This is a genomic window from Nocardia sp. NPDC059691 (assembly GCF_042733915.1).
GTDB classification, from domain to species: domain Bacteria; phylum Actinomycetota; class Actinomycetes; order Mycobacteriales; family Mycobacteriaceae; genus Nocardia; species Nocardia sichangensis.
In genome coordinates this window covers 489,790-605,132 of sequence record NZ_JBHWFB010000001.1, presented here as the reverse complement: position 1 = coordinate 605,132, position 115,343 = coordinate 489,790, and the positions used below count along the sequence as shown (strand labels likewise).

Below are 115,343 nucleotides of genomic sequence, written 5' to 3'. Positions count from 1 at the left end.
AGTCTCGGTTTCTTCAGCCTACTGGCCACTGTCGACCTGGACGCGCTCCGGCTGGTGCGCGAAGGCATCGCGGCCGAACTCGATGCCGCCACCGAAGACACCGCGGCGACGGACGCGGACAGGGCACGTAATCGGAAGTTGCAGCACATGCTCGGCCACCTCGATGAATTGGTGGCCGCGATGCGGCAGACGAATACGACCGTTCCCCGAGAACGCCTCACGCTGCTGGTCCACCACTTCGATGCCGCGAAGGAGTGGCTGGCCGCGTTGATGGACGCGAACAACGCGGCGAGCGGGCAGGTCTATCCGGACCTGTCCACGCAGATCCGGATGGCGACCGAAGCGGTGAACCGCTATCACTCAGCCGACACCCGGGTTACCCAGATGCAAACAGCGTTGGGCCCGCCCCAGCAGAACGATGTGGAGGCTGGACCGGCCGAGTTCGCGGCACAAGACGGTCCACCGCAAACCGATGTACCCCGAGAACGACTGGCCGCGTATGTCCAGCTCGGAGAATCCCAACCGGGGACGCCCGAGCACGAGCGGCTGGCCGCCGACAAAGCTCGACTCGACGCACTCGCCCACCGTTGGCTCACACTGGAGCTGGCGGTCCTCGGCTTGGAGCATCGGCTCGCCGACCCGGACCTTTCCCCCGCCGCTGTCGCCGAGCTGACGCGTCGGCGCGACGACCTGCGCGCCGAGCGCGACCGCGCCGGCCGGGCACTCGCGCCGAGGCACACCGATCCGTCCGCTCTGCGCGGAACGCCACCTGGTGAGCGTGCCGAATTCATCATCCAGCCAGAAGAGGCGCGACTGGCATTCCAGGTGGTCAACGACCGCTACGGACGACAGGTCGTCACCATTCCCACCGGAGTGCGGGATACCAGCCCCATTTACTCCCGAGGAGACCTCGCGCGGGCGGTGGGCGACCAGAACCTGCATCAGCTCGATTCGTTGACCGAGGCTTTCGACCTCGTCGACCAGATGCCCGCCAAGGCGACCGCGATCGTGCGATTGCTGACGAAATTCAATACCGACACGGTGCTGGTACTGACGAAGGACAGCGGCGGCCCGATCATCGAGATCAACCCGGCTGTGGCCCAGTTGCGGCCGATCGAGCGCGCCACGAACACAGCGCGATTGGACACGATTCTACGAAAGGCCTGGGTCGCCCTGTTCGACGAGAACGGGGTCCTGATACCTCCCCCGCCTCCGAACGCGGACGACGACGGCGCTCCGTCGGCCGGCCCGAACAAGCCGAGTCCGACGCCCTGGCAGCAAGGCACGGCGCCCGATCCCCGCATCGCACCACCACCCGCGCCCCAACAGAACGGTACGCCTGATCCGCGTATCGCCACGCCGCCGAACTCCGCACAGGGGCAGCCCGAGCCGGCGAACCGTGCGCCGGTACAGCCGCAGCAAGTCGTGTGGCCCGAAGCGCCCCGCGAGCCCGAGGACGCCGTCCCCAACCCAGAGGCACCAGCCGAGCCGCAGCAGGCACCGCAGCCCGAACCCGTGAAATGGCCGGAGGCCGGACAGACATCGAGTTCAGCCGAGCGGCGGCCGGTACGAGTCGGGCCGGCCCCAGCGGACAAAGGTGACCCGGAACCACGCCGCCACGTCGAGTCGGATCTGGGCGCGGTTGCCGGCGTCAGCGACATCGGCGGCACACCCGACGAGCGACATCCGACGAACATGGATGCGTTCGCGATCGCCGTTGTCGATGTCAACGGCAAGCCGGTCGCCGTCGCGGTACTGGCGGACGGCACGTCCGCTTCGAGAGGGCATCGCGCGGCCCGAGGTGCGGTCGACGCTGCGCGTGACCATGCGGTCGAGGCGTTGTCCCAGATCGAAGCAGGAAGCGAATTCGTTCCGTCGACTATCGCCCAGGAGTCGACGGCGGCGGCACAGCAATTCGTGCTCGATCTGGCAGCCACGGAATACGCCGGACACGACAATCCGCCGGTGTGCACCATCGTGCTGGCGCTGATCGAGGAAGACCGGGTCACGGTGGACTGGGTCGGCGACAGCAGGGCGTACTGGCTCCCACTGGACGGCGGCCCCGCGAAGCAGCTCACCCGAGACGACTCCAATATCCCCGATCTGATGGACACGTTCGGCTGGTCCGAAGAGGAGGCGTCACGGTCGGCATTGGCCGAGGGAATCAATCGCGCGCTCGGCAGGAAAGCAATCGGAATGGAGTCCCACGCCAAGACCTTCGCGGACCTGGAAGGGGACGGTGTGGTCGCGCTGGTTTCCGATGGCGTGCTGGAAAAGTTCCCCACCGCGGATGATCTCGCGGATGTCGTCCGCCAGGCTTGGGCCGCGTCTCCCGGCGACCTGCTCGCCGTGTCCGCAGCCCTCGTACAACTCGGTTTCGACGCCGAGGCGAAAGACAACATCACCGCTGTAGCTGCCCAACGAGCCGAATTCCGGCTTGGTGGCAGCACTCCGTCCAGCCGTCCCGAGCAGCGATTGCGGCCCGGCGGCGGCAATCCGTCTCCCGGCCCGGTGGTGTCCTTTCAGGCCGTCGATCCGTTCGCACCGGAGCGTCCCGCACGCAAGCGCCACCGGACAACGACAAGCGGCATCGGACCGGACGGACTCGAGTGGGGCGTATTCAACTACAAGAACCCCGTCACCGACCAGCTTTCCGGAACGGGCGAACCCGAGGAACCCACCGGCAAATCGCAACCGGGGAGCGACGAAACCACCTCGCCCAACGACACCGCTGAGTCACCCGAATCCACACACAACGGGGACAACCAGCCCCCGGCCGCCGACAGTCCCGTACCGGAGTTTCGTCGGCCGAGCGACGAAGCTGTGGAGCTGTTCCACCGGATCCTCGATGCGGAGAAAGCGGATGATCCGCAGGCGCAGGAGCTGCGGGCCGAGGCGGAACGGCGCATCCCCGACGACGGGGAGCGTGCTTACGCCGAGCGTTACGTCGGCAATGAGCGCAGGGCCGCGGCGTTGGCGGCGGAGTTGGATATCACGCCGGAGCGACTCCGCGCTCTGATGACCGAGGAGCTACAACAGGCATTCAGCGGCGAGATCGTTATTCGGGTCAGAGCCGCGACTCTCCAGCGCATCATCGCCAGTCGCAGGTTCAAGACAGTCTTCGAAACCGCGGCTCGAAGCCTACTCGGGCGAACGTATTTGGAGCGCAGGGCGGAACTCGAACAGGAGCTGTTCGGTTACGCGCGTGATCTCGCGGTGGAATTGCGGCCGGTATACGCACGTGTCCGCACGACCCGTGGCTCGTGGGAGCACGAGGGCGATATGGCAGACGAGCACGGCGACGTGGACGTCGTACTCGAATCGGAGGTGGCGTCGAGGACGACGGCGAGCATCGGCAGTCCCTGGGGCGTGAAGGCCATCCCGAGCAGGGTCACCGATCCGCAGCCCGAGTCGTTCGCGGCCACCCCGAGCAACCATGGCGAGCTCGCCTACTTCGGACTCGAAGGCATCGACCGCGACTACGCCGGAGAGCGGTTCCTTCGCAACAGTTACATCGAGGCCCAGATCCACGGTGGTGTCACGCTCGCCGAGATCGCCCATGTGGTGTTCCATCGAGAGCCTCCGGACGAGGCATTACAGGCAGCCCTGGCCGAGGCAGGCATCCCCTGGTCGATGGCCTCCGAGTACTCGAGCGGCCCGCGACAGCAGTCGGAGGGGCACCCATCGGACAGCCCGCAGAGCATCCCGAGCGCCGTCGTAGCGAGTGCGCCGCAGGATGAGTCCGCACCTGCCGAATACGAGGTCGCTCCACCGCTCGTATCGGAGTTCTACAAGCCGGAGGCGGTCAGGGGTGCCGGGATCTGGAAGCCGACGGTCAGGGACGGGCTGTTCTACGGGCCGAACGGGCTGTACAACACCAACGGTCACGAGTATTTCCTGATCGGGGTCGCCCCGGAGGACATCCGGTCGGTGAACTACAGCGAGGTGTTCGACGCCATGCGGCGGGTGGGTACGCCGCACGGCGTGCTGTACAGCACCTATGACGACCCCGCCGATGGGCCGATAGCCTTCGGCTACTGGAAGATTCGCGACGGCGTCCTGAAGGAGTTGAACTTCACCAGTGGTACGTTCCTGGACGGTCCGAAGGACCTGGCGAAGCAACTGAAATTCGGTGCGCAACTCCGGAAATGGCTGCGTGCACACGACATCGATCCCTCGGCGGTCGAGGTCGTCCACGGCACCCTGCAAGGCAAGGTCTGGCGACCTTGGGTGGACGGGCCTGTGCCGTCCGTCGCTGAATTGATCGATGAAGCCGGAGCCCGGGCCTGGACGATATTCGGAAGTTCCGGCGATGGTTACTGGGTGGGCGTCGACAGCGTGGAGTCGTCCGCGAATCAGTTGTCGATCACGCTGACGCTCAACTTGCTGGAGGGCACGACCGGGAAATTCACTTGGATCCTCACCCGTACGAATGACTCGTACTCGGCGGAGGTTTCGAATATGGGCTGGGGCCCGTCCGCGACCGAACTCACTGCCGCGTTCGACGACCTACACACGAATTTGACCACCCCATGGCTGGCCGAAGCCGGTGTGCATGTGAGCGGCTCCGAGGCGCGGACGTCAGCCATCGAGCCCGGTGACGAGCCTTCCGGGAATTCAGAAGCTCCCAGCGCCCGTCCGGTACCTCCGTATCAGGGACCGGTGCGCCCCGAAGACGCGATGGAGAGCCGCCCTCGGAAAAAGCCTCGTCGAAACGACATCCCCGGCACCCTCACAGGCTACGGCGACGATGTCGGACTGGACGCCTGGGCACTCGGAAGGCCCGGACGGGACCGGCCCGAGCGGCTGGAGGTGGTGCGCCAGGAACTTGCGGAGGCCGAGGCGCGGCGTGATGAGGCGCGCGCGGAGCGCGACGACATAGCCGAACTGCTGGAGGTCGATCCGGCCGAATTGGTCGAGCTGACCCGCGAACGCGACGAATTGCGCGAAGAACTGGGCATCCCCGAAGACGCGACCCCGGATGAAGTGACCCAGCGCCTCGAGGCGGTGATCCTCGAGACGAGTAGCGGACCGGTCGATAACCGGTCGCCGGAGGACGCACGGCTGCTCCAGATCGCCGAGGAGCGGTATCCGCAGCTGAATACGGTGGTCGAGCAGGCCGAACTGGTAGCTGTTTGGGATGCGCACGCCGGGCGGCTCGCGGACGCCGTCCACGCGTATTCCCGGCGTGAGCAGACGCGTGAGTTGCGCGACAACCTCGCCGAGGACACCGCGGAGTTGCTGGACGGCTTGACGCCGGACTCGCCGCCGGAACAGTTGACGCGCAAGCGCGACGAAGTTCTCGACGAGCTGGCGATTCCGCCCGGTCTCGACCCGGACGAAGTGGCCACGCGGCTGGAGCAGATGATCGCCGAGGCAACCTCGCCCGCGGATGCCGATCGGGCCGGCGCAGCGCTGGAGCTCACCAGCCTGGTTGCACACGCCGTTTCGTTCCACGAGCTGAATGCGGAAGCCCAGCGTCTCGACAAGTTGGCCCACGACCATCTCGACAGTGCCCCGGAATCACACCCGGTCTCGGCAGTGCCTGTGGACGACGATGGCGAGAGGCAAGGAGATCGTGACGTCCACGTCAGGGCCGTGCGGCCGGAGCGGTTCGACACCCTGACCGTTGCGGAAAAGCATTTTGCCGCGATCACCGAATTGACCTCTGATATAGCAACTTTCGATACCGCGGAAGCGGCCGTCGAATTCGCGCGCGACCGGTGGAACCGCATTGTCGCCGGCCTCGACGAAAAGACCCTTCAAGCATTGCAGTGGGCGAAGGACCCGACCTCCGGCCTGTTCGGGTACAGGGCGATCAACGATTACGCCCGCACATCCGTAGGGGCCGACCGCGAGGATCCGGATCGCGTGCGACGCGTCGTTCGCGCGATGGGACTGATGCCGCTCCCCCACGACATGATGATCATGGTCCCGCTCGACCCGGATGCCGTCAGGGATCCCCAATCCCTGGTCGATGCGACACTGCCGATCGCCGAATACTCTCCCGCCGAGATCGGCACCATACCGTCCGACCGGCTTCGAGACAGCAACATCGGTTTCCTGCTGGCCCGAAAAGGCACGCCGGCCCTCTGGGTGGAATCGGTGCCGATCACCGGCAAACCGGAGCTGCTCATCCGGATCCCAGGCGCCGTCGGCCGAGTGACTTACGCGTTCGAAGCCGACGACACGGTGCGGGTGTACGGCTACCTCGATCAGGCTCTCAGTGACGGCGACGACGAGCGAACACCGTCGGCAGAAGTCCCGACTCGCGATGTTGTGCCGTCTGCGCAGGCCGAACCGAGCGCGATCGCGACCACCACGACCGAACGCCATGCGGCACGAGAGGACGTGGCCGCACGGCTCGGTGTCTCCACGGAGTCGCTGGAGGATCCGGCGGTGCTCATGAACGCGATCGACCGTCTCCAAGACCAGTTGCGCCTACTGGACGAGGAAGGTTGGCATCGATTGGCTACTAGTGAGCATCTCGCGCAGCTGCTCCTGTGGATCGGTCGGCGCATACCGGTGGCCGTCGAAATGGACAGGGCGGTGCGGGGGCTCAGCGAATGGGGTCCGGCAGCCAGACGTTCCGCCCGCTCGGATGCGGAGCTGGCCGACCTTCTCGGTTGGGCGAGGCTGCGTACCGACAGCCCGAACGCGGCGACCAACGACTTGCTGTTCGAGTTGCGCCGACTGGGCCGCGGGGCGGTCACGGCGCCGGAGATCGCCGGCCTCGTCGACGCGGTGTCGCGGCTGCTGGAACTGGAGTTCCGAGCCGATATGGTGGCCGACCACCTGATGTACCCGATCGGCAACCGGGCGGCGGTTCCCGGCGAGGTGGAGATGCCGACACCCGACGAGATCGAACTGGCCGAGGAAGCGTTGGCCTGGGCCGAACCGGGTGCGACCGCCGCGTGGATCATGCGAACCGATGACGTCCACAGCCCCGGCTTCGTCGCGGGAGAGATCTCCGAATGGTGGAACGACCTCGATCCGGACCAACAGGCCGCGATGATCAAGGTGCATCCGCGTGAGATCGGCGCCAGGGATCTCCTGTTCCCCGTATGGGCAGTGAACGAGGCGAACGAGCGGTCACTGAAACTTCTCATGCAGACTCTGCGTTCGCGACCGCCCGGAGACCTCAGTGCCGCGGAGCAGCAACAGCTGCGGTATGCGACACGCTTGTGGGACGGCTTGGTACAGGCCGAACGCAGGGCGAACGCCGGGAGCTATGTGTTCGGCGTGCCCCTGATGGCATTCGACCCCACGACATTGGTGAGCCGGGTCGGGCTCGAACTTCGTGCTCCCGGTTTGACACATGGCCGCTTCTGGCATGTGCGAGTGGGTCCCGATGACACGAACTGGGTAGATCAGCTCCTCGAACCCGGTCCGGCCGACGACGCCATGATGGTGGTCCCAGGGCGGCGCAGCGGGCCTCCTGTATTCGAACTGACGGTAGGCCCTCGAGGCATGGATGGCGAGCGGCTGTCCACAGGCGAGATGATGGATGCCGCGTTGGACGCGGGCCAGGCGGTGACCCAGTGGCTGGGCCTGCGCGGATGGCGCAGCGGCGAGCAGATCGCGAAGTTGCGGTCCGGCGTCCCGGAGCGGGTCTGGCATGCTCTCGCCGACAGCACCGGCGAGGTTCGGGTCGCGGTGCAGGTCAAAGGGACGACGTTCGGTGAGCGTGAGCTCACCGTCGAGGTCATCGACAACAACCCGGAAACCCCTACGCCGCAAGACGCTGCCGCGGTGGTAGAGGCCGACGACGGCGGCGTCGTGCTACTCGAAGAGGCCAAAAGCTTTTGGCTCCAGTTCGGCGAGTCGATGATTCATCGTCTGCTGCCACCCAACGTCCGGGCTTTCGAGGTGCTCGGGGAGCGATACATCCGGAACATGGGTGACGATCCGGGATTCATCTGTGGACGTACCGCACTCCGTCTTCTGGACATCTCCGAGTTCGACGCGCCCGGATTCCAGCGCGACCACCGGCCCCTCGGCCCGCTGCCATGGCCGAACGGAGTGGTCGGCGCCATCACCTCCAGGTATGCGCCGAGCAAATATGCCGCCGCAGCGGTGGGCCCGGCTGATGAATTCCTGGCGATAGGCATCGGTGTCGGAGAAAACCGACCGATCACCGAGCGCAGGGTTGCTGATGGGGAACCGCTGCCCTTCGTCAACGCTGACGAATGGACCTGGCTGCAAAGTGTCGGAAACGCTGATCTGATCCACGGCGGGGTGCACTTGGAACGGCTGGTGCGGGCCGTAAAAGACAGCGTCGCCGAAACTGTGGCGCCCTTCGTTCGAGCGCTGATCTCCGGTGCGGATTTCAGCGTCGAAATCGACCTGGAAGCGAACACATTCATCGCTCACCTGCCCGCCGATGGCTTGGACTTCATCGGGCCACCGATAGAACTGGTGCAGGGCGGTTTCGATGTGCGAGACGGCATCGTGCTGGCGGTGGCCTGGGCGCCAAGGCAGAACCCCCCTCCGGCCGGCGAACCGGCCCACCCCGAGAACGCGATGGATGACCCGGCCGTCGACGCGTCACCGCACGACCTCGCGGGGCCCCGCCTCGGGCAGACGCCCTGGAGCGCGACCGCTCCGCAGGCCGAACAGTCCGTGCCGGGTACCCCACCGCTCGACGACGCCGAGCCCAGCCGACCGACGCCGTGGAGCGCGACTGCTTCACCGGGCACGCCGCCCGCAGCGGATGCCACGCCGCTCGAACACGGCAAGCCCAGCGGATCGACTCCGTGGCGACGGGCCCCCCTTCAGCCCTCGGATAGCGCGGTGGATCCCCCGTGTGTAGTGGGAGCCTTCGCGGATGCCTGGGATCTCGGGTTCGACGTGCAGCACCCGGTCGACGTGGACGGGCCGGTTCCAGCAGCAGCGGTGTCCTGGCTGGCTGGGGCCCATCACAAGCGGTTCGACGGCGGCCTCGATGAAGTCGCGCAGTTCTTGGCCGGTCTGGAGCCCGGTGCGGGCATGCTGGTGAACGCGCGCCCGGTAGGTGCGGCGATCGGGCACATGTTCCTGCTGCACAACGACGGTCAACAGATCTGGATCCATGACCGGCAGGCACCGAGACCGAAGGCGATTTTCAACCCCGAGGATCTGCCGTTCACGGCGCAGACCACACATGCTCTGCTTTTGACCCGCCGCGATACCGGCAGCACTCTTGAATCGCGACAGCGCCAGCTGGGCGAAAATATCGTTCCCCCCGATCCGGACATCGCACGCGGGCGGGCTCTACGACCGCTCGATGCCGGCGCACTTCCCCCCGGCGACGGCAAACCCAGCGGATCGACCCCGTGGCACCGGGCCACGTCCAACTCGGCACGCGACGTTCCCGCTCGAAATGCCTCGGGGCCCTCACGTGGCGGTGAGAAGAGCAGTGACGAGCAAGAGGATCCGGCGAGTGATCACCCGGTGACGCCGACCGAAACCGCGGAACGCACCGCATCGCGGGAGGAGGACGCGTCGGTGCGGCCGGATGCCGAATCGATCGTGGCGGCACTGGAGAACGCGGACTGGTTGCCCGCGCGAACGCGGGAAATCTTGGGCAACCATCGAGAACCTCTGGCCGATGTCATCCGTCAACTTCCCGACGCACAACGAGCGACGTTGTATCACCGTTTCGTGCAGGAGCTTTCGGTCGAGGCGACCGCCGCTGCGATCGACAAGACCAGCAGCGCCACCAAGATGTTGCAGCACCGCGCTCTGCGCCGCCTCGGCGAGGTACTTCCGGTCGGGCGTGCGGTCGACCTGACGCCCCCAATGGGCGCTACCCGGTGGCGGACTGCGAGCACCCCTCAGCGGGCCGGCGACACTGCGGAACCGACTACCGACCCGGAACCGACTACCGACCCCGAAGCGGCCACCGACCCGGACGCGGTACTCGATGCGGAAATACGTGAACTAGAGCGCGCCCTGCACATCGAAACCGATGCCGAGCGCATGCTCTTGGCCACGCTGTACATGGAGGACAAGTTCCTACACCTCGCCATCATGGCGGATCAGGATCGGCCCGAACTTCTCTTCGGGCGCGCGGAGTGGCTGAGCTGGCTGGACGCCTGGCACTACGCGACTCAGCATCTCGACGAACCGCTGAGCGTGTCGTTCATCCTCGAATTGCACCGGAGGTTGGCGCGGCGGACCGCGCCGGATCACGTCCGAGCGGATGTGGAGGAAATGTGCCGCTCCTACAACGAGGCGGTCAGCGCCGGTCGCGACCCGTGGGAAGTCGCGACAGATCTACAGTTGTGGAGCATTTCGGGACACCACGGGATGGGCGATTACCACGGCCGGTTGTCCCGAATCCTCTTGAACTGGGCACTGCTGCGGGCCGGGCGGCCACCGAGCGCCATACCCGAATTCGATGAGGATCTGTTCACGTCGCGGCCGGACTGGGTGGAGACGGTCAGGGCAGGAAGCCTGCGCTATCGACTGTTGGCAGCAAAGCTGAAGCAGCTCGGTAGCGACGTACCCCCGGTAGTGCTGTTCGGCCTCGAACGCGGTCGAGAGCGCTACCAGCAAATGAACGGCAGGCGTTCTCCTTTCGTGCCGGGCGAACAACACGACGGCGCTGCCGCCAAGCGATTGCTGACAACCTTGCTGGCCGATGGCCCCCTCCCCGACATCGACGCGGTGAACGAGTATGCGGCCGAGCAGGGTCTATCGGCACCGGAAGGGCAAGCAGGTTCGACCGCCGGGCAGGCCGATCGCGCCGGGGCGGTCCACGACCCCGCGCTTCCTCCACGCCGTGACACCACCTACGCCGAACTTCGTGCCTGGGCCGCCGCGCTTTCCGTCGATGACGCGGATACGCTGCTCATCCGCGTGCACGCCGAAGCCATCGAGCATCTGAAGGCAGCCGAGCGTGGCGCGCCGCCGCCGGCGGCAGAAGCGCTCGCGACCGCACGAGCACTCAACATCCTGGTGTGGGAGCAAGCTCACCGGCTCAGGGCCGACACGCACCCCGGCCCCATCAACGACTATGCGACGCTGTTCGCCGTCAGCCGTCGGCTGGCCGCCCAGCTACCTGCTGTCCGAGAACTGACCGCGGCGGCAAGCACCGCCTTCACCGTGGCGGGAACCTTCGGCGCCACTGCGGCGCATCCCTCGGATGCGGACCGGATTTCCACTGTCCTGCACAGGTTCCCCGAGCATCTCGGCCGGGCGGTGGCCAAGATCGAGCGATCTTTCGATTCCGTGCCCTGGTCGGAGGAGTCGTCGCTCACGCCCGGAAATGTGTCGGTTTATGAACATGTGGGACTTACGAACGCGGCGGTTCAACAGATAGCGGAACTACGGCTGTATTTCGACGAAATCCGCGATTCGGAGGGCAGAAACTGGTCCGAGATGATCGACAGCCGCTTGACGTCGGCATCCGAACTCGGATTCGATCCCGAGTTCACCCGTGCCGTGGCGTCGCTGTCCACGGAGGCGGCGGCTTTCGCGCACGCGCAGGGCGGACCAGAACATGATTTCGCTCGCGCCGCGGCTTCCTATCTGCCTGTTCTGACCACGGCGATCACGCATTATGTGATGCGGACGCGTGATGCCGCACTCGCGCTCGACTTGCTCGAACGGGCCGATCGAGCCTTCGCCGAAACCGCCCGTCGCCTGTCTCACTGGCAACCGGCGCAGGACGCCGCGCGACGAATTTCAGCGGTGCACAGATCGATTGCCGGTTGGCGGCAGAAGTTGCCCGATTACGAACTGCCGAGGAAGATGCATGAAGATGCACTGATCATCCTCGCTCCCGAGGCGGCCTTTTTCCCAGCACTCGAGCAGACGCTGCAAGAGTTGCGCCTTGTAGGGACTTCGAGCACCACCGCAAGCCAAACGATGTTTCCGGCCGACCACACCGCTTCGACCGGTGATTCCGCCCCACAAGCGGAACAGCGGGTCGATGGTGGGCCGGCTACCAGGCGACGGACCGGGGAGTCCGACGGTGCGGACCGGAAACGCAAACCCGCCCCCGCCCGGCCCAAAGGTCTGATCGGGGGCGTCCCTGACCTGATGAATCCCTTGGACGACCGCGGCTCACCCTGGGATCGCGGCGGCCCGGTACCCAGGCACAAACGAGTAGAGCAGCTTGCCCAAACCCACGCCGACGGCGGCGGTTTCGCTCCCGGCAAGCAATCCGAACCGCCCGCAGACCCGGATCATCAACCGCCGCCCACAGCCACCGACACTCCCACGTCCAAGGGTGCGACTGCGCCAGACAGCCCTGGGGCGTCCCATCCGAACGCACCGGCAGTAGCCGCCCCCAACCGGTCGGCAGGGATGACACGCCGCGTCGCACCACCCGATTTCGCCGAGTTCCGCACCGCGCTCTGTACCGCGCTGGCAGCAGTGATGGAGCGGCCCGACTCGGAGCAGGCGATTGCCGAGGCCACCGCGCGACAAATGGAAGACGCGCTGCGCAAACTGACGCACGACCAGTTGGCGGTGCTGAGAAGCCTGAAATCCGGGGCATCTCTGGTCGAAATAGCCCGGGAGCGAAACAGCGGCTGGGAGTCGGTCGTCAGGAACGCCAACCAAGCCGTCAAACGTATCGTCCGGTCGATCACCAAAGCTCAGATGCGGGCGAACCCGCTTTCCCAAGCAATGGCCGAGGCCACACCGGAGCAAGTGCAGGAGGCGCTTCGTCGGCTCGGTCCCGCACGGCGCATCGTGGTGGGCCTGTTTCGGGACAGGCAACAGGTCGCCGACATAGCGCTGGCGCTGGGTCTCGAAGAGGCCACGGTCGAGCTGACGGTGGCCGGAGCCGTCAGACGAATGGCCAGGGAAATCGTCAAACTCCGAGGCGAGGACATCGAAACCGAACCGAAGTCGGTGGCACGCCCCAGCACGTCGACTCGGGCGAGTAACGAGCCGATCTCCGGCCTAGAAGCGAATCTGGTGGTCAAAGCTGCTCATCGCGATGAGCCGGTGGTACTGCAGTGGGCGGTCGAGCATTTCCTCGAGGGAAGGCAGAGACAAGTCGGCCGGCTGTTGTTCCTCGGTGGTGCCGGCGTGGAGGACGCCGCGGAAGCGACAGGCATGTCCGAAAGCGAGGTCGTGGACCTCTCCTTGGCGGCGCAGGCCACGCTGGCCGAGCATCTTTCCGAGCGATTCGATTGGTCGTTTCGAAACCGACAGCGTCTCGCCGCGACAGAGCCTCGAGCCTCGAGCGAACCTTCGCTCGACTCGGTCCCTTTCCTACGTGAAGTCCTCCACAGGTGGGAAGCCCTGAGCCCCGGCGAGCTCGCCGGAGCCGCGGACCGTCACGCCAGCCATCCTGGGCCGTTGCCGGCGTCGAAGCCTATAGGAACAGATCGATCTCGTACACGTCCGAACTCATCCGGCCATGCCGAGACCGGCTTGTCGGGCCGTGAGGTGGAAGTGCTCGGCTTGGCGGCACGGGGTCTGTCGGTCCGGGACATCGCGCAGATTTTGCAGATCACTCCCCACACAGCCGAGAGTCATTTGGGCCACGCGCGCCAGAAACTGGTCGGCAGCGGCACCCGGGCAGAGGCGATAGCCGAGGCCGTGCGCCTTGGGATCGTCGCCATCGGCGGGCCGGATAGGGACGGGTCCGGCACCGCGATGGATGACTCTGCCGTTCCCACCCAGCATCAAACGGAGCCGGAGTCGCGGCAGGCGGCGACACACACGACCGGGCCTGCAGCAGCGACGTCCACAGGTGACGCCACAGCCGGACCCGCCCGCAACCGTATGACCGATCGAGTGCCGGCGAATCCGCTGCCGGCGGGAGGTATGCCGGAGGACCGCGCGAGATTCGGCATCGATGCCCTCGGTCCCAAAGCATGGGAAAACCAGCTGGATGTGGTGCCACAGCCACCCGAGCAACCATTCGGCCCCATCCATGTGAAAGGCCCGAACCCGGAGGGATGGGGAATCGGAGGCCGACCTGACCGGCAAGCCGAACCACAGGCCGGAAATTCGGCCGACGCAAACCCTCCAGTCGACCGAACCGGGCCGGACGCACCGAACGAGATCGACCCCGCGACAACGACACGATCCCCGAGCACCCCAGCACCGCGCGGCATTTACAACCCAAGCGATGCCGAAGCAACCATGGCGGCCCGGCACTTGATCACCGATGTCGACTTCCCCGAGAAGGGCTACACCAGCTCGGTGGTCCGCAAGATGCTTTCGAGCGACGGGAAGATCAACATCTACAAGCCCGAAGCGGGGGCGGACAAGGAGGCCGAGAGCGCCAACCCCGAACTGGACACATACACCGCCAACGAGGTTGCAGCCTACCGTTTCAGCGAAATTGTCGGCTTCGGCCGAATCCCTGCGACCGCGCGCACCGAGGGAGTCAGCGGCCCGAAAGATCGCTCAGGGCCGGGAATGATCCAGCAGTTCATCGATTCCACACCAGGCGAGGTAATCGACAAGTATTCGGTCGTCCAGCAGCAGCAAGCGGCTGTCATCGATGCCACCATCGGCATGATGGACCGCCGGGGCAACTGGCGCACCGTCAAGCGCGGCGACCACCGCGACCTGGTCCTCATCGACCACGCTTGGTCGTTTCCCGCTTCCACCGATCCATTCGATATCGAGATCGATTCCCCCTTCGTCGCCGCCCACAAGGGCGAGCAACACCCACTCGAACCAGAGGTTCTCGAGGCCATGCGCAATGTGGACACAAACCACCTGCGTGCAGCGTTCGAAGACGCCGGTATGCACCCCAGTAGCGCCGACGGCGCCGTGGCCAGGTTCGTCAGGATTCGAGATCTGGGCTACATTCCCGACGACATCAAGACCGCCACCGACGCCAACCCGGTCGAATCCCCGGTGCCGATCGAGGCAGCGTGGCCGCAGCGGCGGCGCGGCGAGTCTCACGAACAGTTCACCGGACGTATCGATCGTGCGCTCGAGGCCGAACAGGCGGCCCAGGACGAAGCGCGCGAACAGCCTGAACCACCCCGGGATGTGCGCGGTTACTCACTCGGCCTCCCCTGGCGCAAGCCACGGCAGCCGAAGCGTCCGGGCCGGAACCGTGGGCCGGGTACCTGGTTCGCCATCGATCCGGACCTGCCCCCGGACGCGGATGCGCATGCCACCGGCCCACAGAAGCCACCCGCCGCACACCAACCCAAGACACCGACCGAACCCGCGGAGCGCACCGAGTCTCGGGCGGACTCGTCGGTCCTGCCGAATGCCGAAACGATCACCGCCGATTCGGAGAACGCCGCCGAAGCTGCCGTGACGGAGGAATCGGTTCGGGCCGCCGTCGATGCGATTGCGCCGCAGTGGCCGATCGCCGCGAGAGCGGCCGCGGCCCAGACGGCCACCGCGGTGGCGGCCGATGCCGCTCGGCGCGGGGCCACCCGGGCCGATGTCGAGGCACCGCACGCCGACGTCCTGCGGATTACCGTCGAACACGTCGGCGCCACCGACCTGTCTCCAGAAACCGTGCAGGCGTTGGAGCACGGAGCGACGACCTGGCGGTCCGAGTCATACGACACCGACAGCGGCCGAGTTGTTTTCGAACTCCACCTCAGCGGCGACGCGGTGAGCGTGCCCGAACGCGTGGGCGCCGCGGCGGATTCCGCTGACGATCCGGTTGTGGATACCCGAACGGTGCGGGTCGATCCGATGGGCAACGCATCGGCCACGGTCCGCGCATTGGCCTTCGTCATGATCAGCCCGGATATGCCCTTCTGGAACCACATCGGACCGGCGGTGGCCGAAGCGGCGGCACTGGCGGAGACGCTGGTGCGGGAAGTGAGTCAAGGCCGCCAGGTGGTGACGGCGACGGCGACGATCACCCGGTCCGGCCGGTGGACTCTGGAGGTCGCCGCTGACGGCGCCGAAACGCCGCGATCCGGTCGCACCGTTTATCGGCCGAGCGAGAGCCGTCCCCTGGGCGACAGCGTCGCGAACATCGTCGATCGTGCCGCCGCGGCTCTCGGTGAACGGGCCTCGGAATCGGAAGCCGGGCCCGCTCCGACGCATCACGATGCCGCCGAAGTTGTGGCCGATGCCGGCCCACTGCGGGTGGTCACTTGGAATTTCGCCGGCGCTCGCCGTTCGCGCTCGGAAGAGGCATTCGACTACATCCCTGATCTGCCGTATTTCGTCGACCGGTTGCCCGAGATCGGCGCCGAGATCGTCTTCTTCCAGGAATCGGAGGTCGGTCCGGACGGTTCGAACGCGCGGCAACTGGCGGGCATGCTCGGCTATCGGAACGTCCACGAGACCGTGATGTGCCCGTCGCACATGGATACGAGCAAGGCGATCAGCCTCGCCGTGTTCACCGATCTGCCGATCGAGGCCGCTCACAACATACTGCTGCCTGCCACGGGGGTGGAGCTGTCACTCGGGGGCCGAGTGCTGGAACCGGACGAGCAGTTCGACCGTTACGCGCAGGCCGTCAGGATCGCCGGTATCTGGTTTGTGAACATCCACCCGACGCCGCTCGGTTTCTTCGGCCGCAGCTATGAGGAGAACGATGTCGAAGGCGCTGCGCATGCCAGGGCTATCGAGCAGCTGCTGCGTTCCCTGGCGGATGGTCTGCGTTCCCTGGCGGATGGCCCGGTCGTCTTCCTCGGCGACTTCAACACCGATGACCCGCGCTCGGTATACCGGCCGCTCATCGACGAGTTGGGGCTGACCGCCGCGCTCGATCCGGCGACCGCGACCGTGCCGTGGGGCGGCGCGCCGGACCAAGTACTCGCTACCGCGGACCTACGAACGGCCAACGGCCACATCGTGATGACCGAAACCGACCACTACCCGGTGGTGGTCGACCTTTCGACCGGGACAACCCAGCAGGCGAGACCGCCCGCGCCGCGCCCAGAAGGTACCGGCCCCGCCGCGCTGGGGCTGGACGTTCCCGAACGGAAGGCCTCGGGCATCGGGACAGTACCGCCCCCGCACGGACAGCGCTTCGACCTCGGCATGGTCCACGCTGTCGGGCCGAACGTGGGGCCGGACGGGCATGCGTTCCATCAGCCAGGTCGCCGACGAGAACCTACGTCGGAAGCGCAGAACACGGCGGCGACCGATACCGAAACCCTCCATGACGCATCTCGTTCGGCAGGCGGCACCGGGCAGCCCGGTGAACGCGAGAATACCCACGGCGGCATTCGGATCACCCCGGCCGGCCTGGTAGTCCCCGCTGACCCGACCAACAAGCTGATCGTGCCCGCCGCGCACGTGATACCGGCGGATCCGTCGCTCGAAGAACTCATGGAGCGGTTGCGTCCGTGGAAGGAGATCTTCTGGTACTTCTGGCAATTCCCGCTGCCTCGCGAGGGTGAGCTGTCCGGCCGGGAGTGGATCGAAAGCGCTGAGCGAAAAGCATGGATGAGGAGGCGAGCGATTCGGCGGGCTCCGCTCTATGCGGGGGTCGACGCGGCCGTACGGTTGACACTCGCAGCCGAGAGGCTGCTGAAGGCGCCCAATGCGACTCCGGGACCCGCGACGCTCCAGCAACGACGGGTCGTTCCGGGCCGCGGGGAAACCGAGGTCGAGAAGAAGCGGACCATACGGGCGGACGCGCCGGTCCGCGAGTCGAATCGCGCCGATCTGGACGAGATGACGATCTTCGAGAAGTTCTGGCGGGGAGTGTCCGGAGATGAGCTTCCCCAGACCAAGCAGATTCGCCGGGGAGAAATGGCCTACGTCGGGGGCCGCCTGCTGCGCGCAGAGGGACACAATCTCATGGTGGCGGGGCGGTATGCCGAAGGCTACAACCTCATGGTCGCGGGACGGGATCCCGTCCTCACTCCGGAAGAGTACGCATTGTGGCTGATGTTCAGCCACGACGCACTGTGGACCGTGCACTATCCCGGCTGCCGAGAACTGGAACCGCAGTCCCCCGACTTCCTGCTCACGCGCTACCTGACCGTCGCCATCTTCGACAAGATCGCCTCCAAGCCGCTCGAAGTGCAGTACCTGGACGATGTCGTCCGACCATATTTGCGCCGTCACGGTGTAGCAGCCAGCCGGGTCCTGCTCCACGAACTATCCCATCACCTGCCGAACTCATGCCGATCCACAATCGAGCGGCTCGGCACCTGGGCACTCAGAGGCCTCGGCCGCAGAGTCGGCGCCGAGGTCAAGGACCACCTGGACAGCTGCGCGGTATGCCGAGACGTCACCGCGGTACTACCACCGGCGCGCAGCAGCCACGGCGGCCGCAAACTGATCGTTCCGCTCGGCCGAGCGGGAGACGGCGCCGCCGAGTACCACCCTGCCCATCCGTCCAGCCCGCGAGCCCTACCCGATGCGGCTACCCCAGTCGGGGCCGCTGACCAACCACAGCAAGTAGTGCCGGAAGGGACCACCGACAGCGAGTCGCAACTCGAGTGGCTCCGCAGAAGCTCGGTCGAAGGTGATGCGGCGGTGGCCCGGATCCGCAACGGCGTTGGCTCACCGCCTACGCCCGGCGCGGAGCCGGCGCCCGGCGATGGGCCTATCGAGGGCCGTCCCGGGGTGAGTAGCCCTTCCGCGCCACCGGTCGACCCGGGAGGGCAGGCACGCCGCCAGAGGACCGTTGGGCGCGCGCATGCGTTCCGTCCGGGCACCGATCCGCGGGCGACCTTCGATCCGGCTGTGGTGCTGGATCTTCCACCGCAACGTGCCCGTGGTCTGGATGGGCTCGGTTTCGGTCCGGACCCGGCGGTAACGGATCCCTTGGGCGGCCTGCGGCGCGGTGTGCCCGCCGGCGTGGTGGCGCATGCCGCGAATCCAGGTGACCCGAACGGCGGCGCGTTCGGCGACGGACGAAGCGAAGCCGAGCGAATCGCCCGCGCCGCGCTGTCGACCTTCCGCGTCGAGGCCACATTCGACGGCCTCAGGGATTGGGCCGCACGCCTCTCCGACGACAACCTTCGCAACCTGCTGGCCATGTTCACCCACACGATCACCGAGCGGATAGCGGCCATTCATCGCGGCGATCCGGCACCGGTGACCGACCATGTGATCAATCCCGCACGCCTTTTGGGCGCGATCGTAACGGAAGCGACTTTCCGCTTCAGCGACAGTGTTCCTGCTACCACCCCGACCACTTACCGGGAGTTGTTCGCTATAGCGCCCTGGCTGCAAGCGAACCGACGCACCGTTGCCCACCTGCACAGCGCCATGACCGCCGTGCTCGACGCCGCATACGCTGTAACCCGCACGTCCACTGCGCACCGCTGGTCTGTGGGTGCGGGGCAGCATACGGTCCCGGCACATGTCGCGGAAATAGCACGCCATATCGAGGAGGCCGACCAGCCCGGCATCCGGCTCGAGGAGAGTTCGTTCCCGCCGGGTGACGCCCTCGTTCCGGAACATTCGCGGCTGGTGGAGTCCTTCCTGGGGGACGGGGTGCGCGGCGGGACGGTGGCTCGAATGGTCGCGGACTGGGCCTATGTCATGGACGCGCTGCTACAGCCGCGATCCGGTGAGGCCCTCTCACCGAGGTATGAGGCAATCTTCGAGTCGCTGCCCATCCACGCCGCTGCGCTCGATCGGGCGCGAACCGGCTCGGACCGACTGTTCGCCGCGACGATCGCCACTGCCCTTCCTGATCTGCTCGATGCGGCGTTCTACCTACTCCCCACGAGCAATTCCGCCCTGGGGCTGGATTACCTGAGGCAGGTCGACGACCTGCTGGCCGACGCCACCACTCGCTTCACAGACAACTTTGCCATCTATGCGCTCCAGGACGCCGCCGACAGCGTACATAGACTGTACGAAGACATCGTCGTCGCGCATTCCCGCCGTCCGCTCGAAGTTCGAGCGCGGCAAATGCATGAAATCCTGTCGGACTATTTCAGCGACGAATTGGACTCCGCCCTCAACCTGTCATTCCGCTGGGGAGTACGGGCGCTGTGGGGACTGGGCAGTCAGAGTCCGGGGATCGACTACGCTCGCGAGTGGCACCGTCTGGACGCCGACCTACCGTGGGACTGGCGTACCACCGCTGACGAACGCGCACACGCAGCAACCGCACTCGACTTGCTGCAACAAGTCCACGGTTCGGAGGCCGATATTCGGTCATTGCTGCGCCACAGCGACTCCCCTGATCTGTTCGATGGCGTGTTCGACAGCGTCGGGAAGAACATGCGCTGGTGGTACAAACTCGGAAGATGGACCAGCGGGCACGTACCGATCGGCACTTTGTTGGCGGGAGCCACGGACTTTTCGGTGTCGCAGATGCAATTGGCGGTGCTGAGACAGTATCCCCACCTCATCGGGGCTGCCGCAGGCATCGAGTATCGAGCCCGCGATCTGGCGAATCGGCTGTCGCTCGCCCGTGACCTCGAGTCTCCCCGGGTCGCGCCCGAGCGCCGACTCGAACTCGCCGTGCTCCGCGACGAGTTGGCAGAACTCAGACGCGGTGCCCACGGACTCGCCATCCCCGGATCCAGTTCGCCACCCGTACTGCTGGTCTCCTACGATCCCGTAGCGGAAGGCGGCACGGGCCGAGCTGTCGTCTCGATCGGCGAAGCCGACAGCGCGTCGTTCACGGCGTTCAACGTCACCGGCGCCGACACACCTGTCACCGATCTGTCGCACTGGTCGGTTCGCGCCTGCCAGCAGTACGAGAAGGCGCGGGAGCACGCGCCCCGCGACGCCCGCGTAGCGATCATGTTCACTGTCGGCCCACCGCGTGGGGTCGCCGCGGGTTCGCATACCGCGGAGCCGCACGCTGTGGCAACGGACAACGTCGTGGCGGCCCGAGACGTAGCCGGGGACATCGTGGCGCGGGAACTCATCGTCTATGACGCAACCCGCGAATTGGCCCTCGACGACCGCGACGACAGCTGGTCTCACGCGCTGCGACTGTTCACCGTGATCGGGCACGGCGACGGCATCGGTGTACTGCGCTCCGCCACCGATACTCTGCTGCTCAGTCGAGCCGTGGACCAGATCGTTCTCGTCCCCGGCTCGTCCGGCGACCGGCTACTCACCGCCAGTCAGCTCAATATCGGCACCGAACATGTGTACACGCTCAACCCCCACCGCGACCAGAACGGGGATCCGAACACCATAGGGTTGATCACTGTCGGACAAGACGCCGACATCGAAACCGCGCCCGACGTCTCCAGCCGATCAACTGCTCCGCTGATCGAGACGCCCACCGCCGTCCGCGATCTCTCTCAGCTGCTCTCCGCGCACGAATACCGACCGCTGGAGGGCAGCCGGGGATCGACCATGACTCGCGACGAGGGCCTGGCGGTGTACCGAGCAGCGCAACCACTGCTCCACGATGCGCTGTCGGGGACATATAACACGACAGTCGTCCTCGAAGACCTCGGCTTGGTCCTGCGCATCGGTCACTCCGGTACCGGCAGCTACGACCCACGTTTCGGCCCCGAACACAGAACCCTCCCCGCCATCTCTCGATACGTTCGGAACGCACCTCAACTGCTGCAAGTCGTCACCGGCCGCATGCCGGACGGGCGCGTCATCGACGAATCGGCGCCGATTCTCATCGAAAGGCTCGCGCGGGGAACCAATCTCGCCGAGACATTCCGGCGAGCCGACGCGAGGACAATCCGATCCCATCATGGTCTGATACTGCGGACCTTCGCGAACATCCACGAGCAGCTACGCGCGATGCCGGAGGACCATCCGCTGCTGGCTCAACTGATGCCACCGGGCGTCCGGAAGGGGGACACCGGCGGATGGTACTTGAACCATATCGATTGGTACACAGAGAATTTCTATCGACCGCACTATGACCAGTTCGGTCGCCTATTCGATGAGTTCGGCCTGCTCCCTGGAAATCCTTTCGAGCCCCTGATCGATGATGCTCGATTGATGCGGGACTCCCGCCACCACATCCTGCACGCCGACCCGAACGAGGGAAACTTCCTCATCAGCAACGAGCTCCACGTAACACTGCTCGACTGGGAACTCGCCGTCACCGGTCCGAGCGCCTACGACTGGGCCCGGTTGGGCCATCTCATTTCCGGGATCGAGGTGCCCCGCGAACTCGGTGGCCCCGACATGGTCAGATTCGCCCGGGTCGAAAAATTCAAGCGGGTCATGAACGACACCGTCAAACTGGCGCCGCTCGCTGCCGCCGGACTACTCACTCCTCAACTGATCGAATTCATCGACACCGAATTCACTGAGGCCGTGATCCAGGTACGTCAGCTATCCGGTCATACCCAGCTGCTGCCGCCACGCGCGCAACTCGAAATTCTCCGCTCATGGCGACCGTGAAGCAGATTGACACCCGTCGCGCCCGGCTATCTTCGACGTTCGCGTCGCCGGCACAGACGGATACTGCTTACCCGGCCGTGTGCGGCGCGACCAGTAGCTCGGTATCGATACGGAGGACGATGTGCCAGACGAACCCGGTGGGCTGACCGCCGAACACCCGCTTGCTCGTGCGCTGGCGGCGCATGCGCCGACGGGCTGGCAGCGGGTGGACGCGGTGTTCGCGGTCACGGTGGCGGGTGAGCTCGCCCAGCTCGTGTACACAGTCGGCGAGCAAGTGATGCCGGTGGACCCGCCGGAGCCGACGCTTGCCCTGGTGCGAGAGCATCGTGCGGTCGCCGCAAGCTCCGGTCGGGAACCGTGGTGGCGGATGACGATCGCGCTGCGGATTTCCGGCGAGATCGACGTCGAATACGACTACGGCGACGAGCCCTTCCCGGACGGTCAGCTGTTCGTCCCGGAGGCATATCGGGCCGATCTCGAGGCGTATCCGCGCCGGAAAGTACCTGTGTGGTTGGCCGCCTATATCGGCCACGGCGACCGGCAGCGGCGCACTCCACAGCAGGCCGCCGCCCAAGCGCGTGCCGACCGGGCCGAACAGGTGTGGGCGGTGCTCGCGGAGAACGAGTTCCCGCCGTTCCCGCAGATGTGGGCCCGATGGACGACCATCGCGGCGGCTTTCGTGGCCGCGAAGTCGGAATGGGGTCCGCGGATGCTGCCCTGGGTCGGCGTGTTCGAAGGCACCGCACGCGGTGGGTCGACGTTGCACGCGCTTCCGGCCGGGCGAGCCGTGTTGTCCGGCGGAGTATGGAATGCGCCGATCTTGGACGCCGTGTACAACGCGGGCGCACCGATGCCGGAGCTGTACGGCGGCGCGCCGGATTGGGTCGCCGACCCGGTTTTGAATCCGCGGGCTGCTTCGGGCCTGCTGTCCTTCTGCTACTGGTGGGAAGCGGGGCGCTGGTACCGCGGGCAGTCACCGTCCGCGCAGGAATGCGCGCCCGCGGTGCCGGGCGTGTGGACGCGGGAAACGACCATCAAGATCGTGGCGGGCCTGGTCCCGAACCAGGACGCGTCGGAGGCCATCGGAGCCTTACTGTCCGCCGCCGAGACGGGAGGGGTGACGCGAGCGGCGCTGATCGCTGTCTTCGGCGATGACAGCCGTTTCGACATCGACGGCGCGCTCTATCAATTCTCGGCCGCCGGGCTGCTGTCCACGGCGCCCGAGCCGATGCCCGCCGAACAGGCGATCAGCCGGGTACGGGACTACATCACCGGTCGGCAGCTGGACACCACCGGATACCCGCTGGCGCAGCTGACCGCCGACCGCTTGCGCTTCGGCTGGATGGTGCACGTGCCCGCTCCCGAGAACACACCAGCCCACCGAGCGGTGTTCTATATCGCCGACGACGGCGAATTCGTGCACTCGTCGTCGGCCATCGATCATGGGCAATTCGTCGCCGCGTTCGAACAGCGCTTCCTCGACCGCCACGGGCTGGTGGTCTGACGCGGCGCACTACATTTTCTGATAGTTCGCCATAAATCTTGTTGGGTATGCCCATCTCGAATGAGACAGGTTGCTGCCACGCGACGCGAGACTCGGCGAACCGCCTCGACGGTTCGCTCGACCCGCGAGGAGGAGGCCCGATCATGTCGCTGGAAACCAACAAGGCACTGGTCCGCAGGTTCTATCGGGAGATCGACGCGGGAAACATCGACGCCATGGACGACCTCGTCGCGGAGGACTACATCGATCACTCGCCGCCGCCGTTTCCCGGCATCGGCCCCGGCCGAGAAGGCCTGAAGCAGGCCTTTCGCATGTTCTGGGCCGCCACTCCAGGGCGGCACGAGATCGAGGACCAAGTCGCGGAAGGCGACCGGGTCGTCACGCGGCTGACCGCGTACGGGCGTCACACCAGGGACCTGCCCGGCATACCGGCGACCGGGCGCGAACTGACGGTGACGGGTACCGCGATCCACCGGATCGCCGACGGCAAGCTCGCCGAGAAGTGGTCCGACAAGGACGTGCTGGGGTTCTTGCAACAGTTGGGAGTGCTACCCGCGGTGGGAAGACACTGACCGGCCGGGTCGGGACATCCGTCACACGATCGACGCGGCCTTCCGACTGCAAAGAGAAAGCCGCGCATCAGCACTTGATGCGCGGCTTCCGTCTGTGGGCGAAGGGGGACTTGAACCCCCACGTCCCGAAGGACACTGGCACCTGAAGCCAGCGCGTCTGCCATTCCGCCACTCGCCCGAGCGACTGGGAGACAGTATCACGGCGGCGCGCTGGATACGAAATCGCCATTTCAGAGGCCTGACCGGGGGGCTGAACGGGTCCGGGAACCTGGGGCCGTCGCCAAGAGTTACAGGTGTGGACGATCGTGGATATCATGCAATGAACGTGGTCGATTAACGACACGCCATACACGCGTGTCGTTGTTACGAATCAGGAAGAGACGCGCACCGAAGGGAGGCCGAGATGGGCATCGTTTCGCGATTCGAGCGTCGCCTGCAAGGCGCCGTCGGTGACGTGTTCGCCAGAGTCTTCGGCGGCAGTGTCGTACCCCAGGAGGTGGAGGCGGCGCTGCAACGCGAGGCCGCCGATCATGTCCAGGACCTGGGCGGCGGGCACCTGCTGGCACCCAACAGCTATGTGATCACGATCAACGCCTCCGATCACCAGCAGTTGGATGCCGACCACGACCTCACCACCCGCGCATTCGCCAAACATCTACAGGACTACATCCGCGAGCAAGGCTGGCAGACCTACGGCGAAGTACACGTGGCGTTCGAGGCATCACCTACGCTGCACACCGGACAGTTCAGGGCGAGTGGCCGCGTCGATCCCGACGCCGGACACAGAGCCAGCGCGGCTCGCGGCCCCGAATCACCGCCACAACGACCTGCACACCCGCAACCAGGAGCTGGCCCCATGACGCAGAACTCAGGCTACGACCCGAGCCGTGAGCCCGCGGAGTCCGATCCACGCAACCGCGGGTACGCTCCACCGCCTGCCGGACGCGGCGGCCCGCAGAACGGCGCGTACCGCGACGACTACGGCCGTGGCGGCGCATACGGGGCGGATTACCAGGCTCCGGACGCGCAGCAGGGTTACGGCGACTATCAGAACGGCTACGACTACCCGCAGGGTGGCCAGGGCTACGGGCAGCAGGGTGGTTACGGCGAGTCCGGCTACGGCGGCCAGCAGGGCGGCTACGGCGAGTCCGGCTACGGCCAGCAGAGCGGCTACGGCGAGCGCGGGTACGGCCAGCAAGGCTACGGCGACCAGGCCTACGGCCAGCAGGGCTACAGCGACCAGGGCTACGGCCAGCAGGGCTACGCCGACCAAGGCTACGGCCAGCAAGGGTACGGTCAGCCCGGCTACGGGCAGTCGGGGTACACCGATCCGAGCTACGGCGATCAGAACTACGCCGACCAAGGCGGCTACGCTCAGGACGACCAGGGCGGCTACGGTCAGGCATACTCGCAGCAACCGGGGTACGGCGCGCAGCAGGGCTACGCGGGCGGGCAAGGCTACGGCGCCGCCCCGCAGGCCGGTTCGGGCTATTCGGCGACGCTTCAGCTGGACGACGGCAGCGGCCGCACTTACCAGCTGCGGGAAGGCAGCAACATCATCGGCCGCGGCCAGGACGCGCACTTCCGGCTGCCCGACACAGGTGTCTCACGCAGGCACATCGAGGTGCGCTGGGACGGGCAGACCGCGATGTTGTCCGACCTCGGCTCCACCAACGGCACCCTGGTGAACGGCTCCCCCGTGCAGGATTGGCAACTCGCCGACGGTGACGTCATCCGTGCCGGGCACTCCGAGATCCTGATCCGTATCGTCTGATCCCGTAAGCTCGCGGTGCAGGTCACGACATGGCTCTCGAGGGAATCGTCGGTCGTATCGTGATCGAAATCGACCGACGGCCCTATGATGCTGCCAACACACGCGCGGCGCCGACACCGGGGCCGGCAAGACCAGCAGGCTGGTGGGGGTGGTCGAACCGCACCTACGGCACCGACGTACACGGTCGAACAGGAGGTGGAGCGCCGTGCAGGGACTGATCCTGCAACTGACCCGTGCGGGGTTCCTTCTGCTGTTGTGGTTGTTCGTGTGGGCTGTGCTGCGCACGTTGCGCAGCGACATCTACGCGGCATCCGGCATTCGGATCCAGCCCAGGGCCGCACGCGGTTCCGCGGTGCTGCCTTCCTTCAGCCGGGGCCAGAAGGGCGCCAAATTTCTTGTGGTGACTCAGGGTTCACTCGCCGGCACTCGCATCTCGCTCGGCACCCAACCGGTGCTGATCGGGCGTGCGGACGACTCCACGCTGGTACTCACCGATGACTACGCCTCGACCAGGCATGCGCGACTGTCTCCGCGTGGTGACGACTGGTACGTCGAGGACCTCGGCTCGACGAACGGCACCTACCTCGATCGCGCGAAAGTCACCACCGCCGTCCGTGTTCCACTCGGCACGCCTGTCCGTGTCGGCAAAACAGTGATCGAGCTGCGATCGTGACACTTGTTCTCCGCTACGCAGCGCGCAGCGACCGCGGTCTCGTCCGAGGCAACAACGAAGATTCCGTGTACGCGGGCGCCCGGCTGCTCGCACTCGCCGACGGCATGGGCGGCCATGCCGCGGGAGAAGTCGCGTCCCAGTTGATGATCGCCGCGCTCGCCCACCTCGACGACGACGAGCCCGGCGACGATCTGCTCGGCAAGCTCGACGCGGCCACCCGAGAAGGCAACGCCGCCATCGCCGATCAGGTCGAGGAGGAGCCCGAGCTCGACGGCATGGGCACCACGCTCACCGCGATCCTGTTCGCGGGCAAGAAACTCGGCCTCGTGCACATCGGCGACTCGCGCGCCTACCTGCTGCGTGGCGGCGAGCTCGGCCAGATCACCCGGGACGACACCTTCGTCCAATCGCTGGTCGACGAGGGCAGGATCACACCGGAGCAGGCGCACACGCACCCGCAGCGCTCGCTGATCATGCGCGCGCTCACCGGCAACGAGATCGAGCCGACGCTGATCATGCGCGAAGCGCGCGCCGGTGACCGCTACCTGCTGTGTTCCGACGGTCTCTCCGACGTGGTCAGCGACGAGACCATCGCGAACACGATGCGCGAGGGCAGCACCGACGAGTGCGCCGACCGGCTCATCGAGCTGGCGTTGCGCAGCGGCGGTCCGGACAACGTGACCGTCGTCGTCGCCGATGTCATCGACCTGGACTACGGCCAGAGCCACCCGATCGTCGCGGGCGCCGCCTCCGGCGTCGACGAGGACACGCCGCCGCCGAACACCGCCGCAGGCCGGGCCTCCGCGTTGCGCCCGCCGCGCGCCGCGCCGCGCCGGGCCGCCGCCGCGCCCGAGCCGCCCGCGAAGAAGTCGCACCGGTTGCGCTGGATCGTGCTCGCGCTCGCGCTCATCGTCGCGGTCTGCGTGGGCCTCGTGGTCGGCTACAAGATGATCCGCAGCAACTACTACGTCGGCGCCGACGACGGTTCGGTGGTGATCCTGCGCGGGCTGCCCGGTTCCATCCTCGGTTACTCGATCCACGACGTGAATCTCGTCGGATGTGTGACCCGCAACGGGGAACTCACCCTGACCGAGCCCGGCGAGAGTCTGCCGTCGGCGTGCAAGCCGCTGAAGGTCACCGATCTGAAGCAGACCGGCCGCGAGCAGGTGGACAAGGGCTTGCCGCCGGGCTCGCTGGACAAGGCCAGGGACTCGATGACCTACCTCGCCCAGCGAGAACTGCTGCCGCCGTGCCCGGTCAAGGAATCGGCGCCGCAGCCGGGTGTCGTCCCGTCGCCTGCCGAGACCCCGGCCCCCGCGCCCAACGGCGCTCAGCCCGCACCGGCCACCGCCGCGCCCGCGCCGGCACCGGCACCGGCACCGGCGCCGGAACAGGGTGACGCCAGGGGCACCGAAATCAAGACACCGACGAAGTCGGAGGCTCCTGTCCCGCCGTCGAGCACGTCGCCCGCCCCCCAGACCGCGGGGGAGAACTGCCGGGTGACGGACTGATGTCCGCGCCGGCACCGCCGTCGGCTGGGGCTTTTCCCAGTCCCCCTGGCGGCTTCGCTCCCGCGCCACCGCCGAGCACCAGACGCAACGTCGAACTTCTGCTGCTCGGGGCGGCGGCGGTGATCACCACGGCGTCCCTGTTCCTGGTCGAGGCCAGTCAGGAACAGTCGATCACCTTGGATATCGCCAAATACGGCTTGGCCTACCTGGCGTTGTTCGCGGTGGCGCACCTGGCCGTGCGGCGGTTCGCCCCGTTCGCCGACCCCCTGCTGTTGCCGATCGTGGCGTTGCTCAACGGACTCGGTCTCGTGCTGATCCACCGGCTCGACCTGGCCGACCAGCAGACCGCCGCCTACAACTCGTGGGCGACCCCCTCCCCCGACGCCAATCAGCAGATCCTGTGGACCGCGCTGGGCACGCTCGTGTTCATCACGCTGCTGATCGCGCTGCGCGACTACCGCACCCTGGCCCGCTACAGCTACACCCTCGGCCTCATCGGCCTTGTCGCGCTGGCCATTCCGGCTCTGCTGCCGAGCGCGTTCTCCGAGACCAACGGCGCGAAGATCTGGATCCGGCTGCCCGGGTTCAGTGTCCAGCCGGGTGAGTTCGCGAAGATCCTGCTGATCATCTTCTTCGCCTCGGTCCTGGTGGCCAAGCGCGAGATCTTCACCGCCGCCGGTCGCCATGTGCTCGGCATGGAGTTCCCGCGCGGCCGCGACCTCGGACCGATCCTGGCCGTCTGGGTCGTCTGCATCGGCGTGCTCGTGTTCGAGAAGGATCTCGGCACCTCGCTGCTGATCTTCAGCACGGTGCTCGTGATGCTCTACATCGCCACCGAACGGGTCGGCTGGCTGGTCATCGGCGGCGGACTGCTCGCGCTCGGATTCGTCTTCGCCTATCAATTGTTCGGCCACGTGCGGGTCCGGGTGGAGACCTGGCTGCACCCGTTCGACGACTACAACAACACCGGCTATCAGATCTCGCAGTCGCTGTTCGGCCTGGCCACCGGCGGTCTCGCCGGGACCGGCCTCGGCAGCGGCAGGCCGAACCAGGTGCCGTTCGCCAAGACCGACTTCATCGTCACCACCATCGGCGAGGAACTCGGCCTGATCGGGCTCGCCGCGGTGCTGGCGCTGTTCCTGGTATTCGTCGTGCGCGGGCTGCGCACCGCCCTCGCGGTGCGCGACAGCTTCGGCAAATTGCTCGCGGCCGGCCTGTCGTTCACCATCGCGATCCAGCTGTTCGTCGTGGTCGGGGGTGTGACCAAGCTGATTCCGCTGACCGGTCTCACCACCCCGTTCATGTCCTACGGCGGGTCTTCGCTGCTGGCCAACTACGCGTTGCTGGCGTTGCTGATCAAGATCTCCGACGCCGCCCGCGCACCCGCCCCGGTGCGCAAGAAGGAACCGGCGCCGATCGCCGACGCGCAGACCGAACTGCTGCGGCGCGATGGCGGGCGACCGGAGGCGGGGCCGCTGACATGAACACTCCACTACGCCGAGTCGCGATCGCGGTGATGGTGATGGTCGTCGCACTGCTGGCGAACGCCACCTACGTCCAAGTGATCAAGGCCGACGACCTGCGCTCCGATCCGCGCAACTCCCGGGTTCTGCTGGACGAGTACGCCCGCCAGCGCGGGCAGATCTCGGCAGGCGGCACCGTGCTGGCCGGCTCGGTCGCGACCGATGACCGCTACAAGTACTTGCGCACGTACCCGAGCGAGCCGGAGGCGTACGCACCCGCCACCGGTTTCTACTCGATGCAGTACGGCAGCACCGGACTGGAGCGTGCTGAGGACTCGGTGCTCAACGGCTCCGACAGTCAACTGTTCGGCAGCCGCCTCGTCGACCTCATCTCCGGCCGCGACCCGCGCGGCGGCAACGTGGTCACCACGCTCAACCCGCTGATGCAGCAAGTGGCCTACGACCAGATGACCAGCAAGGGCTACACCGGTTCGGTGGTGGCGATCGAGCCGAGCACCGGCAAGATCCTGACCATGGTCTCCACGCCCAGCTACGACCCGAACCTGCTGTCCGGGCACGACGGTGCGCGCGGCACCCAGGCGTGGGAAACGCTGAGCGCGGATCCGCACCACCCCATGCTGAATCGCGCCATCTCGCAGACCTATCCGCCCGGATCCACGTTCAAAGTCGTGGTCACCGCCGCGGCGCTGTCCAACGGCGCCGCGACTCCCGACGACCAGTTCACCGCCGCGCCGAACATCACGCTGCCCGGCACCAGCACCACGCTGGAGAACTACAACGGCTCCACGTGCGGTCCCAACCCGACAGCTTCGCTGTTCGAAGCGTTCCGTCGCTCGTGCAACACCGCGTTCGCCGAACTCGGCGTCAAGGTGGGTGCCGCGAATCTCAAGGACGAGGCGGCCGCGTTCGGCATCGGCCCGCACCGAGGGATCCCGATGCCGGTGGCGGAGAGCACCGTCGGCACCATCTCCGACGACGCCGCCCTGGCCCAGAGCAGCATCGGGCAGCGCGACGTGGCGTTGACCCCGCTGCAGAACGCGGTCGTCGCGGCGACCATCGCCAACGGCGGCGTCCGGATGGAGCCCTACCTGGTCGATCAGTTGCAGGGCCCGGATCTGAGCGAGCTGTCGAAGACCAAGCCGGTCTCGGTCGGCCAAGCCGTCAGCGCCGATGTAGCGTCGACCGTGACCAACCTGATGATCGCGTCGGAGGGCAACACCTCTGGAGGTAACCAGACCCGTTATCAGATCGCGTCCAAGACCGGCACCGCGGAGCACGGGAGCAACCCGCGCAACACGCCGCCGCATGCTTGGTACATCGCGTTCGCCCCCGCGCAGAACCCGAAGATCGCCATCGCGGTGATCGTGGAGAACGGTGGGGACCGGGCGCTTGCCGCGACCGGTGGCTCGGTCGCCGCGCCGGTGGCTCGCGCGGTTCTCGACGCCGGTCTTCGAGGGGGCTGAACGATATGGATGTGCGAGTGAAGGTACGGGGACCTCGATGCTGAACAACGGTGCGATGATCGCCGACCGGTACCGGCTGCAGCGACTGATCGCGACCGGCGGCATGGGCCAGGTCTGGGAAGCGCTGGACACCAGGTTGGACCGCAGGGTCGCGGTCAAGGTGCTGAAGTCGGAGTTCTCGGCCGACCCGACGTTCCGGCATCGATTCCGCACCGAGGCGAAGACCACCGCCCAGCTGAATCACCCCGGCATCGCGGGCATCTACGACTACGGCGAGACGATCGACCCGCAGGGCAGCGAGATCGCCTACCTGGTCATGGAATTCGTCCAGGGTGAGCCGCTGAACACGGTGCTCAACCGCCTGGGCAGGCTATCGGTCGCCCAGGGCCTCGACCTGCTCGAGCAGACCGGCCGCGCCCTGGAGGTGGCGCACCGCGCGGGCGTGGTGCACCGCGACGTGAAGCCGGGCAACATCCTGGTCACCCCGACCGGTCAGGCGAAGATCACCGACTTCGGTATCGCCAAGGCGGTGGACGCCTCCCCGGTGACCAAGACCGGCATGGTGATGGGCACCGCGCAGTACATCGCACCGGAACAGGCGGTCGGCGAGGACGCCACCGCGGCCAGCGACGTCTACTCCCTCGCCGTGGTCGGCTACGAAGTGCTGGCAGGCCAGCGGCCGTTCACCGGCGACGGCGCGCTCACCGTCGCCATGAAGCACGTGCGTGAGACGCCGCCCCCGATGCCGGCCGATCTGCCCGGCAACGTGCGCGAACTGGTCGAGATCACGATGGAGAAGGACCCGGCGCGCCGCTACGCCAGTGGCGGCGAGTTCGCCGACGCGGTCGCCGCGGTGCGCGCGGGCCGGCGTCCGCCGCCGCCGAGTGGTACCCATTCCGCCGCGCCCTTGACCGGCGCCACGCGGGTGCTCCCGCCGGGCCCGACCGCCGTGATCCCCTCCACGCCACCCGACTTCGACGGGGCGACGGTGCGCTACTCGACGCCCGCGGCCGGTGCGGTGGGCGCGGCGAATCGCGCGGGCACGATCGCGGCTCCGGCCACCGTGCTGAGCCGTGGCACGGCGGGCGATCGACCGCCCGGTGGCGACAAGAGGTTCACCACTGCCCAGAAATGGCTGACCGGACTCGGCATCGGCGCCGTCCTGCTCGCCGCGCTCACGGCCTACCTGCTCTTCGGTGGCGACACCAATCCGGATTCCACGCCGTCGCCGACCGCGACGGTCGCACCGAACCCAAAGCCGGTCCCGCCGGTGGCCACCACGACTACCCCCAAGCCCGCGCCCGCGCCGGTGGAAACCGAGACCTACGAACCGACCACCACCGAGCCGAAGACCACGACACCGGAGCCGACGACGACCACCGCGCCGCCCACCACCACGGCACCGAGCACGACGAAGCCGACGACCACCGCGCCCACTGCCACCGCAACGCGCCCGCGCATCCCGACTCTCGACCTACCATTCCCGGAGATTCCCGGTGCCCGGGGGCCCTCGGCCACTCGCAGCGGATCCGCCACTTCTTCGCAAGGACTGCCATGACGACCCCGAAGAATCTCTCGTCTCGCTACGAGCTGGGCGAGATCATCGGGTTCGGCGGTATGTCCGAGGTGCACAAGGCCCGCGACATCCGGCTGAGCCGCGACGTGGCGATCAAGGTGCTGCGGGCGGACCTCGCCCGCGATCCCACGTTCTACCTGCGGTTCAAGCGCGAAGCGCAGAATGCCGCCGCACTCAATCATCCGGCCATCGTCGCGGTCTACGACACCGGTGAGGCCGAGGTGGACGGCGGCCCGCTGCCGTACATCGTGATGGAGTACGTCGACGGCGACACACTGCGTGACATCGTGCGCGGCAAGGGGCCGCTGCCGCCGCGCCGAGCGATGGAAGTCGTCGCTGACGTCTGCGCCGCCTTGGATTTCAGCCACAAGGCCGGGATCGTGCACCGCGACATGAAGCCCGCCAACATCATGATCAATCGGTCCGGCGCGGTGAAGGTGATGGACTTCGGCATCGCGCGCGCGATCGCCGACAGCTCCAACCCGATGACGCAGACCGCGGCGGTGATCGGCACCGCGCAGTACCTGTCGCCGGAACAGGCGCGCGGAGAGACGGTGGACGCACGCTCGGACGTCTACTCCGTGGGTTGTGTGCTGTTCGAAATCCTCACCGGGGAGCCGCCTTTCACGGGTGACTCCCCGGTCGCCGTCGCCTACCAGCACGTCCGGGAAGATCCGCGGCTGCCCTCGCACGTGCACGCGGGGGTGCCCCGCGAGCTGGACTCGGTCGTGCTCAAGGCGATGAGCAAGAACCCGGCCAACCGGTACCAGTCCGCCGCCGAGATGCGCGCCGACCTGATCCGGGTACTCGGCGGCCAGAAGCCCAGCGCCCCCATGGTGATGACCGACGAGGACCGCACCACCTTCATGAGCGCGGACGAGCCTCCGCCGCGGAACTACCGCACCGTCGAACGCCACGACGACACCGCAGAGCAAGACCCGGCCGAACCGAACGGCCAGCGCCGAACCGCCTACATCGCGCTCGGCGCCGTCGCGGCCGTCGCCGTGGCTTTCGCTTTGTTCTGGGTGCTGCTCGGGCCGGGCAGCAGGCCGGACCAGGTAGCCGTTCCCGATCTGTCCAACAAGTCCTCGCAACAGGCGCAGGACGCGCTGCAGAAGCTCGGCTTCACGGTGGCGATCCAGCAGAAGCCCGACGGCAAGGTCGCCACGGGCAACGTCATCGCGACCCAACCCTTGGGCGGCTCGCGGATCGACGAGGGAAGCACCGTCACGGTTCAGGTGTCCTCCGGGCCCGCCCAAGTGCAGGTGCCGAAGCTCACGGGGCTGACCCAGGAGCAAGCCGAGCAGGTGTTGAATTCCAAAGGCCTGCGGATCAACTCGAACATCGAGCGCAAACCGTCGAGCACCGCCGAGAAGGATCAGGTGATCGAGCAGAATCCGTCGCCGGGTTCGAAGGTCGACGTGGACTGGGAAGTCGTCGTCACGATCGGCACCGGACCGGAAGCGGTTCGCGTCCCCTACGTCGTCGGCCAGACGATCGACGTGGCTCAGCCGAATATCGAGGGCAACGGTTTCAAGGTCGTTGTGCAAGAGGTGCAGTCCTCGAAGCCGAAGGGTGAGGTGGTCGCCTCCAGCCCGGCCGGCGGCAGCAACGCGGAGAAGGGCTCCACGGTTACCGTCCAGGTGTCCGCGGGCGATCTGAAGATGCCGTCGCTGGTCGGTCTCACCGTCTCGCAGGCGGTGGAGAAGCTGCGCGCGGAAGGTTGGACCGGCAGCACCAGCCAGATCAGCCAGTCGCCGCAGGGAACCTTCGACGCGGGCAATGTCGGACGCATACTCAGTCAGCAGCCGTCCGCGGGCAGTTCGATCCAGAAGAACAGCGCCATCCTGGTCGGTGTGGGGGTACTCGGTCCGCCGTGATCGGGCGTGGTCACCGGTATCCAGAAAACGAGACCAACCGGTGTGAATTGCGGGAGAATGATGCTGCTCCATCCCAATCAGCGCAGCTGAGCACGAGGAGGTAGCTCATGACCACTGCCAGGGACATCATGAAGCCCGGCGTTCAGTGGATCTCCAAGGACACGACTATCGAGCAGGCCGCGCGCACCATGGCCGAACTCAACGTCGGGTCGCTGATCGTCTCGGACGACAACGAACGGATGTGCGGCATCGTCACCGACCGCGACATCGTGGTGAAGTGCATCGCTCAGGGCAAGATCCCCGCGAACTGCCGGGTCGAGGAACTGTGCGAAGCGACGCCGCGGTGGGTCGATGCCAACGCCGACATCGAGGAAGTCCTCGATGAAATGGAGAGCAACCGGGTCAAGCGCATGCCCGTCATCGAGGACAAGCGGCTGGTCGGCATGATCAGCGAAGCGGACCTGGCCAGGCATCTGGACGATAACCAGCTCGGCGAGTTCGTGACCGCCGTCTACGGGCGTCCGTAGATTTCGAACCGGTGCGGAGGGCGGTATCCCACCGCCCCCTCGGATCGACCTGTGCACTTCGACAACGGTCTGCCGTCCGGCGATGCGAACTCGAGGGAGTTAGGGCGGGCAGCACAATCCGGTCGAGGTGTGGTGTGAGCCGACGCCCGGCCGCGGACGGCGGACCGTCGTCCGCGGTGCGTCGCGCCTTCGTCGTGGCACGACCCGGCGTCAGATCCGGTCGGCCTTCGGCAGATACCGCAGCACGGCGACATCGCCGACTTGCGTCACGCCCGCCAGCCGCATCCTGCGGTGGGGCGCCCCCGGGAAATCGGCCGGGTCGAGGAAGCGCGGAGCCGCGACGTCACCCACCAGGATCGGGGCCACCGCAAGGTGCAGTTCGTCGGCCAGATCGGCGGCGAGGAACGCGGTATGGATGCGGGTGCCGCCCTCCACCATGAGCCGGTCGACGCCCCGGCGGCCCAGATCGTCCAACAGCGCACCGAAGTCGAGTTCGGTGCCGAGATCCACCACATCGGCCAGTCCGCTCAGCCTGGTGGTGAGCTTCGCCGCACCCGCCGCGGTGGTGTAGACGAGCTTGCCGCCGCCGTGGTGCCAGAACCGCAATTCGGGATCGAGCTCGCCGCTCGCGGAGACCGTCACCTTCAACGGATACTCCGGCTTGCCCGCGGCGAGGCGGGCCGCCCTGCGCTCGGCGCTGCCGACGAGCAGTCGCGGATTGTCGCTGCGCAGGGTCTGCGCTCCGATGAGAATGGCGTCGGAGTCCGCGCGGACTTGGTCGACACGATCGAAGTCCGCCGCGTCGGACAAGTGCAACCGCTCGGGGCTCGCGTCGTCGATGTACCCGTCGATACTCGTCGCGACCGACAGGAGCACATGCGGACGGGTCACTGCAGCACCAGCGCGGCGACCTCCGCCTCCAGCGTCTGCACCAACCCTTCGGCGGGACGCTCACCGCACACGCCCAACCAGTTCGCCAGCATTCGGTGCCCGCCCTGGGTGAGCACCGATTCCGGGTGGAACTGCACACCGTGGATGGGCAAGGTGCGATGCCGCATCGCCATCACGATCCCGCTCTCGGTGCGCCCGAGCACCTCGATCTCCTCCGGCAGGGTGTCCTCGAGCACGGTGAGGGAGTGGTACCGCGTGGCGGTGAACGGGTCGGAAAGGCCGGCCAGCACGCCGGCGCCGATGTGGAAGACCTCGCTCGTCTTCCCGTGCAGCAACTCGGGAGCCCTGGTGACGGTGGCGCCGAAGGCCTCCCCGATCGCCTGATGGCCGAGGCACACGCCCAGCAGCGGGACATTTTCTTCCGCGCAGGCGCGCACCAACGGGATACTGGCGCCCGCACGGTCCGGAGTGCCGGGGCCTGGACTGATCAGAATGCCGTCGAAGTCACGGACCACCGCGGCGACGTCGGCCAGATTCGGATCGTCGTTACGCCAGACGACCGCGTCGACACCCAGTTGACCGAGGTACTGCACCAGGTTGAAGACGAAGCTGTCGTAATTGTCGACGACCAGAACACGCATGGCATCGAGATTACGTGCCCGCACGGCACCGCGTCGCATCCATTACCTGTTGGGATAGCCTAGAGACCACGACCTGCACGCCGAATACGAGGACGTCATGCCCAAGTCGAAGGTCCGTAAGAAGACCGACTATACGATCAACCCCGCCAGCCGGACGCCGGTGAAGGTGAAGGCCGGGCCGTCGCCGGTCTGGTATGTCGCCATCATGCTCGGATTCATGCTCGCCGGGCTGGCCTGGCTGCTCGTCTACTACTTGGCGGCCGAGCAGATCAGCTGGATGAACGATCTCAACGCCTGGAACTTCCTGATCGGCTTCGGTCTGATGGTGGTGGGCCTGATCATGACGATGCGCTGGCGCTGAGCGGCGACATCGCGCGGATTACAGACGTGTCATTCATGCACACCTGTGGATGAGCCTGTGGACAACTCGAGGAGCGATTGGGGAGTGCCGTGAGTTCGGAGTCCGCGGTCCCCGGCTCGCCGGACCATGACGAGCCGAGCCTGGCCTGGACCACGCCGACCTCCGCGCTCGTCGCGGTCGCCGCGGGCGGCGTCGCGTTGGCCGTCGCGGCGGTGATCACCAACGAGGCGGCGAGCCGCCTGCTCGTAGGACTGGCAGCGGCCGGATTGCTCGCCCTCGCCGCGCTCGGGTTCCGGCAACGCCCGCGACTGTCCGTGGTGCCCGGCGCGCAACCACGCATGGTCGTCCGCACCCTGACGGGGCCCGACGAATACACCCCCGAGCAAATCGTGCGCGCCCGTGTGGTGAGCTACCGCCGTCTCGGGCGGAAGATGCCGATGCTGGAACTCGACGTCCAGCACGACGGGGTGGACCGGCTGCTGATCTTCGGCCGCTGGGATCTGGGCGCCAATCCCGAGTTCGTATATCAAGACCTGGTCGAAGCCCTGCGGCTCACCCAGGACAAGACCCGCTGACGACGCCGCGGCCGGGACATTCGGCAAACCCGGCCGCGAATGTTTCACGTGAAGCGAATCCCCCTGTCAGGCAGTCGAAGTGATCGCGCCCACAGCCACCAGCCCCAGCGCCGCGAACGCCACGAGCGCCACCGCGATCCAGCCGACCGTCCGTGCCGCTTGCGGAGTGCGCACTCGCAGCCAACCCGGCAGGAACAGAATGCCGAGCGTGGCGACGGTACCCGCGGCCAGACCGCCGAGATGACCCCAGAGCGAGATGCCGGGCAGTGACAGGCTGATGAACACGTTGATGCCGATGATGATCAGCATCTGATTCGGGTTCTGCCGCAACCGGAGCAGAATGATCGTGATCGCACCGAACAGGCCGTATACCGCGCCCGACGCACCCGCCGTGAGACTGTTCTGCGCCAAAAGCAGGACCCCGGCGGATCCGCCGAGCAACGAGACCAGGTACACCGCCAGGTAGCGCAGCCGGCCCAGCACCAATTCGGCATCCCGGCCCACCACATACAGCGCGAACATGTTCAGCAGCAGGTGAATGGGGCCGTAGTGCAGGAACCCGGAACCGAGCACCCGCCACCATTCGCCGTCCGCGACCGCCGGCGCGAACAGCACCCAATCGAAGAACAGCGCGGAGCCACGCTGGTTGTCCATCAGGCTCTTGGCCTGCGCCGCGGTAATCGCGTAGATCACCACGTTGATCGCGATCAGCGCATAGGTCACATAGGGTGCGGACATCCGGGGCGCTGCCGCGCCCGAGACCGTCCGCACCGGCGCGACGTCGCGCTGATCCGCGCGCAGACAGTCGACACAGTGCTGACCGACGGCCGCGGGTCGCAGGCACTCCGCACAGGACGGCCGCCCGCACCGCGTGCAGGCCAGGCCGGTCGGGCGATTCGGATGGCGGACGCAGGTGGGTGCGGGCGGCTGGGGATTCATAGTCTCATTCGATCGTGATCTTGGTGATGACGACGGGCTCCACGGGCCGGTCGTTGCGATCGGTCCTGGTGGTCGCGATGGCGTCGACGACCTTCCGGGAGTCCGGGTCCACGACTTCACCGAAGATGGTGTGCTTGCGGTTGAGGTGCGGCTGCGGACGAACGGTGATGAAGAACTGGGAGCCGTTGGTGCCCGGCCCCGCGTTGGCCATCGCCAGCAGGTAGCCACGGTCGAACCGCAGCTCGGGGTGGAACTCGTCGCCGAATTCGTAGCCGGGGCCGCCGCGACCGGTCCCGGTGGGATCGCCACCCTGAATCATGAAACCGGCCATCACGCGATGGAACAGGGCGCCGTCATAGAACGGGCCGCTGTTGCCTCCGCTGGCGTTCGCGGTGGTGTAGGGAGCCGAACCGTCGGCGAGACCTAGGAAGTTGCGGACCGTCTTGGGCGCGTGGTTACCGAAAAGCGCGAGCTTGATATCGCCGTGATTCGTGTGCAGCGTTGCCACGGATGTCTGATTCGGTGAGGTCACGCCGCCCATCGTGCCACGGTCGGCGACGCGGCCGCGGAACTGGGCCGGACCGTGCTGTGAGCTGGGCCTCCTGCGCGAATCACCGGGCTGTGCATAGAGTGGTCCAATGACCTCTGGGCGCCTGCATGTCTCGTCGCGTTCACGTAATCGGCTCCTTCTCGCCGCCGCTGTCGCGTTGGCGGGTGGCGTGGCCTATCTGGCCCGCACCCGGCGGCCTCAGCCGCCGGAACCCGCGCCCGCTCCGCCGCGCATCGGATACTCCCGCAACGGCTCCACGCCGACTCCATTGGCGGAGACCGGCGTGGAAACCGAGCACTGACGAGACAGCGGCGGATCAGCGACTGACCGTCTTCTTGTACTGACGCAGGGCCAGCGGCACGAACACCACCAGGATCACCACCACCCAGGCCAGCGAGGTGATCACGGGGTGCTGCAACGACCAGGCATCCGGCGTCGGCGCGAGCGGGCTCGTGTTCCCGAACAGCTCACGCGTCGCCTGGGTCAACGCGGACACCGGGTTCCATTCCGCGATCACCCGAAGGACGGTGGGCAGTTTCTCGCTGGGGACGAACGTGTTGGCGATGAACGTGAGCGGGAAGATCACCATGAAGCTGGCGTTGTTGAACACCTCCGGCGCACGCACCAGCAGCCCCACCACGGCCATGATCCAGGACACCGCGTAGGCGAACAGCAGCAACAGGATGTAGGCCAGCACCGCGTCCAGGAACGAACCGCGTATGCGCCAGCCCACGAGCAGGCCGGTCAGCGACATGACGGTCAGGCTGACCACGTTGATCACCACATCGCTGATCGTGCGGCCGACCAGCACCGCCGACGAGGCCATCGGCAGCGAGCGGAATCGGTCGATGATGCCCTTCTGCATGTCCTCGGCCAGCCCCGCGCCGGTGAAGGTCGCACCGAACACCACGGTCTGCGCGAAGATGCCCGCGATGAGGAACTCGCGATATCCGCCGGAGAGGCCTGGCACGTCGATGGCCGCGCCGAAGACATAGGCGAAGAGCAGCACGAACATGATCGGCGAGAGCGTGGAGAAGATCAGGACGTCGGGTACCCGCTTGATCTTGATGACGTTGCGTTTCGCGATGGTCACACTGTCGCTGACCACTATGGACAGTCGCGCGCCCAGCGAGGGCCTGCCCAGGACCGGGGCGGCGGCGGTCATCGGATCGTTCCTTCCGTAGCTCCCAGCTCGTCGTTCGCCGCGTCACCGGCGGCGATCGCTTCCGCCTCATGACCGGTGAGGGTGAGGAAGACGTCGTCCAGCGACGGGCGGCGCAGACCTACGTCGTGGATCTGCACGCTGTGCTCGGCCAGCCGCCCCACTGCCTCCACCAGTGCCTGCGACCCGTCGGAGACCGGGACGATGATCCGGCGCAACCCCGGTTCCAGATGAATCTCCCCGTCCGCCAAACTCTTCAGCGCGGCCTCGGCCGTCGCGAGATTGTCCACGCGATCGACGGTCAACTCGATGCGGTCGCCGCCGACCATGGTCTTGAGTTCGTCCGCGGTGCCCTTGGCGATCACCTTGCCGTGGTCGATCACCGCGATCGAATCGGCGAGCCGATCCGCCTCCTCCATGTACTGGGTGGTGAGCAGCAACGTTGTCCCACCCGCGACCAATTCCTCGATCACGTCCCAAAGATCCAGGCGCGCACGAGGGTCCAGTCCGGTGGTGGGCTCGTCGAGGAACAGCACGGGAGGGTTCGCGACCAACGCACCCGCCAGATCGAGGCGACGGCGCATGCCGCCGGAGTAACCCTTGACCGGACGGTCCGCGGCGTCGGTGAGCCGGAATCGTTCGAGCAATTCGCGCGCGCGTTCCTTACTTCGCTGCACCCCCATGTGATAAAGACGTCCCACCATTTCCAAATTCTCGAAACCGGTGAGGTATTCGTCGACCGCGGCATACTGTCCCGACGCCCCGATGCGGGAACGCAACGTCTGCGGATCGCGCAGCACATCGATTCCGGCGACCGTCGCGCGTCCGGCATCCGGCACCAGCAGAGTGGTGAACACGCGGACGGTGGTGGTCTTGCCTGCGCCATTGGGTCCGAGCAGTGCGGTGACGGTGCCTTCCGGGACTCGCAGATCGAGTCCGTCGAGGGCCACCAGCTGGCCGTATCGTTTGACCAGACCCTCGGCGACTATTGCGTCGGGCATGATTCTCCTGAAGTTGACGAGTTCGATGCGAATGAGCGCGACCCCAGGAGCCCCGGGCGCCGATCAATTCGCTGGATCGGATCACTGGCCGATACCCGGCACAGTATCGTCCCGCTCGCCGACAATTTCATCCGATTTGTTTCCGGAGACCTGTCTGCCCCGGAAGGACGACTCGTGCAACGCGAGAAGGCCGCATTCCGATCCGGTCGGTGCTCGGGGGTACCGGATCGGAATGCGACCGGTTCGATGATCCCGCGCGCACGGGTACCGGAGCGCGCGTAGCGGACTACCCGAATCGCCGAGGACCCGTACTCGGATGACGGAAATTCGCATGCGCGTTGTCGCGGCGAGCGGGGGCGCTCCGTGCGAACGGTCCAGTCGGTGATCACGAACACATGTTCGCATCGGGGTACGACACATTCGATCCATGCGCGCGGGCGGCACCACGCCCGGAATGGCAGACACGCCCGAACGTTCTGGTGGATTCCTTTCTTCGGCGACCGGTCGGCATGTTGTACCCAACGCGTATCCGCAGCAGGTCATGCTGCCGTACAGCCATGGAAACGCTTGCTTTACAACACTTTTGGCAAACACTAAGCCAACAGGCGGGAATGGCGTTGGCGACCGAGGGGCCAGTGACAACTGCCATGCGGCATCCAGAAAGTAAGCCCACCCAAAAAACTTGGAGCGCGGCCGTCCCCCCGCACACACAAACGCACATCATCGAGTAGCATCGTTCTCGTCGGCCCCTCCCCCCCGGGCCGACCCTACGCGGGCCTCGGCTAACTCCCCCCCTTCGCCGAGGCCCGCTCCCCATTTTCAGACCAGGTCAGACCCTCTTCCCGCTTGGTCGTCGCCGGGTTCCACCGCCCGCCACGCGGCGGTGAGGCGTTGCGCGCGCACGCGCCCGGCGGTGGCGAGCAGTGGCCGGTCACGCTCCCACCGCTGCCGTGTCACGGGGTCGGCGGACTGCCACAAAGGCTCGAGTTCGGCCAGCACGTCACCGAACGAATCGAAGACCCCGCCGAGGGCGATGTGCACCCCGGCAGCACCCGGCGCATCGATGTCCAGGCCGCGCACGGCGGCCACCAGTGTCAACAGTCGTTGCCGACTCGCGCGCGGCCACTGCGACACCCGAGCCACCCGCACCAGCCAGCCCAGCGTGGCGGCCAGCACGTGGATGTCCTCGATCGTCCGGAACGGCTTGAGGTAGTCCAGATATCCGTCACCGGGAAGCGGCAGCGCCGGCACGCCGGTCAGCACGACCGACGCGTGCGGGACCTCGGGCGCGAACGACAGCGCGGGATGATCGGTCAGGCGCACGCCTGGTTCCCCCGTCTCGACCGTGCAGGCGCGCAACCGGTTCCGCCCGTCCGGCGCCGTGCCGACACTGGCGATCACCACCAGCTGTCGCGCGTATGAGCCCATGGTCGCAAACGACTTGGCGCCGTCGAGCAGCCAAACCCCGTCCCGCTCGGTGAGCGTGGTGCGGATCGCGGCGGGGTGACCGCCGCCTTCCTCGGTGGCGCACATCGCGACCAGTTCGTCGTCCGGCAGGTCCGGAATCAGCGTCCGCAGCGCTTCCTGATAACCGGACAGGAAGGCGAACCCGAGCCGGTCGGCTCCGAAGCCGCCCGCGATCGACACCTCCACCGGCTGCTCGAAACGATTCGCCGCCACACGATGTCGCGTCCACGCCGCGGCGACGTCATCGAGCGGCGCGGCCGCCACCGGCTCGGTCAGCAGGAAGTCGAGCAGAGTATCCACCTCAGCACGGTAACCGAGCAGCGACTCGCTCGAGAGGGCTCGGTGCGGACGACGGCCCGCCGACCAGGGTGAAACGGCGCTTCGATATCGCGTGCGAGCATGCGTCGGCGGAACGTGCCCGGAATGCCGGCGATCTATGAGCAACGGTCGGCCCTGCGTGAGCCGATTCCGTCGACGAGCCTGCTTGACTGAACTGCCGCGCCGTACCGGAAGGAGTTCGACCTGTGCCGGAACTCGAAGAAGATCGCAAGAAGGCACTTTTCGACTCCGAAGCCAGACTGTCCTGGGTGCTGGCGGCACTCGCCGGGTTGATCGGTGCGGCGGCGTTCATGCATACCGCCGGCTATTTCGTCACTTTCATGACGGGCAATACCGAACGGGCCGTCCTCGGGTACTTTCACGACGAATCGGACATGGGTTTGGCGGCCGCCGGATTGCTGATGTCCTTCCTGTCCGGTGTCGTGGTGGCCTCATGGTGCCGCAGACGCTACTGGTCCGGGCACCCGCACGGGCCCACTCTGCTCACCACTGTCTGCCTGGCGCTGGCCTCGGCCGTCGACCTGCTCGAATACCACACGTCCAGCAAGCCGATCGGTCTGCTGCCGATCTTGTTCGTCGCCTTCGGCGTCGGCGCGCTCAACACATCGTTCGTCCGCAACGGTGAGGTCTCCATACCACTCAGCTACGTCACCGGGACGCTCGTCAAGCTGGGTCAAGGTGTCGAACGCCACCTCAGCGGTGGCGACTACGCGGACTGGCTCGGGTACTTCCTGCTCTATGCCGGTTTCTCGCTCGGCGCGCTGCTCGGCGGACTGCTGAGCCTGCTGGTCGCCGGCTGGGCCATGCTGATCACCGCGACAGTCGTGTGCCTGCTCGTCACCGGCTTCACCTATCTGCACCTGGATCGGCACGGTCCCCTCCCGCGGTAAGCCACCGCCGGGTGACCGCGGGACTTCGCGACTACCGTGGCCGCGTGCAGAATATCGAAGACGAAGCCGCCGCCTTCGCCGCGCTCGTCATGCAGCATCTGGCGGCGCTGGGCGAAACCGATGTCGAATACGACCCGGACGAGTTCGCGATACGCGTCGGCGATCTGTTTCTCGACCTGCACAACATCTTTCGGGAAACGCGTGAGCTCGATGCCACGGAGCGCGATGCCCGGGTCGCACAGCACTGCGACGCCGTGCGTGAGCTACGCGCCCCCGCGCCGGGTTGGCCTTCGGTGCGGTCCATGCTGCGGCCGGTATTGCGTCCCAACAGCTTCGGCGCAGGCGTCGAACCGGAGTCGCGGCCGATCGCTCGCTCCGCGTTTCCATTCGTGGACGAGATGGTGGCCATCGATTTGCCCCACACCCGATCGATCGTCACCTACGCGTCGTTGCGCGAATGGGATGTGAGTCCCGAGGAGGTTTTCGCGGCGGCGCGCGAGAACCTCGGCGCGATAGTGAGTTTCACCGACATAGAGGAAGACGGCATCCTGCAATTCGTCGACGACGGCGACGGCTACTGCACATCATGGCCGCTGTTCCCCGGCTGGCTCGCCGGTTCCGGCTTCGGAACCCGACCACCTGTCGCCTTCATGCCCGATGTCGACACGCTCATCATCGCGACCGGCGCGGACGATCTCGAGCCGATCTTCGAGGTGGTGGAAGAGCAGTACCGTGACGCGGCCCGGCCGGTCTCGCCACAGGGATACACCGTGGACGACAGTGGCGCGGTCATTCCGCTCGATCGTTCGCCCGCGCACCGCCACCTGCCCGCCGTGCAGCGGGCCCGATGCGGTTTGGCGGTCACCGAATACGACGCGCAGGCTCAGATTCTCAACGAGATCGTCGAGCGCGATCTGGAATTCACGCCCTATGACCTCGAGTCCGCTTATGTCGGTTCGGTCATGTACGGCCATGGCGACAACGGTCCCTTCACGATCACCGTCTGGGGAGAGGGTGTCGACTATTTGCTCCCGGAGGCCGACTACGTCGCCTTCTGCCGTGACGACCGAGGTGAACTGGAGCGTCTTTTCGAGGTCCCGTTCGATGCTGTCGTGGGACTGACCGGCCTCACTCCGGTCCCGGATCTCTCACCTCGCCGCTACGAAATCCGCCACTGGCCGGATGCCGAGACGCTGGCCGCACTGGAAGCGGCGGCGGTCTCTCCCTGACCTGCGAACCGCGGTGCGGCTGCACCAGAGGGAATCAGAATCGGCGGGCGCCTGTCACCGGCATCGAGGAGAGGGGGGAAGTGGTCACGCCCGTGCCGTATGTCGATGCGTGGATGACTTTGCCGTCGCCTGCGTAGAGGGCGGAGTGGCTTCCGCCGTAGAACGAGACCATGTCGCCGGGGCGCAGTTCGTCGAGCGGTACCGGCGTTCCGGCGGCGAGCTGGTCGTAGCTGGTGCGTGGCAGCTCCACGCCGGCCTGCTCGTAGGACCACTGCACCAGCCCGGAGCAATCGAAGGAGTCCGGGCCGACGGCGCCATAGCTGTAATCGGAACCGAGTTTGGTTCGTGCCGCGTCGACGGCCATCTCACCGGCGGTCCTCTGCGGAATCACCGCGGCGGGCGGAGTGGGCGCCCGAGGCATGATCTGCGGGAGGTCGTCGAGGAAAGGGATCTCGATCTCCGGAAGCACGCCGATCAGTGGGATCTCGATCGCGGGCACAGTCGTCGGTAACGGCAGCTCGATGACGGGAATCTTCACCGAAACCGGGGACTCGATCGCCGGGCCGAGCGTGGCAGGCGCGATCTCGATCTGCGGAACCGGGGTACTCGCGATGTTCTCGATATCCGAGAACCCGGCTGTCACCGGAGAGTCGGTGACGGGGAGTATGGCGTTGTTCAGGGGAATGTAGTCGGAAATCTCGAACGTTCCCACGCCCGGAATGGTCACCGGCTGGGCCGATGCCTCCCCTGCGTTGCACAACACGCCGATGAATGCGGCCGCTCCGGTGGCGAGTGCCCAGAGCACAGCACGTCGCAGGTAGCGGATATATCGGTCGTCGGTCGATGATGCCATGATGCGGTCCTCCGATGCTCATATCGCCGGCCTCCGGCGGAGCCATACGACGCCGCCATGCGTGGCGCGACGGACTTCACCAAAGACCTCGAATTGATTCGAAAACCATCACGGTGCTTCGTCAGTCCAGCGGATCCGATCCGAGTATTCACCTTTCGGCATAGTTTGCATCACGTAAAGCACAACACACCTTTATTTCCATAACGAAATAATAACTCGTTCCGGCACTCGCAACGATAATTCCGCGTCTCGCAATTCGTTCCCCTATACGCAATGACCCCGCAGGGAAAACGTTCCGCTGCGGGGCCGTCGCCGACTGCGATTTCACGCGGTGATCTGTTCCTCGATCTGCTCGGCGATCGTACGGAGCTTGGCCGCGAATTCGCGCGCCGCGCGTGGGTCGTCGCTGGACCCTTTGACCACGCGCTTCGTCAGCGCCGCGAGCCGGGATTCCATGGCGGTGAAGATGTCGGCGGAGCGATCGGCCGGGTCGCCCGGCAGTTCGCCGCGCAGCCACGCTTGGAGACGCTCGACCACCACTTCTTCGTCATAGCGTTCGGGCAGCAGGGCCACCGCCTGCCGGAGCTTTCCCGCGGTGACCTTCACGTCGGCACCCGCCGCCACGGTGGTGTAGATGGTGACCGCCGCGTCTTCCCCGTATTCGGCCGCCACCGGCAGCAGTTCGCGGACCTGGCCCTCGTTGATCGCGGGCGCGACCGGCTGCAGCCGCGCGGCGAGCGGCCAAGCGCGAATCAGCTTGTGCGCGTATGACCGCTGCATATCCCACCGCTGTTCCACGTAGTCGTCGAACGTCTCGTGACTGTCGCGGTAGAGCCTGCCGTCCCGCACGATCTGCAGCGCACGCCCGGCGGCCCAGAATGCGATCCGCAGCGTGTCGATCGACGACTCGCACGCCGTCAACTGCGCCCGTTCTCGGTCGCTCAGGGGTCCGTCACCCGCGTCCGGCACCGGCATGGTCAAGACATTCGGGCTCACGGCCGGCTTCGACCGCCGCCATTCGGCGTCGCGCAGCGGGGACACCGGTGGCGTGTGCTCGGCCCCGTCGGATAGCGGATTCGCCCCGCCGATCGAACCCTTCCTGCGTTGTGGAGGCATCAGGCAGGCACCTCCAGCAGGGCGCGATACGCGCTCAGCAGCTCGTCGCCCACCTTGCGGTACTCGCCCAAATCCTCGATCGGATTCTCGGCGCCCTCCCCCACCTCCCCGTCGGCCGCCTCCCGATACCATTTCCAGGCGCTCAAATAGGAATCGAATACATCGTAGCCCGCGCTTTCCAAATGGCCCCGCTGCGCACGGTATTCGGTCGAGACATTGACGCCTTTCTTCATGATCACCGGGACTTTGGTCATCAGCACCCGCACCCGGATTTCCCGGTCGGTGTCGGCCGCCGCCTCCTCGGCGGCTTTGAACGTACTCGGCACGCGTTTGACTTCCGACGGGCTCACACTCGTCAACAGCAACAGCTCGTCGCTCTCCGGAACAGCGGCCTTGAAGATATCGGCCGACTCACCCCCGGCGTCCACGATGATGACGTCGAAATCGGCGGCATTGTCGGTGATGCAGTCGCCGACATGCCGCGACGGGAACGCGACCAGATGGAACGGCACTTCGATGCCCCCCTTGACCAGCCGCCGGTACCAGGAGTAGCCGGTCTGGCTGAGCGGGTCGGCGTCGATCACCAGCACCCGCAGTTCGTGAACAGAAGCGAAGTAGCTCGCCAAGAAGAACGCTGATGTCGTTTTGCCGACACCGCCCTTGAGATTCCCCAGCGTGATGACCAGAGGTTCGGGCAATTCGAGTGGCGCAACAGAATTCGTCATTGACGTTCCTCCGAGGGTGAGGAGTGTATTACTGTGCCGGGCCAGTCTGGCACAGTATCGACGAATATCGTCTGATTGCGGCGCCTTGTCGCGGCTGTGCCGCTGCCGCTCTGTGTCCAATTGGACACAAAGGTTCCGGCTATCCGGCCGGAAATTTCACCACCCCGCCGGGACGGCGAGCCCGTGTTCCCGCTGCTGTCGACTCGAAATTCGTCGGGGGGACACCCGTTATCCGTATCGGCCTCGAAGCTCGGGTGCGCACACCAACGCACCAGCCGGTAGGCCGCCGCACCGGAACGAAGCGTTTCAGGTAATCAGTGGAGCCTAGGGGAATCGAACCCCTAACCCCTGCCTTGCAAAGGCAGTGCTCTGCCAATTGAGCTAAGGCCCCTCCCGGGATCAGCGGGTGGTCACCTCGTGCCACATGTCCGCGTCGCTGCGCTGGCGCAGCTTGGAGATGCCGAAGAGAACCAGGACCACGACACCGGCGGTGAGAAGAAGTTTCATGGTTTCCACCCTACTGCGGTGCCCGAAGCCCGCCCAGAAGGACTCGAGCCGGATCTCTGATGGATTCGTCAAGACTGAACAATGAGTTATCATCATCGAGGCTGCACCGGAGAATCCCGACTCTGAGCAAGGTGTTGCTCAACAACGGCCTGACGCTCACCGCCTCGGAGAAGAGACTCGCACCGCGCGCTCGCCCCGACATCGAGGCCGCCGCTCGCGTCGGCCGTTTCCGCACACCGGACGCCGAACTGGCCATGACGATCGTGGCCGGAGCCGCTCTGTGTCTCGGCCGCTTATTGCACGATCACCCCGACCGTGACGACGCGGCCGCCACCGATCAGGTCACCGAAGACCTGCTTCGGATGTTCGGCGTTCCGGCCGACGAGGCGGACGAGATCTGCTCGCACCCCCGCCTTCCCTCGCCACGGTGCTCAAGCCCGCCGACGCCGCCTGACCCGGGCGTGCGGCCGACGGCGCTCGGCTTGACGCGACAACCTGCCGTTTTGACCATCTCAGCGGCGAGAAGGTAACGTTTTGCAGGCGTATGTACGCGCGGGGCCTTAGCTCAATTGGCAGAGCACTGCCTTTGCAAGGCAGGGGTTAGGGGTTCGATTCCCCTAGGCTCCACTCGTCGAAGGCTCATGCTCACGGAGCGTGAGCCTTTTTCGTGTGTGGTTCCGGTGTGGACCGTTCAGTTCTCCGGCGGGAACTGCCCGTTCGCCTGCACGGTGGTGCCGTTCAGGGTGAATGTCACGACGCTCGGTCCTCCTTGCGGGCAGCACAGCGCGTCGTCCTTCAACGGCCAGCGGTACTGCACGGACACGGTGTCGCGGGTCTTGCCCAGAACTGTCGTGTACCCATACGGCCGCGCGCTCGCGGTCCCGAGATACTTCCCGCCGGTGAAGAAGAGAACGTGTGTGCCGGGATGAATTCCCGGCCATTCCACAGTCATCCACGACAGCACCCCGGAACATCCTGCCGCGATGGGATCCTCGCTCGCCCCTTGGATCGTCCATGACCCGCCACCGGGCGGCGCGGCCAACGTGGCGACCGAGGACGCCGCGAGCGCCGAGTTGACGTCGAAGCACAGGCCGTGGCCGCTACCTTCCGGCGCCGACTGCGTAGCGGGAGACGAGGTCGCCGCAACGGATGGTTCCGGGACCGCGGTGGCCCCGGGAGCCGGTTGTTGCGCCGTCGCCGGCTGTGGCGCCCCTCCCGCTTGCGGTACCCCTCCTGGTTGTGGCGCCGCTCCCGGTTGTTCGCCGATCGCTGTTGTCCGCGTCGCCGCCGGACCCGCCGATGACGCGGTGGTCGTACTTCCCGCCGACGTCGCGGACCCGGCCGATGTGCTCGAATCGGTCCCGCACGCGGCGGTTGCGACCACAACGGTGGCCGCGATCGACAGCACAGCCGATAGTCTGACGTTCATTGCGCACCCCTCGAAATTGCTGACCGAGCCTCGGTTTCGATATTCGTTCGTGCCCGCGATCACCGGCGCGCCGAAGCGACGCATTGCGGCATCGCAGCGCTACGAATGTTCTTGTCCCTCAACTATTGTCAGAGATGTCGCACCGACCGCCCTTGGTGTTACAAGGGTGCGTCCCAGCGGGAGTCTCCGGTCTGAACAGCAAGTGCCGATACGCGGAGACATCTCGGGCACGCGCGAGCCCGCCAGGAAGTCGTTAGGCCCAGAACACCGTCCCGCAGGTGGTCAGTCTGGGCCGGGGGCAGTGTCCGGGGGCGAACGGTCGTTGGATAACACCGCTGTAACGGCGGAAGTGGAGCCGCCGATGGACTTGGCGGTACGCCTCGGCGGACCGAAAACCCAAGAGAGAAAGGAAGATTCGACATGACTCGAATCACTCGGCTCACCATCGGCGCGCTTTTGACCGTGGCTGTGCTGGCACCTGCCGCAACCGCGCAGGCGGAGACTTCGCAGCCCACTCCGTCTGTGTCCTCGATCGCCGCCGGCGACAGCGGCTCGGCGAGCGGTTCGTCGTCGGGAATCCTTTGCACCATCATCAAGCTGATGCTCATGAACCAGGGCCCCCAGTTCTGCCAGTAGAACCCCGAGAGCGCGGCCGGGATTTCGACGACCGACCGGCGTGTGCGCAGGGCACCGGCGATTGCCGGACGACGGTGCCCCCGGCGGTCGGCGCCGGCACGGCCGAACCCCTTCCGCCCGAGGCCTTCACCCCGGCACCGACCGACTCCGTCGCTGGCGGGCTTTGTGACGCACACCCCGCCCTCCCCTTGTGGTGTTTCATCAGCCAATCGGCGTAGGAGTCCTTGACGCATCAGCGCCGAGTAGACGGTGCGGTACTCGGCCCCTGGAGCGCGGGGTGAAGCAGCGGACGCGCCGGGTCTACAGGGAATGCGGCGAAGTCCGCTGAACGGCGGACGGCCGGTTGATGACGCAACGGTAGATCGGCTCGAGAAGACCGGAATGGCGCCTGATCTGGCACTGAGGGAGGTGGGCCTAGGAGGACTTGAACCTCCGACCTCTTCGTTATCAGCGAAGCGCTCTAACCGCCTGAGCTATAGGCCCGTAGTTTGTGTTGTTTGCATGAACAACGACGTGTAGAGACTACACAACACCTATCCACTGAACCAAAACGGCTGGTAGAAGCCTTAGCGCGGCGCACTTACGGCGGCAGCGACAGCCGCTGTCAGCGCCGCCGGTATGACAGTCCGTCAAGTGACAGTATCCACGAAAACGGCCGGCACTCTGCCCATTGGGCGAGTACCGGCCGTCTGGACGTTCCGGGACTAGTCGGGGTCGGCCAGGGTGACCTGGATGCCGCCGACGAGGTCGCAGCACTGGTTGTAGATGAAGGTGCCGACGGTGCCGAGCGCGGTGAACAGCACGACGTTGATCAAGCCGATCACGCCCGCGTACCCGAACACGGTGCCCGCGTCGATCAGTCCCACCGAACCGCTGTCCTGGGACACCATGTCGGTGAACGTGTTGTTCAGCCGCTCCCACACGCCCATGCCCTCGAGCACGATGTACAGCAGGCCGACCGCCAGCATCCACACGAAGAACATCGCCACACTGATGACCAGCGAGATCTTCAGCGTCGACCAAGGGTCGATGCGACGGATCTGCACGGTGGCCCGCAGCGGCTCGCCGGAGGCGACCGCCGCGACCGCGACCGGAACCGCGGGCGAAACCGGCCCGGGCTGCTGGCCCGCGGCTTCGGGCTGCGGCAGCGGATGCCGGATCTCGGACAGGTCCGGCATGTCCTTGATCAGTTCCGGCCGCGCGATGCTGCGGGTGGGGCCGTCGATGCCGACGGATTTCACCATCGCCGCTTCCTTGCGCGCCGCCTTGGCGGCCAAGTCGGCGGTGGTACGCGCGTTGGACGTGCCGCCGAGGCCGCCGCCCGCGCCGCCCGAGGTCGGGCGGCCGGTGACCGGGGCCTGCCCCGGGCGGTACAGGTTGGACTGCGGCTCCCGCTGCGGCAGCTGCGCCCACCCGTCCTGATACGGCGACTGCTGTCCGCCATTGGTGGCGCCCACCGGCTGCTTGTCCTCGCTCTCGGGCGCGGACTGCGGGGCCTGATTGGGGATCCGGGTCGTCTTCTGGTCGAAGCGATCCTGGCCGTCGCCTCCGGGCGTCTGGTCGGGCGCGCCCTGCTGCTGCGCGACCTGCGGATCGCGGATCTCGCGCGGCTGGTTGCCGCCGGGCTGGTTGCCCGGCTGGCCACCCGGATGACCGCCGGACTGCGGCCCGTTCGACTGGCCCTGCGGACCACCCGGCTGCGGCCCACCGGGATGGCCGCCACCAGGGTGACCGCCCGACTGGCCGCCGCTCTGCTGGCCTTGACCGTTCTCGGCCGAGGCGACCGGCCGTGGGATCGGCCGCGGCGGAATCGGTGACGGTGCGATCCGCTCGGTCACACCGTTCGTCTGGTGCCGCTCGTCATTCGGCTGATTCGGAGTGGTCAATGGGAATCCTTAGATCCGTTCGTTGCCGCCGCTGTTGGGTTACTTCTCGGAGGAGCCGGTGTCGCCGCCACCGGAGACCTGATCGGGATCGGGCTCATCGGCATTGCGCGCGATCGCAAGCAAGGTATCGCCCTCGGCGAGGTTCATCAATCGCACGCCCTTGGTCTGTCGTCCAGCCTTACGAACCTGCTTAGCCGCCGTCCGGATGACGCCGCCCCCGGAGGTGATCGCGTACAACTCATCTTCGTCGTCGACGATGAGCGCCCCGACCAGGGTGCCACGTTTCGCGTCGAACTGGATGGTCAATACGCCTTTACCACCGCGTCCCTGCGCGGTGTACTCCTCGATCGCGGTCCGCTTCGCGTAACCGCCGGACGTGGCGACCAGCAGATATGTGCCGGCGCGGACCACGTTGAGCGACAACAGCTCATCGCTGTCGTTGAACCGCATGCCCTGCACGCCGGAGGTGGCGCGCCCCATCGGACGCAACGCCTCGTCGGTGGCGGAGAACCGGATCGACTGGCCGAGCGCGGAGACCAGGAGCAGATCGTCGTCGGCCGAGCAGAGCACGGCGCCGACCAATTCGTCCTCGTCGCGCAGATTCACCGCGACGATGCCGCCGCTGCGGTTGGAATCGAAGTCGGTCAGCTTCGACTTCTTCACCAGGCCGTTCTTGGTGGCGAGCACCAGGTACGGCGCGTCGTCGTAGGACTTGATCTGGATGATCTGGGCGATCTTCTCGTCCGGCTGAAAGGCCAGCAAGTTGGCCACGTGCTGGCCGCGCGCGGTGCGGTTGGCCTCGGGCAGTTCGTAGGCCTTGGCGCGGTAGACCCGGCCCTTGTTCGTGAAGAACAGCAGCCAGTCGTGCGTCGAGGTGATGAAGAAGTGCTTGACGATGTCGTCCTGCTTGAGGCCCGCGCCCTGCACGCCCTTGCCGCCGCGCTTCTGGCTGCGGTAGAGATCCGTCTTGGTGCGCTTGGCATAACCGGTCTCGGTAATCGTGACGACCACGTCTTCGCGGGCGATCAGATCCTCGTCGGCCACGTCACCGTCCGCCGAGACGATCTGGGTGCGCCGATCGTCGCCGTACTTCTCCACGATCTCGGCCAGCTCGTCGCGCACGATCGCGCGCTGCCGCTCCGGCTTGTCGAGAATGTCCTTGTAATCGGCGATCTCGGCTTCGATCTTGGCCAGATCGTCGACGATCTTCTGCCGCTCCAGCGCCGAGAGCCGCCGCAGCTGCATGTCCAGGATCGCGGTCGCCTGGATTTCGTCGATGTCGAGCAGCTGCATCAGGCCGGTGCGCGCGGTGTCGGTGTTGGCCGAGCGGCGGATCAGCGCGATGACCTCGTCGAGCGCATCGAGCGCCTTGACCAGGCCGCGCAGGATGTGCGCCCGCTCCTCCGCCTTGCGCAGCAAGTACCTGGTGCGCCGGACGATGACGTCCAACTGGTGGTTGACGTAGAACCGGATCATCTGGTCCAGGCGCAGCGTGCGCGGCACGCCGTCGACGATGGACAGCATGTTGGCGCCGAAGCTGGTCTGCAACTGGGTGTGCTTGTACAGGTTGTTCAGCACGACCTTGGCGACGGCGTCACGCTTGACCGTCACCACGATGCGCAGGCCGACGCGGTCGGAGGACTCGTCGTGGATGTCGGCGATCCCGGCGATCCTGCCGTCCTTGACCTGCTCGGCGATCGCGTTGATGAAGTTGTCGGTGTTGACCTGATAGGGCAGCTCGGTGATGACGATCGTGGTGCGGCCGCGATTGTCCTCCTCGATCTCCACGACACCGCGCATCTTGATCGAACCGCGGCCGGTGGTGTACGCGTCGTGGATGCCCTGGGTGCCGACGATCAGGCCCGCGGTCGGGAAGTCCGGGCCCTTGATCCGCTCCATGCACGCGGCGAGGGTGGCCTCCTCGTCGGCGTCGTGGTTGTCCAGCGCCCAGTAGATGGCGGCGGCGAGCTCGGTCAGGTTGTGCGGCGGGATGTTGGTCGCCATGCCGACCGCGATGCCGTTGCTGCCGTTCATCAGCATGTTCGGCACGCGGCTCGGCAGGACCACCGGTTCCTGCGTCTTGCCGTCGTAGTTGGGGATGAAATCGACCGTCTCGTGGTCGATCTCGCGCAGCATCTCCATCGCCAGCGGCGTGAGGCGGCACTCGGTGTAACGCATGGCCGCCGCGCCGTCATTACCGCGGCTGCCGAAATTGCCCTGGCCGTCCACCAGCGGGTAGCGCATCGCCCACGGCTGCGCCATACGCACCAAGGTGTCGTAGATCGCCGAGTCGCCGTGCGGGTGGTAGTTACCCATCGTGTCCGACACCGGGCGCGCGGACTTCACGTATCCGCGATCGGGCCGGTACCCGTTGTCGTACATGGCGTAGAGAATGCGGCGATGCACCGGCTTGAGGCCGTCGCGCACCTCGGGTAGCGCGCGGCCGACGATCACGCTCATCGCGTAATCGATGTAGCTGTTCTGCATCTCCAGCTGGATATCGACCGGTTCGACGCGGTCGCCCGCACCGTCCGGCGGCAGGGTGATGTCGGTCATGAAGTCTCCTTAACGGGCTGACGTGCGAAAACTGCCGGGCGCCACCGCCATCGGCGGCGCCTCGGGCAGGTCACACGTCGAGGAAGCGGACGTCCTTGGCGTTACGGGTGATGAAGCTGCGGCGGGCCTCCACGTCCTCGCCCATCAGCACGCTGAACAACTCGTCGGCCGCGGCCGCGTCGTCCAACGTCACTTGACGAAGCACCCGGACACTGGGATCCATGGTGGTCTCCCAGAGTTCCTTCGGATTCATCTCGCCCAGACCCTTGTAGCGCTGGATGCCGTCGTCCTTGTTGATCTTCTTGCCCGCGGCGAGACCGCGTTCCAGCAGGCCGTCGCGTTCCCGGTCGGAGTAGGCGAACTCCGGCTCGCTGCGCTGCCACTTCAGCTTGTACAACGGCGGCTGCGCCAGGTAGACGTGCCCGTGCTCGACCAGCGGGCGCATGAAGCGGAAGAGCAGGGTCAGCAGCAGCGTGGAGATGTGCTGGCCGTCGACGTCGGCGTCGGCCATCAGCACGATCTTGTGATACCGCAGCTTGCTGATGTCGAACTCGTCGTGGATGCCGGTGCCGAACGCGGTGATGATCGACTGGACCTCGTTGTTCTTGAGCACCTTGTCGATGCGCGCCTTCTCGACGTTGATGATCTTGCCGCGCAGCGGCAGGATCGCCTGGTACATCGAGTCGCGCCCGGACTTGGCCGAGCCGCCGGCGGAGTCGCCCTCCACGATGTAGATCTCGGACTTGCTCGGGTCCTTCGACCGGCAGTCGGCCAGCTTGCCGGGCAGTCCGCCCAGGTCGGTGGCGGACTTGCGCCGCACCAGCTCGCGGGCCTTGCGCGCGGCGACGCGGGCCTGCGCCGAGGACACCGCCTTGTTGACGATGGTCTTCGCGTCGGCCGGGTTGGCCTCGAACCAGTGGGTGAGGTGCTCGTTGCAGGTGCGCTGCACGAACGACTTCACCTCGGTGTTGCCCAGCTTGGTCTTGGTCTGGCCCTCGAACTGCGGCTCGCCGACCTTGACGCTCACGATGGCGGCCAAGCCCTCCCGGATGTCGTCACCGGTGAGGTTGCCGTCCTTCTCCTTGATGAGCTTCTTGTCCTTGGCGTACTTGTTGACCACCGTGGTCAGCGCCGCGCGGAAGCCCTCTTCGTGCGTACCGCCCTCATGGGTGTTGATGGTGTTGGCGAAGGTGTGCACCGACTCCGAGTAACCGGAGTTCCACTGCATCGCGACCTCGAGTTCGTGGCCGGTGCCCTTGCCGGTGAACCCGACGACCGAGTTGTGGATCGGCTGCTTGGTCCGGTTGATGTGGCGGACGAAGTCCTCCAGACCGCCCGGGTAGTGGTAGGTCCGGGACTTCACCTTGTGCTCGGCGGGCGCTGCGCCCTCTTCGGCGTGCTTGGGCGCCTCGGCGGTTTCGCTGACCACCTCGTCGGTGATCTCGGCGTCGCTGACCCGCTGGTCGGTGAGAACGATGGTGAGGCCCTTGTTCAGGAACGCCATCTCCTGCAACCGGCGCGCGACGGTCTCGAAGTTGAAGGTGGTGGTCTCGAAGATGTCCGGATCCGGCCAGAACCGGATGGTGGTACCGGTCCGCTTCGTCGGCTCGCCCTGGATGAGCTTGCCGGGCTTCGCGTCCTTGTATTCCTGGGTCCAGTGATAGCCACCGGTGTCGATCTCGGCCTCCAGCCGCGTCGACAGCGCGTTGACCACGGAGATGCCGACGCCGTGCAGACCACCGGACACCGCGTAGGACTCGGAGTCGAACTTGCCGCCCGCGTGCAGCTGGGTCATGACGACCTCGATGGTCGGGATACCCTGCGCGTGCATCTCCACCGGGATGCCCCGGCCGTCGTCGATCACTTCGACGCCGCCGTCGGCCAGCAGAGTGACCTCGACCTTCGTCGCGTATCCGGCCATCGCCTCGTCGACGGAGTTGTCGACGACCTCCCAGATCAGGTGGTGCAGACCGCGCTCACCGGTGGAGCCGATGTACATGCCCGGACGCTTGCGAACCGCCTCGAGTCCCTCGAGAACCGTGATGGAGGAGGCACCGTAGTCCTGCTTCCCGGTCGCTCTGGTCGAACCCGATGCGGTGGAGTCTTTGGCAGCCACTGGTCGGTAGCTCTCCTTACTTGCTGATCCCGGCATAGAGCGATCGGACAGCACACGCGGGGCCCTGGTGACGCCTGCTGGAGAATTAGGGTCCACGCGCGGACTGTGCGGAACGCGCCGAAGGTATCGCCGCTAGTTACGTCACCATCCTACTGGTACAGCCAACTTACAACCCACCTCCGACACCCCTCACGGCGGCGTGGATGCGAGAAATCGGAATTCGGCGACTCGGTTCCGCCTCCCGCCGGTTTCGATCCAGCAGAAGTGGGCTGAGAGTTGTGTTGGCAGGTCGCCCTTTCGAGCCCCCCCGGATCAGCGAGCGGCGTCGACCCGAGCGATGAACGCGGCGGTGTGGCGCGCCAGCTCCGCTGGATGTGAGATCGGCGACCAGTGCCGCGCCGGGATCTCGACCCGGCTCAGACGTGGCACCCACCGGTCCGCCTCGGCGTTCACCACGGGCCGCACGGCGCGGTCGCCGGTGGCGACGATCAACCGGACGGGCACCTCGATCGGACGCGGCCGGGGATGACGCAGGTGGGTCCGGATGTTCGCTCGATAGAGCTTCAGGTTGTTGACCATATCTGTGCGCAGCGTCGGCGCCGTCTCGACCAGCGCGGGGTCCAGGCCGTCGAAGAACGCGAGGAATCGCGGCCAGCGGCTGGACAACACGCGCAGTGCCGGATCCGGCAGCTTGGGGATCTGGAAGGCGACGGTGTAGGCCGAGGCCACGGCTTGGGTCAGCGCGCCGCGCAGCCGCGCCGAGGTGAGCGGTCCACGCAGATAGGCGCCGAGGAAATCCAGATTCGGACCGGACACCGAAGTGAAGGACGCGATGACGGATGCGGCGTCCGTAGCGGCCACCAACTCCCACCCGATCACCGATCCCCAGTCGTGCCCGAGGACGTGCACCCGTTCACCGGGCGCGACCGCGGCGATGACCGCGCGGACATCCGCCGCGAGCTCTTCGATCCGGTAGGCCTCGACCGCTTCCGGCGCCGAACTGCTCCCCGCGCCCCGGTTGTCGAAGGCGATCACGCGATGACGGCCGCCGAGCAGGCCCGCCACCCGGCTCCACAGCAGATGAGTATCGGGCCAACCATGGATCAGCAGTACCGGAACGCCCTCGGGATTGCCGCACTCGTAGACCGCGAGCTCGACGTCGCCTCGGTGAACCGTCCGGGTCGCAGTCGCGGGGAACGGGCCGACCGAGGTGGTGATCGTCATCGAGATTCCTTCTGCGCGGACGCTCGATCCGACGCCGTGGGCTTCCGATGGGTCGAACCGGGGCGTTCCACGTGAAACGCCTCGAATAAACGTAACACTCGGTATCAGATACTGGCCACCGTGGTCATCCGTAGGTGTCGCGCGGTCCGCGACCTTTGATATGACGCTCGCCCTTGCGCCAGCTCGGCGCAGCGGGCCCCGAGATCTTCAGCGAGGTCACCACCCCCTGCCCGACCGCGGCATTGATCTTCGCGAGGATCTGGCTTTGCAGCATCCGCAGCTGCGTCGCCCAGGCGGTCGACTCGGCGGAGATACTCAATACGCCGTCCTTCAAGGTGACCGGTGTGGCGTGCGCGGCGATGTCCTCGCCGACCACGCCCGCCCAGCGACCGAAGACCATGCCCTCGGCGACTCGGCCCGACCAGCCGCGGCTCCTGGCGATGGAGCTGGCCAGCTTGGACAACAACTGTGGATCGCGATCGTCCGGACCCGCGCCCGACCATCCGGTTCGTCTGCGGCCACCCGTTCGCAGCCTGCGCTGAGGCGAGGAACGCCCCTGACCGACGGATTTTCCGCTCGCCCGTGCCGCCGCACGCGCTTCCTCCAGGGCACGCCGGGCCAGGTCGATTCCGCGCAGTTCGGGTTCCGGTCCGGTGGATTCGGCGGATCCGGGCTCCGGAGGCTGATCGTTCATCGCCCCTCTTTCTCCGCGTCCGATGATTTGTCCCCAGCCTCGATCGAGTTGTCCCCAGCCGTCGCACGAGGTTGCCTGCATCGAGAATCCTGCCTACTGCCTGCCGCAGGCAGCGGTTTGGACGCTCTATTCCCCGCCCAAACTGGCTTTTTCGGCAAAGTTCAATGACTTGCTCAGCTGTTGCTGGGTGAGGTTTCGGGGAAGCGGGCAAGCGTGACCGGACGAGTTTTCCACAGGTGTTGGGGAATCGGTCTCAACTGTTGAGAACTCGATCGACGATCCCGACGAGAGGTCACTGTAGTGGACCGGGGCGGTGTATGGCGATTCTGTCCACTTCGCCTGTGGATGGGGCTAGGGCGCCCGCGATTCCGTCGATCCGGTGACCGGATCACGTTCGTCCTCGGCTGCCGGAGGCGTGGCGTGGTCCTGCCGTTGTTTGCCGTCGAAACCTCCGCTGCCGGACCGATCCTCGGCGAGGAGCCGCGAAACGCGGCAGTCGGGGCCACCCGCCGTCTCGACGCGCAGCGGCACCGCGGCGAGTTCGCCGGGCACGTCCTCCGGCACGGCCGCTGTGATCAGCACTTGTTCCGCGCTCGCGGCGACGGCCGCCAGCGCGGCGCGGCGACGCCGGTCGAGCTCGGCGAACACGTCGTCGAGCAGCAGGACCGGTTCGGCGCCGGTGGCGCGCAGCAGCTCGAACGCGCCCAAGCGCAATGCCAGTGCGAACGACCAGGACTCGCCGTGACTGGCGAACCCCTTCGCGGGCGAATCGCCCAACATCAGGTCCAGGTCGTCGCGGTGCGGACCGATCAGGCAGACACCACGTTCGAGTTCCCTCGGACGCGCGGCCGCGAGTCCACGCAGCATGATCGCCGCGAGCTCCTCGGTGTCCTCCGGGCGTGGTGGCCTGGCCGGATCCAGGAACTCGGGGGGAAGCGCGGCGCTGCGATACGCGATCGACGCGGGCCGGGATTCGGGGGCGATCGACGCATAGGACTGGGCGAGATAGGGCGCGAGATCGTGCACCAAACGCAGCCGTTGGACGAGCAGGACGGACGCATGCTCGGCGAGGTGCCCGTCCCACACGTCCAGAGTGCTCAGGTCGGCCTTCGACCTGGCCTGCCGCCCAGCGGTTTTCAACAGCGCCGAGCGCTGGCGCAGCACCCGGTCGTAGTCGCTGCGGACCGCGGCCAGCCGAGGGAGGCGAGTTGTGCACAACTCGTCCATGAATCGACGGCGTTCCCCGGGATCGCCGCGGACCAGAGCGAGATCCTCCGGGGCGAACAACACCGTCTGCAGGATCCCCAGGATCTCCCGCGTCCGGCGGACCGGCGAGCGGTTGATCTGCGCGCGGTTCGCACTGCCCTGATTCAGCTCGACATCGATGCGCAGCTCGCGGCCGGCGTTGACTACTGTGGCGCCGATCCGGGCGCGCTCGGTCCCGGTCCGGATCAACGGAGCTTCCGTGGCGACGCGATGCGACCCGAGCGTGGCCAGGTAGCCGATCGCTTCCAGCAGGTTCGTCTTGCCGTTGCCGTTCGATCCCAAGAAAACGGTTCGACCTGGGGATAATTCCAGTTCGGCATGCTCCCACGAGCGGAAGTCACGCAGCGACAGAGCTCGGACGAACATCCGCTATCGCGCCCCTGCCTGCGTCGAAGCGGACATTTCCGCCGGTGGAAGCATTGCTGGCGCGGCGTGCGCATGCCACTCGGCGAGCCACACCCCTGTGGAACACCTGTGGATAAAGTGGACCCTCCGATTTGCGGAGACCGATTTCTCTGCCGTCGCTGGGGATTCTCCAGCGACGCCACCGCTCACCCGCGCTGGATCACGCGGAGCGGATCCGCCGGGAACCAGATCCTGCACAGGCGATCAGCCCGGGAGCCGGACCGGCATCAGCAGATAGATGTACGGGCTCGACAGCGCCGCGAAGGTCCCGGAGTCGAGTACCTCGGGCTCTTCCTCCGACGCGGGCAGCAGCACGGCGGGCCTGCTCGGCGTGGTGAAGCCGAAGGTGACCCGGTCGGCGTGCAGCGCGGACAGGCCGTCGATGAGATAACCGGGATTGAACGCGATGGTCAGGGATTCGCCGCGGAAATCGGCCTCCAGCCACTCCTCGGCCCGGCCGGCATCGTCGCCGCCCGCCGACAGCAGCAGGCCGTCGGCGGAGAACTCCAGCCGCACCTGCGCGCCGCGTTCGGCGACCAATGCGACGCGCTTGATGGCGTCGGTGAGCGCGGCGACGGCCAGAGTGGCGATCGAGGTGTGCTCCTTGGGGAGCAATTGGCGGAACTTGGGGAATTCCGCGTCCAGCAGGCGAGTGGTGGTCCGGCGGCCCGCGTTCACGATGCCGAGCAAGCCGTCCGACCCCGCACCGGTGCCGAGGGACAGCTGGACGGGCGCGTCGGAGGGTCCGAGCGTCTTGGCGGCCTCCGACAGCGTCCTGGCCGGAATGAGTACCGAAGTCTCGATATCGGCGCGCGCGGGCTGCCATTCGATGTGCCGGACGGCGAGGCGGAACCGGTCGGTGGCCGCGAGCACGACCTGCGATCCCTCGATCTCCACCCGGATACCGGTCAGCATGGGCAAGGTGTCGTCGCGGCCGGCGGCGACGGCGACCTGACCGACCGCCTCGGCGAAGACATCCACGCTCAGTGCACCGGTCTGCTGAGGCACCTCGGGCAGTTGGGGATAATCCTCCACCGGCATGGTCGGCAGGGAGAACTTCGCGCTGCCACAGGTGATCAGCACGCGCGTGCCGTCGACGGAGACGTCGACGGGCTTGTTGGACAGCGCCTTGGTGATGTCGGCGAGCAGACGACCGGAGACCAGCACCTGCCCGGGACCCGCGACCTCGGCCGCGACCCGTACCTGTGCGGAGACCTCGTAGTCGAAGCCGGAGACGGTCAAGCCGTCCTCGTCGGCGACCAGCAGCACACCGCCGAGTACCGGAACCGGCGGCCGGGACGGAAGACTGCGCGCCACCCAGGCGACGGACTCGGCGAAATCCTCGCGGGCGACCCGAAACTTCATGCTTGCAAGCTCCATCGCCCGATCTGTCCTCTCCCGGTTCCGTGATCTGTTGTCGGCTCGTCAGTGTCGGTGCTCGAAAGGGTCCTGCCGAATCGGCCGCCTTCGAAGTCTGGCACAGGCGACCGACATCAAACCGTACCCGCGCGAGGGACATGCACCTAGCCCGACCCTCCGGTGCCGCCGATGGCCGAGCCACGAGCGGACGCGAGCGGGGCGGCGAGGGAGATCGGGCCGGGCGTGCGGTGGGCAGGCGGACGCCGCATGGCGATCGGTCGTGGGGATGGGTGATCCCGCTCCGGGTCGGTTCCTCTTCCCTTGCCGGAAACCGGGAGCGGACGGCGAAGTGCGTCGCTCGATCGACTTTCCACACACCCTGTTTTGAAGAGAGATCTCTAATGAAAAGAACTGAAGTAGTAGTAGGCGCTGTGGATTCTGTGGACTGCGACCGAAACCGCTGTTCAGGGGGCGTGGTGCCGTGGGGATGGCCATGGAGTGTCTCGAGGATGAACACGAGGCGTCTGTGGAGGTTCCGTGGTTGTCCCAGATTCATCCTCGAGCGCTCCTCGAGTTGTTCCACCGGATTCACCCGGTTGTTCACACATGTGCACGAGATCGTGGACAGCTCGAGGAATCCTCGAGGACTCCACACGGACTCCTCGAGGAATCCACAAGGCCCGATCCGGACACTCCCCTGGTCAGCGGCTGTGCGCAACTCTGCCTGGGGAAACTGTTGAATTCGCCCTGTGAGTGAACTCGAGGGAGCGGTTGCCCCGACCTGTGCACGGATCCGTGGACAAACCGGTGGATTCCTCGAGGACTCCACAAGGATTCCTCGAGGAATCCACAACCCACAAAAAAGCACCGCCCCAGGTCAGGGGCGGTGCTCAGATGTGGATAGCGCTCAGCGGGAGCGCTGCTTGATCCGGGCTGTGAGTTCTTGCACCTGGTCGTAGACGCGGCGCCGCTCGGTCATCTCCTTGCGTACCTTCTTCTCCGCGTACATCACCGTGGTGTGGTCGCGGCCGAATGCCTGGCCGATCTTCGGCAGGGACAGGTCGGTCAGCTCGCGGCAGAGGTACATGGCGATCTGCCTGGCTTGGGCCAGCGGCCGCGCCTTACCTGGACCGGTGAGTTCTTCGAGTGTGGTGTTGAAGTACTCCGCAGTGACGGCCATGATCGTGGCCGCGTTGATCTCCAGGGCCGCGGTGTCCGGCATCAGATCGCGCAGCACCACTTCCGCCAGCGGAAGGTCCAGCGGCTGGCCGTTCAACGAGGCGAACGCGGTCACCCGGATCAGCGCGCCCTCCAGCTCGCGGATGTTGCGCTCCACCCGGCTTGCGATCAGTTCCAGCACATCGTGCGGTACGTCGAGCCGGTCCATCCGCGCCTTCTTCCGCAGGATGGCGATGCGTGTCTCCAGCTCCGGCGGCTGTACGTCGGTGATCAGTCCCCATTCGAACCGGGTCCGCAGCCGCTCTTCGAGTGTGGCCAGTTGCTTGGGCGGACGATCCGAGGAGACGACGATCTGCTTGTTGGCGTTGTGCAGGGTGTTGAAGGTGTGGAAGAACTCCTCTTGGATGCCTTCCTTGCCCTCGATGAACTGGATGTCGTCGACCAACAGGATGTCGGTCTCGCGGTAGCGGCGCTTGAACGCGACCTTGCGGTCGTCACGCAGGCTGTTGATGAAGTCGTTGGTGAACTCTTCGGTCGAGACGTACTTGACCCGCATGCCGGGGAAGAGACGCTGTGCGTAATGGCCGGCCGCGTGCAACAGATGGGTCTTGCCCAATCCCGATGCGCCCCAGACGAACAACGGGTTGTAGGCCCGAGCCGGGGCTTCGGCGATGGCGACGGCCGCGGCATGCGCGAAGCGGTTGGACGCGCCGATGACGAAGGTCTCGAAGGTGTACTTCGCGTTCAGACTTGCCGAGGACGTCGACGGAGCGGGTGCTTCCTGCGACTTGGCGAAGTAAGTGGGCCAGGAGTTGCGGACATTCACCACGGGCTCGTCGTCCTGGTCGCGGTCACCCACCGGCTCGCGCACCGGATCGTGCGCCAAGCCCGTGTCGTCGTCGGTGGTCTCGCGCAGCGGCGCGCGCAGCGGGCCGCGCACACCGCTCGGCGACGGCTCCGGATTGAACAGTGACTCTTGCCCCGGAGGGATGGCGGGCTCTCGCCGCGGCGGAAGCCCGGGTTCCCGGCGCGGCGCGGCGTCGGGCCCGGACATCATGGGCAGCTCGGCCGTCGTGGCGTACTCACCGCGCGGTGGATAGTCGGCGTGCGCGTACTCCGGCTGGCGGTACTCCTCCGGCGGGGCGAAGTCCTGCCCGTATTCGGCGCCCGGGTAGTCGGAGCCGTCGTGGTACGCGGGCGCCGCAGGAAAGTCGGTGGGCTGTGCATAACGTGGCCCCGGGTAGGCATCGCGACCGGGAAACTCCGAACCCGGGTAGGCGGCGGGAGCACGGCCCTCTCGGTTGCGCTCCGGCCTGCTCGTCATCCGCGCGTGCCGCGGCGTGTTGGTCTGCCGGTCGACGGTCGGGGTGGTCGGGGCGGCGATGCGAACGCCGAGCCCTTCCACCTGAGGCCCGAGCCGACGGCCGAGAGAACGGAGGATGGGCTCGCGCAGATCGCGTTCGATGGCCTCCTGGGCCAGCGACGAGGGCACGGAGAGCAGCGCGAACCCCTGTGCGACCGTCAGCGGCTTGACCAGCTTCAGCCAAGCCTGCTGTGCTCGGGTCACCGGAGGAATAGCGCCGTCGGGCGACCCGGTGGTCAGCTCGGTGACAACCTCGGGCCACACCGTGGCCAGCACGTTCTGCTCGTCGTCCATGCAGTTTCCTCCCCGGAGTAGGTCGATAGGAGCAGACGGCCGGGGCACGCGTGGAATGTGATGCTCGGGATGGATCCCGTGATCCTGCGTACGTCCGTAACCGGTTCGGACGCTGTCCGGGTCCCCCATCTGGACAGCGGCGTGGCACCGTCGGCCCTACGAATATGCCACTCCAGGGGTCTTTCCACACAATTATCCACAGATGTGGAGAACCCTCGGGAACTGTGAAACGCGCGTACGCGCGGGAAGGGCAACGCTACGACCTGGGGTTCTGCAGCAATCGCCTGGCTACGTACCTTAGTGGTGCGGGGTGCGCGATGGCTAGGGGTGTGGACGAACTCACGGTCATTGCCAGAATGCCTGACTCCGGCGAGCCGATTCCGCCTGGTCGCTGGGGCGAGCGAAGCGATGGGGCGAGTTTGACCCGCCCCGAGCCGATCAGTACCCTCGTACAGTCACCCCTTGGTGCGGTGGCGGTCTTGTGCTGACCGCGTTTAGGTCGTGATCGACCGACTGTGCGCCAGGACCGACGCGCGCCGATGATGACCAGACCTGCGATTCATTCGCGCAATATACGTATCACCGACAAGCTTCGGGCACTACCTGGTGCCCGCCTACTCGAGGAGTGTTGACCGTGGCCAAGGGCAAGCGGACGTTCCAGCCGAACAACCGTCGTCGGGCGCGGGTTCACGGCTTCCGCCTCCGGATGCGCACCCGTGCGGGCCGCGCCATCGTGTCGGCGCGTCGCCGTAAGGGCCGCGCCTCCCTCACTGCCTGATCCTCGCTCTCGGACGCTCGGGTGTTGCCTGAGCCGTATCGGTTGCATCATCGTGCCGACTTCTCCCGGACGGTGCGCCGCGGCCAGCGAATCGGGAGGCGTGATCTGGTCGTACATGCGCTCGCGCACGGGTATGACGGAATCGTGGGCGCGAATGGACGACACGATCAGGTCCCGGACGACGTGCTGATCCGCGTGGGCGGACCGCGCTTCGGACTGATCGTCAGCAAGGCGGTGGGCAACGCGGTGATTCGACATCGCGTCGCCCGCCGCCTGCGTCATATGTGTGCCCAGGTGGTCGATGAATTGCCCGCCGAGACCGATGTCGTCATCCGCGCGCTTCCTGGCGCCGCTACAGCGTCGTCGGACGACCTGCTGCGCCAGCTGCGCACCGCACTGCGCAAGCTCGGCGTCAGCGCTCAGGCGGGTATGTCGACGGGTGGCCTGGCATGAGCCTCTGGGCGAAGATCGCCAGACTGCCCGCGAACGTGCTGATCTTTTCGATCGAGCTGTATCGGACCTACGTCTCCCCCACCCGCATGCCGGTGTGCCGATTCACCCCGACCTGTAGTGAGTACGCGGTGACCGCATTGCGCACTCGGGGCCTGTTCGTGGGGCTCTTACTGACGGTCGTGCGCTTGGCCAAATGCGCGCCCTGGCACCCTGGTGGGTGGGACCCCGTCCCGGAGCGGAAGCGGAGTACGCATCGCGCCGAGCCGGCGGACGGGGCAGCGACCGACGCGACGTCGCAGGAAACGAGCCTGCTCACCGGACCGCGGTCGGAGCCGAAAGCTTGTAAAGGATCGCCGCACGCGGTGATCGGCGACACGAACGACGGGAGTGCATAGAGCCGTGCTCGACTTCATCTATTACCCGGTGTCCTGGATCCTCTGGTTCTGGCATCGGGTCTTCGGGTTCGCGTTCGGCGCGGACAACGGTCTCACCTGGGCACTGGCCGTGGTGTTCCTGGTGTTCACCTTGCGCCTGGTGCTCTACAAGCCGTTCGTCAAGCAGGTGCGCACCACAAAGCAGATGCAGGAACTGCAGCCGCAGATCAAAGAGCTGCAGAAGAAGTACAAGAACGACCGTCAGAAGATGGCGGTCGAGATGCAGAAGCTTCAGAAGGACAACGGCTTCAACCCGCTGATGGGCTGCCTGCCGATCCTCGCTCAGGTGCCGGTGTTCCTCGGACTCTTCCACGTGCTGCGCTCGTTCAACCGGACCGGGCACGGTATCGGCCAGCTCGGAATGACGCCGGAGCAGAACGCGAACACCGCGAACTACGTCTTCAGCGCCGCCGATGTCCAGTCCTTCCTGAGCGCTCGCATCTTCGGTGCGCCGATCTCGGCGTTCATCACCATTCCGCCCCCCCAGTTGCAGGCCTTCGCCGACTACGGCGGCGTGCCGACCAAGTTGAGCATCGCGCTCGTCGCGATCCCCCTGATGGTCATCGCCGGTATCGCCACGCACTTCAACGCGCGTGCTTCGGTCGCGCGGCAGACGCCGGAAGCCGCGGCCAACCCCCAGGCCGCGATGATGAACAAGCTCGCGTTGTGGGTGTTCCCGCTCGGCGTGCTCGTCGGTGGCCCGTTCCTGCCGATCGCCATCCTGCTGTACTGGGTCTCCAACAACATCTGGACCTACGGACAGCAGCACCTCGTGTTCGGCCGCATGGCGAAAGAAGAAGAGGCCAAAAAGCAGGCGAAGCTCGAGCAGCGCGCGCAGAACGCGCCCAAGCCCGGAGCCAAACCGGTCAACGTGAAGAAGAAGCCGACCGCCGCCGCTCCCGCTGCCGATGCCGCGTCGGACGAGGACACTGCTGTCGCGTCGACGAACGGCACCGCTAAGCCGCCGAAGCAGTCGGCGGGCCAACGGCGTCCGGCCGGGCAGAAACGGCCGGGCAACCGGGGCAGGGCGAACCAGAAGCGCAAGCGCTGATCGCACCATCGGTGGGCCGAGCCGCCCACCTCGATCGCTGAGCAACCCCCTTGATCGCGAATACCGCCCGGCGGCGATTGCCCGGCGCGCGCGATGAGCAGATGAAGGAAATCAAATGACTGTTGAGACCGACGGAGGGGACGCCACCGTGGCGACGACGACGGCGAACGCCGGAGCGGACACCGACGATGTCGTGAATGATGCCGAGGAAGCGCTCATCGAGGAAGGCGAGATCGCGGGCGACTATCTCGAACAGTTGCTCGACGTGCTGGACTTCGACGGCGACATCGATCTCGACGTGGAAGGCGATCGCGCCGTGGTGAGCATCGACGGCGGACGTGACCTGACCAAGCTCGTCGGACGTAACGGCGAGGTGCTCGACGCGTTGCAGGAACTGACCCGGCTCGCCGTCCAGCAAGCGACCGGAGTGCGGAGCCGGCTGATGCTGGACGTGGCGGGTTGGCGAGCCAAGCGGCGGTCCGAGCTGAGCGAACTCGGCGCAGCGGCGGCGCAGCGCGTACTGGACTCCGGTGAGCCGGAGTCGCTGGCGCCCATGACTCCGTTCGAGCGCAAGATCGTGCACGATGCGGTGGCGGCCGTGGAGGGCGTGAGCAGCGAGAGCGAAGGTGTGGAACCGAACCGGCACGTGGTGGTCGTTCCCGGCTGAGTCGCGACATCCCCGGAGCGGGCGGCGTGTTTCGCGGCCCGGATGGGTAGTGGTTGGATGTAGTGGTTGGATAGGGCCTCTGGTCTTCGGACCGGGGGCCTTGTTCGTGTCCGGAGCCCGATTGCTCGTTCGTAGATCGACCCGAGTTCGGAAGGATGTTTCACGTGGAACGAGATCTCGGTGGAACCACCGCGGAGCCCGCGGAGTTGGAGCCACCCGCGTCGGCTGCGACCGTCTTCGGCGACCGACTCGATCTCGCGCGTCGATATCACACGGCGCTCGCGACCGCGGGCGTGGAGCGCGGGCTGATCGGCCCGCGCGAGGTGCCCCGCCTCTGGGATCGCCACATCCTCAACTGTGCGGTACTCGGCGAGTTGATCGCCGAGGGCGCGTCCGTGGTCGATATCGGCAGCGGTGCGGGCCTGCCGGGCATCCCGCTCGCCATCGCGCGTCCGGATCTCCGGATCACTCTGGTCGAACCACTGCTGCGCCGCACGATCTTCCTGAGCGAGTTCATCGAATCGGTCGGACTGGACGTGACCGTGGTGCGAGGGCGGGCGGAGCAGTCGGGCGTGATGAAGGAGGCCGGTGGCGCGGACGTGGTCACGTCCCGCGCGGTGGCCCCGCTCGGGAAACTCGCCCAGTGGTCCCTTCCTCTCCTCCGCGACCACGGGCACATGCTCGCCCTCAAGGGAGCGAGCGCGGCCGAGGAACTCGAACGCGATGGCGACGCGCTGACGAAGGCCGGCGCAGGTAACGCGGTCGTCCTGGAATGTGGCGTCGGTCTGGTGGCGACGCCCACGATGGTGATCAGCGCAGAGCGCCTCCCCCGAGCTGAGCGAGCCACCCGACGGCGCGCCGAACGAGCGGTCGAGCGTGGCGGAAAGGCCGTCCGCGCCGCCACGACGGAGCGTGCGCGTAAGCGTGCGGCACGCAAGGCCAAGTAGAAGCTTCGATCGCGAAGGCTCGACCGTCGACCTCGGATCTGGGCTCGTTTCGTCACTCTGACGGAATGGCCCGGTTGAACGCGCGTCGGATGGACTCGGCGGGCGATCTACTCGAACTTGATTTGCTTTGTCTAGATCCGTCGACTGGACGGAGGGGTCCCATGCGGTACCTCCGTCTGGAACGGCGTGGCCGCTTGGAGGCTGAAGTCGAGGCGTCCGTCTGCCGTGGCTGTGGAAGAGATTGCTACTGGCGTCGCGGTTGGATCAAGTCCGTTGTGCGTCGGGTGAGAAGTCGTCGTCTTGTGTGCGATGGTTGCACAGAGTCCCACGCGGACTGGATTCACGTGAAACATCGGCGGGAAGTCGGTCCGCGACGAGCCTAGAGCAAAACCCCGAAGTTCCATGCGAGCGTATCCGAGTCACACTCGACTTCATCGGGGTGCGTCTCGAACTACACCTCGAGCATGAGGCAAAGGTGGGTTGCGGACCTAGCGGGTGCTTCTCGGATCAGGAGGCCGCGGCCCATGTTTCACGTGAATCAAAGTCCTTCGGAACGAGTTCGCCGGAATCCTGAGCGCGTCTGGAATTGCCGCCCGATGTTTCACGTGAATCGGTCTTGCCCCCGCTGGAGACGCGATCAGTCTCCGAACACAGCTGAGGGTCAATACGTGTGGTGCTCTGGCCGCTGCGTCACTCTCGAAGCGCGGCAGCGCGTACCCCGGCGTCGGCAGTCTGTCGATGCGCGACTGAGCTCAATCCATTCGAAGTAGCGCGGGGCAGTGTGCCGGTCCGAGGTCGTCAGCCGAAGCATCTGAACCAGGTCGGTCGAACAGCCACTGCGAGTACTCATCCGCGATCCGCGATCCGCGATCCGCGATCCGCGATCGGTCACGCGGCATGCCTGCTGTCCCACGCACCCGTCCGGCGGCAATGTTTCATGTGAAACAGCGCGCGCGTCGAGGCGAATTCGTGCGGATTTGCGTGTCGCTTTGCGCCTCGCCGCGATTCAGCTTTCTTAAACCGCTCAGTGCTGGCAAGCTAGTGTGCGTCGGGCGTGAGCGTAGGTGCCACGAGGGATCTGGTTGTCACAGCGGCGCGCAGCTCCGCTCGGTCGATCGGGCGCCGCGGAGCCAGTTGTGCATCGTGTTCGAACCGACAAAGGCTGTTGCAGATACGACGCCGACCCGTCCCGTCGCGCGCACGTGTTCTGAAGTTTCTCGGGTTAGGAGCTGTCTATGTCGAGCGGTCCGGCGAATGTTTCACGGGAAACAACGTCGCGCGTGCCGGGGATGCTGGACTCCAGCAATTTCGACACGGAGGCATTCGGAAGTACGCCGTTCGGGCACATCTCCCCCAGCGAGACCCCGATAGCCGCCGAAGCCCAACGTGCGAGTCAGGTCCTCCATCCAGGAAAGGTGACTGTGCCGAAACCTCACGAGCAACGGATCATCACGATCGCCAATCAGAAAGGCGGCGTCGGGAAGACGACCACCGCCGTGAATTTGGCGGCCGCCTTGGCGCATCAGGGGATGACGGTGCTTGTGATCGACCTCGATCCGCAGGGCAACGCCAGCACCGCCCTGGGTATCGAGCACCACTCGGGTGTCCCCTCCAGCTACGAGCTGCTCATCGGCGAGGTCTCGGTCAGAGACGCTATCCAAACAAGTCCGCACAGCGAGCGCCTCCTCTGCATCCCCGCGACCATCGACCTGGCGGGCGCCGAGATCGAACTCGTGTCGATGGTGGCCCGGGAGGGGCGCCTGAAAGCCGCTATCCAAGAGGCGAATATCGCCGGATACGACATCGATTACGTGATGATCGACTGCCCGCCTTCCTTGGGCCTGCTGACGGTCAACGCGCTCGTCGCGGCGAAAGAGGTGCTGATTCCGATTCAGTGCGAGTACTACGCGCTGGAAGGCGTGGGTCAGCTACTTCGCAATATCGGCTTGGTGCAGGCGCACTTGAACCCGGAACTGCACGTCTCGACCGTGATCCTCACGATGTACGACGGGCGCACCAAGTTGGCCGACCAGGTCGCCGAGGAGGTTCGCGGGCACTTCGGCGATGTCGTACTGCGGTCGGTGATTCCACGCAGCGTGAAGGTGTCGGAGGCGCCTGGTTACGGCATGACGGTGCTCGATTATGATCCAGGCTCCCGGGGCGCGATGAGCTACCTGGACGCCGGACGCGAAATGGCGGCCCGCGCGGTGGCCCCGCGTGTCGCCGCGACGAAGTCGGCGGAGTGACTCGGCCGGCCGGGTCGACGCTCGGCACAGTGCGGTTCGGTAGCGGAATGAGGAAGGGGTCGGTAGACCGATGAGTCAGGCGAAGAAGGGTGGTCTCGGGCGCGGTCTCGCCGCGCTGATCCCGACGACACCGACAACATCACCGGGCCTCAGTAGCGCTGCGGCGAGTGTTATCGGTCTGGATCCGGTCGGACCGCAGCCTCCCTCGGCCTACCTGCACCGGGTACCGGATCCCGCCGACAACGCTGAACTGGAAGCAGGCGGCGCCGTCTACCGGGAGATCCCGCCGGACCAGATCGAGCCGAATCCCAAGCAGCCGCGCACGGTCTTCGAAGAAGACGCGCTGGCCGAGCTGGTGCATTCGATTCGCGAATTCGGGTTGATGCAGCCGATCGTGGTGCGCCGGACCGAACCGGGTGTGGACCGTTATCAGCTGGTCATGGGCGAGCGGCGGTGGCGGGCCTGTCAGGAGGCGGGCCTGGCCGCGATTCCCGCGATCGTCCGGGAGACCGCGGACGAGTCCATGCTGCGCGACGCCCTGCTGGAGAATATCCACCGGGTGCAACTGAACCCGCTCGAAGAGGCGGCGGCCTACCAGCAGCTGCTGGAGGAATTCGACGTCACTCACGAAGAATTGGCTTCGCGAATCGGTCGCTCTCGCCCTGTCGTGACGAATATGATCCGTCTACTGAAGTTGCCGATCCCGGTGCAGCGCCGGGTCGCGGCGGGCGTACTGTCCGCCGGGCACGCGCGGGCACTGCTCGGTCTCGAAGCGGGTGCGGACGCTCAAGAGGTGCTCGCCGCCCGGATCGTCGCCGAGGGACTCTCGGTCCGGGCTACCGAGGAAGCCGTCATGCTGGCGAACCGAGAGCAGGACGCGGCCGCGCCCTCTCCCGTCGCTCGGCGCAAGCCGATCGAGATGCCAGGCCTACAAGCCGTGGCCGAACGGCTGTCCGGTTCCTTCGACACCCGGGTCCTCGTGAGTATGGGCAAGCGCAAAGGCAAGATCGTCGTCGAGTTCGGGTCGGTCGAAGACCTCGAACGGATCGTCGCCCTGATGGAGCAGAACGCACCCGCAGTGTGACAGAAGTGACGAAATTTAACTTGTGGTTTCGATAGGTGGCGAGTACCCGGCCGAAACGTCACTGTGACGGCAGGGGTACGGCACGGCTGCGAGCTTCTATCGCTCCCAGCGGAGCAACACAAGTTCTTCCGACCAACAGCACAGCGACATGGAATGAGGCAGGTTCCCGTTGATCGCTTATTCTTGCTGGCGAGCAAACATTGATGCGACGTGAGCGTGGATGAATCGGACAGCTGGAGGCTGAGCAGAGCGGTGTCGACCAGCGTCACAGCACTAACCCTCGGCGGACTCGAGAAGCTTCCCGCGCATGCGCGGCGCTGTGTCTTCTGGGAGATGGACCCCGCCGTGGCCGAGGACTCGCGCAACTTCAGCGATCCGGTGTTCGAGAAGGAAGCCTGGCTGTCCACGGTCATGCTGGAGTGGGGTTCGTGCGGGCAGGTGGCGAACGTCGACGGCAACGTCGCCGGCTGCGCCTTGTACGCGCCACCGAGCGCCGTGCCGCGCGCCACGCTCTTCCCCACCTCCCCCGTGAGCCCGGACGCGATCCTGTTGACCACGCTGCGGGCCGAATTCCCCTATCAGGATGCCGATGTCGCCCACAGCCTGGTTCAGGCCGTGGTGTCCGATCTGGTGCGTCGCGGCGTGCGCGCCTTGGAGGCTTTCGGTATCCGCACCGACCCGACGACGCAGGCACTCTCGGAGCGGTCCGGCTCGATGACACTGCTCGAGCGGATCGTCGCGCCGATCAAGAATGCGAACCCGGCGGGCGCGACGACCGAATGCTCACCCGAGAGTTGCATGATCGATGCCGACTTCCTGGAGGATGTCGGCTTCGAGGTGGTGGCCCCGCATCACCGATTCCCGCGCTTGCGGTTGGAGCTCGCCTCCGATCACGGCTGGAAGGAAGACGTCGAACGGGCGCTGGATCAGCTGCTCGCGGCGGCGTCGATGACCGCGCCGACCCGTATCGGAGCGCGTTGAGCTGAACATCGGAGCGCCCCCTGCCGGGCTCGAAAGGGCAGGGGGCGCTCCGACTTACGAAAGACCGATGGCTACATCCGGTCGGCGGCAGCCAGCTCCTCGGCCAGCAGTTCCGCGAAAGTGTATGTGCCGGTGGGCTGGTCGTCCTGACCGAGCAGATACAGCCGCTTCACCGAGATCAGAATGGCTTCGGCGATCACGTCGCGCATGCGCGGGTTGGTGAGCACCGAGGCATCGTATTCATTTGTCAGATAGCCGATGTCGACCTGCACGGTGGGCATCTTGGTGAGACGCAGCAGATCCCAGGTTCGCGCGTGAGTGCGGCAGTCCTGCAACGACGTTCGGGCGACGACCTCGCGCTGGATGAACCCGGCCAGCACCTGCCCGATCATGGACACCGAGCCGTGTGAGTTGCCGAAGTAGAACCCGGCGACGCCGTTGGCGAGCGGGCTCGGGTTAGCGGCACAGCGCAGGGAGATCATCAGATCGGCGTCGAAGGCGTTGGATGTTTCCGCGCGTTCGGCGTCGGTGGGGTTGGCGCCCCACGGCCGCGACAGGAAGGTCTCCATGCCCGTGGCAGCCATCCGCCCCTCGAGACGGCTGGCGAGATCCCACAGGATCTCCGACTCGTAGACGTCGCCGTACTCGGTGGGCACGGCACAACCCTTGTCCGGACCGCCGAGACCCGGATCGATGACGATCCGCTTGCCGGTCAGCTGCGGCCCAGCCCGGTGCACGACCTCTTCCTCAGCGATCCGGTGCGGATTGCCGCCGGTCACCCTGGCGCCGAGCAGGTCAAGCGAGCGCAGCGTGTCGGGACCGCAGATGCCGTCGGCCGACAGGCCGATCTCCCGCTGGAAGGCGGTCAGCGCGTCGTGGGTGTGCGGACCGAAGTAGCCGTCGACCCGGTGCACGTAGAAGCCGAGGTCCTGCAGCCTGCGCTGGAGCGTGGCCACATCGTCGCCGTACAGCGGCGCGGACAGCTGATAGATCAGCGTGCGCGCACCGAGTCGGTAGGACGCTTCCTTCAGTGCCCGGTAGGTCGCCGGACCGACCACACCGTCGACGAGTAAACCGCGATGCTGCTGAAACGCGCGAACCGCGGAGTCGAGGTGATGGTCGAAGGACACTTCGGTGTCCTTCCAATATTCGCGTGCGTCCGCGTTGTCGGCGGCGATGTGCGCGTGTAGGAACCCGAGGCTTGCCAGGGTGCTCCGAACCTCTGCTACGGCTGGACCGGAATCGCCGTGACGAAGTCGGTGCATGCGTGAGAGCCCTTTCCTTCCGTCAAACCCGCGGGTACCCACTCATGCGATGGGATACACCTTCGCACGACCGGAGCGTCGGTCGATTGTCTCAGACCCGGACCGGGTTTCGACAATCCCCGGGTCCAGGCATCCTACGGCGCGTCCTCAGATGACGTCTTCGAGTTCGCGCAGAAGAGCCGCTTTGCCCTTCGCTCCGACGATCTGCTTGACCGGCTTACCGCCGCGGAACAGCATCATAGTGGGCAGCGAGAGGATCTGATAATCGCGGGCGGTGCTCGGGTTGGCGTCCACATCCAGCTTCGCGACGGTCAGCTTGTCCGCGTGCGCGCCGGCGATCTCCTCCAAGACGGGCGCGACCATCTTGCACGGGCCGCACCAGTCGGCCCAGAAATCGACGAGGACCGGCTTCTCACTCAGCAGCACGTCGTCGGCGAAGGACGCGTCGGTGACGGTGACCGTGTTGGCGGACTCGGACATGGGTGTTCTCCTTGCGATACAGCGAGACGGAAAGGTATGGCTCGTCCAGCGCGAGCTCAGTTGGCGGCCACCGACTCACCCGCGTGGGCGAGGGTGTTCGAGGTGATGTCGCCCTGCTCGGCCAACCAGCGCTCGGCGTCGATGGCCGCACGGCAGCCCGTGCCCGCGGCGGTGATCGCCTGCCGGTAGGTGTGGTCGACGAGATCACCCGCGGCGAAGACACCGGGGATGTCGGTCGCGGTCGTCGGCTCGTTTACCAGCACGTATCCTTCGTTGTCCAAGGCGACCTGGCCCTTGACGAGTTCGCTGCGCGGATCGTGGCCGATCGCGACGAACAGGCCGGTGGCGGCCAGCTCGGAGGTTTCGCCGGTCCGGGTGTCACGCAGGGTCAGATGGGTGACGCTGTTCTCCCCGTGCACCTCGGCCACCTCGGCGTTGAGCACGAACTTGATCTTCTCGTTCGCCTTCGCCCGTTCCAGCATGATGCGGGAGGCCCGGAACTCCTCGCGGCGGTGCACGATGGTGACGCTGGAGGCGAACTTGGTCAGGAAGGTCGCCTCTTCCATCGCGGAGTCGCCGCCGCCGACCACCACGATGTCCTGGCCCTTGAAGAAGAACCCGTCGCAGGTGGCGCAGGCGCTGACACCGCGGCCGAGCAGCCGCTGCTCGCCCGGAACGTTCAGGTAGCGCGCGGCCGAGCCCATGGCGAGAATCACGGCGTAGGCGTGGAAGGTCTCGCCGCCGACGACGACCCTCTTGATCGGGCCGGTCAGGTCGACCGCGTCGACGTCCTCGGTGCGGATGTCCGCGCCGAACCGCTTGGCCTGCTCGCGCATCTCCTCCATGAGATCCGGGCCCATGATGCCGCCGCGGAAGCCGGGGAAGTTCTCGACCTCGGTGGTGGTCATCAGCGCACCGCCGAACTGGGTCCCCTCGAACTGCAACGGCTGGAGCTCGGCGCGGCCCGCGTAGACGGCGGCCGTGTAGCCGGCGGGGCCGGAGCCGATGATGATCAGGTCGCGAACTGGCGTGCCGGTGTCGCGTTTTTGCTCGCTACGCTCGCTCATGGGGCCCTTCCGGGGAGATTCGATCGGACGTGTCGGTCAACAACAGGGTAATGGCTGTTGTTCCCGCGTCGGCGGGGGTCACACCGCGCGGGTGGCCCAGATCGCAAGGTCAGCCGATGTCCTGCAGCGCCTTGCGCTGGGGATCGCCGGTAGCGCAACCGGTCCCGACGACCAGCGCGGTGATCTGCGGCGGGCGCGGGCCGTTCAGCAGGATGAGCACCGCGTTGCCGCCCTGGAATCGGATGTCGGTCGAGCCGAGGATCGTGCGGTCCAGGCCGTTCGCCCGTACGCAACGCTCGAGCGCTTCCGGGCCGGCCAGGGCTCCGGTGACGTTGTGCCTGCCCAGCGCGCCGAGGGCCACGGTGGCGGTGAGATCGTCACCCCAGTCGTCTTTTCCCGATGTCGGCTGCGCCGTGGGCGCTGGGTCGTCTCCGCCGCGCATCGTCGAAGCCCACACACCCGCGCCGACGACGGCGACGATCGCCGCGGCTGCCGCGGCCAACCAGCGCAACCTGCCGCGGCGACGCTCGTCCAGAGCCATCGGCGCGGATTCGAAATCTTCTGCTTCGCTGACGGATTCGCTTACTTGCGGGGGCGGAAGCTCATGAACCGTGGCGTCTTCGGGTGGCTCCAGCTCGTCGACGAACCGCGCGAGCCGGGCCGCCACGTCTTCCGGCATCGGATGGACTATGCGCTCGTACCCACCCAAGGCACGCAGCTCCGCACTCACGTCGTCCAGCGCGCGCAGATACCGCACCGCTTCCGGGTCGCGCGAGACGATCGGCCACAACTGCTCGCGCTGCGCGGGCGTTACGTTGTCGGCATGTAGGTCAGCCAGCAATTCGGACGCGAACGGAGGCTGCGGCACGGACTCGGTAGCCATCGCACCTCCGTCGTTCGCATCGGACATCGCGGGGACCCCCTCGCCTACGGGGCCTGTCTCTGATTCGTTCAGTGGTTCGTCACTGTTAATGACGCATCCCAACTAACCCCGGTTCCCCGGATCACGCAGAAAATCCAATCGCTCTTTCAACCGCTGCCGCGCACGAGCGCACCGGCTCTTGATCGTCCCCTCGGGCACGCCGAGCAACGCCGCCGCTTCGGCAACGCTATACCCCTCCACATCCACCGCCACCAACGCGGTCCGCTGATCCGGCGGCAACGAGAACAACGCTCGATCGATGACCAACGACATCTCCACCTCGGCCATCTCGTCGCGGGTGTCCCTCGGCTCCGGCATCGACTCCGGCGCCAGCGACAATGCCCGCCTGGTCTTGTTCCGCCGGATCCGGTCCAGGCAGGCGTTCACCACGATCGCGTGCAACCAACTGCGGACCTCCGCCTCGGCCCGGAACGAGCCCGCGGTGCGATGCGCCGACAACAGCGCGTCCTGTAGTGAATCGGCCGCATCCTCACGCGTGTAGGAGGTGCGCAGCGCGGTCTGCCACAGATGATCGTTGTGTCTGCGCAGTAACTCCGCGAACGCGTACCGCTCACCGGCGACGTGCGCCCGCAACAAGTCCACATCGGTGCGTTCACCGAGTTCGAAGGCGCGCTCGCGACACATCACCGGCTGCGACGCCCCCCTGCCGAGCTCCTCGTTCACTTCGGACGACAAATGCCAACCCCTCGAGCCCTCACGGCGGCAACGGGCATGGTCGACCATCACCGAGACTTCGCAGCATCCAGGATCGAAAACGCCGAAACCTGGGAAGCTCCCCTGCTGAGAGCGCGCGAAGATCATATCGCCCGTAACGTTTTGGCAGCAACCAAGTGATCGGGCCGGATACGGAGGAATGCGCGGCGTTCGACGCCGCGTGACGAATGGCCCGCACGACCGATGCGCGGGCAGGGCGGGCTACGGCGCGGCGTCGAAACGGATGTCGGCGATGGCGGTCTGGAACTGTCCTCCGGAATTCCCCAGTCCGGTGATCCAGACGAGCACGTAGCGGGCGGCTTGGTCGGCGCGCACCGGGATATCGGTGACGCCGTCGTCCAGCCGGGCGGAACCGATCAGCTGGGTCTGATCCAGCGTCGGCGATCCGGTGGGCGACGTGCGGATCTCCACCGATGTGCCCGCGCTCGGCGAGTTGATCGAGACGTTCGTGAGCTTCGCGGGGGCCGGCAGCGTGGCGAGCAGACCGACCCCCTTCTTGAGCGCCGGGAACTGCTGGAAGTACTGATCGGTGCGCCACTGGGTGCCCGGATCATTGTCCAGCACCGCGTGGACGTTGGCGACGCCGTCGGCGGTGCCCTCCGGCGAGAACACCGACACGCCGGTCACCGGAACCGGCGCACCGGTCGAGGTGAGGCCAGGGCCCGCGGCGGCGGGCGTCGGCACCGGTTGGTTGTTCGTCGTCAGGCCGATATTGCGCTGTTCGTTCAGCGGCGCGTCGGAGGCGCTCGGCGCGAACACGCTGACCATCCACCAGATCACCACGCCGACCACCAGCGCGGCGAGGATGCCGAGGCCGACCATGATCCACATCATGCGTTGCGAGCGTTCGCGTTCGGCCGCGAGCAGTTCCGGATCGGCGAGCGAGTCGTCCATGTTCGCGGGAGCGCGCTGGCCAAGCCGCAGCACCGGGATGAAGTCGGTCTTCTGATCGACCACCGACGCCTGCTCCAGCACGTGCTGGACCGTCGCCGCCGTACGCACGCCCTTGTTCGACTCCAACGAGCGCACCGCGACCGCGGAGATCTCGAACGGCACTTCGGGACGGATCTGGCGCGGTTCCACCGGCGTGCCGTCCGGTCCGAAATCGGCCAGCCGCAGCCCGCCGACGGTCGCGGCGGTGCCCGTGACGCCGCCGGAGCGGATCGGCCAGCGGGCGGTGATCAGGGAGTAGAGCATCGCACCGAGACCGCGGACGTCGGACTGCGCGTCGGAGTCCGACAGCGTGCCGGGGAAGGCGAGCACCGCGTCACCGGACGCGCTGATGCGCACCCGGTCGGGATGGTCGATGGACAGCGACCCGCCGCCACGGTGCGCCAACTCGGCCGCCGAGGCGAGGGCGCGGATGGCCCGCGCCGCGCCGATCGGTGACGGCACCGTCTCGGCCATCTCGCGCAGCGAACGACCCGGCGTCCATTCCGCCACCACGATGCCGCCGGAACTGCCGCGCACGACGTCGAGTACGCGGGCGAGGCCCGGCGAGTTGATCCGGCCGAGACGCAGCGTCCGGGACAGGATCGCCTGGGGGCCGTCCTGCCCGGAGTTCTCCGTCGCTTTCTGGTCGGCGTCGACGAAGGTCAGCGCGACCTCGCGATCGAGTTTGATGTCCAGCGCCTGCCAGAACTTCAGGCCGCGGGCGCCGCCGTGACTCGCCAGCAGGCGGTAACGCCCGCCCGCCACCGACGCGCCCGGAATCAACTTGGGGCCGCGCGGGATTCGCCGGGCGCCCAGGTTCTCGCCACCCATCGGCGGCATCTCCGGCGAGCCGACGGGGATCATCCCGGTGTCGTACATCGGATCGCGCGGCGGCAGCTGGTTCTCCTGCGGTCTCGCCGCGTCCTGCTCCGGTCCGGCCGTGCCCGGCCCGTTGTTCGCGTACGCGGGATCCAACGGCTCCCCCGCGGTCGGCGGTACATCGGTGGACAGTCCGCCGGGCGTGGTCGCAGAAGAATCGGCGGCTGGGACGCCGCCCACCGCGTCGTCGCTCACCCTCGGTCCTCCTTCGCCCTGGTATGTCGAGGTTCCGGCGAATTCGCCACTTGTGCTTCTCTGCCGAACAGGGTACGGGAACTCACCCTTGCCGGTGCGGTCAACGGCATCGGGTCGGATCACAGGAAGCACCATGGTCTGGGCGTCCATGTACGGATCGAACCTCGGGTATGCCAAGTAGGGATCAGGCCTGCGCAGCACCTGCGTGACGTAGGGATCTTCGACCGGGCTCTCCAGGTCGAGTTCCGGCGCGGGCGGTGTCCAGCCGAGGCGCCGCGAGACGGCCACGGTGATGGCGACGATCTCCGGAATACCGGCGAGTCGCATCAAGCCGAAGGCCACCGCGAACATCACGATCGCGGTGATCGCCACCCGGATCAGCGAGCCGGGGCCGCCGAAGGACTCGGTCAGCCGATCCAAGCCGAGTACCCGGTCCACGATCCACATCACCGCGCCACCCGCGAGTGACGCAAGTACGACACGGGTCACTGTTCGGCCCACATTGGCCATTCGGAGGTCGCCCAGACTGCGGTGCAGTAGGAAACCACCCACCACCGCGCCGACCGTGAAGCCGAGGCCGTTCGCGACACCGAGCGCGATAACCACGTGCTCGGAGTCGGTGACCACCGGAGCCAGGGCGGAGAAGACGATCTTGGCGGCGGTGATGCCGAGGATGATCCAAGTGGGAATCCACGCCTGCTCCCTGGCGTAGAACACGCGCAAGTGGATCAGCACCAGCGAGTACGGGATCAGTGCGAACGCCGACCAGCTGACCGCGAGACCGAGACGTTCGGCGTCCGATCCGAAGTTGCCGTAGCCATAGAGGGCTTGTCCGACCTGCGGACCGGCCAACGTCAGGAAGGTGACCACGGGTACCAGAGCGATCATGGTCAACCGGGTGGCCGCGGAGAGATCGTCGACAACCGCGGGCGTGTCGTCGGCGGCGGCGTTGCGGCTCAGCCGGGGCATGATCGCGGTCAGCACCGTGACACCGAGGACGCCGTACGGCAGTTGCAGCAGCAGCCACGCGTTGTTGTAGATCGCCGGACCTGCCGCGTCGGCATGCGATGAGATCCGGGTGGCGAAGACGAAGCCCGCCTGGCTGATGAGCACGTACAGGATGATCGCCGCGCCCATGCCGCCGAACTGCTTGAGGCGATCATCGATGCCCCACAGCGGGCGCAGGTCGATGCCCGCCCTACGGATCGCCGGAAGGAGGCTGACGGCCTGCACCACAACGCCGACCGTGACGCCGACGCCGAGCACCAACAGCTTCGGGTCGCTCATGCGAACCGGATCCAGCGTGATCTCCCCCGGCATCAGGACGTACAGCCCGAGGACGGTGAGCACCACCAGGTTGTTCAGTACCGGCGCCCAGGCGCCGGGCTTGAACATCTGCCGGGTGTTCAGTATCGCCGTGAGCAGCGCCGACATGCCGTAGAACAGGATCGCGGGCAGCAACAGGAAAGACAGCGCCGTGGTCAGCGCCGTGTTGACCTTGCCGTCGTCGGACAGGAAGACGTGTGTGGTCAGCACCGGCGCAGCGGCCGTCGCCAGCAGCGCGGCAGTGGCCAAGACCACGAACGCCGCGGTCACCAGGCGCCGGACGAACGCCTCTCCGCGATCGGGATCCTCCTGCTCCGCGCGCACCAGCGTGGGCACCACGATCGCGGTGAGCACCGCGCCGAGCACCAACTCCGCGATCATGTTCGGGATCTGGCTGGCGACGGTGAACGCGCTTGCGATGGCAGGGCCGAGCACGGTCAGCAGCAGCAGTTGCTTGCCGAACCCCGTGATCCTGCTGATCAGTGTCGCGAACGCGATCGATCCGGAGTCGCTGAGCAGCCGGGAATTCGCACTCTGCTTCGGCTCGTCGGCCTTCGGTGGCTCCGCGGTGGCGGTGGCGGCGGGCCACTCCCTGGTCCGTGGGCGAGCCGGTTCCGCCGGTTCATGCCGAACCGGGGCGGCCGGCCGCTGACGCGGCGGTGGGAACTGCTGCGGCTGCGGCGGGGCGTAGCGCGGCGGCGGCACCCGATCGGATTCCGGCGTGATCGCAGGCATCGGCCCGGAACGGGGTGGGCGCGGCGCGGCCGGGATCGGACCGGACTGCGGAGGCCGTGGCACCGCGGGTATGGCGCCGGAACGAGGTGGACGCGGCGTGGTCGGGATCCCGCCGGACTGCGGGGGACGCGGCGCGGCCGGAATGGCGCCGGACTGCGGCCCACGTGGTCCGGCGGGCGGCGTCTGCCGGACATTGCCAGGCGGGCCGGAAGGCGCAGGCACCTGGCGATTGGATCCAGGCGGAACGGGGCGGGGCTGGCCAGGACCGGCCGCCGGTGGCGGAGCCGGATATTGCCGTGGGTTCGGTACAGGGCCGGGTCGCGGCGGTGGCGGCACAGGCGGCCTCGGTTGTCCGGCGGGCGGTGGCGGCGGCATGTGCTGACCAGGCCGCGGCTGCGGTGCGGCCGGAGGACGGCTGACCTGCGGCACTCTCGGCGCCTGGCCGTCGTTGTACGGACCGCCGTTCACACCCTGGTGCTCGGCTTCGGCCGGAGCGGGGCTCCGCTCCCACGGCGCGACCGGGGCTCGGCGCACCGGTGGCCCGTCGAGCCGGTCGCTTGGTCGAGGGCGATGAGCCGATATGTCATCGTCGCTCATCATGCCTCCTGTACCAGCCGGGATTCCGCACCCCCATCGGTGCGGTGAGCCGCGGCTCGCCGCAATGGTTCGCCGTGTTCAGCGAACATTCTGTCCGTGGTCCCCGTCCGGATCGGACCGGCTCGGCAACACTGTGATTGTCCTCCACCGTGCCACATGACACTGCGGTACCCCACATCGGCGCAGGTAGCAGCGGTTTACGTAGCCCCGTCGGAGCGGGATCCGTCACCGCGTCTCCTGGGGGTGCTCCTGCTCTTTTTCCTGCGCCCGCAGCACACGCGAGCGCGCGCGCCGGTACCGGTTGACCCGGCGCCTGGTACTCGGATCGAATCCCTCGTCGGCCGGATCGGGCTGCCCGCGGAACCGGCGCCACAAACGGCGACCGGCCAGCAGGAGCAGCAGGAGTGCGGCGCATCCCGTAATTATCGCCAAGGCCTTGCCGTAGGCGTTCGAACGCACCGAGACCTGCGTGGGATTGCCGAGCGCGACGCCCTCCGGCGTGGTGAGCGAGATCGGAATGACGAGGTTGCGGCTGTCGCTGACCTCCGTCGGGATCTGGAAGGACCTGGACCCATTGGCCGGGAGCTGCTGCTCGCCGGGGTCGGTGATCTTCGTCTCGGCAGGCGCCTCGATCCGGAACCTGACCCGGATGGCCACCGGCAGATCGTTGCGCGCGACCAGCAACAGGGGGCTCTGCTCGGACGCGAGCGTGTACACGCCGCCCGGCGGCAGTACGGTCACCGAGCGATAGAGCTTGTCCATCGTCCGGGTGTTCTGGTCCAGCCGCCGCTGGGCGAAGGTGTCCGGCGGTGCGGCATCGCCCGCGCGCCGATCCGAGAGGCTCAGTACGCGCAGCAGGTCGTCGCGCAGCGGCGTCAGGAAGTCGTGCGGCGTCGGCTCGGCCTCCGGCACGTCCACCAACGCGCGCATCATCTCGGTGATCCGGCGACTCTGTTCGCGTACCGGCGGCAGGAATCGGTCCGGCACCGCGTCCTGCGCTGCCTGCGGCAGATAGTCCAGCTCGTAGGGCCGCGGGTCCGGCGGCAGCGTCACCAGATCGTGGAACGGACGCGCGGTGGCGAGGTTGCCGCGCAGCAGCTGGTCGACTTGGCGCAGCAGTGCGGTCGCCTCGTCCCGGTTCGCACCCCATTGCTGCGGCGGAACGAGCAACAGCGAGCGCGACGGGTTCGCCTCCGGGTGCAGCGCCTTCCACGAAATCGCCCCGAGAGCGTCCTGCAAGCGCGCCGCTCGTGAGTCGTTGGTCACGTCGTAGCGGACCCGGGACGGGGTGAACGGCGGGGTCGGCGGGTTCGAACCCACCGCGGCGAGCGCGGTCGCGGACCAGATGTCGAACGTCACCGCGTGCAGCGCGGGGTCGGCGGCGGGCGCGGGTGCACTCGCCGTGGGCACCGTATTGCCCGTGACTTGCGGTGCGGGCGCCGGTGCTGTCGGCTGGCTCGCGGTGATATCGGGCAGGCGTACCGCTTCCGGAATCGCCGGGTCGGCGGTGGAGAGAACCTCGTTCCCACCGGATGCGGATCGGCCGCTCTCACTGCTCGACTGCGCCCAGTCCACGCTTCCCTGTGGGACGGCCGCCGTCGACGCGAGCACGGCGGTACCGAAACCGTGACTGCGCAACAGGGCCCCCGCGCCGTCATCGATGCTGCCGGAATCCGGCAGGCTGACCCCGCGCACCGACCGGGTCGACAGGATCGAGTCGATGATCTCGGCCGGTTCGTTGATCGCGCGCGCGGACAGTGCCGGATCGTTGACCGCGGCCAGCGCGGTGAGATCGACCTGCGCGAACGGAAGTGCCACGGTGCACATCGACCCGGCCATGGCGCGCAGCCGGTCCAGCCAGGTCTGGGCCTGTTCAGCGCCCGCACCCGATCTGGTCGCGCCGTCGGGATCGGACGGACTGGCCAGCACGCGGTAACCCTTGGTCATCGCGCGCACCGTGAGCAGCAGGTCTGGGTCGATGGCGAGGCACACGGCCGAGGCCAGATCGGTGCTGCGGCCCGCGCTCGGGTTCAACGTCCCTTCCAGCGCGGCCAGCAGTTGATCGAGACGGCCGCCCTTGCCGAGTGAGGCGGCCAATTCGTCGTCGGTGAGCTCGACCTTGCCGTCCACGCTGCCCGGACGACCCCCGACCTGCCGCGGCCGATCGGCCAGCGGCCACAGCAGCGTGGTCGCCACCGGAGCGTCGGTGGGCGCCGATACCGACGGGGCTCCGTCGCTCGCGGCGGGCGGCACGCCGAGCACCGGGAGCAGGAATCGCGCGTCGTCGAGCCTGGCCTGCGTGCCGTAAGCGGGTTCGCCGTTGACGTTCAGCAGCAGCGGGTAGACGCCCGGCTCCGTGATCCGCAGCGACGTGGCGCCGGTCTCGGAACGCAACGGGATGCTCAGCGTGAACTGTTTGCGCTGCCCCGGGTTCAGCCGCTGCGCGACATCTTCGAAGTCGCCGTTCACGTCGTAGTTGACCTCGTCGAGGCGCAAGGTGGCGCGCAACCCGACCGGCGTGGTGATCGCCGCCGCCCGCTGGACACGGATGCTGACGTCGTCCACCACACGGTCGCCGATATTGGTGACCGTGCCCGCGACCGTGAGCACCGAATCGCTGCCTGCGGTCACTGTGGTCGGCGTCACCGAATCGAGGGACAGCTTCAGGAATTTGGGATTCGTCGAGGTGCCGGACCCGGTCGGTTGCGCTCCCGCCGCCGCGGAATCGAGCAGTGGCAGCGTCGTCACGGGGCCGAGGATGGTCAGGACCGCCACGAAGATCCGGAACAGTCCACGCGTCATCGCTTGCCGGTCTCCATCCGGTCGATCAGCTTGTTCGCCATCTCCGCCAGCCGCCGCTCATCGGCGTAGGCCAACCGAGAATCCAGTTCACTCAACGGAACCCAGGCGACCTGGGTCACTTCCACGTCGGCGTCGGACAGTTCGCCACCGACCGAACGCAGCAGATAATGATGCACCGTTTTGTGTACCCGCCGACCGTCGGTCACGAACCAGTAATCGATGCTGCCGAGTTCGGCGACCACGACACCGTTGATGCCGGTCTCCTCGGCGACCTCGCGGATCGCGGTCTGCTCGGCGGTCTCACCTTCTTCGATATGTCCTTTGGGCAGCGACCACAGTAACCGCCCGCGGCGATCGGTGCGTCCGATGAGGGCCGCGCTTCGCGCTTCCCGGGGACCGTCCAGGCCGTCGACGACCAGTCCACCTGCGGAAGTCTCCCGCACCGTGCGCATCCGCGGCTTCGCGGCATTGGCGGCCGAACCGCGGCGCCGAGGCTGGCGGCGTCGACTGTTCGCGCGATCGGCCGGAGACACCTGGCAATCCTACTGTGTTGAATTTGCCGCGACTTCGTCGCGGCGTGTTCGCGGCCCCTTTGTGGCTCGCGTTTGCGCGGCCGCCGCTTGCTCCTTCGTCGCGTACACGGCGGCCACTCGGACGTGAGCCGGGCCGCGAACGGCGGATGCTCGGTCTCGCTTCGCTCGAAAGTCGTGGTCAGGGTGCGCTGGGCGCGTAGGTGCCGGAGCGCGGACCGGGTGTGGGCGGGTGGGGCGGCCGAGTGTCGGATCGGTCGGCAGGTGTGGTTCGACGTGGTTTTGACGGTCGTTCTGTGCGGCACGGGCGGTGATCGGCGGATGCTCGGTTCAGGACGGTATTTGTTCGGCCGCGACTTCGAGCCGTGTGTCCGCGGCCTTCGTGCGGTTGACGGCCGCTGGCGACTTCGAGGCGGTCACCGGGGCGGGAGCCGGGCCGCGAACGACGGATGCTCGGTCTCGCTTCGCTCGAAGGTCGTGGTCGAGGTGCGCCGGGGCGCTGATATCCGAGTATCCGGACCTCGGTGTGTGTAGTGCCGGGCGCATGTCGATTGGTGCTGGTGATGCGTCGTGGATGTGTTGGCTGGTGGCCGGTCGGAGTGGATTCGGTGAGTGGCTGACGGTGTGCGGGTGCCGCTGGCTGGGTTGATGTCGGTGTCCTTATATATCTGGGCCGCCGCGGCGGCCTTGGCTGCGATAACCGTTGGCGCGGCTCGGTAAGCTGCTCATTCGTGGTTGCGCCGAAGTCCAAGGACGCTGTGCTGGATAGACGTACCCGATTGCTGGCCGCCGCGGCGGTGACGCTCGGGGGGCTGTCGGATGTGCTGACGCCGCTGGGCGAGATGTTCGCGGCGCGGGGGCACGAGTTGTACCTGGTGGGTGGCAGCGTGCGGGACGCGGTGCTCGGCAGGCTGGGGACCGACCTGGATTTCACCACCGACGCGCGGCCGGACGCGGTGCAGGACATCTTGCGCGGATGGGCGGACCATCTGTGGGACACCGGCGGCCTGGCGTTCGGCACGGTCAGCGCGGCCAAGGACCGGCAGCAACTGGAGATCACCACGTTCCGCGCCGACAGCTATGACCGGGTGTCCCGCAACCCGGAGGTGACCTTCGGCGACTCGCTCGAGGAAGACCTGGTCCGCCGCGACTTCACGGTGAACGCGATGGCGGTGCGGATCGGCGCGGACGGCGCGCTGGAGTTCGTCGATCCGCTCGACGGCATGACCGCGCTGCTCGACGGCGTGCTGGACACGCCTGCCGCGCCGGAGGATTCGTTCAACGATGATCCGTTGCGGATGCTGCGCGCCGCGCGGTTCGTCTCCCAGCTGGGGTTCGAGCCGCATCCCCGCGTCCGTGCCGCGATCACCGAGATGGCCGACCAGATCGACCGCATCACCGCCGAGCGGGTGCGGGTGGAGCTGGACAAGCTGATCGGCGGGGCGCATCCGATCGACGGCATCAACGTCATGTGTGAGACCGGGCTGGCGCAGCGGGTGCTTCCCGAGGTGCCCGCGATGAAGCTGGAGATCGACGAGCACCACCAGCACAAGGACGTCTACTGGCATTCCCTCACCGTGCTCGAACAGGCCATCGATCAGGAGGAGGGCGACCCCGACCTGGTGCTGCGCTGGGCCGCGCTGCTGCACGACATCGGCAAGCCCGACACCAAGCGCAACGAGCCGGGCGGTGGCGTCAGCTTCCACCACCACGAGGTGGTCGGCGCGAAGATGGTGCGCAAACGGATGCGCGCGCTGAAGTACCCGAAGCAATTCACCGAGGACGTCGCCCGGCTGGTCTTCCTGCACCTGCGCTTCCACGGTTACGGCAAGGGCCAGTGGACCGACTCCGCGGTCCGTCGCTACGTCACCGACGCCGCCGAGCTGCTCCCCCGCCTGCACAAGCTGGTCCGGGCCGACTGCACCACTCGCAACAAGCGCAGGGCCGCCGCGCTGCGCGCCACCTACGACGAACTGGAAACGCGGATCGAGCGGTTGCGGGAGCAGGAGGATCTGGCCAAGGTACGCCCGGACCTGGATGGCAACGCGATCATGGAGCTGCTCGGCCTGCCCCCGGGCCCCGAGGTGGGCCGGGCCTGGCGCCACCTGAAGGAACTGCGCTTGGACCACGGCCCGCTCAGCCGGGACGAAGCCGAGGCGGCGCTGCTCGAATGGTGGAAGACGCAGGCCTGAGCAGGTCAGAAGACGATCAGGGTGGTGCCGGCCAGGATCGCCGAGCGCATCTGGGCGAGGTCGAAGGACCCGGCGATTTCCGGCAGTTCGACGCGGAAGCGGATCAGGTCGCCTTCCCGTTGGGCGCGTACGATTCGCGCGTTCTCGGGCAGGTGCTCCAGTGGTAGAACGGGGACGTCGATCATGCGGCGCGGAACGCGGAAGCCGAGCCAGGTCACTCGCCGTACCGCGATGTCCAGTCGGTTGTCCGTGACCGACGCGTCCACCAGGGCGGTGACCAGTCGTCTGCGGTGCCTTGCTCGGATCAGCCCGCCGGAGTGCACGTCCAAGTCCCAGTCCAGCGGCTGGGTGTTGAGCCATCCGACCAGCGCCGCCGTGGTGACGGTGCCGATGAGGTCGAGCCGGGCGGTGCGCACCTTCGTCGGCACGCCCGGAATCAGGCGGACGCCGTGCGCGATCACCGTCACGGACTCGATCGGGTGATCGTCCCAGCGCAGCCGCGACAGCACGGTCTTGGTCTGGAAGTGCGCGCCGCGACGGCGCACCTTCAGCACTTGCAGGGTGGCGTGAAGGTCGTGACCGAGCAGGGTCGCGCTGACCTCCTGTCCGCCGAAACGGCTCAGGATGCCCTCGCTGAGCATGGTCATCAGCACGTCCGGCAGCAGCGCTGTGACCGTGCCCGCGCCGAGGTCGGCGACCGGATCCATCCAGGCCGTGCTGAGCGTGACCCACTGCTCCAGCCAGGACTGATCGAACAGGCGCTTTCCGAGATCGACGGCCCGAAGCGGCGACCAGGACTTCGGATCGAAATACGTGGCCATGATTGGATCGAGCGTACTTGGCCCGGGGCCCCGGACTCGTGCGCTGTGACCCAGGTCGCGCGGATCGGCCGTCCTTGCCTGGGGGAACGCTCGAGCACGAGAATCGAAAGGCCGGTCACACACCGCTGGGAGGACGCACATGGCGCTGGATCTGAACAGTGATCTCGGCGAGGGCTTCGGGCCGTGGACGATGGGCGACGACGCCGCCATGCTCGACATCGTCACCAGCGCGAACATCGCCTGCGGATTCCACGCGGGTGACCCCGCGATCATGCGCAGGACCTGTGGGCTCGCGGTGGAGAAGGGAGTGCGGATCGGCGCCCATGTGGGTTATCGCGATCTGGCCGGTTTCGGTCGGCGCGAGATCGCCGTCGCGCCCGGTGAGCTGCGCGACGAGGTGCTGTATCAGATCGGCGGCCTCGACGCTTTCGCGAAGGCCGCAGGAGACCGGGTGCGCTACGTGAAACCGCATGGGGCCCTCTATCACTCGGCCGCGCGCGATCGGAAGCTGGCCGATGCGGTGCTGGCCGCGATGGCGGAGTACGACCCGCGGCTGGCCCTGCTCGGCCCCGCCGGAACGCAGTTGGAGTCGGCCGCGGAGGCTGCCGGGGTGCGCTTCGTCGGAGAAGGATTCGCCGACCGCGCGTACACCCCCGATGGCTCGCTGGCACCGCGCGGTACGCCGGGGGCGGTATTGGGGCCGCAGGACGCGGTGGCTCAAGCGATCTCGATCGCCAAGTCGGGAGCCACGCGCACTGCCGACGGATCCGGCGAGGTCGCGGTGCGCGCCGCGAGTATCTGCGTGCACGGCGATTCGCCCGCGGCGGTGGAGATGGCCCGGCACATCCGCACCGCGCTGGACGAAGTCGGGGTGCCGGTGGAGTCGTTCGGCTGAGGCCGCGAGATGAAGACCACGGGCGCGGTGACGCACGCGCAGCGGAAGGCGGCCGAGGAAGCGATCCGGTCGGCGGGTGATCGGGCGTTGCTGATCACTCCCCCTCGGCGAGACACGGTGGTGGAGCTCGTCACCGCGCTGCGGGAGCGTCCGATACCCGGCGTGCAGGATTTCCTTCCGGCCGCGGAAACCGTACTTCTGACGCTCGATTCACCGCGCGCCGCGGAAGCGGTCCACCGGTCGCTGACCACGCTCTTGGTCACCTTGAACGCCGAGCGGTCGGCCGCTGTTTCCCGTGGAACATCGGCCGATAAAGCTCTCCGCGTCGAACCGGTGTCGATTCCGGTGCGCTACGACGGCGCCGACCTCGACGACGTGGCCAGGATGCTGGACGTCACGACCGCGGAAGTGATCGCCGCGCACACCGGGACGGTGTGGCGGTGTGCTTTCGTCGGATTCGCGCCGGGCTTCGGCTACCTGGAATCGCCTGACGGACGGTTGTCCGTCGCGCGCAGAGCGCAGGCGCGTACATCGATTCCGGCGGGCGCCGTCGCCCTTGCCGGTGGATACAGTGCGGTGTACCCGCGGAGCACGCCCGGTGGGTGGCAGCTGATCGGGACCACCGACCTCAGGATGTGGGATGTCGAGCGCGACCCGCCCGCGTTGATCCGCGCGGGCGCCACGGTTCGATTCCTCGACGCGAGGGACGGCGGATGATCGTCGTCGAAGCGGTCGGTCCGCTGGCGACCATCCAGGATCTCGGGCGGCCGGGCTGGTTCGATTCCGGTGTCGGGCCCGCGGGGGCGGCGGATCGCGGGTCGCTGCGACTGGCCAATCGATTGGTCGGCAACCCGGAGGGGCATGCGGCGATCGAAGTGCTGCTCGGTGGCCTCGCGCTGCACGCCGAAGAGCACGTCATGCTGGCGGTGACGGGTGCTCCGGCCCCCGCTACCGTCGACGGCAGGCCCGTTGGTCACGCGAGCGTGTTGGAACTCGAACCGGGACAGGCGCTGCGGCTGGGCTACGCGTCGGTCGGGCTCCGCAGCTATGTCGCGGTGCGCGGCGGCATCGACGTGCCGGAGACGCTCGGTTCTCGTAGCCGCGACACCATGTCTGGTTTGGGGCCGGAACCGCTGCGGAAAGGTGATCGCCTCCCGGTCGGATCTTCTCCGCACACGATCCCGGTCGTGGACTTCGCCCCTGTCGCCGAGTTACCCGCGGACGTCGTCACCGTGCGCGCTGTGCTCGGTCCGCGCGACGACTGGTTCGCCGACGCCACGGCCTTGTTCGCGGGCGAGTGGGAGATCTCCCCCGACACCGACCGGATCGGCGCCCGATTGGAACGTCGCACCGGCCCGGCGCTGACCAGGAAGGTCACTCGCGAACTGCCGACCGAAGGCATGGCGCTCGGCTCGATCCAGGTGCCGCCGAGCGGACGACCGGTCGTCTTCCTGGCCGATCACCCGGTCACCGGCGGGTATCCGGTGGTCGCGGTGGTCGTCGACGCCGATGTCGACGCCATCGCGCAGACGCGGCCCGGTCAACCCGTGCGGTTCGTGCGGGCGGGCTGACCCCGGTTCGCTCCCGGCTGGAGCCGGGCGTGCATCAGGTACACGTTGTAGCTGTCCCACGCCGAGAGCATGAAGTATAGGTCCTCGCCGGTCGACCACGGATGGATGAACCCGCCGTAGGACTTCGGGTAGTCGGCGGTGGACACCAGCGGGATCGCGTCCGTCCACGCACCCTGCGGGCTCGCCGCGGTACGCAGCACGATCGCGCCCCGGGCCGAATCCAGGTACACCATCTGCCACTGCTCGGTCTTCCGGTCGTAGCGCACCGAGAGCTCGCTGGCGATGCCGAGCACCAACGGGGTGGCCTCGTTCTCGGCGGCGGGCGCCCAGGTGCCGCCCACCCAGTACTGATACGCGGACTTGTTCAGCACCTGGTGCTTCGGCACACGCGCCAGCGCGATCGTGCCGATGCGTCCGTTGGGTGTGCCGAACATGTAGACGTAATCGCCCTGCGGCACCATCGCCGCGACCTGGAACTTGCCGAGCCCGAACAGGTTCTCCCACTTGGCGTGCTGGTCTTTCTTCCAGGTGCGCCCGCGGTCGTCGGAATAGGCGAGGCCGCCGTAGTTGGTCCACCACAGACCCGGTATGCGGCTCCATCTGTTCACCGACATGTAGCTGAGGTACTGCCGATTCCCGATGGCGAACCCGGAGGTCGGGATGGTGGTGGTCTCCCAGTTCTTGATCTTGCGGCTGCCCAGGATCTCAGCGGCGTGGCAGCGGCTGTCCTGCGCGAAGGTGTCCAGCGTCAGGCCGTCGGACAGATCGCGGTCGGTGCTGAAACCGATGACGTTGCTGCGCCAGTCCTGGTCGTCGTTGCCCGCGCCGCCGACACCCCAGCCCTTGCCGAAGGTGTCGCCGAAAACGACGGCGATCTCGCCGGGCGTCGTCTCCCACATGAGGCCGAGATCGGTGCCGTCGACCTGCCAGCGCATGTCGGTGCGGTTCTCCGAGCCGTGTCCGGTCACCTGGCCGACCAGCTGGACCGACTCGACCGTCGGCGCGGCCACCGGAGCCGCGAGCGGGCCGGGTTCGGCCGGATGTACCACCTGTGGCGGGGCCGGCTGTGGATCCTCGCCGGGCCCGCCGGGAACCGGGACCGGAATCGGCTCGGTCTCCGGCTTGAATTCGATGCGCGGCAGTTTGACCGGCGACCCGGAACCGGAGGAAGAACCGGGGTCACCGTTCGAACCGGAGCCGGAACCGCTGCCCGAACCGGATCCGGATGACGAGCCGGAGGAGCCGGGCTTCTCGTCGGTGCCCGTCTCGGGCGTCGGGCTGGGATCGGGATCGGGTTCGGGATGTGCGGGGTAATCCCTGATGTCCGGGCACGGGTTTTCACACGGATTCTCCGGCAGCGGGTCCGGGAAGATCCGTGTGTTGTCGTGCGGTGGGTCGGGCACGGGGACCGGAGTGAGTTCCGGGATCGGGACGGGAATGTCGATCTGCGGCGGCAGCGGTGGCGGCGGAGGCTGCGCGGGATCGGGTTCGCGGTTGAGCGGGTCGAAACCGACTTCACCGCAACTGTTGACCGGCGGCGGCGCCCACGGAAACGGTGCGGCCTGCGCGGTGGGCGTCGGTACGGTGAGGACGCCGACGAGCAGTGCGCCGAACAAGGCGGGTACACAAGGCGATTTGCTTCCGGATGCGCGCATCAGGGTCGGCCCGGCCGCGCTCGTCAGGCGATCGGATGTCCGGTGGCGGACCGAGCCTCCCACGCGCTCAGCAGTTCTCGTACCGCGTCGGGGTCGTGCACCGGAGAACCCATGTCGTGTTGTCTCCTGTCGGTCGGCTGCTGACGAGCCAACTTACCGGAACAACCGCTGGAAACGGGGACGGCGAATCGAAAAAGACCCGCGCAATGGAACCGGCGCCGGGCCGCGTGCGTCCAAGGACATATGAACGAGATCGAGTACGTGTTCGGCACCGGTGACGGAGTCGTGCATGTCTGGACGAGCGAGGCCGACCTGGAACTCGGCGACACGGGCGCGGCCGACGCGGTGCGGCTGGACTTCGACGGAGACGGCATCGCCGATGACGCGCTGTGGGATTCGGCTGGTTCGGGCCGCGCCGATATCGCCGCGCTGGATCTGGACGACGACGGCGTGCTCGACCATTTCTTCACCGATCCCACCGGCCTCGGCACGTGGAACCATCAGATCACCGGCCTACCCGGCGATACGGCGAGCGAGCCGCTGGACTGGAGCGTGCGCACGGAGACGGAGGCGCCGGATCGTCTGCTCGGCGAAGCACGACTATCGGATTCGCGGCGGGAGGCCGATCGTTCGGAGGCCGACGCGTTGCCCGAGCACCTCGCACACCTGAACCGCGACCGGCGCGACCCGGGCGACGATCCGCTGCTCAGCTGACCGCGCGGCGGCGCGTGTTCAGCGCGATGGCCACGATCCCCGCGGCGTAGATGGCGGCGCCGGCCAGCACCACGATCGCCGATCGGCCGTCGTTCGGAATGATCAGGGCCGCGATCACGATCGCCAGCACGAACGCGACATTGAACACCGTGTCCTGCAACGCGAACACCTGGCCGCGGCGGGCGTCGTCGATGTCTATCTGCATGGTCGCGTCACCGGTCAGCTTGATCGTCTGCCCGGCGAGTCCCAGCAGGAACGCACCGATCAAGAGGAGTTCATGCGCCCGCTCCACCGCGGCGCCCGAGTCGGCGAACGCGATCGGCGTGACCAGCGTCAGTTGCACCAGCATCGCGGTGATCAGACCGGCCACCACGGTGCGCGCGCGGCCCAGCCGCGGAATGAGCAGCGGCGCGACGACGGCGGCCACCAGCATGCCCGCCGCAGTGGCGGCGATCGTGACGCCGAAACCGACCAGGCCACCACTGAGCCCGGAGCCGTCCACCGGGGTCTGGCGCAGCACCAGCACCATGATCAGCGTATTCATGCCGAAGACGATCCGATGGGTGCCGATGCCCAGCATCGCCGTCGTGACCGCTTTCGATTCCCACACCGCCGTGGCCCCGGTACGCAGACCGGTAGCGATCGCGTGCACGGTGTTGTCGCCCTTCGCCGCGCCGGGCGCCGGGCCGAGCACGCGCGGCCGGAACCCCGCCGCCAGCGCCGCGCCCAGCAGCGACCCGATACCGCTGATAGCCACCGCGACCGCCGAGGCGAAGTCTCCCGCCCCGATCAGTCCGATCACACCAACCGCGACGGCGGCACCCGCACCAGCGCACCCGGAGGCCACTGTGGCCAGCACCGAGTTCATCGGCACCAGCCACGCCTGCGGCAGCACGCGCGGCAGCGCGGCCGAGACGCCCGCGAGCACGAATCGGCTGACGCCCACCACCGCCAGAGCCAGCAACAGCAGCGGCGTCTCGCCGGCCCCGGCCAGCAGCCCTGCGCTGACCAGCGCGATCAGCACCGCGCGCAGCACGTTGGCGACCAGCAGCACGGTGCGCCGGTCCCAGCGATCCAGCAGTGCGCCCGCGTACGGCCCGATCAGCGAATACGGCAGCAGCAGCACCGCGAAGCCCGCCGCGATGGCCAGCGGATCGGTCTGCCGCTCGGGGTTGAACAGAATCGCGCCGGACAGGGCCGCCTGGAACATCCCGTCGCCGAATTGCCCTGCGAAACGCACCACGGCCAGCCGCGACACGCCCGGGCTCTGCCGAAGTGTTGCGCGCAGTCCACCCGGCCGTTGCTCTGCGGGAGTGAGGCCTTCGGCGTGACCAGTCGACACGTTCGCGAGCGTACTGTGTTCGCCGACCACGCCGCACCACGCGCGTCGGCGCCGACAGCGTCTCAGACCCGGTCGACCAGCGTGCTCACCGTCGCGCGCATGTCCGGCGCCATCGGCAGCTCGTCGAGCGTGCCCGCGTCGATCCAGGCGAACGCGTCGTGCTCGCCCGGCGCGAGGGCGACATCGCCGGGTTCCGCCTCCACGACGAAGCTGTATTTCCGCACTTTCGACTTGGTACGGGTGGCGTAATCGAATCCACCGAGGAAGTCGAGGACCGCGCGCATCCGCAGCCCTGTTTCCTCCAGCAATTCTCGTTCGACGCACTCGGCGAATGTCTCGCCGGTTTCGACGCCACCGCCGGGCAGTTCGTACATACCGCCGTGATAGTCGTCGGCGACGCGGCGCACCACCAGAAGCCTGCCTTCGCGGAACACGGCGATGCCGACCACGAAATGCGCGATGCCATCCCGGTGTGCTTCGCTGCGGAGTTGCTGTTCGATCAGGGCGAGGTCATCGGGGTCCAGCACGTCGCTACCTCCGGTTGTCGTTGTGACGCTTGGCAATCGGGACCGGGCCGGGATATCCGACGAGGTGGCCCGACGTTTCGACGTACCGGTTGGTTCTGCTCGCCTGCCGTTCACCTTCCGGTCGCTCGCGTAAAATGCCGAGTGCGGCACAATTTACTAGGAATGCGGAGTACCGCGGCGGAAGTGCTCCTACCCTGAATGGCGATCGGTGCACGGTCCCGAGAGGAGGACCATGATGTCCACACTCACGACACCACACATCGATGTCCACCGTGGCGGCGACCGCATGAAGACGCGGGTCTCCTGGCTGGATTCGAAGCATTCGTTCTCCTTCGGGGAACATTACGATCCCGACAACACCCACCACGGCTTGCTGCTGGTCAACAACGAGGACATCGTGTCCCCCGGGCAGGGATTCGACACCCACCCGCATCGGGACATGGAGATCGTCACCTGGGTGCTCGGTGGCAGCCTGGTGCATCAGGATTCCCTCGGCCACAGCGGTGTCATCTACCCGGGCCTGGCCCAGCGCATGAGCGCGGGCACCGGCATCCTGCATTCGGAGAAGAACGACTCGTGGCGTCTGGACGGCCGCATTCCCGAACACGAGCAGCCGGTGCATTTCGTGCAGATGTGGGTGGTGCCCGACGAGCCCGGGCTGACCCCGGGCTACGAGCAGCTCGAAATCGACGACGAACTCGCGGGAGGCGGTCTGGTCACGGTCGCCTCGGGTCTGCCCCGCTACCGCGATCGCACCGCGATCGCCATCAACAGCAGCCATTCGGCGCTGCACGTGGCGCGCATGACGAGCGCGGAGCCGGGCGCTGAGCAAGCGATCGACCTACCCGATGCGCCGTACTTGCACTTGTTCGTAGCGCGCGGGGAGGTGGACATGGAGGGGGTCGGCCCGTTGTATAAGGGGGACGCGGTGCGTTTGACCAGGTCAGGCGGCCAACGCGTGGTGGCGCGGCAGCCGTCGGAAGTTCTGATCTGGGAGATGCACGCGCGGCTCGGCGCCCAGTAGCCGGTTCGCATTAACATCCGTCCTCGGGAAGCGCGATCAGTAGGCGACCGCCGCGCACCCCGGACCACCTCGTCCGGACCGAGCATCGCGAGGCACCGACGGAGAGGAAGTCCATGTCGCAATATCCGCCCCCGCCGCCCGGTCAGTACCCGCCGCCGGGGCAATACCCGCAGCCGCCGGGCGGCCAGTATCCGGGCCGGCCCGACTACTGGCAGGAATCGCCGAAGGGCCGCGGCCTGGCGATCACCGCGCTGGTGCTCGGCATCCTCGCATTGCTGTTCTTCTGGACGATCATCGGCGGCTATCTCTGCGGCATCTTCGCGGTCATCCTGGGCATCGTCGCGGTGTTCAAGGCCCGCGCGGGCACCGCGGGGGGTATGGGCATGGCGATCACCGGCATCGTCCTCGGCGCGCTCGGCATCGTCGGCGCCGTGCTGCTCACCGTCGTGGGTTACAACTTCTTCATCAACTCGGGCGGCAAGGACTTCGTGGACTGCGTGAACAAAGCGAACAACGATCAGGCCAAGATCGAGCAGTGCGAGCGCGAGTGGAATCAGAAGCTGCAGGACAAGTACAGCGTCACCCTCACTCCGCCACCCGCGCCGACGCCCCGGTAGCCGAGGCGCACGCCCGGGTCGTGGCGATCACCTCGGCGAAGTCGCGGCGAAAGTCGCCGTCCGGCGCCACGACCCAGGTTCGGTAGCCGCCGTGCTCGTCGGCGGGCGAAGGCAGCACGATGTGGCTGCCCGGCAGTGCGATCGACGCGCAGATCCGGAAGAGGTCGGCGAACAGCCCGGTGTCCAGATATGAGTTGTCCGTGGGGCCGGTCAGGAAGGTCCAGCGGCACGCGCGTGGATGCGCGATGACCGGGCCGGGCCGAGGTTCGGGGCCGGCGGCGAGCCGCTCGAGCACCCGGCGGCCGAACTCCGCGGGCATCACGACCGCTCCGACCGAGCCGACTTCCAGCATGATGCGACCAAGGATCGGGTCCACGAGTCCGTACAGCCCGTGGTCGCCGCGATAGCGACGGCAGCGAGCGAACGCGTCCTGGATCGACGGGAAATCCGTGGACGCGAGATGCCTGCCCGATTCGATGCGCGATATACCCATGACGAACAACCTCGCCTCGCAGTGGTGGGACGCGTGCTCGGAAGAATCGATCGCTGTCTCGACCCTAGCCGCGGGCAAGATGCTTGACAATAGTCACCGCCCCGCGCGTCCGACTCGGCGTAGCATCCCGACACATGGCACCCGTCTCGCCTACCGTTGCCCGCTGGGAGCTGGTGCTGCGGCTGCGTGAACTGCGGGAACAGCGCGGGTTCGACTCCGCGGGTTTCGCCAGACAGGTGGGCTTCACCCCGGCCAACTGGTCGCACGTGGAGAAGGGCAGGCGGGTACTGACCACCAAGACCATCGGTCCGGTGCTCGAACTGCTCGACGTGGAAGCCGAGGAGCGCGTGGAATTGCTGGCCCTGCTGGAGGCCAGCAAGCAGCGTGGCTGGTGGGCGAAGTCCTCGGCATTGATCGGACCCGAGCTGCAACGGCTGTACGGCATGGAATCCGGCGCGCAGAGCATCCGCAGCTACGACAGCCTCGTCGTGCCGGGTCTGTTGCAGACCGAGGACTACGCTCGCGCGCTGATCAGCGCCGACGTGATGATCCGGCCGGTCCAGGTCGAGCAGCTGGTGGCGATCCGGATGCGGCGCCAGGAGCGGCTGCGCGGCGCGGACCCGGTGGAACTCACCGCGGTCTTCGGCGAGGGCACGCTGCTACAGCAGACCGGAGGTCCGGACGTGCTGCGCGGGCAGTTGGACTATCTGGCCGACTTGATCGAGGAACTCGACACCGTCGAGGTGCGCGTGATCCCGTTCGCGGCCACGGCGGGCGCGGTGCTCGGCGGATCCAGTTTCCACCTCATCGACTTCGCGGGCGAGCAGCTGCCGACCTTCGGCTGGGTGGAGAGCGCGGTGTTCGGCGGGGCTGTCGAGGACCCGGATCTGGTCCGCGATCTACGCTTCGCCTACCTGCGCGCGGTGGACCAATCCCTGTCGAGAGTGGAGTCATTGGCCCTGATCAGGCGCTATTCCCGCGTGTAAAATCCTGCCCATGGCCATCACCGCACGGCCGGTACGCACCGGCTGGTTCACATCGACCAGATCGAACAATGGCAATCAATGCGTCGAGGTCCGGTTCGATGGTGATGCGGTGCTCATCCGTGACAGCAAATATCGCCGAGACCCGGCAAACCGCCATGCCGAAGAGCCCGTCATCACCGTCACCGCAGCCGAATGGACCGCGTTCCTCGACGCGGTACGCATCCGCGGGCGATCGGATGGCGAATTGAGCGCACACCCCGCCGCCGACGGCCACACCACACTGCGCCACGGCGAAGTCACCCTCACCTACACACCGGAGGAGTGGGACGCCTTCCTGCTGGGCGCGCACGACGGCGAATTCGATCGTGTCGTCTTGCCCGCCTGACTTCACATAGAACCCGCACGCTCCGCGCGTTCCCCGCATCGACGTGGGCGAACAGACCAGGAAAGACGGTTCGAGGTCGTCGCGCACGGCCGACGCGCGCGCTTGTCGGCATACTGGACACCGTGACTTCCGAACTGACCCGTCCTTCCGGTATCGATCTGTCCTACCTCGACGAGGACGTGCGGGTGCAGGACGACTTGTTCGCGCACGTCAACGGCAAATGGCTGGCAGACCACCAGATCCCCGCCGACCGGGCCGTGGACGGCGCCTTCCGCGCGCTGTACGACCAGGCGGAGCTGGACGTCCAGGCAATCATCCAGAATGCCGCGGCGACCGACGCCGAACCGGGCAGCGAGACCCGCAAGATCGGTGACCTCTACTCCAGCTTCATGGACACCGACGCGGTGGCCGCCGCCGGGCTCGCGCCGATCGCCGCCGAACTCGCCGCGATCGCGGAGGTCGGCGACAAGGGTACTTTCGCTTCGCTGCTCGGCCGGTTGCAGCGCACCGGCGTCGGGGGCGCCGTCGCCGTTTTCGTCGACACCGACGACAAGGACTCCAACCGCTATCTGGCGCACGCCACCCAGTCCGGCATCGGCCTGCCCGACGAGTCGTACTACCGGCAGGACGAGTTCGCCGAGATCCGCGCGAAGTACATCGCGCACATCGACCGCATGTTCGCCCTGGCCGCCGCCGACCCGCAGGTCGCCGGACTGCTCCCGGAAGAACTCGACACCGTCGGCGCACGGGTCTTCGAGCTGGAGCGGAAACTGGCCGCCGGGCACTGGGATGTGGTGCGCCGCAGAGACGCCGAACTCAGGTACAACCTGACCACCTTCGACGCGCTGGCCGCGGACAACCCCGAGTTCGACTGGTCCGCGTGGACGGCCGCGCTGGCCGAGGGCGTCGACGCGGCAGGAGCCGAGCTGTTCGCCGAGGTGGTGGTCCGCCAGCCGGACTACCTGCGCGCGTTCGCGCGGCTGTGGGCCGACGAGCCGCTCGCCGACTGGCAGGCGTGGGCGGCTTGGCGGGTGCTCCGTGCGCGGGCGCCGTATTTGACCGACGCGGTGGTCGAGGAGAACTTCGACTTCTACGGCCGCACGCTCACGGGCGCGGAGGAGAACCGGGAGCGCTGGAAGCGCGGCGTCGGGCTGGTGCAAGACCTGCTCGGCGAGGCGGTCGGCAAGATCTATGTGGCCGAACATTTTCCGCCGCAGGCCAAGGCCCGCATGGTCGAGCTGGTGGCCAATCTGCGGGAGGCCTACCGCCGCAATATCGCCGAGCTGGAGTGGATGGGTCAGGGCACCCGGATCGCCGCGCTGGCGAAGCTGGAGAAGTTCACCCCGAAGATCGGCTATCCGGACAAGTGGCGGGACTACTCGGGCGTGGTGATCGATCCGGCCGATCTGGTCGGCAACTACCGCAGGGGCTACGCGGCCGAACACGATCGGGATCTGAACAAGCTCGGCGGTCCGGTCGACCGCGACGAATGGTTCATGACCCCGCAGACGGTGAACGCCTACTACAACCCGGGCATGAACGAGATCGTCTTCCCGGCCGCCATCCTCCAGCCGCCGTTCTTCGACATGAATGCCGACGACGCGGCCAACTACGGCGGCATCGGCGCGGTGATCGGTCACGAGATCGGGCACGGCTTCGACGACCAAGGCGCGAAGTACGACGGCGACGGCAACATGGTGGATTGGTGGACCGACGAGGACCGGGCCGAATTCGGTGAGCGGACGCGAGCGCTGATCGAGCAGTACGACGTGCTCTCCCCCAAGGACCTGCCGGACGAGCACACGGTGAACGGGCAGTTCACCATCGGCGAGAACATCGGCGACCTCGGCGGTCTGTCCATCGCGCTGCAGGCGTACAAGATCTCGCTGGGCGATGCCGCGGCGCCGGAGATCGACGGGCTCACCGGCCTGCAACGGGTGTTCTACGGGTGGGCGCAGGTGTGGCGCACGAAAGCACGGACGGAGGAGGCGATCCGCCGCCTCGCCACCGACCCGCACTCGCCGGCGGAGTTCCGCTGCAATGCGGTGGTGCGCAATATCGACAGCTTCCATGAGGCGTTCGATGTCAAACCCGGCGACGCGCTGTACCTGGAACCCGCTGAGCGCGTGAAAATCTGGTAGTTCCTCGAGCCGAGGCGGTCCGACTGGACCGTCTCGGCCGCGCGAGTGGTCAGCGCAGACGGTCCTCCGTCCCTGCGTCGAAGAAGAAGACGTCCTCCGGTCTGGGCCGAAGATACAACCGGTCACCGAGCCGCACCTGGAAGCGGCGGTCGACGCGCGCGACCACCTTCCCGGAGCGGCTGTTCCAGTCCTCGGCGATGCCGTGGCTGTAGACGAACGACTCCGCGCCGAGTTCTTCCAGCAGTTCGGTGTCCACCGCCAGGCCGTCGGCGGGCTCCGCGGTGACCTCCCAGGACTCGGGCCGTACCCCGACTACCACCCGGGCGCGAGATCTCGCGGCGGGCGGCAGCGGTATTCGTAGGTCGCCGAGTACCGCCGCGCCGTCGCGCACCGGCGCTTCCAGCAGGTTCATGCCCGGTGAGCCGATGAATCCCGCCACGAAGGTATTCACCGGATCGTCGTAGAGCACGCGCGGCGCGGCGATCTGCTGCAACTTGCCTTCGCGCAGCACCGCCACCCGATCACCCATGGTCATCGCCTCTACTTGGTCGTGGGTGACGTACACCGTGGTGGTGCCGAGTCGTTTCTGCAAGGCCGCGATCTGCGAGCGCGTGCTCACCCGCAGTTTCGCGTCCAGGTTCGACAGCGGCTCGTCCATGCAGAACACCTGGGGACGCCGAACGATGGCCCGCCCCATGGCGACGCGCTGCCGCTGCCCGCCGGACAGCCGGGCGGGCTTGCGGTCGAGCAGGTGCTCGAGCTCGAGCATCTTCGCCGCCTCGCGGACGCGCACCAGCGTGTCGGCCTTGTTCATGCCGGCGTTGCGCAGGGCGAAGCCCATGTTCTGCGCGACGGTCATGTTGGGATACAGCGCGTAGCTCTGGAACACCATCGCCACGTCCCGTGCGCGCGGCGGCAATCCGGTGACGTCCTTGCCGCCGATCAGGATGCGCCCTTGGGCAACGGATTCCAGGCCCGCGAGCATGCGCAGACTGGTCGACTTGCCGCATCCCGACGGACCGACGAGCACGACGAACTCACCGTCGGCGATGTCGAGTTCGAGCTGGTCGACGGCAGGCGCCTGCGCGCCGGGATACCGGTGCGTGACGCCTTCGAACTGCACGGTGGCCATGCTTGTCGGTCTCCTCGGGACGAGCGCTACTTCGGCAGCTTCGGCGTGATCTGCCGATCGATGATCGCTTGCAGCTGACTGGTGACGTTCGCGAACACGGCGGTCACGTCGGCGTTCTGCAGACCGATCTGCTCCAAGCCGGTGCCGATGATCTGGTCGCCGCCCGGTACGAACACCCGGGCGTAGTCCTGCGACTTGGTCAACGGCAGCTGATCGATCGCGACTTTCGAGTTGGGGTTCTTCGCGAGGAAGTCCTGCTCGCTCTGGTCGTTCACGGCCGACTTGCGCACCGGCATGTAGCCCGTGCCCTGCGAGAAGTACGCGGTGTTCTGCGCGTTGGTGACGAACTCGATGAACTTCAGCGCGTTCACCTTTCGCTCGTCGGAGATGCGCGCCGGAATCGCCAGGCCCGCCCCGCCGGTGGTGACGCCGGGTCCGTTCGGATGCGGGAGGAAGGCGGTGCCGAAAGTCAGCTTGCCTTCGGCGTTCTTCTGGATGCCGCGCAGGTCGCCGGTCGAGGCGATGGTGGAGGCGATCACGCCGGTGCCGAAGTCCACCGCGATCTGCGGCTTGATGCCCGCGTACCTCTTGGTGTTGATCATGTTGCGCAGGAACGTGCCCGCCGCGATGGTGCCGGGGTCGTTGAACTTCAGCGTCCACTTGTCCGAGTACGCGCCGCCGAAGGTCCAGTTCGGGCCCTGGAAGGTCCAGGCGAGATAGTTCTTGGCGTCACCCCAGCCGTGCGCGAGCTTGCCCTCGCCGACGACCTCCTGCAGCTTCGGGCCCCACTCGTCGAACTCCTGCCAGCTCTGCGGGCCGCGGTCGGGCAGGCCGGCCCTGTTCCATACGTCCTTGTTGTAGTAGAACAGCGGGGTCGAGCGGGCGTAGGGCAGTGCGTAGTGCTTGCCGTTGAACTGGTAGTCGGCGACCAGGGAGTCGACGTAGTCGTCCAGCCGTACGCCCGCGTCGGCGAAGTGGCTGTCGAGCGGTTCGATGGTGCCGTTCAGCGCGTAGTTGAACCACCAGACGTCGGAGAGCACCACGATGTCCGGCAGATCCCCGCCCGACAGCGCCGCGTTGAACTTCTGCGACACCTCTTCGTAGTTCTTGCCCGCGTCGACCAGGTTCACCGTCAGGTCGGGGTACTTCTCGTGGAAGCGACGGATGAGCTCGGTCTCTAGCTCCTTCGAAGTGCCCGGGTGGTTGGACCAGAAGGTGAGCGTCTTGGCGTCGCCGGACTGTTTGCCGCCGCCTCCGGTGCCCGCGCACGCGGTCAGCGCCGCTCCCGCCGTGAGCGCGCCGGTCAGTCCGAGGAATCCGCGCCGGGTCAGCGCCGAGAACTGTGCAGTGGACACGTGGTTTCTCCTTGATCGGTTAACCCTTGACCGCACCGGAGGTGAGGCCTTTGATCATGTGGCGTTGCAGCACCAGGAAGACCACGAGGATCGGCAGCATGGTCAGCAGGGTTCCCGCCATGACAGGTCCCCAATTGGTGACGCTCGGGTTCTCGGTGTTCTGCAACAAGGTCAGGCCGACCGGCAAGGTGGCGACCGTCGTGTCGTCGGCCATCAGGAAGGGCCAGAGGTATTCATTCCATTCGTTGACCAGCGTCACGACCGCGAAGGCGACCATGGTCGGCCCGGACATCGGCAGCACCACCCTGGTGAGCAACCGCCACCAGTTCGCGCCGTCCATCCGCGCCGCCTCGATCACTTCCGAGGGCAGCGAGAGGAAGTGATTGCGCATGAGGAAGGTGCCGAAGGCGACGCCGCAGAGCGGAACGATGATGCCCTGGAACGTGTTCCGCCAGCCGAGCTGAGCGATCAGCGCGTAGTTGGAGATCACCGTGATCTGGTTGGGCACCATCAGCGCCGCGATGATCACCAGGAATACCACCGTCTTGCCCGGAAAGCGCAGGAACACCAAGCCGTACGCGCTGAATACGCCGAGCACGAACTTCACCGCGGAGACGACGCCGGTGACGATCAGCGAATTGCGCAGGAAGGTCCAGAACGGCAGCGTCGTGGTGGCCTCCCGGTAGTTCTCCGGGTGCCAGCTGTGCGGCCAGTACACGGCGGGCTGCACGTAGATGTCGGGCCTCGCCTTGAACGAGGTGATGAAGATCCAGAACAGCGGGACCCCGACGATGATCAGCACGCATGCCATCGCCGCGTAGCCGAGTAGAGTCACCGCCCGCTGCCTGCGCCGATAGGAAAGCGTCTGCACGCCCACGTCTTTCACTGCTGTCCCCGATCCATGACCCGCACCTGAACCAGCGTCACCACGAGCAGCACCAGGAACATGACGGTGGCCACGGTCGCGCCGTAGCCGGCCCGGAAATTGCGAAAGGACTCCTGGTAGACCTGGTAGACCATGGTCGTCGTGCCGGTGCCGAGCGGGCCGCCGCGGGTCATCACGTTGATGATGTCGAAGACCTGCAACGAATTCAGCAGCACCGTGATGGACAGGAAGAAGGTGGTCGGCCGCAGCTGCGGCAGCAAGACCTTGGTGAACGTCGTCCAGGAGCTCGCGCCGTCGATCTGCGCGGCTTCCATCAGATCGGTCCGGATGCCTTGCAGCGCCGCCAGATAGATGACGAAGGTATAGCCGAGGTTCTTCCAGATGTAGGTCACCGTCACCATGAACAGCGCCCACCGCGGATTCTGGTAGAAGTCCGGCACGTCGTGCACGCCGAGCCGGTGCAGTGCGTCCTGGATCAGGCCGAAGCTCGGATCGAAGATGAACTGGAAAGCTACGCCGATGGCGGCGCCGGAGATGACGAACGGCGCGAAGATCGCCGAGCGGACCACGTTGCGGCCGAACAGCTTCCGATCCAGCAGCAGCGCCAGCGCCAGTCCGAGCACCATGCTGCCCGCCACCGCCGCGAGGGTGAACACCACGGTGTTGGTGACGATGTCCCAGGAATCCGGCCTGCTCCACCATTCGCGGTAGTTGTCGAAACCGACGAATGTGGCGACCGGATCGGAGATGTTCCAGTCGAACAGCGACAGCCGGATGTTGTCGATCAGCGGCCGGTAGACGAACAGCGCCAGGAGCGCGAGATTCGGCAGCACCAAGACCAGGAACAGGGCGTAGTCCCGCCAAGGACGGTGGCGCAGGCCGCGTCCCGGTGGCTGCGGCAGTACTCGCTCCGGCCTGGTACGCACGGCGGTGACTCTACGGACCGGAGCAAACAGCCGGTTACGATCGCCCGCCGTCGCGCTGAACTTCTCGCGCACGGGCCAAGTAGAGCAAAAGCCGAACACTACGATCGGCTACTTCGAGCAATTGATCGTAATGTTCGGCTTCGCGCCGCTGCGGGGTTACCGCAACTTAGTTCCAGTCCCCCAGGCCGTCACTCGCGCTGAGCGTGCCGCCCTGGGTGTTCTGCACGATCACCGGGTCGCCGCGGCGCGCGTTCTCGAAGAACCACTTGGCGTCCTCGGTGCTGACGTTCAGGCAGCCGTGGCTGGCGTTGGAGACGCCCTGCTGGGCGACCGACCACGGCGCGGCGTGCACGAAGATGCCGCTGTTGGAGATGCGGGTCGCGTACTCGACCTCGAGCTTGTAGCCCTCGGGGTCGGTGACCGGAACGCCGTAGGTCGACGAGTCCATGGTCATCTTGCGCAGCTGCTCGCCGACGATGTAGGTGCCGTTCGGCGTCTCGTGCTTGGGCTTGCCCATCGAGGTGGGCATCTCCTTCACCACCTCGCCGTTGCGGGTGATGGTGATGGTGTGCGTCTCGTCGTCGGCGGTGGTCACGAAGGCGTCGCCGATGCGGAACGAGCTGGTGGTGCCGCCCGCCTGCACCTGCACGTCGGTGTTGTCCGGCCAGAACTCGTCCGGCCGCCAGCGCACCTGCTTGTCGCCGCGCCAGTAGAAGTGTCCCGGCGCGGACTTCGAGGCGGTGATCTTGATGGCCTTCTCGGCGGCGGCGTGATCGGCCACCGGTTCCTTGAAGGTGATGATGATCGGCTGCGCGACGCCGACGACCTCGCCGTCGGCGATGTTGATCGAGGGCGGAGCGAAGTTCGCCTGCGGCTCGGGCTCGGTGGCGGCGGCGGCCGAGCCGGTGCCGATCCCCGGAGGAAGCGGTTCGGCCTGAGCAGGCGCGACGAGCAGAACACCGGCTGCCGCGATCGCGGCCGACAGCAGGACGCCCTCGCGCATCCGGCGGGCTAGCCGCGCTCCCTTGCGGGGAGCAGGCGACGACCCGGTGTGCAAAGCGGCATGCATAGGTTTCTCGTCCATTCCATCTCTCGCGCGCACGCGAACGCGCGCGTAGCGAGATTTCTTCATTTCAGCGCGGAGCCAGAAGAGCGCCCCACTGGTATCGACGGCCCGACCCGTCGTCCATTCCTACCGTCCGGACGCGCGTCGTATCCACCCGCGTTTCAGATTGATGCAGCACCAGTGCTTGTTGTGGCATGAGTCACAAACGCTCTGATTGGGTATCGAAGCGGGCAAATGTGCCGGTCACGACGGACCGGACAACCTCGGAGCGCAGTCGATCGATTCGCGAAAGACGGTTCACGGCAAACCGATTAGTGACGAAGCTCACTGACCACGTCGAACAAAATCGGGCGACGCGGACCGGTCGCGATATTGTGCGGCACCGAGAGCGGGACGCTTCCGCGCGCATACCGCGGGGCGAGCCACAGGCTTACCCGCGCCAGGATGGTGGCCAGCGCGATCCGCAACTCGTAGTCCGCGAGGGTCGCGCCGATGCAGCGCCGATGGCCGCCGCCGAACGGCGCGAACTCGAACGGCCGGTAGCGGCGGTCGGCGAAGCGGGACGGGTCGAAGCGCCCCGGGTCGGTCCACACCTCGGGATCGGAGTGCAGCAATGGCACCGCTATCCCCATCGTCTGGCCCGGTGCGAGCGTGACGCCGCGCAGCGCGAACGGCTCGGTCAGCCGACGCAGGACGATCGGTACCGGCGGGTGCAGCCGCAGGGTCTCCTGGCAGACGGCGTCGAGGTAGGGCAGTGCGGCCAGCTCCGCCGGACCGGCCTCCCGGCCGGCGTCGTCGAGCTCGCGCCGCAGGCGGGCCAGTGTCTCGGGTGCGCGGTGCAGCCGGAACAGTGCCCAGACCAGGGAGGTTGCGGTGGTCTCGTGCCCGGCAACCAGCATGGTCCGTATCTGCTCGCACAACTCGTCGTCGGCGTCGTCGGGATAAGCGGACAGCAACATGTCGAGCACGTCGGCGGATGGTGTCTCGGGATGCTGACGCCGGTGTGCGATGTCGGCTCGGATCAACCGATCCAGCCGCTCGCGTGCGGCGCGGAACCGGTCCCACGGCCCGTGCCCGTGCAGTCCGCGGCGCAGCGTGGGCAATAGCAGCAACGGCCCGGAGAACGCGGTGATGAAGTCCGTCACCGCGGCGGTGTACTCCGCTTGCCGCCGCGGGTCGCGTGCACCGAACACCACCGTCGTGATCACGCGGAGCGTGAGGGCTCGCGCCGCCGCCCGCGCATCGATACGCGCACCCGCCGCCCACTTCTGACCGCTCTCTCCGGCCAGCTCCCGTACGGTGGCTTCCTGGATCAAGGCGCCGTACTCCCGTATCCGGGCACTGTGAAAGGCGGGGGTGAGCAGGGCGCGGTCGCGGCGATGGCGCTGGCCCGAAGCCAGGATCAGCGACGCGGCGCCGACCATCGGTTCGATCGGATTCGGACGCGGCGGCTCGGAGAACCTCGCCGGCGAGCGGAACAACTCGCGGGCGCCGGCGGCCGTCCCGGTGAACAGCACCGCGCCGAAGCCGGGAAATCGAACGTAGAACGGGTCGCCTTCCCGCGCCCTGCGCCAGCGGAAGTACCGATCGAAATCGCTGCCCGCGGCCAGGGCGTGCAGTACGGTCGCGCGCGGCACACGCGGTCCCGCCCGGCAGGCACCCGCCTCGGTTCGTGGTGTGCTCACGTCCATACCGAGAAACACGAGGCCGCGACCGGAGCGGTTCGAAGCTAGCCCGCGGCCTGCTTGTGCTTGCGCACCGTGCCCTGCGCCGTCGCCGCCAGCCGCGCCAGCCTGGCGTCGCCGAGCGCTGTCACCATGCTGCCGAGCCCGTTGGTGACGAACGCGATCGACATGCGGAGATCCGGATCGGCGTACGCGCCGGACCCGCCGACGCCGTAATGGCCGAACGCGTGCCTCGGCTGCTGCTTGGACATCAGTACCGGGCGGTGGTAACCGAGTGTGAAATGAATCGGCACACCGAGCACGTAGTCCCGGCTCTGGGTGGGCTGCACCTGCCCGATCGTCTCGATCGTCCGCGGATCCAGGAACCGCACGGTCTGCTCGGCGCCGACCCCGGGCGGCTTCCGGTCCGCATTGGCTGCGTAGACCACGCCGCCGTTGGCCAACGCGCCGTACATACGCGCCAGTGCGCGCGCGGAGAACACGCCATTCCAGCCCGGCATCACCGCGTCGTGCACACGGGGGTCGTGGACCAGTTCGTCGAAGCTTTCCGGCATGCCCGCCTCGGCCAGGCCGCGCACCGGCCGCACCCAGGACAGTACGGAGGAGGCGGTGTTCCAGCGGATTCCCGGCGGCCCGAGGTGGCGGTAGATCTTGGCGATCCGGTGCCGTTCGGATTCCGGGACGCGGAACCAGTACTCGTCCATGCCGAGCGGCTCGGCGATCTCGGTGCGCAACACCTCGGTGAACGGTGTGCCCGTCGCCCGTTGCACGAGTTCGGCGACCAGCCAGCCGAAGGTGATCGCGTGATAGCCGGAGGTGCGGATGCGCCGGGGGTCCGCCGGACTCTCGGCCAGGGCGCGGACCACGGCGTCGTAGTGCAGGATGCCTTCGCGGCCGGGAACCAGGCCGCGCACCCGGTGCAAGCCGGCGCGGTGGCAGAGCACGTCACGGACGGTGATGTCGTCTTTTCCGTGCGCGGCGAACTCCGGCCAGTACTCGGCCATCGGAATGTCGTAGTCGATCAGACCCCGTTCGGCCAGGCGGTGGACGACCGTCGAGGCCACGCCCTTGCCCGTGGAGAAGGTCAGCGCGACGGTATCGCCGTTCCAGCGCCGCTCCTTGTCCGCCCAGCCCGCCCAGATATCGACCACCGGCTTGCCGTCGAGGTAGACCGCGAGCGCCCCGCCACCGCGCGCAGGCTGAGCGAACAGGCCGAAGAACTGATCTGCCAGCCGGATGAAACGCGGATCGACCAGCATTTCATGCGGTGCCGTCAGCTTTCCGCTCGCCGAATCGGCGGGTTCGAAGTCGTCCGCCGCCATTGCCGAAACCATGGGGTCACCTCCTGACCGCCGTTAGCCGGGCTGGTCAACCAGGGTAACCCGTTCCATGGGTGCGCCAGAGCCCAAAAGGCGTGGCGAGGCACGCGTCGCCGCTGTCGGCATTCCACGCGAAGGCCGCCGCGCCCAGACAGACGACCGTCTGTTCGGCGGTCTCCACCCCCGCTCGCGACCCTTCCAGCGCGATCGAGATCGCGAAAGTCCGCATGCCCGGTTCCGTGGTCGAGGTCATGGCGACGGCGTCCGGGCCGAGACCGAGCGCGACGGGGACCCCGCCCGCGCCCTCGCTCGCACCGACGCCTCCCGCCGCGCCGATCCCGATGGCCGTCGCGCCCGAGGTCGCGTTGGCGTAGCCCACACCGTCGATCCCGGTGGCACGGGCCTGGCCGTAGCTATCGGTCGCCGCGCGGCAGGCCGTCTCCCCATCGATGAGGGTGACATCGGTTCCGTGCTCGGATCGGCAGTGCACATCGGTGGCGGCAGCCATACCCGGAACGAAGAGGGAGCCTCCGATCGCGGCGGTCGAACACACGATTGCGCTGATCAGCTTCACCGGGGACTCCTCTCGCACCAGAAACCCACCATACCCAGAGCCGTTGGCGGCGGTTCGTTTCCGGCTCCGGCTCGACGTGCGCTCGGTCGATGGTGTATTCATGGCGTGGTATTTCAAGCGCAGCATGGCAACTTCGGATCACGGGGGCGTGAGTTCGCCGGCGTTACAGCTCGGGAGGACTGTACGTGTCTCGTCAACTGACCTGGGGTCGTCTCGCTTTCGCCGGATTGGCCGTCGCGGCCGGATTGTCGCTGGTCGGCTGCACTTCCACGGTCAGCGGTACCGCCCAGCCTGCCGTGGACGGGACGATCGACGCGGTGTCGGTGACCAACACGCCGAAGCCGTCCTCGGGCAGGCCGACGCCGAGCACCAGCAAGCCGACGCCGAGCAAGCCGAGCGGAAACACCGATTTCGACGCGAGCATCGGCGACTGCGTGAAGCTCGGCGGCACCACCACCAACGCCACCATCGAGAAGGCGTCGTGCGGCAGCCGCGAGTCGAACTACAAGGTGATCGCGAAGGCGGCGAAGAGCTCGCAGTGCAGCAGCGACGCCGACAACTACTACGCCGAGACCGTCAACGGCATCGAGCAGGGCGCGCTGTGCCTGGACATCGACTGGGTGGTCGGCGGCTGCATGGACGTCGGCGGTGACGACCCCAAGCGCATCGACTGCACCGGTTCCTCCCCGGCGAAGGGCGTCAAGGTGGTCAAGCGCGTGGACAGCGCCGATGATGTGAACGTCTGCGGCAGCGGCACCGGATACGTCTACGACAAGCGCCGTTTCGTCATCTGCGTCCAGGAACTCTGACCCGGACTTCCCAACGCTTGCCTGCCACTAGGTTGGGGTAGGTGAGCACCACCGAGCTACCGCGGCTGCGGTCGGGCACCGGTCGTTGGATCCTGCTGGCCACCATCCTCGGATCGTCGGTCGCCTCGCTCGACGCGACGGTCGTCAACATCGCGCTGCCGCGGATCGGGGAATCGCTGGACACGGACGTCGCCGGGCTGCAATGGACGTTGAACGGCTACACCCTGACCCTCGCGTCGTTCATCCTGCTCGGCGGGTCGCTCGGCGACAAGCTCGGCCGTCGCCGGGTGTTCGTCTGGGGCACCGTGGCTTTCGCGGTCGCCTCGGTGCTGTGCGGCGTCGCGACGACCATAGAGTTGCTGGTCGCGGCCCGGATCCTGCAGGGCGTCGCGGGCGCGATGCTCACACCGGGCAGTCTGGCTCTGATCTCCTCGTCCATCGATCGGCGAGATCAAGGCGCGGCGATCGGCCTGTGGTCCGGCTTCGGCGGTGTGGCGGGCGCGCTCGGCCCGTTCCTCGGCGGCTGGCTCATCGACATCGCGGGCTGGCGCTCCATCTTCTTCCTCAACGTTCCGCTGACCCTCGTGGTCGTGCTGGTCGCGTTGCGGCATGTGCCCGAGAGCCACGATCCCGACGCCGCCCCCGAACTCGACGTGCCCGGCGCATTGGTGGTGGCGCTGGCGCTCGGTGCGCTGACCCTCGGACTGATCGACAAGATGCCCGTCCTCGTCGTGGCAGGCGTCGCGCTGCTGCTGGCGTTCGTCGTGATCGAACTGCGTAGCGACCACCCGCTGGTGCCGCCCTCGCTGTTCCGCTCGCGGGTGTTCACCGCGGCGAACCTCGTGACGCTCGCGGTCTACGCCGCCCTCGGTGGCGTGTTCTTCCTGTTGGTGCTGGAACTGCAACTGGTGGCGGGGTACTCGCCGCTGATGTCCGGCGTCGCGACCGTGCCGATCACGTTGATCATGCTGGCGCTGTCGGCTCCCGCCGGGCGCTGGGCGCAGCGGCACGGACCGCGCATCCCGATGACCACGGGACCGCTGCTGGCGGCGGCGGGCCTGGTGCTGTTGCAGCGCATCGGGCCCGACACCACCTATCTCACCGATGTACTGCCCGGTGTTCTCGTCTTCGGGCTGGGGCTCGCCGCGCTGGTCGCGCCGCTCACCGGTGCGGTGCTCGGCGCGGTGCCCGCGAGCGAGGCGGGCATCGCCTCGGGCGTGAACAACGCCGTGGCGCGCACCGCGCAACTGCTCGCGGTGGCGGCGCTGCCCGGACTCGCGGGCATTTCGGGCGCGCTGGGTGACCCGGCCGCCTTCGACCAGGGCTTCGCCACCGCGATGTGGCTGAGCGCCGGGCTGTTGGTGACCGGCGCGGTGCTCGCCGCCGTATTGCTGCGTCCCGAGCGGCACGCACCCACGCTGGACAGCGTCGACTGCATGCCGCAGTGCGCGGTCGCGGGTCCGGCGGTGGCGCCCAGCGAAAAATGAGCGGCCCGAACGCGTCGCTCGCGTTCGGGCCGCTCATCGGGATTCGTCGGCGATCAGATCGGGATGTAACCCGCCCCGACACCGCCGCGCCCGTTGATGTCGGCCATGATCGCGCTCATGTTGGTCCCGACCTCAGGACCGAAGCAGGCGATGGCCAGGTAAGCGTTCACCATGCCGACCAGCGTCGTACCGACGACGACCGGCGCACCGGAGTCGCCTTCGACCACGCACATCTGGCTCCAGGTCTCGACGTTCGTCCGGAAGACGTCACCCCAGGCGAGACCACAGGTGTTGCCGGTCGTGCGCCCTTCCTTGCAGACGATCTGCGGGAAGCTGGCGGGCGCGCCGATTCCGGTGATGGTGACGTTGCCGACCCGGTTCACCGGGGTGACCTTGCCCGGATCGAACTGGATGACGGCGTAGTCGAGATCGTGGTTGGAGTAGGCGAACCGGCCGATCACGCCAGAGCCCCGATCGGATTCGGCGTAGACCTGTGCGCCAGGGTCGCCGCAGTGACCTGCGGTCAGGCCGACCAGACGGCCCGCGTTGTCGTGGCCGACCGTCGTGACCGTGCACTCGAACTGGTTGTCGATGATGATGCCGGATCCACCGCCCAACACCGGCGGGCCCGGGTCGGCGTCAGCGGCCCCTGCGCCCGTGCCGAGCAGCGCCGCGCCCAGGGCGACGGCGAAGGCGGCGTTGGCCACCTTGGCGAGTTTGCTGAACATGTCCCTCCAGACGTCGGAAGCCCGCACGATATCAATCTGTCGCACCCATCGTGTCAGTAATCGGTCTCGGGCGCGTCACCACTACGGGGTTGTCCCCACTGCTCGGGGCTTCAATCCTATTTCATACAACTGTGACCAAATGTATCTTACGAGCCCAATAGCGATTCGCTATCGCAATTGTGAAAATCGTGTGGCCGTTCGTGCCTCGGTGATAGTAAGGAGGCGTCGCGTTGGTGTCCGGAAACAAATCCGATTTTCGATGAGAATTATCCAAAGTAATTCGCCGAATGACCGGAAGCGATCGGGCATTCCCGCAGTTCGGCTGTAGCTTGTGCCAGATCTCGGCTGGTCAACTTTGGTGTCGTTCCCAATGTTCCGCGTCCTAACCATTGCTTTCCGGCGACGGTGAGGAACATCTATGACTGCGATCACAAGTGGATGGTGTGTTCTGCACTACTCCGTAGTAAGGTGCGTCAAGCAAACGAGTCGCCGGGGCTACCAACCGGCGTCGAGGAGGATTAGCCAGTGCAGTCGACCGAGAGTCCACCATCAGGGTCACGGTTCAGTGGTGCGGTCGATTGGACGAGGTCTTACTGGCAAGATCATCCCAAGCGTTCGCTGGAGACCTTCGGCAGACAGATCACGATGGGCTTCGCCGCTGTCGCCGAACTGTTCGTCTCGATTTTCCGCAGGCGCTTCCCTTTCGCTGAGTTCGTCCGGCAGTGCGCGTTCATGGCCAGCGTCTCCGCGGCGCCCACGCTGCTGGTCGCCATCCCGATCGGCGTCATCGTCTCGATTCAGGTCGGCTCGGTCGCCGGGCAGGTCGGCGCCACCTCGTTCATCGGCGCGGCCAACGGCCTCGGCATCATCCAGCAGGGCGCTCCGCTGGTCACCTCGCTGATGATCGCGGGCGCCGTCGGCTCCGCGGTCTGCGCCGATCTCGGCTCGCGCACCATCCGCGAGGAGATCGACGCCATGAAGGTGATGGGCGTCGATCCGATGCGCAGGCTGGTCGCTCCGCGTCTGGGCGCGGCGATGCTGGTGAGCGTGCTGCTGTGCGGCTTCGTCGTCTTCGTCGGCTTCTTGACCGGCTACATCTTCAATATCTTCGCGCAGAACGGTACGCCGGGTTCCTACGTCGGCACCTTCTCTTCGTTCGCGGTTACCACCGATCTGCTTGTCGCTCTGGCGAAATCGCTGATTTTCGGTCTGCTGGCGGCAATCATCGCCTGCGACACCGGATTGAACACCCGGGGCGGTCCCGGCGGTGTCGCGAACTCGGTGAATTCCGCCGTGGTGAGCTCCGCCATCATGCTGTTCGGGGTGAACCTCATCATCACCCAGGTTTACAACGCACTATTCCCGTCACAGGTGGTCTGAGCCGGTGTCATCAACCTATGTACCGCCGCTGCTGCGGCCTCTCCAGGCGTTCCGGAAATCCGCGCAGGCTCCGGTCGATCTGCTCGCCAGGCTCGGCCACCAGGTGTTCTTCCTGTTGCGTTCGATCGGCTCGATCCCGCTGGCGCTGCGGCACTACCCCAAGGAAGTGTGGCGCCTGCTTTCGGACGTCACCTGGGGCAACGGCAACCTCGTCGTCGGCGGCGGCACCATCGGCGTCGTCGTCATTCTGAGTGCGTTCGGCGGCATGACCGTCGGCATCCAGGGTTACAACTCGCTGAACCTGCTCGGCCTGAGTCCGATCACGGGTGCGATCTCGGCGTTCGCGACGACTCGCGAACTCGGCCCGCTGTTGGCCACGCTCGCCTTCGCCGCTCAGGCGGGCTGCCGGTTCACCGCGCAGCTCGGCGCCATGCGCATCTCCGAGGAGATCGACGCGCTGGAGTCCATCGCCATCCGGCCGCTGCCGTATCTGATCAGCACCAGGATGTTCGCATCGATGGTGGCCATCATCCCGCTCTACTGCCTCGGCCTCACGATGGCCTACGTCTCCTGCTCGCTGACGGTGCAGCTGATCGGCGGCACCGCCACCGGCACCTACCAGCACTACTTCTACCAGTTCCTCGTCCCGACCGACGTCATCTATTCGCTGATCAAGGCGATCCTGTTCGTCGCGATCACCACGTTCATCCAGTGCTAC

Annotated in this window: 82 protein-coding genes, 4 tRNA genes and 1 pseudogene (2 of these 87 only partly in view); 42 read left to right on the top strand and 45 right to left on the bottom strand. The window is 66.9% G+C overall.

The annotated features are described in order from the left end of the window. From ACFV2O_RS02735 to ACFV2O_RS02725, 3 genes are all read left to right on the top strand, one after another. Positions 1 to 22,191: the 3' portion of a LuxR C-terminal-related transcriptional regulator gene (locus ACFV2O_RS02735; protein ID WP_379250156.1), read on the top strand. Its footprint begins 9,264 nt before the window's first position; only the last 22,191 of its 31,455 coding nucleotides appear in the window; the start codon falls outside the window, past its left edge; its stop codon occupies positions 22,189 to 22,191. 121 nt (positions 22,192 to 22,312) lie between these two features. Further along, positions 22,313 to 23,695 carry a hypothetical protein gene (locus ACFV2O_RS02730; RefSeq protein ID WP_379249683.1) on the top strand — a complete coding sequence of 461 codons (1,383 nt, stop codon included), beginning with the start codon at positions 22,313 to 22,315 and terminating at the stop codon, positions 23,693 to 23,695. Positions 23,696 to 23,838: 143 nt separating this feature from the next. Then, complete coding sequence (locus ACFV2O_RS02725) at positions 23,839 to 24,267, top strand: ester cyclase (protein ID WP_379249681.1); 429 nt, start codon at positions 23,839 to 23,841, stop codon at positions 24,265 to 24,267. 95 nt (positions 24,268 to 24,362) lie between these two features. On the opposite strand, the gene ACFV2O_RS02720 is transcribed toward ACFV2O_RS02725, so the two are convergent. After that, positions 24,363 to 24,445 (bottom strand) — tRNA-Leu (locus ACFV2O_RS02720). A 225-nt stretch (positions 24,446 to 24,670) separates the two neighbouring features. On the opposite strand from ACFV2O_RS02720, the gene ACFV2O_RS02715 reads away from it, so the two are divergent. The 8 genes from ACFV2O_RS02715 (at position 24,671) to ACFV2O_RS02680 (ending at position 35,155) form a co-directional block, all read left to right on the top strand. After that, on the top strand, positions 24,671 to 26,041 hold the full coding sequence (locus tag ACFV2O_RS02715; RefSeq protein WP_379249679.1) for an FhaA domain-containing protein: 1,371 nt from the start codon (positions 24,671 to 24,673) through the stop codon (positions 26,039 to 26,041). A gap of 205 nt (positions 26,042 to 26,246) precedes the next feature. Beyond that, entirely contained in the window at positions 26,247 to 26,714 is a 468-nt protein-coding gene (locus ACFV2O_RS02710; protein ID WP_014980860.1) for an FHA domain-containing protein, read from the top strand. Then, on the top strand, positions 26,711 to 28,225 hold the full coding sequence (locus ACFV2O_RS02705) for a PP2C family protein-serine/threonine phosphatase (RefSeq protein ID WP_379249677.1): 1,515 nt from the start codon (positions 26,711 to 26,713) through the stop codon (positions 28,223 to 28,225). Before ACFV2O_RS02710 ends, ACFV2O_RS02705 begins: the two co-directional genes overlap by 4 nt. Next, positions 28,225 to 29,709, top strand: a complete 1,485-nt coding sequence (locus tag ACFV2O_RS02700) for an FtsW/RodA/SpoVE family cell cycle protein (RefSeq protein ID WP_379249675.1) — start codon at positions 28,225 to 28,227, stop codon at positions 29,707 to 29,709. The genes ACFV2O_RS02705 and ACFV2O_RS02700 overlap by 1 nt, the downstream gene beginning before the upstream one ends. Further along, positions 29,706 to 31,172 carry a peptidoglycan D,D-transpeptidase FtsI family protein gene (locus ACFV2O_RS02695; RefSeq protein WP_379249673.1) on the top strand — a complete coding sequence of 489 codons (1,467 nt, stop codon included), beginning with the start codon at positions 29,706 to 29,708 and terminating at the stop codon, positions 31,170 to 31,172. The genes ACFV2O_RS02700 and ACFV2O_RS02695 overlap by 4 nt, the downstream gene beginning before the upstream one ends. Before the next feature lie 37 nt (positions 31,173 to 31,209). After that, the gene (locus ACFV2O_RS02690; RefSeq protein ID WP_379249671.1) at positions 31,210 to 32,730 is read left to right on the top strand and encodes a protein kinase; all 1,521 of its coding nucleotides are present in this window, start codon (positions 31,210 to 31,212) and stop codon (positions 32,728 to 32,730) included. Beyond that, positions 32,727 to 34,628 (top strand): Stk1 family PASTA domain-containing Ser/Thr kinase, encoded by a 1,902-nt coding sequence (pknB, locus tag ACFV2O_RS02685; protein WP_355073387.1) that lies wholly within the window; start codon positions 32,727 to 32,729, stop codon positions 34,626 to 34,628. Before ACFV2O_RS02690 ends, pknB begins: the two co-directional genes overlap by 4 nt. Before the next feature lie 107 nt (positions 34,629 to 34,735). After that, on the top strand, positions 34,736 to 35,155 hold the full coding sequence (locus tag ACFV2O_RS02680) for a CBS domain-containing protein (RefSeq protein WP_355073389.1): 420 nt from the start codon (positions 34,736 to 34,738) through the stop codon (positions 35,153 to 35,155). A 210-nt stretch (positions 35,156 to 35,365) separates the two neighbouring features. Here the strand turns inward: ACFV2O_RS02680 and ACFV2O_RS02675 are convergent, their stop codons facing one another. Further along, complete coding sequence (locus ACFV2O_RS02675) at positions 35,366 to 36,046, bottom strand: dihydrofolate reductase family protein (protein ID WP_355073390.1); 681 nt, start codon at positions 36,044 to 36,046, stop codon at positions 35,366 to 35,368. Beyond that, the gene (locus ACFV2O_RS02670) at positions 36,043 to 36,687 is read right to left on the bottom strand and encodes an aminodeoxychorismate/anthranilate synthase component II (protein ID WP_355073392.1); all 645 of its coding nucleotides are present in this window, start codon (positions 36,685 to 36,687) and stop codon (positions 36,043 to 36,045) included. Before ACFV2O_RS02670 ends, ACFV2O_RS02675 begins: the two co-directional genes overlap by 4 nt. Before the next feature lie 97 nt (positions 36,688 to 36,784). On the opposite strand from ACFV2O_RS02670, the gene crgA reads away from it, so the two are divergent. Both crgA and ACFV2O_RS02660 read left to right on the top strand, forming a co-directional pair. Next, on the top strand, positions 36,785 to 37,048 hold the full coding sequence (gene crgA, locus ACFV2O_RS02665; protein ID WP_039803465.1) for a cell division protein CrgA: 264 nt from the start codon (positions 36,785 to 36,787) through the stop codon (positions 37,046 to 37,048). 89 nt (positions 37,049 to 37,137) lie between these two features. After that, positions 37,138 to 37,623 (top strand): PH domain-containing protein, encoded by a 486-nt coding sequence (locus tag ACFV2O_RS02660; RefSeq protein ID WP_379249668.1) that lies wholly within the window; start codon positions 37,138 to 37,140, stop codon positions 37,621 to 37,623. 66 nt (positions 37,624 to 37,689) lie between these two features. Here ACFV2O_RS02660 and ACFV2O_RS02655 read toward each other — a convergent pair whose 3' ends face one another. Further along, entirely contained in the window at positions 37,690 to 38,562 is an 873-nt protein-coding gene (locus ACFV2O_RS02655; RefSeq protein ID WP_379249666.1) for a rhomboid family intramembrane serine protease, read from the bottom strand. Positions 38,563 to 38,566: 4 nt separating this feature from the next. Beyond that, on the bottom strand, positions 38,567 to 39,094 hold the full coding sequence (locus tag ACFV2O_RS02650) for a peptidylprolyl isomerase (protein WP_379249664.1): 528 nt from the start codon (positions 39,092 to 39,094) through the stop codon (positions 38,567 to 38,569). A 106-nt stretch (positions 39,095 to 39,200) separates the two neighbouring features. On the opposite strand from ACFV2O_RS02650, the gene ACFV2O_RS02645 reads away from it, so the two are divergent. Continuing rightward, positions 39,201 to 39,413: a hypothetical protein gene (locus tag ACFV2O_RS02645; RefSeq protein ID WP_355073399.1), complete on the top strand. Its 213-nt coding sequence runs from the start codon at positions 39,201 to 39,203 to the stop codon at positions 39,411 to 39,413. A gap of 15 nt (positions 39,414 to 39,428) precedes the next feature. Here the strand turns inward: ACFV2O_RS02645 and ACFV2O_RS02640 are convergent, their stop codons facing one another. The 3 genes from ACFV2O_RS02640 to ACFV2O_RS02630 form a co-directional block, all read right to left on the bottom strand. After that, entirely contained in the window at positions 39,429 to 40,277 is an 849-nt protein-coding gene (locus ACFV2O_RS02640; protein ID WP_379249662.1) for an ABC transporter permease, read from the bottom strand. Further along, positions 40,274 to 41,275, bottom strand: coding sequence for an ATP-binding cassette domain-containing protein (locus tag ACFV2O_RS02635; protein ID WP_355073403.1), 1,002 nt, complete (start codon positions 41,273 to 41,275; stop codon positions 40,274 to 40,276). The genes ACFV2O_RS02640 and ACFV2O_RS02635 overlap by 4 nt, the downstream gene beginning before the upstream one ends. 819 nt (positions 41,276 to 42,094) lie before the next feature. Further along, positions 42,095 to 43,042: an acyl-CoA dehydrogenase family protein gene (locus tag ACFV2O_RS02630; RefSeq protein ID WP_379249660.1), complete on the bottom strand. Its 948-nt coding sequence runs from the start codon at positions 43,040 to 43,042 to the stop codon at positions 42,095 to 42,097. A 224-nt stretch (positions 43,043 to 43,266) separates the two neighbouring features. Here ACFV2O_RS02630 and ACFV2O_RS02625 point away from each other — a divergent pair, with 224 nt between their 5' ends. Next, positions 43,267 to 43,971, top strand: a complete 705-nt coding sequence (locus ACFV2O_RS02625) for a YoaK family protein (RefSeq protein WP_379249658.1) — start codon at positions 43,267 to 43,269, stop codon at positions 43,969 to 43,971. Between the two features lie 44 nt (positions 43,972 to 44,015). Further along, positions 44,016 to 45,200 (top strand): hypothetical protein, encoded by a 1,185-nt coding sequence (locus ACFV2O_RS02620; protein ID WP_379249656.1) that lies wholly within the window; start codon positions 44,016 to 44,018, stop codon positions 45,198 to 45,200. A 34-nt stretch (positions 45,201 to 45,234) separates the two neighbouring features. Here the strand turns inward: ACFV2O_RS02620 and ACFV2O_RS02615 are convergent, their stop codons facing one another. The 5 genes from ACFV2O_RS02615 to ACFV2O_RS02595 form a co-directional block, all read right to left on the bottom strand. After that, on the bottom strand, positions 45,235 to 46,053 hold the full coding sequence (locus tag ACFV2O_RS02615; RefSeq protein ID WP_379249654.1) for a C40 family peptidase: 819 nt from the start codon (positions 46,051 to 46,053) through the stop codon (positions 45,235 to 45,237). A 324-nt stretch (positions 46,054 to 46,377) separates the two neighbouring features. Next, positions 46,378 to 47,169 (bottom strand): hypothetical protein, encoded by a 792-nt coding sequence (locus tag ACFV2O_RS02610; RefSeq protein ID WP_379249652.1) that lies wholly within the window; start codon positions 47,167 to 47,169, stop codon positions 46,378 to 46,380. Continuing rightward, positions 47,169 to 48,014: a ParA family protein gene (locus tag ACFV2O_RS02605; protein WP_355073412.1), complete on the bottom strand. Its 846-nt coding sequence runs from the start codon at positions 48,012 to 48,014 to the stop codon at positions 47,169 to 47,171. The genes ACFV2O_RS02610 and ACFV2O_RS02605 overlap by 1 nt, the downstream gene beginning before the upstream one ends. Before the next feature lie 198 nt (positions 48,015 to 48,212). Continuing rightward, positions 48,213 to 48,285: transfer RNA gene (locus ACFV2O_RS02600), tRNA-Ala, on the bottom strand. 8 nt (positions 48,286 to 48,293) lie between these two features. Next, positions 48,294 to 48,473: a hypothetical protein gene (locus ACFV2O_RS02595; protein ID WP_379250154.1), complete on the bottom strand. Its 180-nt coding sequence runs from the start codon at positions 48,471 to 48,473 to the stop codon at positions 48,294 to 48,296. Positions 48,474 to 48,493: 20 nt separating this feature from the next. On the opposite strand from ACFV2O_RS02595, the pseudogene ACFV2O_RS02590 reads away from it, so the two are divergent. Next, positions 48,494 to 48,811 (top strand): annotated as a pseudogene (locus tag ACFV2O_RS02590) (TetR/AcrR family transcriptional regulator); the annotation flags it as partial. A 144-nt stretch (positions 48,812 to 48,955) separates the two neighbouring features. Further along, positions 48,956 to 49,028, top strand: a tRNA-Ala gene (locus tag ACFV2O_RS02585). Positions 49,029 to 49,092: 64 nt separating this feature from the next. On the opposite strand, the gene ACFV2O_RS02580 is transcribed toward ACFV2O_RS02585, so the two are convergent. Further along, positions 49,093 to 49,353 carry an LppP/LprE family lipoprotein gene (locus tag ACFV2O_RS02580; protein WP_355073414.1) on the bottom strand — a complete coding sequence of 87 codons (261 nt, stop codon included), beginning with the start codon at positions 49,351 to 49,353 and terminating at the stop codon, positions 49,093 to 49,095. Between the two features lie 897 nt (positions 49,354 to 50,250). On the opposite strand from ACFV2O_RS02580, the gene ACFV2O_RS02575 reads away from it, so the two are divergent. Further along, positions 50,251 to 50,466, top strand: coding sequence for a hypothetical protein (locus tag ACFV2O_RS02575; protein ID WP_355073416.1), 216 nt, complete (start codon positions 50,251 to 50,253; stop codon positions 50,464 to 50,466). Positions 50,467 to 50,875: 409 nt separating this feature from the next. Here the strand turns inward: ACFV2O_RS02575 and ACFV2O_RS02570 are convergent. The 9 genes from ACFV2O_RS02570 to dnaA form a co-directional block, all read right to left on the bottom strand. Further along, positions 50,876 to 50,949: transfer RNA gene (locus ACFV2O_RS02570), tRNA-Ile, on the bottom strand. A 221-nt stretch (positions 50,950 to 51,170) separates the two neighbouring features. Then, positions 51,171 to 52,352 (bottom strand): DUF3566 domain-containing protein, encoded by a 1,182-nt coding sequence (locus tag ACFV2O_RS02565; RefSeq protein WP_379249649.1) that lies wholly within the window; start codon positions 52,350 to 52,352, stop codon positions 51,171 to 51,173. A gap of 39 nt (positions 52,353 to 52,391) precedes the next feature. Continuing rightward, positions 52,392 to 54,908, bottom strand: a complete 2,517-nt coding sequence (gyrA, locus tag ACFV2O_RS02560) for a DNA gyrase subunit A (RefSeq protein ID WP_379249647.1) — start codon at positions 54,906 to 54,908, stop codon at positions 52,392 to 52,394. Positions 54,909 to 54,978: 70 nt separating this feature from the next. Further along, complete coding sequence (gene gyrB, locus ACFV2O_RS02555; protein ID WP_379249645.1) at positions 54,979 to 57,024, bottom strand: DNA topoisomerase (ATP-hydrolyzing) subunit B; 2,046 nt, start codon at positions 57,022 to 57,024, stop codon at positions 54,979 to 54,981. A 312-nt stretch (positions 57,025 to 57,336) separates the two neighbouring features. Further along, positions 57,337 to 58,248: an alpha/beta fold hydrolase gene (locus ACFV2O_RS02550; protein WP_379249643.1), complete on the bottom strand. Its 912-nt coding sequence runs from the start codon at positions 58,246 to 58,248 to the stop codon at positions 57,337 to 57,339. A gap of 124 nt (positions 58,249 to 58,372) precedes the next feature. Further along, positions 58,373 to 58,942, bottom strand: a complete 570-nt coding sequence (locus tag ACFV2O_RS02545; RefSeq protein ID WP_379249641.1) for a DUF721 family protein — start codon at positions 58,940 to 58,942, stop codon at positions 58,373 to 58,375. A gap of 351 nt (positions 58,943 to 59,293) precedes the next feature. Further along, entirely contained in the window at positions 59,294 to 60,574 is a 1,281-nt protein-coding gene (recF, locus tag ACFV2O_RS02540; protein ID WP_379249639.1) for a DNA replication/repair protein RecF, read from the bottom strand. Positions 60,575 to 60,817: 243 nt separating this feature from the next. Continuing rightward, positions 60,818 to 61,993: a DNA polymerase III subunit beta gene (dnaN, locus tag ACFV2O_RS02535; protein WP_355073428.1), complete on the bottom strand. Its 1,176-nt coding sequence runs from the start codon at positions 61,991 to 61,993 to the stop codon at positions 60,818 to 60,820. Positions 61,994 to 62,879: 886 nt separating this feature from the next. Beyond that, positions 62,880 to 64,808 carry a chromosomal replication initiator protein DnaA gene (dnaA, locus tag ACFV2O_RS02530; RefSeq protein WP_379249636.1) on the bottom strand — a complete coding sequence of 643 codons (1,929 nt, stop codon included), beginning with the start codon at positions 64,806 to 64,808 and terminating at the stop codon, positions 62,880 to 62,882. A gap of 634 nt (positions 64,809 to 65,442) precedes the next feature. Here dnaA and rpmH point away from each other — a divergent pair. The 9 genes from rpmH to ACFV2O_RS02485 all read left to right on the top strand — a co-directional run bounded on the left by rpmH (position 65,443) and on the right by ACFV2O_RS02485 (position 73,449). Continuing rightward, positions 65,443 to 65,586 (top strand): 50S ribosomal protein L34, encoded by a 144-nt coding sequence (gene rpmH / locus ACFV2O_RS02525; RefSeq protein WP_006550910.1) that lies wholly within the window; start codon positions 65,443 to 65,445, stop codon positions 65,584 to 65,586. 21 nt (positions 65,587 to 65,607) lie between these two features. Then, positions 65,608 to 66,039 (top strand): ribonuclease P protein component, encoded by a 432-nt coding sequence (gene rnpA / locus ACFV2O_RS02520; RefSeq protein WP_379249634.1) that lies wholly within the window; start codon positions 65,608 to 65,610, stop codon positions 66,037 to 66,039. Then, the gene (yidD, locus tag ACFV2O_RS02515) at positions 66,036 to 66,434 is read left to right on the top strand and encodes a membrane protein insertion efficiency factor YidD (protein WP_379249632.1); all 399 of its coding nucleotides are present in this window, start codon (positions 66,036 to 66,038) and stop codon (positions 66,432 to 66,434) included. The genes rnpA and yidD overlap by 4 nt, the downstream gene beginning before the upstream one ends. Before the next feature lie 4 nt (positions 66,435 to 66,438). Continuing rightward, entirely contained in the window at positions 66,439 to 67,524 is a 1,086-nt protein-coding gene (gene yidC, locus ACFV2O_RS02510) for a membrane protein insertase YidC (RefSeq protein ID WP_379249630.1), read from the top strand. A 115-nt stretch (positions 67,525 to 67,639) separates the two neighbouring features. Then, entirely contained in the window at positions 67,640 to 68,191 is a 552-nt protein-coding gene (locus ACFV2O_RS02505; RefSeq protein WP_355073440.1) for a protein jag, read from the top strand. 155 nt (positions 68,192 to 68,346) lie between these two features. Next, positions 68,347 to 69,138 carry a 16S rRNA (guanine(527)-N(7))-methyltransferase RsmG gene (gene rsmG, locus ACFV2O_RS02500; protein ID WP_379249628.1) on the top strand — a complete coding sequence of 264 codons (792 nt, stop codon included), beginning with the start codon at positions 68,347 to 68,349 and terminating at the stop codon, positions 69,136 to 69,138. Between the two features lie 1,289 nt (positions 69,139 to 70,427). After that, complete coding sequence (locus ACFV2O_RS02495; protein WP_379250117.1) at positions 70,428 to 71,384, top strand: ParA family protein; 957 nt, start codon at positions 70,428 to 70,430, stop codon at positions 71,382 to 71,384. Between the two features lie 70 nt (positions 71,385 to 71,454). Next, positions 71,455 to 72,468 (top strand): ParB/RepB/Spo0J family partition protein, encoded by a 1,014-nt coding sequence (locus ACFV2O_RS02490; RefSeq protein WP_379249626.1) that lies wholly within the window; start codon positions 71,455 to 71,457, stop codon positions 72,466 to 72,468. 252 nt (positions 72,469 to 72,720) lie between these two features. Beyond that, positions 72,721 to 73,449 carry a GNAT family N-acetyltransferase gene (locus tag ACFV2O_RS02485; protein WP_355073763.1) on the top strand — a complete coding sequence of 243 codons (729 nt, stop codon included), beginning with the start codon at positions 72,721 to 72,723 and terminating at the stop codon, positions 73,447 to 73,449. A gap of 71 nt (positions 73,450 to 73,520) precedes the next feature. On the opposite strand, the gene ACFV2O_RS02480 is transcribed toward ACFV2O_RS02485, so the two are convergent. The 8 genes from ACFV2O_RS02480 to ACFV2O_RS02445 form a co-directional block, all read right to left on the bottom strand. Further along, positions 73,521 to 74,714 (bottom strand): peptidoglycan-binding protein, encoded by a 1,194-nt coding sequence (locus tag ACFV2O_RS02480; RefSeq protein ID WP_379249624.1) that lies wholly within the window; start codon positions 74,712 to 74,714, stop codon positions 73,521 to 73,523. A 147-nt stretch (positions 74,715 to 74,861) separates the two neighbouring features. Beyond that, positions 74,862 to 75,194, bottom strand: coding sequence for a thioredoxin (gene trxA / locus ACFV2O_RS02475; RefSeq protein WP_039803419.1), 333 nt, complete (start codon positions 75,192 to 75,194; stop codon positions 74,862 to 74,864). Between the two features lie 56 nt (positions 75,195 to 75,250). Then, complete coding sequence (trxB, locus tag ACFV2O_RS02470) at positions 75,251 to 76,261, bottom strand: thioredoxin-disulfide reductase (RefSeq protein WP_379249621.1); 1,011 nt, start codon at positions 76,259 to 76,261, stop codon at positions 75,251 to 75,253. Between the two features lie 109 nt (positions 76,262 to 76,370). Next, complete coding sequence (locus ACFV2O_RS02465; RefSeq protein WP_379249619.1) at positions 76,371 to 77,144, bottom strand: hypothetical protein; 774 nt, start codon at positions 77,142 to 77,144, stop codon at positions 76,371 to 76,373. A 102-nt stretch (positions 77,145 to 77,246) separates the two neighbouring features. Beyond that, the gene (gene sigM / locus ACFV2O_RS02460) at positions 77,247 to 77,828 is read right to left on the bottom strand and encodes an RNA polymerase sigma factor SigM (protein WP_379250115.1); all 582 of its coding nucleotides are present in this window, start codon (positions 77,826 to 77,828) and stop codon (positions 77,247 to 77,249) included. Positions 77,829 to 78,119: 291 nt separating this feature from the next. After that, positions 78,120 to 81,986 carry a murein biosynthesis integral membrane protein MurJ gene (locus tag ACFV2O_RS02455; protein ID WP_379250113.1) on the bottom strand — a complete coding sequence of 1,289 codons (3,867 nt, stop codon included), beginning with the start codon at positions 81,984 to 81,986 and terminating at the stop codon, positions 78,120 to 78,122. Between the two features lie 822 nt (positions 81,987 to 82,808). After that, positions 82,809 to 85,385, bottom strand: coding sequence for a DUF6049 family protein (locus tag ACFV2O_RS02450; protein ID WP_379249617.1), 2,577 nt, complete (start codon positions 85,383 to 85,385; stop codon positions 82,809 to 82,811). Further along, complete coding sequence (locus tag ACFV2O_RS02445) at positions 85,382 to 85,918, bottom strand: NUDIX hydrolase (protein ID WP_039803412.1); 537 nt, start codon at positions 85,916 to 85,918, stop codon at positions 85,382 to 85,384. Before ACFV2O_RS02445 ends, ACFV2O_RS02450 begins: the two co-directional genes overlap by 4 nt. A gap of 728 nt (positions 85,919 to 86,646) precedes the next feature. Between ACFV2O_RS02445 and ACFV2O_RS02440 the strand changes: the two genes are divergently transcribed. Continuing rightward, positions 86,647 to 88,107 carry a CCA tRNA nucleotidyltransferase gene (locus tag ACFV2O_RS02440; protein ID WP_379249615.1) on the top strand — a complete coding sequence of 487 codons (1,461 nt, stop codon included), beginning with the start codon at positions 86,647 to 86,649 and terminating at the stop codon, positions 88,105 to 88,107. A 5-nt stretch (positions 88,108 to 88,112) separates the two neighbouring features. Here the strand turns inward: ACFV2O_RS02440 and ACFV2O_RS02435 are convergent, their stop codons facing one another. Continuing rightward, the gene (locus ACFV2O_RS02435; RefSeq protein ID WP_379249613.1) at positions 88,113 to 88,928 is read right to left on the bottom strand and encodes a hypothetical protein; all 816 of its coding nucleotides are present in this window, start codon (positions 88,926 to 88,928) and stop codon (positions 88,113 to 88,115) included. Positions 88,929 to 89,067: 139 nt separating this feature from the next. On the opposite strand from ACFV2O_RS02435, the gene ACFV2O_RS02430 reads away from it, so the two are divergent. From ACFV2O_RS02430 to ACFV2O_RS02420, 3 genes are read left to right on the top strand one after another with little or no spacing between them, the layout of a single operon-like run. Next, positions 89,068 to 89,823 carry a 5-oxoprolinase subunit PxpA gene (locus tag ACFV2O_RS02430; protein WP_356963219.1) on the top strand — a complete coding sequence of 252 codons (756 nt, stop codon included), beginning with the start codon at positions 89,068 to 89,070 and terminating at the stop codon, positions 89,821 to 89,823. 9 nt (positions 89,824 to 89,832) lie between these two features. Continuing rightward, positions 89,833 to 90,540: an allophanate hydrolase subunit 1 gene (locus ACFV2O_RS02425; RefSeq protein WP_355078840.1), complete on the top strand. Its 708-nt coding sequence runs from the start codon at positions 89,833 to 89,835 to the stop codon at positions 90,538 to 90,540. Continuing rightward, a complete protein-coding gene (locus ACFV2O_RS02420) occupies positions 90,537 to 91,394 on the top strand; it encodes a biotin-dependent carboxyltransferase family protein (RefSeq protein ID WP_379249611.1) in 858 nt (285 codons plus the stop codon). The genes ACFV2O_RS02425 and ACFV2O_RS02420 overlap by 4 nt, the downstream gene beginning before the upstream one ends. Here ACFV2O_RS02420 and ACFV2O_RS02415 read toward each other — a convergent pair. Next, positions 91,364 to 93,049: a DUF4185 domain-containing protein gene (locus ACFV2O_RS02415; protein WP_379249609.1), complete on the bottom strand. Its 1,686-nt coding sequence runs from the start codon at positions 93,047 to 93,049 to the stop codon at positions 91,364 to 91,366. The genes ACFV2O_RS02420 and ACFV2O_RS02415 overlap by 31 nt on opposite strands. A gap of 243 nt (positions 93,050 to 93,292) precedes the next feature. Between ACFV2O_RS02415 and ACFV2O_RS02410 the strand changes: the two genes are divergently transcribed. Continuing rightward, a complete protein-coding gene (locus ACFV2O_RS02410; RefSeq protein WP_379249607.1) occupies positions 93,293 to 93,763 on the top strand; it encodes a hypothetical protein in 471 nt (156 codons plus the stop codon). Here the strand turns inward: ACFV2O_RS02410 and ACFV2O_RS02405 are convergent. Together ACFV2O_RS02405 and ACFV2O_RS02400 are read right to left on the bottom strand one after the other, a co-directional pair. Further along, positions 93,756 to 95,105: an MFS transporter gene (locus tag ACFV2O_RS02405; protein WP_379249605.1), complete on the bottom strand. Its 1,350-nt coding sequence runs from the start codon at positions 95,103 to 95,105 to the stop codon at positions 93,756 to 93,758. The two genes, ACFV2O_RS02410 and ACFV2O_RS02405, sit on opposite strands and share 8 nt — an antisense overlap. A 62-nt stretch (positions 95,106 to 95,167) precedes the next feature. Continuing rightward, positions 95,168 to 95,632, bottom strand: a complete 465-nt coding sequence (locus tag ACFV2O_RS02400; RefSeq protein ID WP_379249603.1) for an NUDIX domain-containing protein — start codon at positions 95,630 to 95,632, stop codon at positions 95,168 to 95,170. A gap of 235 nt (positions 95,633 to 95,867) precedes the next feature. Here ACFV2O_RS02400 and ACFV2O_RS02395 point away from each other — a divergent pair, with 235 nt between their 5' ends. Beyond that, positions 95,868 to 96,656 (top strand): pirin family protein, encoded by a 789-nt coding sequence (locus ACFV2O_RS02395; protein WP_379249601.1) that lies wholly within the window; start codon positions 95,868 to 95,870, stop codon positions 96,654 to 96,656. A 113-nt stretch (positions 96,657 to 96,769) separates the two neighbouring features. Beyond that, positions 96,770 to 97,273: a DUF4190 domain-containing protein gene (locus ACFV2O_RS02390; protein ID WP_379249599.1), complete on the top strand. Its 504-nt coding sequence runs from the start codon at positions 96,770 to 96,772 to the stop codon at positions 97,271 to 97,273. Here the strand turns inward: ACFV2O_RS02390 and ACFV2O_RS02385 are convergent. Then, the gene (locus tag ACFV2O_RS02385) at positions 97,242 to 97,766 is read right to left on the bottom strand and encodes a hypothetical protein (protein WP_379249597.1); all 525 of its coding nucleotides are present in this window, start codon (positions 97,764 to 97,766) and stop codon (positions 97,242 to 97,244) included. The two genes, ACFV2O_RS02390 and ACFV2O_RS02385, sit on opposite strands and share 32 nt — an antisense overlap. Before the next feature lie 134 nt (positions 97,767 to 97,900). Here ACFV2O_RS02385 and ACFV2O_RS02380 point away from each other — a divergent pair, with 134 nt between their 5' ends. The 3 genes from ACFV2O_RS02380 to ACFV2O_RS02370 all read left to right on the top strand — a co-directional run bounded on the left by ACFV2O_RS02380 (position 97,901) and on the right by ACFV2O_RS02370 (position 101,278). Further along, positions 97,901 to 98,752: a Scr1 family TA system antitoxin-like transcriptional regulator gene (locus ACFV2O_RS02380; RefSeq protein ID WP_355078847.1), complete on the top strand. Its 852-nt coding sequence runs from the start codon at positions 97,901 to 97,903 to the stop codon at positions 98,750 to 98,752. 10 nt (positions 98,753 to 98,762) lie between these two features. Continuing rightward, a complete protein-coding gene (locus ACFV2O_RS02375) occupies positions 98,763 to 99,137 on the top strand; it encodes a DUF397 domain-containing protein (protein ID WP_355078848.1) in 375 nt (124 codons plus the stop codon). A 122-nt stretch (positions 99,138 to 99,259) separates the two neighbouring features. Continuing rightward, the gene (locus tag ACFV2O_RS02370; RefSeq protein ID WP_379249594.1) at positions 99,260 to 101,278 is read left to right on the top strand and encodes a M13 family metallopeptidase; all 2,019 of its coding nucleotides are present in this window, start codon (positions 99,260 to 99,262) and stop codon (positions 101,276 to 101,278) included. A 49-nt stretch (positions 101,279 to 101,327) separates the two neighbouring features. Here ACFV2O_RS02370 and ACFV2O_RS02365 read toward each other — a convergent pair whose 3' ends face one another. The 8 genes from ACFV2O_RS02365 to ACFV2O_RS02330 form a co-directional block, all read right to left on the bottom strand. Continuing rightward, positions 101,328 to 102,410 carry an ABC transporter ATP-binding protein gene (locus ACFV2O_RS02365; protein WP_379249592.1) on the bottom strand — a complete coding sequence of 361 codons (1,083 nt, stop codon included), beginning with the start codon at positions 102,408 to 102,410 and terminating at the stop codon, positions 101,328 to 101,330. Positions 102,411 to 102,436: 26 nt separating this feature from the next. Continuing rightward, the gene (locus ACFV2O_RS02360; protein WP_379249590.1) at positions 102,437 to 103,765 is read right to left on the bottom strand and encodes an ABC transporter substrate-binding protein; all 1,329 of its coding nucleotides are present in this window, start codon (positions 103,763 to 103,765) and stop codon (positions 102,437 to 102,439) included. Between the two features lie 19 nt (positions 103,766 to 103,784). Next, positions 103,785 to 104,576, bottom strand: coding sequence for a carbohydrate ABC transporter permease (locus ACFV2O_RS02355; RefSeq protein ID WP_355078969.1), 792 nt, complete (start codon positions 104,574 to 104,576; stop codon positions 103,785 to 103,787). A 71-nt stretch (positions 104,577 to 104,647) separates the two neighbouring features. Further along, on the bottom strand, positions 104,648 to 105,577 hold the full coding sequence (locus ACFV2O_RS02350; protein ID WP_356963207.1) for a sugar ABC transporter permease: 930 nt from the start codon (positions 105,575 to 105,577) through the stop codon (positions 104,648 to 104,650). Between the two features lie 166 nt (positions 105,578 to 105,743). Continuing rightward, positions 105,744 to 106,646 (bottom strand): L,D-transpeptidase, encoded by a 903-nt coding sequence (locus ACFV2O_RS02345; RefSeq protein ID WP_379249588.1) that lies wholly within the window; start codon positions 106,644 to 106,646, stop codon positions 105,744 to 105,746. A 308-nt stretch (positions 106,647 to 106,954) separates the two neighbouring features. Further along, the gene (locus ACFV2O_RS02340; protein WP_379249586.1) at positions 106,955 to 108,328 is read right to left on the bottom strand and encodes a cytochrome P450; all 1,374 of its coding nucleotides are present in this window, start codon (positions 108,326 to 108,328) and stop codon (positions 106,955 to 106,957) included. A 44-nt stretch (positions 108,329 to 108,372) separates the two neighbouring features. Next, complete coding sequence (locus ACFV2O_RS02335) at positions 108,373 to 109,587, bottom strand: serine hydrolase domain-containing protein (RefSeq protein ID WP_355078973.1); 1,215 nt, start codon at positions 109,585 to 109,587, stop codon at positions 108,373 to 108,375. Positions 109,588 to 109,696: 109 nt separating this feature from the next. After that, on the bottom strand, positions 109,697 to 110,221 hold the full coding sequence (locus ACFV2O_RS02330) for a DUF6764 family protein (RefSeq protein WP_379249584.1): 525 nt from the start codon (positions 110,219 to 110,221) through the stop codon (positions 109,697 to 109,699). 185 nt (positions 110,222 to 110,406) lie between these two features. On the opposite strand from ACFV2O_RS02330, the gene ACFV2O_RS02325 reads away from it, so the two are divergent. Continuing rightward, positions 110,407 to 111,030 (top strand): hypothetical protein, encoded by a 624-nt coding sequence (locus ACFV2O_RS02325; RefSeq protein WP_379249582.1) that lies wholly within the window; start codon positions 110,407 to 110,409, stop codon positions 111,028 to 111,030. Between the two features lie 41 nt (positions 111,031 to 111,071). Continuing rightward, on the top strand, positions 111,072 to 112,517 hold the full coding sequence (locus tag ACFV2O_RS02320) for an MFS transporter (RefSeq protein WP_355078856.1): 1,446 nt from the start codon (positions 111,072 to 111,074) through the stop codon (positions 112,515 to 112,517). Positions 112,518 to 112,570: 53 nt separating this feature from the next. On the opposite strand, the gene ACFV2O_RS02315 is transcribed toward ACFV2O_RS02320, so the two are convergent. Beyond that, complete coding sequence (locus ACFV2O_RS02315) at positions 112,571 to 113,245, bottom strand: S1 family peptidase (protein WP_379249580.1); 675 nt, start codon at positions 113,243 to 113,245, stop codon at positions 112,571 to 112,573. Positions 113,246 to 113,770: 525 nt separating this feature from the next. On the opposite strand from ACFV2O_RS02315, the gene ACFV2O_RS02310 reads away from it, so the two are divergent. Both ACFV2O_RS02310 and ACFV2O_RS02305 read left to right on the top strand, forming a co-directional pair. Beyond that, positions 113,771 to 114,625, top strand: coding sequence for an ABC transporter permease (locus tag ACFV2O_RS02310; protein ID WP_355078858.1), 855 nt, complete (start codon positions 113,771 to 113,773; stop codon positions 114,623 to 114,625). Between the two features lie 4 nt (positions 114,626 to 114,629). Then, positions 114,630 to 115,343, top strand: partial view of an ABC transporter permease gene (locus tag ACFV2O_RS02305; RefSeq protein WP_355078859.1) — the 5' portion only. Its footprint extends 150 nt past the window's final position; only the first 714 of its 864 coding nucleotides appear in the window; its start codon is at positions 114,630 to 114,632; the stop codon falls past the right edge of the window.

Bases quoted from the DNA above. Each gene is read 5' to 3' on its own strand.
- dnaN (WP_355073428.1), bottom strand. From the start codon at position 61,993: ATGGAGCTTGCAAGCATGAAGTTTCGGGTCGCCCGCGAGGATTTCGCC.
- ACFV2O_RS02575 (WP_355073416.1), top strand. From the start codon at position 50,251: ATGACTCGAATCACTCGGCTCACCATCGGCGCGCTTTTGACCGTGGCT.
- ACFV2O_RS02550 (WP_379249643.1), bottom strand. From the start codon at position 58,248: ATGACGATCACCACCTCGGTCGGCCCGTTCCCCGCGACTGCGACCCGG.
- trxA (WP_039803419.1), bottom strand. From the start codon at position 75,194: ATGTCCGAGTCCGCCAACACGGTCACCGTCACCGACGCGTCCTTCGCC.
- ACFV2O_RS02480 (WP_379249624.1), bottom strand. From the start codon at position 74,714: ATGCACCGACTTCGTCACGGCGATTCCGGTCCAGCCGTAGCAGAGGTT.
- ACFV2O_RS02545 (WP_379249641.1), bottom strand. From the start codon at position 58,942: ATGAACGATCAGCCTCCGGAGCCCGGATCCGCCGAATCCACCGGACCG.
- ACFV2O_RS02610 (WP_379249652.1), bottom strand. From the start codon at position 47,169: ATGCCTCCACAACGCAGGAAGGGTTCGATCGGCGGGGCGAATCCGCTA.
- ACFV2O_RS02490 (WP_379249626.1), top strand. From the start codon at position 71,455: ATGAGTCAGGCGAAGAAGGGTGGTCTCGGGCGCGGTCTCGCCGCGCTG.
- ACFV2O_RS02430 (WP_356963219.1), top strand. From the start codon at position 89,068: ATGGCGCTGGATCTGAACAGTGATCTCGGCGAGGGCTTCGGGCCGTGG.
- ACFV2O_RS02315 (WP_379249580.1), bottom strand. From the start codon at position 113,245: ATGTTCAGCAAACTCGCCAAGGTGGCCAACGCCGCCTTCGCCGTCGCC.
- ACFV2O_RS02410 (WP_379249607.1), top strand. From the start codon at position 93,293: ATGAACGAGATCGAGTACGTGTTCGGCACCGGTGACGGAGTCGTGCAT.
- ACFV2O_RS02465 (WP_379249619.1), bottom strand. From the start codon at position 77,144: ATGGCTACCGAGTCCGTGCCGCAGCCTCCGTTCGCGTCCGAATTGCTG.
- pknB (WP_355073387.1), top strand. From the start codon at position 32,727: ATGACGACCCCGAAGAATCTCTCGTCTCGCTACGAGCTGGGCGAGATC.
- ACFV2O_RS02645 (WP_355073399.1), top strand. From the start codon at position 39,201: ATGACCTCTGGGCGCCTGCATGTCTCGTCGCGTTCACGTAATCGGCTC.
- recF (WP_379249639.1), bottom strand. From the start codon at position 60,574: ATGTTCGTCCGAGCTCTGTCGCTGCGTGACTTCCGCTCGTGGGAGCAT.
- ACFV2O_RS02715 (WP_379249679.1), top strand. From the start codon at position 24,671: ATGGGCATCGTTTCGCGATTCGAGCGTCGCCTGCAAGGCGCCGTCGGT.
- ACFV2O_RS02700 (WP_379249675.1), top strand. From the start codon at position 28,225: ATGTCCGCGCCGGCACCGCCGTCGGCTGGGGCTTTTCCCAGTCCCCCT.
- ACFV2O_RS02495 (WP_379250117.1), top strand. From the start codon at position 70,428: ATGCTGGACTCCAGCAATTTCGACACGGAGGCATTCGGAAGTACGCCG.
- ACFV2O_RS02355 (WP_355078969.1), bottom strand. From the start codon at position 104,576: ATGGCATGCGTGCTGATCATCGTCGGGGTCCCGCTGTTCTGGATCTTC.
- sigM (WP_379250115.1), bottom strand. From the start codon at position 77,828: ATGTGTCGCGAGCGCGCCTTCGAACTCGGTGAACGCACCGATGTGGAC.
- ACFV2O_RS02385 (WP_379249597.1), bottom strand. From the start codon at position 97,766: ATGGGTATATCGCGCATCGAATCGGGCAGGCATCTCGCGTCCACGGAT.
- ACFV2O_RS02505 (WP_355073440.1), top strand. From the start codon at position 67,640: ATGACTGTTGAGACCGACGGAGGGGACGCCACCGTGGCGACGACGACG.
- ACFV2O_RS02335 (WP_355078973.1), bottom strand. From the start codon at position 109,587: ATGCTGGTCGATCCGCGTTTCATCCGGCTGGCAGATCAGTTCTTCGGC.
- ACFV2O_RS02345 (WP_379249588.1), bottom strand. From the start codon at position 106,646: ATGCATGCCGCTTTGCACACCGGGTCGTCGCCTGCTCCCCGCAAGGGA.
- ACFV2O_RS02615 (WP_379249654.1), bottom strand. From the start codon at position 46,053: ATGGCATCATCGACCGACGACCGATATATCCGCTACCTGCGACGTGCT.
- ACFV2O_RS02415 (WP_379249609.1), bottom strand. From the start codon at position 93,049: ATGCGCGCATCCGGAAGCAAATCGCCTTGTGTACCCGCCTTGTTCGGC.
- ACFV2O_RS02695 (WP_379249673.1), top strand. From the start codon at position 29,706: ATGAACACTCCACTACGCCGAGTCGCGATCGCGGTGATGGTGATGGTC.
- ACFV2O_RS02670 (WP_355073392.1), bottom strand. From the start codon at position 36,687: ATGCGTGTTCTGGTCGTCGACAATTACGACAGCTTCGTCTTCAACCTG.
- ACFV2O_RS02380 (WP_355078847.1), top strand. From the start codon at position 97,901: ATGGCACCCGTCTCGCCTACCGTTGCCCGCTGGGAGCTGGTGCTGCGG.
- ACFV2O_RS02640 (WP_379249662.1), bottom strand. From the start codon at position 40,277: ATGACCGCCGCCGCCCCGGTCCTGGGCAGGCCCTCGCTGGGCGCGCGA.
- ACFV2O_RS02390 (WP_379249599.1), top strand. From the start codon at position 96,770: ATGTCGCAATATCCGCCCCCGCCGCCCGGTCAGTACCCGCCGCCGGGG.
- ACFV2O_RS02655 (WP_379249666.1), bottom strand. From the start codon at position 38,562: ATGAATCCCCAGCCGCCCGCACCCACCTGCGTCCGCCATCCGAATCGC.
- ACFV2O_RS02435 (WP_379249613.1), bottom strand. From the start codon at position 88,928: ATGGCCACGTATTTCGATCCGAAGTCCTGGTCGCCGCTTCGGGCCGTC.
- ACFV2O_RS02635 (WP_355073403.1), bottom strand. From the start codon at position 41,275: ATGCCCGACGCAATAGTCGCCGAGGGTCTGGTCAAACGATACGGCCAG.
- yidD (WP_379249632.1), top strand. From the start codon at position 66,036: ATGAGCCTCTGGGCGAAGATCGCCAGACTGCCCGCGAACGTGCTGATC.
- ACFV2O_RS02395 (WP_379249601.1), top strand. From the start codon at position 95,868: ATGTCCACACTCACGACACCACACATCGATGTCCACCGTGGCGGCGAC.
- ACFV2O_RS02450 (WP_379249617.1), bottom strand. From the start codon at position 85,385: ATGACGCGTGGACTGTTCCGGATCTTCGTGGCGGTCCTGACCATCCTC.
- ACFV2O_RS02425 (WP_355078840.1), top strand. From the start codon at position 89,833: ATGAAGACCACGGGCGCGGTGACGCACGCGCAGCGGAAGGCGGCCGAG.
- ACFV2O_RS02690 (WP_379249671.1), top strand. From the start codon at position 31,210: ATGCTGAACAACGGTGCGATGATCGCCGACCGGTACCGGCTGCAGCGA.
- ACFV2O_RS02365 (WP_379249592.1), bottom strand. From the start codon at position 102,410: ATGGCCACCGTGCAGTTCGAAGGCGTCACGCACCGGTATCCCGGCGCG.
- gyrA (WP_379249647.1), bottom strand. From the start codon at position 54,908: ATGACCGACATCACCCTGCCGCCGGACGGTGCGGGCGACCGCGTCGAA.
- ACFV2O_RS02375 (WP_355078848.1), top strand. From the start codon at position 98,763: ATGGCCATCACCGCACGGCCGGTACGCACCGGCTGGTTCACATCGACC.
- ACFV2O_RS02680 (WP_355073389.1), top strand. From the start codon at position 34,736: ATGACCACTGCCAGGGACATCATGAAGCCCGGCGTTCAGTGGATCTCC.
- crgA (WP_039803465.1), top strand. From the start codon at position 36,785: ATGCCCAAGTCGAAGGTCCGTAAGAAGACCGACTATACGATCAACCCC.
- rsmG (WP_379249628.1), top strand. From the start codon at position 68,347: ATGTTTCACGTGGAACGAGATCTCGGTGGAACCACCGCGGAGCCCGCG.
- trxB (WP_379249621.1), bottom strand. From the start codon at position 76,261: ATGAGCGAGCGTAGCGAGCAAAAACGCGACACCGGCACGCCAGTTCGC.
- ACFV2O_RS02580 (WP_355073414.1), bottom strand. From the start codon at position 49,353: ATGACTGTGGAATGGCCGGGAATTCATCCCGGCACACACGTTCTCTTC.
- dnaA (WP_379249636.1), bottom strand. From the start codon at position 64,808: ATGGACGACGAGCAGAACGTGCTGGCCACGGTGTGGCCCGAGGTTGTC.
- ACFV2O_RS02420 (WP_379249611.1), top strand. From the start codon at position 90,537: ATGATCGTCGTCGAAGCGGTCGGTCCGCTGGCGACCATCCAGGATCTC.
- ACFV2O_RS02725 (WP_379249681.1), top strand. From the start codon at position 23,839: ATGTCGCTGGAAACCAACAAGGCACTGGTCCGCAGGTTCTATCGGGAG.
- ACFV2O_RS02455 (WP_379250113.1), bottom strand. From the start codon at position 81,986: ATGCCTGCGATCACGCCGGAATCCGATCGGGTGCCGCCGCCGCGCTAC.